Raw genomic sequence first — 115343 nt, 5'->3', positions numbered from 1 at the left:
CGTCGCCGAGCTGACGAAAAACTGATCGAGCGTCTCCCGCAGCGCCGATTGAAGCTTGTCCAGCTCCCCGCCGTGAGCGTCCAAAATCGCCCCCATCACCCGGGAGGTTTCATAATAAGCCGGGAGATAGCCCAACATGCGCGGACCGCCGGCCGATGTCCAAGCTGTCATGTGAACGTCACCGTCCCTGTGACGGCGATTTTTTCCGCGCCGATTGCGACGTTCGACGTTCCGCCGTTGATCTGCAAGCCGGCATAATCCTGCACGCCGTCGATGTCCAAAAGCAGAGAGCCGACGCGCACATAGCGCACCGTCGGATCGGCGGCAAAAGCCAGCTCAGCCAAATATTTGCGAACGGCCTCCGTAAAATCGCTCTTCACCTGCGCCAGCGTGCGAGTTCCCGTCAAGGTGAGCTGGGCGCTGATATTGGCGCTCACTTCCACAGCTTTCACAACCGAAACAATCGCCCCGATCGGGGCTTTGCCTGTCAGCGGAGGATTAGGATAAATGTATTGCTGCACGGCAGCAACAATTTCAGGCGAAGCGGTCCGGCTATCCGTGCCGATGACCACCACTTTGACGGTGCCCGGGCCGTTCCACAAAGGAAGCACCTGCGCACCCCCGACTCCCGGCACCTCCAGCGCCCAGTTCAAATAATCCGCCTTGTTGCCGCTTGTACCGGGGGAGCGGACTTTGGCGTAATACCGATTGAGCAGCGTCGCATCGCTCTCCACATCCATCCCCCCGGTTGTCGCATCGGTGTTAACTACACCGGTTACACCCGCAACATAGGTGATCAAAAGATTGATCCCTCCGCTCGGCACGCTGCCTTTAACGCCGCCCTCAACGGCTGCGACCGGCGCAACACCAGTTCCTGAACCGTCGAGAGTAACAGACTCCAACGTCTCAAAAATAACGGAAGCCGTCCCATGCACGGCATCCGCAGCCGTTCCCACGCGCGTCCCGGCGGGGACAACCGTTCCTGCGGTTCCGGCAAATTTCACTTTGCCGCCCGCTTTGACCGCAGGCCTGCGCGTCACGCCGTGCTCGGCGCAGCGCAAATCCAGGTATGCGCCGAAGGTAGTCCCGGCGAAACCGCGCCGCAGCACCTCCTGCGCCTGGATCGCCGCAAGCGCCAGCTCAATCGCAGCGGGCGAAACGGCATCCCAAATAAACGAACCTTCCGATTGATCCAAATCCGAAGGCAAGCTGTCCAGCATACGGCGCCGGATCGCCTCTTCGGTTTGCTCGGTTAAATAGTCAGGCAAAACTGCCATATTAACTTGTCACCACACTTTCTGTCATCGTTGCTTTTTTCCCGCGTACATTCGTAATTTCACATTGAAAATAACAAGCCCCGTCCGCCCATTGAAAAGAAAAATTGCGGACGTCAGCCGTCCGGGGATCGACTTTCAGCGTCTCCGTCGTGATTCGCGCAATTTCCAGCTCATTGGCTTCGCGGGTCAGTCCGCGGGCGATCAAATCTTCATACTCCTGACCATAATTCCGGGAGTAGACCAAAAACATATACCGCTGGGTGCGCAGCGCCTTTTGACACCATTCCAGCCATGCTTCCGAATCGGTGCATTCCGCGATTTTACCCGTAGAGGTCGTTGCAAAATCGCCCTTGGCATGATCGAATTTGGGACTGCGCCCGAATTTGACCGTCCCTAGTTGCGAGCCTGAATTCCCGGCGTTTGCGGCCCAGGTTAATGAAGCAGGAAATAAGTTCGGCACATTATTTCACCACCTTGCAAATAATTACCGCATCGTTCCCGCTCTCCACCGGAATAGCCAGCACGCGGTCGCCCGGCTTTAAGCCCTGCTGAAACTCCAGCCGAACCTCCTCCACTTCCGCCGCATCAAAAGCAAACGTGCCCTGGCCCGAAATGCTGCCGGTCACAGTGCCTGTCAGCGTGAACGCGGGCAAATGAAGCTTTGCCACCCAATCTGCGACGTAATAGTCCGCGATCTCGGTTTTCAAGCTGTCCAGCTTGAGCCCGTTCGCCGTGATCGTGCCCAGCTCTGCGGGCAAGCCCGTAACCGCTGCGGCTGCGTGGCCGGACATGCGCGCGTCCAGTATAGACGCCAGTTTTTTATACGGATTATTCAATGTAATACCTCCTTCTCACCAGCGCGGGGCTGCCCAGTTCGAGCACCATTTTGCCGGGATCGCCCAATTCGTGGCGCACCGACATGGCGATAAGCTCCATCCCGCTTCCGGCCAGGTCAACTTTATCGCCGGCGCGAATCGTATTGACATCGATCGATGTTACGCTAAGCGTCTCCTGAATGCCGGACAAAAGAGCGTGCGCCGCCTCCTTCGCCTCTTCCACCGATTGGTAGCTGCTGTCCTGCACGATTTTTTGCAAAGTGCCGAAAGCTTCCGTATCCCCGGTTTCGACCGCCAGCACCTGGGAAGCGGAATCGTCGCTGCCGTTTTTAGTGCCGAGCACTTTCACCTTGGTAATCGTCCCTTCCAGCGTTCGATTCTGCGTGATGCTCTGTACATTCACGGAAGGCTCCAGAGACCAAACCGTTTCGTTTCCGCCAATCAGCGCCAGCTCAAGCCCGTTCGCCGTCATCCGCGGCCTGTACATCGGTCCGCCTTTTTTGGCCGTCTCCTTCAAATCCTTCATCATCATGGAGTAGATCGACTCCGCGCGGTGCAGCGCTTTACTGAGGGCAACGCCCGTATCGGGCAGCGAAGCGATCTTAATGTTCCAATCCTCCGCATACTTGCGAATCCGTTCGCTCGCTGTGGTCCCGTTCGGAAACAAATACTCATCCTCCGATTTGGCCAAATAAATCGTTCGATCGTATATCGTAATGGCCAAGCGGTCGCTTTGGCCGTAGCTGTTCTCGCACTGCCAAATGACCGCAGGGGACAAAAGATTTTGCACCACACTGCCGCCAAAAGGAATCCCTGTCACACGAATGTCCTGTCCAGGAGATGCGCCTGGAAAATCGTCGGTAACCGCAACCGTTGCAAGCGCTCTGTACGAAATCTCATCCAATGACTCTTCAAGCGTCAGCTCGTGAATAACGTCAAGCAGCGAATATTTGTTGTCCAGGATTACATCGTACGCGTATCCGTTTTCGGGCGATTTCACGGCATGACCAACTCCTGCCCGGGAAAAATAAGATCAGGATTAGGCCCGATCGTCTCCTGATTCGCATCGTAAATTTCCCGCCAGCGGCCGCCGGAACCGAGCATTAATTTGGCAATGCCCCACAGCGTGTCCCCGGACTTGACGGTATACAGGACAGGAACGGGCTTGATGTCGGCGCGGGGTGCGCCGGACGAATCGCCGCCCTCGCGTTCGGCAAGCGTGCGGATTTTATAGTCCTGCCATGTGCGGAACGTAAGATCGAAGTAGACATCGCCCACCTCGCCGCCCTTGAAGCTGCTGTTATGGGCGGATAGCATGACGAGCACATTCACAGCCGTGCCTGTTATAATCAACCGCAGCGGCTGCTTGTTCTCCATCCATGTATTCAATTGATTCATAGTAATCTGCGGATCGGGCAGCGGCTTGTACCTGCAATAGCTGGAATCATATTGATCAGGATTGGGGAAAAAGGAAGAGAAGGTGATTTCCTTCACCTTCACGCCCTGCGGCACATCCAGCTCCCCGCCGTGAACAATTGTGAGCGTTTCAAAGCTTTTGTCCCTGCGAATATTGATTTCCGTCGGATTAACGGGAAAATGAAGCTTCGTTCCAGACGGATCTTCCAGCGTTATATCTATGTTTTCATATTTATTCATTGTTTGTTCACCACGACTTTATGCGAGATTGGGCATAACCGCGTTCATTTGCTGCACGATCTGCCGGCCAATCGTTAGGGCTAATTCGTCCTTGTTCACTTCTTCTTTCGGAAAATTAACCGCGACTCCATCCACCTTAATGTCATACTTGCTGCTTGCATCTATCGGCTGGTCTGAAACCTGATTTGCCGGAGGGATTGCGTTAACGGCAGACGCAGCGACGGACGGACGATCTTGCGGTACCAAATCGATCTGGTCCGCCTTATCGGCCGCCGGCTTTTTGTCTCCGAAAAATTTATTTCCGACCCACTCGCCCAAAGCATCCCCCGCCATTCCGCCGAGTGCACCGCCGATAGCAGTGCCGATTCCAGGGAGAAGAAAAGTTCCGATTGTTGCTCCAAGCGCAGCCCCGGCAGTACCCGCTACAGCCGAAACGGCCGCCTTCGGTTTGTTATCGGAAGTAGCGATATCCGCTATGGACATAGCGATTCCAAGGGGCGCAGCCATCTTCGATGCAGCCTTGCCGAGCATTTTGACGGCTTTTCCTCCGCCCTTCAGCAAGCTTTTCAAACCGCCTGCTTTCGAAGTTCTAGGGGCCGAAGACGAAGCCGCGTCCACTTTTGGAGAAGAATTAGCGACAGATTTAGGCTCAGTCGTTTCCGCAGCCTTAGTTGCTGTAGCATCTTTTGCTTTAGAGTCGGTTTTAGCTTTTGCATCGGATTCCGTTTTTTCTTTAAGCTTCGGATCCGTTTTCTCTGCAGTCACGGTGTCTGTTAAATCTCCAAGTTTCGAGTCCGTTCTGCCTTTCGTAGCGGGGTCTGTCTTTTGCGAAACCTTAGAATCGGTTTTTCCCGTTGTCTTGGGATCCGTTTTATCGTTGCATTTGCATGCTGTCTTACTGCCGGCAGTAGGCTTGGTTGTCTTGGACCCGGAGCCGCATATGTTTCCGCAGCCCTTAAATACGTCTTTCAAGCCTCTCAACGCTTGTATAATTTCCTTCAAAGCGGCTCCGAAGCCTTTAAGCGCTGTACCGATGCTGCCGATTCCGTCACCTAAGGTTTTAAAGCCTGTGCCAACGGTGCCGATTCCTTCGCCGATACTGCCAATTCCGGTACCAATACCTTTGAAACCGTCCCCTATACTACCGATTCCGGCTCCAATGTTTTTGAAGCCATCACCGATACTGCCGATTCCGGCCCCAATATTTTTGATTCCATCGCCGATACTCTTGAAGCCATCACCGATACTGCCGATCCCGGCTCCAATATTTGTGATACCGTCACCGACACTCTTGAAACCGTCACCTATGCTGCCGATTCCAGCTCCAATATTTCCGATTCCGTCGCCAATACTCTTGAAGCCATCGCCTATGCTGCCGATTCCGGCTCCAATATTTGCGATTCCGTCTCCGACACTCTTGAAGCCGTCTCCTATGCTGCCAATTCCGGCTCCAATATTTCCGATTCCGTCGCCGATGCTCTTGATGCCGTCGCCTATGCTGCCTATGCTCGCTCCTACAGCGCTAATTCCATCGGCGATGCTTTTGAAGCCGTCTCCGATGCTGCCGATTCCCGCTCCAATGTTTCCAATTCCGTCGCCGATGCCTTTGATGCCAGTTCCAATGCTGCCGATTCCGTCTCCGACGCCCTTGATCCCGGTTCCTATGCTGCCGATTCCGTCGCCGACGCCCTTGATCCCGGTTCCTATGCTGCCAATTCCGTCACCAACGCCCTTGATCCCGGTTCCTATGCTGCCGATTCCGTCGCCGACGCCCTTGAGGCCATCTCCGATGCCGCCAATTCCGTCACCGACACCCTTGAGGCCATCTCCAATGCCGCCGATTCCGTCACCGACGCCTTTGAGACCATCTCCGATGCTGCCGATTCCTGCACCGATGTTCTTGAACCCGTCGCCTATGCTGCCGATTCCAGCTCCGATGTTCTTGAGGCCATCTCCGATGCTGCCGATTCCAGCTCCGATGTTTTTAAACCCGTCGCCTATGCTGCCGATCCCTTCGCCTATGCTTTTGATTCCGGCGCCTATGCTCTTGAGGCCGTCGCCTATAACGCCGGCTGCACCGCCCCCACCGCCTTGGGCAGATCGGGCAGCACCGCCGGCCGCGCCTTGCACGGTCACTTTTATCGAGCCGCCCAGCCCTTGCAGCAGCTGCTTCAGCTGCTTGACGCTGGCGATCACCTGATTGTTGACGATCAGCTTCAGCTCCACTTTCATCCGGCTGAGATTCGCAAGCTGCAGAAGCAGCCGATCGATGGCAAAAGAAAAATAATCCCGGACCACAATGGCCGGTCTTGCCGTAATTTGGCTCAGCTTGGTACCCGCCGATGCGGCACGCCCAAAATACTGCTCCATCCGCTGCAGCGACTGGCTCGTCCGGTCTGCGGCGCTGCGCAGGCGTTCCTGCATTTGGGTCACTCTCGCCAAATTGCCTTGAACGGCTGTTTCACTCACCGCTTTCACCTCCTCGCGCGTTCACGTTCCCGCCGGAGAGCGGCCTCCTGCTCGATCTCCAGCTCCAGGCTGGCAAGCAGGAAAAGCTGCTCTCCACGGGGCAATGTCCAGAAAACTCCGGGGCGCAGATGATGCCGCGTCCATATGGAATGAAGCATGGCAGGCAGCCCCCCGGAGGAAATTAGTTTTTTACCTCATCGAGCGAAGTGTTGAACCCGCTCAGGTCCAATACCTCGTCCCCCAACGCGGACAGCTCTCCGGCGAGCAAAATCCGCTTGATGACCTCTTCGCCCGAGCTCGCCTGATATTTGGTCAGCAGCCGGGAGTCCCCCCAGTTGGGGGACACCGTTGCAGCCGAAATCAGCGCTACGTTGAATTGCTCTTCGTCCAGTCTGTCCGCTTTGGCGCCTCGGCGGTCCGAGCGCTCCGTGCAGCGTTCTCTTAATGAGAACACCTGCTTGCCTGTCAATCCCCGCAGCGTTACGGGAATGCCGATCCGCGGAAGGGTCAGCGTTTTTTCCGGCAATTGGTCCGCTTCCAGCAGCTTTTGCAAAATTTGCTCATCAGTCATCGAATGTCAGCCTCCTAGTTTACCGCTTTAATGGGATCGTTCAACGTGTAGCCTTCGAAAGTAAAGGAAATTTCTTCCTTAACTTCTTCCCCGGCCGTCCAGTTCACAAGCTGCAGCTTGTCCAGCATCACATTGTTGATCGTAATGCGCTCAAAGCCGTATGCGTCCGGATCGTCCAGCTTGGACATCAGCGTAAACTTCTCAAAGCCGCGGCTGATCATATCGCTGGTCACTTTGAAGCCGCTGATCGTTCCGGTTCCCTTGAGCGGGCCCCGCTTGTGGCGCACCCACGGATCGCCGGCCAGGTTCAGCTCTTTTTTCTGAATTTCCACATTTGCTTCCATATGATTAAAGTTGGTTTGCCAGACCCCATTGATGAAAACTTGACCATACGTTCCTAAAATTACTCTGCTCGCATCTAAACTCATCGCTTCTGCCTCCTTAATTTACGATAAACGTTCCGAAAATTTGTTCCATCACATCGCTCAAGCGCGCTTCCCACTTGACGTACACTTGGTCCGCCTCCGGCTTAAGCGTTGCGCCTTGACCGTAATAGGACGGATCGAGATACACGCTGAAATTGCCGGAATCGACTACGCCTGCCTGGGACAATGTAAGCATGTACTGCTTGCCCGCTTCAACGAGCGCAAGGCGGCCTTCCTCGGTGTTGTTCACCTTGCCGATATAGTTGTCTTCCGCAGTGCGCAGCAAATCGCCGTTGATGGCGTCCATGACGCGGATCGTGCGGATTTTTTTCCAGGCCGTGCTCTGGCCTTGGCGCAGGCTGATCAGTGAGTTCATGCCGCGCAGCACCTTTACCTTTTGGCCGTCGTGGTACAGCAGGAACACCCCGCTGCGCACGGCCGTCTCCTGCTCGCTGCGCGTCCAGCGGCGATTGACGTCGCTGAACGGAGCCGCCGCATACGTCGTCGACTCGCTCAGCCGCTTGCCGGCGATCAGGCCCGCGACGTAAGCCGCGATCTGCGCCGAGCTGTAGCTCGTGCCGTCAAGCACGGCGCCTACGCCGACATTCACGATGCCTTCGTGATTGAAGGACGCGCTTCGCGCCGCCGCTTTGCTAACGGCATCGGCAGCCGTATCGTCCGCTGCGGAGCCGCCGAGCACGGTGATGATGCCTTTGCCTTCGCTGCGCAAACGGGAAGTCCAGGCTGCAACGGAAGTTTGGATGGTCGAATCCGATACGCCGTCCAGCGACAAAACGTGGAAATCTTGCGTTTCCAACACGCTCAGCGCATTCACATAATCCGCAGCCGCAATGCCGCTCGTGCCGGAGTTCCCCCCGGTCAGCGCCGTTCCGGCAGCTGCAGCCAGCGTTCCGTTGCCCGGAGCGAGCACGGTGGCGTTGATCCAAACATTGCCGCTATTCTGATTCACGCTGTCAGCCGCAGCCTGAACGGAGTTGCCGGCAAATGTGAAAGTTTTCAGCACAGCGGTTCCTTCCAGCAGCTTCAAATCTTTTTTCGTCGAATCTACCGGATTCGTCTGCACGATCACCGTGAAGCCGTTGCCTCTCGTACCTTCGTACTTCGCTTCCAGCTTCAGCACGTCGGCCCCGGCCGAGTCCTTCAGCGTCGCGGCAGCTTTGGCCGCGGACGCATCCGCAAGGCGGTAAGCCAGCACCTTTTTCGGCCCGCCGAGCAAAGAGAGCTTTAATACAGCCGCAGCCGTCGCGCCTCCGCTCAGATCCGTGCCATACGTATCATTGATTCCCTGCTCGCTGACAATTTCCACAAACTGACGAACCGGTCCCCAGTTCGCTTTCACCGGCATAGCTGCAATGCCTTGACTGCCAGGCTCGATCGCGCTTAACGCCGCAGCCTCAAAGTTCATATAAAATCCCGGCAATACGGGACGATCCGTCTGATTCCAAGTTCCACCCGCCATTTATACCTGCACCTTCCTTTGTAAAAAGTTTTGAATGAGTTCTTTCGTGCCTTCAATGGTAAAACTGCTTTCCGCGCTGCCGTGCCATGCCCCCGCCAAAACCTCCGGCGTACAGGCGAACAGCTCCAGCGAATTTGCCATCAGCTCTTCTTTGGAATACAAGCTTTCTTCCGTCTTATTGACCGTTTCTTCCACATTCATCACCTCATTGTTGGATTGTTGTTTCGACATGCATCCCGGCTATAGGCGGGGTGTTGTCCCCGGGCCGTTCAAGCGGACCCGTTAACGTGACCGTGCATATGCCGGTTGCCAGATTGGCCGGCTGGAGCTCTGCTCCGGATGGGGAAATCGTCAGCCATCTGCCGCTTTCCGGCCCGAGGCGCAGCCTGTTTTGGACGGCCATTGCATCCAGCAAAGCCTGTGCGGCTTGCTCGTACTCCTGCGTCGTGCGGGCTGAAATCCGCCCGGCATAACGCTTGCTCAGCCTGTTCGCAACCCCCGCGGACGGGGCCAGCTGCAGGCTTGTGCACTGCCAGGACACGCTCGGCCGGCTGGTGCCCGCGAAACCGCGGTACACCCGCCATCCCGTGCCCAGAACGGCCGCGCTAAAATCGGCCAGCGCCGTGATCCACGCTTCCTGCGTCGCCGTGACCTGCCGCACGATCATGACGCTTTTCATCAAGTATCTGCCGGCTCCGTCGCGATCCTGGATTACAGGCAGCGCCGTAACTTCCGCGGTGTACGTCCTGCCGTTCACTGCGATGAGACCGCCGGAGGGCTCGATCAGCTTGCTCAAAACATTCCAGATGCGCTCCTGCGCCCCGGAAGGAGTTGCGCTTCTGGCCACGAGGGCCAGCTTGCACCACACATCGGGGGCATCAAGCTTGAACTCCGCGCTGCCGCCATGGTGGGTGAGTACGATAAGCTCGCCTGGCGCCTCAGGCACCGTATCGATGACCAGATCGCTGCCGATCGTTCCTTGTCCCGCAGATTGAAGATAAAGAGCCATTTGGCCTGCAATATCCGTAATCATGTTGTCGATCACCTCCTTTCGGCAGCCATTCTGTTTGTTTTGAAATTCAAAACTTTTTTTTCAAAACAAACCTTACCGCTTGGCGCACTCAGGCCGGCTGCAAAACTGCTTCACTCCTTCCCAGCGCCCCCAGACGCAGCCTTTGCACAGTTCAGGTCTGCTAACCGGAGTTATTCCCTCTCTTTGCTTGTCCACTTGATCGCCTCCCTCATTTGTCTACATTACGATCATACCATGATAAAACCCAAACGGACTGCCAACAAGCGGCCAACTTGCGGTCATCCCCCTGACGCCACCGCGCCGGTTAAGCCCGTCTGACTTCCAGCCGCAGCATATAAGCAAGCTTCTCGATAGCTCTCGCTTTTACACGGCGATACGTCCGTTCGCTGAGATTAACCTCGTGGCAGAGCAGAAAATCGTATTCGCATTCCCGCTGCAAATAGCGTTTGCGAATAATTTCCTGCTCCTTGCTTTCCAGGCACAGCAAGGCTTGTTCCAGCTCCTCGCTCAGCTGTCTGAGCTTTTCTTCGGTATCCGCGTTGTAAACCGCAGCCTGCTCGGTCACTTTGCCGATTTTATTCGTGCTTCCGTGGAACCTCGGTTCGTAGCCGGAGATCACTTTCGTCTCCCGCCGTACGAAGCCGATGTGCCGGTAAATTCTCGCGGTCTCCAGCACCCCCTCCACCCGCTTTCTTGTCGCATTCCGGTCTATTTCCATATGATCCAGTAGTTGAGTTGTTTTCAAGCTCATCCCACGCTTTCCTTTTGCTGTTTTGTTATCCTAAACAAATTTTACGCGATTTTGTTTATTTTTTCAACACAAATTGTTAAATTTTTCATCCACTCAAAACAAAATAGCCCTCCGGTCGTTATACAATCTCTCCCGATTATCCCCACCGCATGCAGCTCCCTCCTCCCGGCTACCGCGGCAACCAAAAGTGAAAAAAAGCTCTCCCTGTCACGAATTCATCGGCGGGAGAGCTTTATAATTATCAGCTGTTCAGCTGTGCTTCGATACTTCGCGAGAGCATGTCGATTTCGTCGGTAGGTTCGAACCTTGCGACAACTTGCCCTTGCTTATCAATAAGGAATTTGGTGAAATTCCATTTGATGGAGTCCCCTGGCAGCCACTCCGGATTTTTCTCGGTTATCATCATTTTTAGCAGCTTTACGTTAATATTCGTTTCATCGAATCCTTTGAATGGGGCGGTATTCTTTAAGTAATTGAATAGAGGGTGAGCGTGCAGACCGTTGACTTCAATCTTGGATAAAATTGGGAATTTGACCCCGTAATTGATCTGACAAAATGCTTCCGCTTCCTGATTGTTGCCAGGCTCCTGCTCGCCGAATTGATTGCATGGAAATCCTAGAAATTCCACGCCGGATGCACGGTATTGATCGTAAAGGTGCTGCAGATCGGCAAATTGAGGAGTATACGTACATTTGCTGGCCGTATTGATGATCACGACGGGTTTTCCTTCAAATTCATACAATGGAATTCGCTGGCCGTTGGACTTGCGTACTGTAAAATCATAAATAGTTGCCATGATGTCACCTCTTTTTTTGAGTTAAATATAGTATAAACGTTTTTGAAAATACTTTCGATTCACAAACCTCTTTCTATCATATATTATTATGTTAGATGAGATTTTCGAGTAAATACGACAAAAAGTTCAACAGACTTTATATCGCAGGATATTCCGAGTCCAACACATATGCATGAGGTGTAATCGTGGTTACTATTGTAAAGAGAATCTTCTTATTGCTCTTAATTGGCGTCACATTGCTATCCCCCACCACATCAGGTTCAAGCTACTTTTATCGGGATCAGGTCGCCATACTATTATACCATCATCTTAGTCCAACAGATCAAAGCAATGTAACGATTACCCCTGCGCTGTTTCGAAGTCAATTGGAATTTCTTAAGAATAAAGGCTATAACTTTATCAGCATGGACGATTTCAAAAATTTCATGACCGGCAAGCCCGTGCCCGATAATGCGGTGTTAGTGACTTTCGACGACAGCTACAAGAGCATTTACGAATATGCGCACCCTATATTGAAGGAACTTGGCATTCCTGCGGTTAATTTCGTTATCACTCAAGATTTGACTCAGCCGTTTAGCGGCAAACTGCCCTCTCTTACTGAACAAGACGTAAAGGAAATGTCAGAAAATCAAATGGACATACAATGCCATTCCGATCGGCTCCATCGTAAAATCAATAACACCGAGCCCATGTTGACCGCAAGGATTGACGAAAACGGAAATCAAGAAACCGAAGAAGCTTACACTAGCAGAATTACCAACGATACCCAAGCATGCATCGCTAAGTTGAATCGAATTACATCGACCAACATTGATTCTTACGCTTACCCCTTTGGCAGTTATAATAAGGCTTCAATCGATCTCATTCGGAAGGCCGGAATCAAATACGCATTCACTACTGCCAGCGAAATAGCTACCAGAAACGATGATCCTCTGCAAATTCCTAGAATAAGTGCCGGCAACCCTGCGATAACGCCTTGGAACTTACACAATGCTATCCTTAAACGGTCCATCGATTTATATCAAACATTCGACTATGTCCCGCTTAGAGAGACCGTCAATCAAATCGGCGGAATCGTAATTCGGGATAATCAAGGAAACATAAATGTGTATTTTAAAGACAATCACTGGATATTCACCCCTGATCAACTAACCGTGCTAAAAAATAATCAACCATTCCTGAACTTATCCAAGCCGCTTAAGTCGCAAAATCGAAAAACCTACATTCTTTTGAATGACCTGAAAAATATTTTAGAAATGCAAATCTTTTATAGTTCAAACAAACAAAGTTTTCTGTCAAGATCTACACCCTCAATCGAACAAACAGGGGCTAGTCCCTGATCTCTCAAACCACCGCACATGCGGGTGCGCGATTAAAGAAAATAGCCCTTCATTCCAAATAAGGAAGAAGGGCTTCTCTGCTGCTAAAATCTTTTCCGGGGGTCTCCCGGATTGCACAGCTCGGTCAGTTTGCCATGAGCTTCTTTGTAAATACGCTGCAGCATTTGAACTTTGTCAAAGTCGGGGTCTCCAGGGCCGTAATGCTGCAGAAACATTTTTTGCAAAATGCCCGAATACAGCTGGATTCGCTCCTGAACGAAATTCATTTCCAATTCCAGCACTTCTTCCATGGTATGGCTTGCGATAAAATCATCCAAATGATCCGGCGCATCGGACAATCTATCGGATTGTACCGACTCCCGCTCTTCTGTATGGGGATCGAGATTAATGCTCGTCCTGATCGAAGACATCCCGATGTTCTCTTTTGCGCACAAAACGTGAAAATTTTTATTTTTCACAAGCTCTCCTACGACCAGCCGGCACATCTCCTTGTTCTGCAGCAGTATGCCTTCAAATGGATGAAGCGTCCAATTCCCATGATTGCTATACAAATTAAAAGTAAACCATTCCGTGCCGTAGAGCGTCCGGATATTTATCGTATTTCCATCTATAATTTCAAATGTGAAGTCCAGCATACGGCTCCCCCTTAGCAAACACATGTAAAAGCGGGGAGATTGTTCCCCCTACTTTTTCGCATTCATGATAGATTCCGCTTTTTCCGAGCTTGCAACGACAATGAGAACAACGACGATCGAACCGATAACGATACCGCTTATCACTCCAACACCCTCTATTAAAAAATCGCCTTTTTAAGAGGATATGCCGGAGCGCTTCATTCTATACGTTAAAAGGTTTGCATCAGCATCGGTTTCTCGACATGACTGGCCAAAATATTATACTTCGGCTTCAAAACGGGTATCGCTTCATCAAGCAGCAATTGCACCGCAAGGTACGGGAAGTTAATTCCGGATAAACAGGAAACGTGAAGACCGCCGGACATCCGCGGATTAATTTCCAGCAATTTCGGAACCCCATCCTTATACTTCATTTGAATGTTGTAGTTGTAAGGAATTTTGTATGCAGCGGCTACCCGGTTCGCTATGGCTAACAGCTCCTCGTTCTCCTCAAGCAGCCGAAGTCTTCCCCCTGCTTTGCGTCGCGGCACTGCTGCAACGAGCTCTCCATGCTTCGTTGCAAGGCAATCGATGCTGTACTCATAGCCATCCAGGTGCTCCATCACCATAAGCTCGTCAAATGTGCCGGCTTTGGCAAGTATGCCGCAGACCTGATCGATCGACATATACCGGTGAACCGCTCCAAAAAGATCATTCAATTCGTCCCGTTCATTGTCAATAATGCGGAACCCCATTCCGCCTTCGGCGCTGGTCGGTTTGAAACATACTCTATGCCCTTTGGCCGCCAGTTTTTCATACGCTTTTCTGAAATCTTCCGCATTGTCCACAACTTCATATTCCGGTATTTCCATAACCTGCGTCAGGGCAACCGATTCGTAGAATTTCTGCTTCACCATCATCCGCTCAAGCAATTCGGTATCCCGGCAAACCATCACCTGCGTGCCCTGCGTTTCGAAACGATCGATATTTTTCGCGATGTCCAGCATATGCAGCCTCGGAATGAACACGTCAATTTCGTGCTCTCGGCAAAATTCCAGACAAAACTCCACATACTCGTCTCCCTTGAGAGCAGGCTCGGTTTCGGCGTAATCGCAGGCCTGAAGGGACATGTGGTTGCGGTCCGGGTGCGTTCCGTAAAGGCGGAACTTGTTGCCATCCTCGTTATCGCGAATCATGGTCATATAGTGATAAGCTACGGAAAACCAGCGGTTGAACCATACACGGACTTCCTTCATCTTCAGTTGCACTCCCTTTTTATTGTTGCTGGCCCTGATGTTCCAATAGCCGCAGCGAGACGTAATCGACAATTTCATCTGAGGCGCGAATTCCCGATCTTTCCGTAAAATGGTAGTTGGCGGGGGAACCCTTTTTCAAATGCTCCCTGTACAGTTCGCCATGCTTGGGGACTACTGCGAAATCGGCTTCATTCAACATGCCCTGATCCAGCAAAGAATCCCCGGAAGCAATGACGGTGTCCGACTGCACGATCTCCCGGAGGTGAGCGACTGCGTCCTGTTTATTGACCGCGCCGGGCACCACATATATTTTTCTGCCCTGGACGGAGACGTTCCAGCCCTTGCTTTGCAGCAATTCCGAGACTTGCTGCACTTCCGGCTGCGGCATTTTCTCCCTTTGAATAACATACGAAAAAAACAACTCGTCGCAAAAGCGTTCGCCAAGCACCCATTCAGGAGCCGCAATTTCTTGAAAAATGTGCCGGACTTCCTGCCAATTGGTGCTGGAATGAAGCATTTTCCGCTGCATCTGCCCGTTCCATGCCTGATCCGGCTGTCCGTCCACCAGTATATTGCCGCCATTGCTTGTAATCGCATATTGGGGCTTGATGTTCAATGCAAACAAATGAATCCGCCGGTACTGCGCCATCGTTCTGGTCGTTACGGGAATGAACCGCAGCCTGGCGTCCAGAGCGCTTAGCTGCTGCTGCACGTAATCGGAGACATAAGACTGCACGCGGTCTTCAACGATTTCGGCGGGAGACATCGGATACTCCGATGAAAGCTCCAATCCGTGCGACCGTTCGGAATAGATCAAAGTCTGGTCCAAATCACTGGCAAAGATCATTCGCTCCGCTCTCCTTTAAGCGGCTTAATGATTCCGCAGCAGGAATACGTCAATCCGGGGAAAACTTCTACAGACACGCTGCGCTCGGCAGCCAGAAGCATGATGTGCTGAAGATTGGGATTATCCAAACGATCAACCAAAATTTTCCAAGGTACTCTTCTAAGCAGCACTCTCGTCGTTTCGCCAACGCCCGGCTTTACAAGATTCACATCGGCAATGCCAAAATGCCGCTGAATCGCTTCAATGTCCCGCAGCCCTTGCCACGTGGGCGCATCATCTCTATTCAGTATGTTCCGTGCATCGTCCATGGCCTGTGCGCCAATCTCATCAAAATAAGCTGCAATTGTGTCGATGAACAGCCCGGAGACATCGTTATCCAGCCATTCCTTGTAATATTTCGCCCCATGAAAATCGGCCGGCCCGATGAGATCTTTCCGGTGTACCGTCCGGCTCATCAGCCCGGAAACGGTTGAATTCAGACACGCGCTCGGAATTAAAAAATCTTCCCTCGTCCCATACGTATCCGAACAGTGTCCCGGGTCCGCCAAAACCGCAAGATCGTCATCGAGCTTGACGCCGTATTCGGCCTCGAACCGGCTGCAGGCCTCGATGAGCACCCGGCGAATGGCTCCTTTGCCGGTCCAGCCGTCTACAAACTGGATATGCTCGCTTTGGTGCTCCTGCAGCATGTAGATCAGTGCGTTCTCGTCAATTCCTTTGCCACGAATAATGGAAATGCTGTAATGCTGCAAGTTTATGCCATACTTCATAAGGACGTATCTTTTTATTAAAATGCCGATCGGTGTCCCGGCCCGGGCCAGGGAGACGAGTACGGCTTGTTTTCCTTTTTTGTGCAGGATGAGCTCAGCGACAGTGCCGGCGGCAAGCGCGACTTTTTTCGCGCTCTGCTGCAGCGTCTCGTGAAATAACGCAACATACGGTTCGGACGGTTGATACTCCACAGGAAGCATTTCCGAATAATGAACCCCGGATTGAATCGCTTCCTCCCGGTCTTCCGTCCCCTTTTCCAGACTGGCATCGCTAATATCCTTCAACAAAAAAGTGACGTCATCAGGCGAATAACTGCCCATAGGCACAGGAGGATGGACCATTTTGGTCAAAAAAGGATTCGTCATAGAAAAAGCTCCTTTAAGTCGTAAGTAGGAGGCGAGAAAAAAACAAAAGTAATTTGCGGGATATCCAGTTGATCCAATGCCCTTTTTAACGGCAGCAGCTGCCCGGGCCCGGTCTCTCTTTCCAAAAAAACGAACAGATCTGTGTAAGAGTGTCCCTTCACATTGTACAAATAATTGATGATTTGCTCGTCGTCCGGGGACGGGTACGCGTATGCCGATTGTATGGCATAGCCTTGTTCGGGCGAAGGATGTATGGGGCTTCTGGTCGTCGATTGATAGTAGACCTGATCCCCCATCTCCCCCGCAATCCGCATCGGAATGAACATGAACTCGCCGGTGCCGAGGCAGAGCGTCTTGCCTCCAAGCCTCAATGCTCTCAGCCTTTCCGCCGTGCGGGCGACGGAGTCATTCAAGTCCCGGTTATGTTCCGGTTCCAGGCCGAACCGGCCCGTATGCCGCAAATAAACGGCTGCGTTCACGTCCCCCTTGCAGTCTGCAGAATAGAACGGCATGTGGGCAAAATCTTCCGCAACGTTGACAACGCCATATTGAGGCCGAACTACGGAGTCGCTCATTTGCAAAGGCTTCGCTTGCTCGATCGGCCCGCCTGTTACTTGAATCGTTCCTTTCAACAGAGATACGACCTGAATCGTAATCCCCGTCTCCTTCTCCAAGCGGGCGTACGCCTCTTCGTCTTCCGCCGTCCTCCAATCCAAAAGGGCGGCTACGATATATGTAGTGCGGGGGTATTTCCGCTGAATTTCGCGTATGATATTCAAGGAAGTTTTGCCCGTCGTGATTTCGTCGTCAATTAAAACGACCGGATCAGTCCCTTGCAAAAAATTCGCCGCCTGCGGATAACAATAATGCGAGGTCGCATGCGAATGTTCTTCCTCAAAATGAATCGCAGAATCGATCCTGCTGCCGCTAAAGAAAACCTGTTCGCGAGTCGTGTGGAAATAACCGACGCCCGCCCTGAACGCCTCATAGGCGCTGTGGCCGATGGCGGTGGCGGTTTCCGCGAACCCGATCATTTTCAGCTCCATAGGCGGCTCAAGATTTTCCCTGCCAAGCTTTTCATAAGCTTCCCTGGCTTTGGCCGGCTGCTGAAAAGCTTGCACGATATCCCGCATGAGGGACTCCTTGCGCTGTCCCCCTGCCCGCTCATAAATGAGTAGAGAGAGCGACGCTCCGCTTAACAGGGAGACATGCGGTTGAACCGGAATATGCTTGCCGAGAATTTTGCTTACGAACAGGAACGACCGCTTCTTATTGACCCTCGCAGCCATGGAAAACAGACAATCCGGAGGAATATCATAGGGATTATGGGTAACGTTCACTTGAACCTTCAAATCCCCCAATACGTCATAGGTAAGCTTGATGGGATTGTTGCAGGAGTGAGATAAAATGTTGTTTTTCATGTAGCACCCCATAAATTTTTGATCGTGCCATTATTCTTCTTGCCCATGTCAGATGGGGTTTGATTTCGTTCATCTTATTCGAATATTCGCTCTTCAGAACGCCCAGATAACCATGCGTATTGCCGATGATGCTCTCCGCGTCCAAATATTCCTCATGACTTACGGTATACAGGCACTGTACGGGCTTGATATGTGTCGGATGGATGATCGTCTTTCCGATAATGCCGTTTTCTTTATCCAATATAACCTCCCGAATGAGGCCGTCCACATATTTGGAAATGTACTGCTGCCGAAGCTTGCGCCCTTGCCTGCCAAATACTTCTTCAAAAGGAGTTTGTCTCAATTGAGGCTTGATGACCCGTTCCCGGCTCGAAAAATATTCCCATACCGGACCGGAAATGACGTAATGGCTGTCCCATCGCCCAAAAATGTTAATAATATCGGCTATGCAATCCCGAATCGTAGCGATGTCGTAAATGGTCATATCGGGACTTCTGCGCAAACCGAATAGACTGGAAAAATCCGTAGCGCCGATGCGGACATTCAGCACATACTCTTTGTTGCCGTCCAAAATAGTCTTAATCGCCAAAAGGGTATCGATGCGGGTTTCCTTATACAGAATGCCCGCGATTTCCAGGATCGGCATGCCGTACAATACGGGAACGCCGCTTCCTCTTGCCCGATTGTACCGCTGCAAAATTTCGAAAAATCTCCCGCCGTTGACCGGCGAAAATTTCGGAAAAACAAAACCAAGAATGAGTTCAATATGATGCTCAAGCCGGGCAATCATCCGTTCAAGCTGCTCTTCATCACGTACGCGTATGAAAATAAGCGGCAGTTTATCCCGGCATAGCGTTCCGATCGTAATAAAGGAAGATATCCGAAATAGCTGCTGGAGCAAAGAATCCTCCGCCTGCCGAACCTCGTGGTCACCGATCGCATCCTCAAGATCGATGACCATCGATACGAGTCCTTCATGCTTTCCAAACACAATATCATCAGCAATCGTTTGACGAGTTGCCGGCATATACAAGGCAGCGCCAACCGAATACGCAAGCAATTCTTTATCCGAACGGTTGTCGAATTGCTCCGGCGGCGAGAAGAAGAGATCTTTTTCCTCTTCCAAGCTTAAATACTGGAAATACTTCATGCCGACCCTCCTGAACTCGGGTAAAAAAATCTCCCCTTATATTGGAGAGACTATGTTTTGAGCGATGCTTTTTACAAATGTTCGGGCAGCAATCGGCTATGCTTTGGCCGAATCGCCCTTTTTCCGCATAGCGCTGAAGATGATCGTCCCTACGAAAACGGCAATGAGTACAGAGAAGAACACAACGTGCGAGACATGGAGACCGAATGCGGCTGCGATCATCTTAAGTCCGATAATAATGATCAGGATAAAAGCGGCTTTCTCCAGCTCGGGGAATTTTTCGATCAGTCTCAGGAAAACCTGAGCGACTCCGCGCATCATAAGGACGCCCAGAATACCGCCAAGGAACAGTACCCATACCTTCTCGCTGACTCCGAATGCGGCCAGAACGCTATCCACGCTAAAAGCAATATCCATCAATTCGACGGCAAGCACCGTTCTCCAAAATGAATAGCCTTTATTTGCGACTTCCTCGCCTTCCGGCTCCTCTTTTTTAAGAAACAGGTTGCTGATGGCAATCCACAGCAAATACAAGCCGCCGACCACTTTAACCCACGTGATTTGCACGAGAAACGTTCCGACGCCAATGGCCAGGAAGCGAAAAACATAAGCACCGATGAGGCCGTAAAAAAGCGCCTTCTTCTGCTGCTCTTTAGGGAGATGCCTGACCATTACGGCCAGAACCAGAGCGTTGTCTGCGGAAAGCAGTCCCTCAAGCAGAATCAAAGTTCCGATGATCCCCCAGTTTACAGGATCGCTGACTGTCGCCACAATGACATTCCAGCTAAAAAACGATGAAAAATTGTTGATAAAACTGGTAAAAAAGTCTGCCAAAGTCGAACCCTCCCGGCTCATTTAAAAATGCTATTTGCTTCCGGCTACCCAGCGCAATCCCCAATTGTAGGCGTTATCCAAATCCCGATGCCCCGAATAATACTGTACCAGCCTTTCGATGCTCAGCGTTTCGTTATCGCTGTTTTGGATCATGGCGATGGCGCACATCGGCAATCTGTTGTTGTGCTCGTCCATCTTAACCACGATATCCGGGCCATCCTGCTGCTTGATCGTTACGACCCCGTCGGCTTCAGCCCAGTTCGCAACGCCTTCGTAAATAAAAGCAAAAATCAAAATACGCTTAATCTCGGACAGCTTGTTGCCGTTAATCCGAATGTTCTCGCCGGTTGACACGGACCCTGTACGATCATCGCCATCGAGCGATATGAAGGGCTCCCGGTTTAACGAGCCGAACGATCCGCCGAGCGCTTGGATGACGCCCTTTTCACCCGATTTCAATTCATACAAACAAGCAAGATCAAGATCCACCCCGGTTTTTCGTTTGAAAAAGCCGCCTGATTTCGTTTGATTCCAGTTCAGGTTGACAAGAATTTCTCCCAATGCACCGGAAGCTTTCTTTTGAAGATTAATCTTGTCTCCCTTTTTCTTGAGCTCAATTTTCGAAAGATTGACCGGATTCGGACTGGGCGGAGCTGGGGGCGGTTGAGGCGGTGTCGCTTGCGTAACTCGATTAACGGGCTGGGGTACCGGATTGCTCAGCGGGGAATTCTGCTCTTCCGTCACTTCAATGCCAAAACTCGCGCAAAGTGCCTGAAGCCCCCCCGAAAAGCCCGCTCCTATTGCATTAAACTTCCAATCGCTGTTGTACCTGTAGAACTCTCCGACAACGATTGCCGTTTCTACGGAAAACTGATTGCCAAGGTCATATTTCAATATCTCCGCACCGCTGCTTTCGTCTGCGACGCTAAGATACAACTGGCTAACTTCATTAAAACGCTGTCCGCGCTTCTCGCCTTCATGAATGGTAAGCGTTACAGCCAATTTCTCTATGTGCGCAGGAACAGCGCTCAAGTCGATGCGGAACAATTTGTTGGCCGGCGATGAAGCGGGCGCTTCGGTATACTTTATGTATTGGCCTGCCTCAGGATTGTTATAGAAGATCAGATGGTCGTCGCTTGGAACCTTGCCGCCGGCGGCGAGCAAAAATGCGGATGTATCCAGTTCTATATGGGCCGGCGCCTTCCAGCCGAGACTGACCGCAATCCGCGAAAGTCCTGGATTGTTTTTGGTGATATCGGCCTTTTGCCCTTTAATAACCTGTATCGTCATCGTTTGCATACACCTTCCCTGAATAAATAAACAGGGTGAACAGACTCAGGTATCGCTCACCCTTTGCAATTGTGTATTACGTTATACAGGAAGTCCGTAATTGCGGCATAAAGCGGCCAATCCACCTGAGAATCCGCTGCCCACAGCCTGGAATTTCCATTCCGTTCCGGACGCATCGCGATATAACTCGCAAATAACGACCGCAGTTTCAACCGAGAAATCTTCGCCCAAGTCATAGCGGAGCACTTCGCGATTGGACACTTCATCCACTACGCGAACAAAAGCGTTGGATACTTGACCGAAGTTCTGGCTGCGGCTCTCCGCATCGTGAATCGTAACGGTGATGCCGATGCGGGAAATATGCGCAGGAACTTTGCTGAAATCGATTTTGATCTGCTCGTCGTCGCCGTCGCCTTCACCGGTACGATTATCGCCGGTATGCTGAACGGAACCGCTGCCGCCGATCAGACGATTGTAAAACACGAAATCGTCTTCCCCTTTGGCTTTTCCGTCCTGGTGAATCAAAAATGCTGAGGCGTCGAGGTCAAAATCATGTCCGCCGTTATATTTGTTCGTATCCCAGCCCAATCCGATAATGACTTTCGTCAGACCCGGGTTTGTTTTCGTAAGATCGATACGCTGGCCTTTTGATAAATTAATCGACATGTTTTGGTACCTCCTGTTTCTGTTTAGCCAACTTGAAGGCCGTAATCGGCGCACAAGCCTGCAAGCCCGTTTTTGTACCCGCTGCCGATCGCATTGAATTTCCATTCGCCGCTGTGACGGTACAGCTCGCCGACAACGACAGCCGTTTCGATAGAGAAATCTTCGCCCAAATCGTAGCGGATCAGCTCTTCGCCGTTCGCTTCGTTTACGATGCGCGCGTATGCATTGGAAACTTGTCCGAAATTTTGGCTGCGCACGTCCGCTTCGTGGATCGTAATGCAAAAAGCGACTTTCTCTACATCGGCAGGAATGGAGGCAAGATCGATATGTATGGTCTCGTCGTCGCCGTCGCCCGCTCCGGTCCGGTTATCTCCGCCGTGCACGACAGAACCGTTTTCGTTCTGCTTGTTGCCGTAAAAAACGAAATTTTTGTCGGAGCTGACTTTTCCGCTTCCGTTAGCCAAAAATACGGACGCGTCCAGGTCAAAATCGGAACCGCCGTCATATTTTTTCGTGTCCCAGCCCAGACCGACAATTACTTTTGCAAGTCCCGGATTCGTTTTGGTAAGATCAACTTTTTGCCCTTTGGAAAGACTAATTGCCATTGTTATGACCTCTTTCTATATTTAAGATTTGGCATGTTAAACATAATTTCTTGCAAGCAAATCGATATGCGCAGCATGGGTAGCTTCGCCGATAGCGGCAAACTTCCATTCTTCCTGATGACGGTACAATTCGCCGACGATAAGCGCCGTTTTGCCGGAGTAGTTATCCGTAAGATTAAACTTGACCAACTCCTGGTCGTTGCTGCTGTCGACGATGCGGATGTAGGCTGATTGTATCATGCCAAAGTCCTGCTTCCGGTTTTCGCAATCATAGATGTTAACGACCATCAAGATCTTGTGAACATCGGAAGGCACTTTTTGCAGATCGACAAAAATTTGCTCATCGTCGCCGTCGCCATCGCCGGTCAAGTTGTCCCCGGAATGAATGACGGAATTGCATCCGCTGTTCTTGTTGTAAAAACATACAAGATTTCCTTCCTTGGTCAGCTTGCCGTTCGCGTCGAGCATAATCGCAGAGGCGTCGCAATCGATGTTGACGGTCTTTTTCATGCCGAAAAATCCTTTTTGCACGGCCGGATCCCAGCCCAGACCGACGGTGATTTTCGAAAGCCCGGCTTTTCCTTTGGTCAGATCAATCTTTTGTCCTTTTACCAGACTGATAGACAATTCGTTCACCTCCCTTCGCACGTTCCCTGCACCGCTGCATGCACGCCGGTTCGGGAACCGCTGAATCACAAACATGCAATACGAAGTTTCCGGCGAATGGTTTCAGAACTCAACAAATTTTTACAAACCGAATTCGGAAGCGCTGATGGCGAGCGCGCTGCAAATTTCTTTGACGACTTCTTGCTCTTTCGCGTCAAAATCGCCGTCCGCCGAACCTACGGCGCAGCATACGCTTACGACTACCCTTGCAACTTCGGGCTTGTCTCTAAGCTTGCCGATTGCCTTCAGCGCTTCCTGTTTGCCGATAATCGCGTCGAACTCGAAATTGCTCACATAATGATTGAATCTCTCGATAACTTGGCTCATCTCGAATACCTTCAATTCTTCGCTGCGCCCGATGTAACCGGCCATTTTTTGCTTCTCGGCGGCGCTAATGGAACCGTCCGCAGCAGCGACAAGCGCGCAGCCGGCGACAACCGCTTCCAGGAAATCCTTATTTTTGTATTTTTTGACTTGGTCAGTCAGACCGTTTTTCGCATTGTTGACCCATGATTTAAAATTATTCAGCATGTTCATCTCTCTCCTTGGCCAATGAAATTATGATATAGGGATGGGGATTGGCGCAGCGCAGCTGTTCTCTAGACCTGCCACTCCTTCCAAATCTTCCTATCCATTAATTCTACCTTAGTTAGACACGATTTGACAATTCGTGCGCCAACCGCTTTACGGTAACAACATATATGTGAAGAAAACAGGCGAAACCGTTAAACACGCCCGCCAAAGCTGCGCATCGCCGGCCATAGGCGGAAGGCCTGCGACTGTCAGGCCGTTGCCCCCAATGCCAGAGGCGATAGCCAAATCTGCCTCGCTGCGCGAAAAATTCCTGCAAAAGTACATGAATTTGCGCCCTTGGTACGCTGGCCACGAAGAATTCCTGCAATTGTGCAGGCTTTTCACCGAACACATGGACAGAGATTCATTTTCGGCGAAAATTCCTGCACTTTCGCAGGTTTTCCGCCAAAAAAAACCAATTTCACAGAAAAAAACTGCACTTTCGCAGGCTTTCTCCCTGCCAAGCTGCCTCCTGCCAAGTTGTGCAGTTCCGCAACCTACGCCGGAGCACATTGGGAAAAAGCGGCTACCGCCCCCTCTCGTTCCCCTAACTCTAACAAATGCCGTAACTTCCTCAACGATCTGGATTGTGCAGCAATTTTCGATGAAAATGAGCCCGAACCTATGCATACCTTCTACTGAGTTCATCGGATAGACTCCTAGTGCGGGGGTTTTGCAGCAGCCTGGCTTTCGCAGGTTTTGCCGGCCGGCTGCCGGGCAGCGTCTAATGAACGGCTGCGCCGTCGTCCACACGCCGGCCCTTCCGGTTGCCCTGGCCGAACGGCGAGAAGTTCCAAACTTTTTGAAAAAGTAATGTTTTTTCACTTGTGTTTTGTATGACAAAACATTTACAATAGAAACAGGTGATGAAGCAATGAAAGACATGGTGCAATTCGGAGTTACGATCAAGCGCTTGAGAAAGCAGCGGGGCTTTACGCTGCGCGAGCTTGGCGAACGGTCCGGAGTCAGCTACTCGTTTATCAACTCCATAGAGAACAACCGCTTCCACCCGTCGAGAGAGACGGTTATTGCGCTTGCGGACGCGCTTGGCGGCGATAAGGACGAACTGCTCCTGCTGGCCGGCTTCGCGCCTACGGACGAAGAAGCGCTCGAATCCGCGCACCCGGCGGACCCGATGGATGCGGACGACGTTGAAGTCAGCCTATTTTTCAAAGATTTCAAAAGCGCGCCCAAAGAACGGCGCGATGAGATGCTGCGCTTCTGGAACTTCATCAAAGAGCAGCAGCAGAACCGCAGACCGGATACAGAACAAAGCTGACTGGCCCTAATGGGGCCATTCTTTCTCGCTTTTCACCGAACATATATTCTTATCGGAGAGGTGTTTTTATGTTTTCCCATTATCAGAAAACCCCTCTGGAACAGTCCATTGAAGCCTTGTACGAAAAGCTGGAGATCACTGCGCCCGATCAGCTGCGTATCGCCAATCTGGCGGCGAAGCTGGATATCTGGGTGTATTATATGGATATGAACAGCATGGCTGTGGAAAATAACGGGCTTTTCAGCATGAATATCGACTCCCGCCTGAGCGCGAAGGAGCAGTGGGAGGATTTCCTGCACGAGCTGTGCCATGTGCTGCGCCATTCGGGCAATCAGATGATGATGCCGATGGATTACGTCGACTGGCAGGAGCATGATGCGGCGAATTTTCAAATGTACGCGGCCATTCCTTTTCCGATGCTGGCGAAGCTTGCTCTGCCGGAACGCCAAAGCGAATGCATCGATCTGATCGCGGACGAGTTCGGCGTGACCTACAAGCTGGCCGCAGCCAGACTGCTGCAAATTCAGCGGCGTACCCTGCAGGGTATCTGGGACAGTGAATACCTGGCTTACACGCGAAGCCTGGCCCGCAAATACAACCCGGCCAACTGGTCGGATGCGACGATGCAAATCATGAACAAGCTGGAGAAGCAGCTGAAGCGGAAAGGAGCGGACAAGCATGGCGAAGCTGACGGTTTTGTATGAATTCCACGATACGCATTTAAAACCGTTTCTGATGACGATACGCTTTAGGCCCGGGGAGCTGGACTTACGCAAACAAACGTTCTATGTGCCGCTCGCCGCGCCATTTCGGCAGCTTCATATCGAGGACATAACCGATACGGAGCCGGGAGTATCCGTCCTGCTTGAGGATCTTACGGTGAATGAGCGTTATCCGCATTGCGTCGGCATTCATTTGCAATCGATACAGGCGCGTCACGGCTTGGCCGACACCGATGACGCGCTGCATATGTGGATTCGCATCGGCGACATCGAGGAAGTGCTGCAAATCGAAAATAGCGAGAGCCCGTATACCCGGGAGGACTGTCCATTCCTGCAAAGTTGTGTTACTATGATACATAATGATACATAGAAGATACATTTTGTATATACAGAGGTGAACGCGCCGTGGAACAATCTCCATCCGTAACCTGGCATCACTCCGTTGTGACCAGGCAAGAGCGCTTTTTGAAAAATGGGCACAAAAGCTGCGTCTTATGGTTTACAGGCTTGTCCGGCGCAGGCAAGTCGACGCTGGTGTTCATGCTGGAGAAGGAGCTTTATCTCAGAGACATTCGCTCTTATGTGCTCGATGGGGACAACATCCGGCACGGGTTGAACGCCGACCTGGGCTTCACGGGCCAAGACCGGAAAGAGAACGTCCGCCGCATCGGCGAAGTGTCGAAACTGTTCGCGGATGCCGGACTGATCGTGCTTTCCGCGTTTATTTCCCCGAATGAGAACGACCGGGCGATGGTGCGAAGCTTGTTCGATGAGGGGGATTTTTTGGAGGTATACGTCAAATGCTCGCTGGAGGAATGCGAACGGAGAGATCCCAAAGGTCTGTACCGGAAAGCGCGGAGAGGCGAAATCCCCCATTTCACGGGCGTTTCAGCCGGATACGACGTTCCCCGCAGCCCCGATATTACGATTGATACGGAAAATCTGACTGTCGAGCAATCGGTTCGTTTGCTTATCGAACAATTGGAAAAGAGAAACTTTCTCACCGTCGATGAGAAGCTTCTCTCTCCCTAGCAACGAGGCGCATAGCATTGCATTGCATCGTAAATCAAGCATGCGCCTCGGTTTGATAGCCCAGCAGTTTGCTGAACATCCCCTTCGTTTCCTGTGACAGCTGTTGGTAGCCCCCCTGCTGAACCAAATTCCCCTGATCCAATACGATGACCTGATCGGCTCCGCGAATCGTCGATAACCGGTGCGCGATGACGATAATCGTCAAGTTCCCTTTTAACCGTTCGATCGCCTGCTGAACTTTCAGTTCGTTTTCACTGTCCAGCGCGCTTGTCGCTTCGTCCAGTATAAGAATCGAAGGCTTGCGGAGAATCGCTCTGGCCAGCACGATGCGCTGCCGCTCTCCGCCCGACAGCCTCACTCCCCGGTCACCGATAACCGTATCGATGCCCTGCGGAAGCTTGCCGACGAACTCGGCCGAAGCGGAAAAATTCAGCGCCTCCCACAGCTCCTCTTCGCTCGCATGAGGGTTTACGAGCAAAAGGTTGTCGCGGATGCTCATATGGAACAAGAACGGGTCCTGCGATACGTAGCTGATCGAGCTTCGCAAAGGCAGCAGCGTATCGCTGTCAAGCGGAACGCCGTCTATGAGGATTTGTCCGCTTTCCGGCTGTATCAGTCCCATCAAAATATCGATCAGGGTGCTTTTGCCTGCGCCGGATTTGCCGACAATCGCGGTGAGCCCCTTGGCCGGTATGTACAAATTTATATGATGAAGCGCATAGGACTTGGAATCCTGCTCATACCGGAACCGGATACCGCGGCATTCGATTCCGCGCTCAATCGGGATAGCGGGCGACAAGCCGCCGTCCTTTTGAACTTTCCATTCCTGTGCCGCTTTGCATTCGCACTGAAGTTCCAAAACTGCCTTGAACGCAGGGAACATGGACACCATATTTTCCAGATTCGATTGAATAAGCGTAAACCGCGGCCACAAACGGGCGAAAATGATCACGATCAGCATCAGCTTCTCAGGCGGTATATGAAGCCATTCGAACGAAGTAAAAATAAACAGCGCGACAAGTACGGAAGCCGCAATTTTATGAAGAGACTGCGTCGTCGCATTCAGGCTGACGAATTGGGTTACATTTTGTTCGATGCGCTGGCACAGCGAAAGGAACCACGTTAAGTGAATGTGCTCGAGACGGTTGCTTTTAATATCTTTGATGCCGTTAAAATGCTCGGTAATGCCTGCGTAATAGCTCTGCGACAGCTCGGAGGTGCGATCGCCGAGCGATTTGGCTTTTCTGACAAACTTGCGGAACAGCATGAAAATCGCGGCGCCGCTCACCAGAATGACGACAGTCAGAAGAGGAGACAACCAGAAAGCCAGAGCAACCTGGATAACGGTAAAAATGACAGAAGCGATCAACTGCATGAACATGTTAGCTCCTTGGCTGACCCTTGCCAGTTCCGTCGACAAAATGTGGCTGAAATCAGACCTGCGTCTGGCCAGAAAAAAATCCCATTTAGCCTGCAAAATGGCCCGGTAAGTTTCAAAGCGCAGATGCTTGATAAAATGCTGCTGAATTTTCGAACTGCGGATCGTCTGATTGCGCTGCAGTAACGCCTGGAACGCGATAATCGCTACGTACACGGCAAGAATAACGGGCAAATTAAGCACGCTCTGCATGCGCTCTATCACAGTAGACATCCAGGGCAGCGGTACGCTTCTGGTCACATCGATATGAAAAAATCCGATCATTCCGAGCATGGGCAGCAGCAAATAAATGCCGATCCCGTCCAATAAGCTGACCGTAACCATGCCGGCCATATTGAGAAATATTCTTTTCCCCGTCACGGCAACCATTTTTTTCAGAAAAAACAGCATATCCCCCATGGGCATTCCCTCCTATAACGATGATTGCTGCTTGATTTGCCGCCAACACCACAGGAACGGGCGCAAGGGGAAGTATAAAAAATGCAGCGCTTTCGGCAACGGCAGCACGACGGCATCCTTTGCGCTCGGATAAAACCGGTTCAAGATGTACGTCCACTTTTGCCTGCCGCTCTTCAGAGAAAACAGGTAGGTGCGAAAAGGCTTTGCCAGCTCAGGCGGCGGGTCCGGGCACAGGTTCGCCAAGGCGTGAATGAACGCAAGCGCGCTCTGGGCAAGCTGGCGCTGCCGCCGCCCGTAAAACAAGCTCTTCATCTCATCGCTGACCGGCGTATGCAGCAGCCCGGAAGCGAGCATCAGCGCCTGCCCTCCGATATGCACGCAGCCGTATTTTCGAAGCAGCGCATGCAGTTCTCCCGGGCGCACCCCGAGTCTGACGAGTCTGTCGATATCCGCAAGCCAGCGGAGGCGGAACCAGCCGTGGCGGGAGCCGTGCGAGACGAGGTACAAAAATAAATCTTCGCTGCCCAAATAATAGACGGGGCTGCTGCCGATCGAACAGGTTCTTCTCCGTTCCCACAGCTCGCCGAACTGCGGCTCTTCTTTGCCCATATCGGGATTAAGCCGCCAATGCAGCTCGATTTCCACCTTTTTTTGCGGATGCACATAAGAACAGTGATAGAGCTTCCACTTCCAATCCAGCACACGGACGGGATTGTCGCGGATCACGTAGCCGAGCCGCTGCAAGAGCTGCTCCGCCAGCTCCACATCCTGAATCTGGACGAGAATATCCAGATCTTTGGAAGTTCTGAGCGACAGGTCGCCGTACAGCTCTCTGGCCAGCACCGGGCCTTTCAGCGTGAGCGTGCGGAGCTGATGCGTTTCCAGCCAGGCGCAAACCCGTTCCATCTCCGCGCCCAGATGAAGCATCTTTAGCGCATTGCGGCCGGATTCGACGCGAAGGGCCTGCATGACCTGGGCAGGAATCCGCCCGTTCCGGTCGACGCACTTCAGCTTCGCATATAGCGCCGGATAAATGCGGTGATGCTTGGCATATTGCAGAAACAACCGCCAATCGATGTCCGGAGCTTCCGCCGGGGCTTCCCACGGCTCATCATCGCTCAAACGCAGGATCGTGAAAATTTGTTCCAGCTCTTTTGGACAATTACGGTGATCAAGCTCGTATTCGTTCCCCATCCTTGTTCTCCCCCGACTTTCTCATCACTGAAACCTTTTGCCGAATTTCTCGACTACCGTGAATGATTCCATGCCCTCGGCTCCGGAAATATAGAACGGACCGCTGCGCAGCCAGGCGTGGGCGATCATTTTACCCGACTTGTCTTTGGCGGTTCCCAAATAGAGCGTGCTTTCGATTTTGCGCCGCTCCAGCATCTTCATCCCCGCTATGGCCATGACCAGGCATTTGCTTTCCCACAGCGTATGGCGGCTCATCATGCGGATTGCGCGGGAAATATTGCGGATGACAGCCTCATCCCGGTCCAGATGCGCATGCGGCGTCTCCTCGCTCCGGCTGCCGAGCGTAGGGGCGACTTTGGCGAAGGGAGCCGCTTTCAACATACGCGCCCACGCCAAATACACAAGCGCTTCAAGCAGAAGCAGCTTCATGAAAGGACGTAAAGAAAGGAACGCCTTTGCTTTTTTATACACGGTCCATTAGCCCTTTCTGATTTGGATTAATCCTTCCCTGGTCAAATGGTTTAAAAAAGCGATTACCTGCTCCTCGCACGCGGAGGGCTCGATGTCATATTCCGCTTCCAGCGAACCGACAACTTCCCCGATAGACGTTTCGGCGGCGATCAGCTCCCAGATCCGGCCGCCGGTGGCGCCAAGATTGTAGTATTTGCCGGTTTCCACGCAAAGCATGACCTTGTCTCCGTCCATGTCGCTGACGAGGCTGCCCGCTTTTTGCACAACGCGGTCGCTTAATGTAAGCTGCTGGCTGATCATCGCGTTAAATACACCCCTTTGCCGATTGTATGTAAAATTTGCTCGGTCAGCTCATGCGCCGAGAATCCGGCCAGCGGCCGATGAAGCCGGTACATCTCCGTGCGTCCGCTTACTTGCGCCGATACCGCAAAGTGCCACTGCTCCGCATTCATCCGCCGGATGAGCGCCTTGCGGTAAGTGTGCTGCACCAGCTTGTGCAGCTTCTCCAGCTTCCGGAAAGGGCGGATGTCGATCTCCCTGCCGTCCGTCGGCATAAGCTCGAACACGCCGGCAAGCGGAGCCGGATCGCGATGATAGCCGCTGTGAACGGGAACCGCATACTTGTTGACCTCCTGGTACACGGGCCGGTATTGATTGGCCGCGAAGCCCAGCCGGTCCATGCTTTCCTGCCACAGCTTCTGTTGAGGATATGCCGGTTGAACGATAGGCATGCCTGAATCCGCAGCGAGCGAGACGGCGATGACGTCATCGCTCAGCAGCAGGCAGCCTCTGCTCAAAAAAGCGGCCGCAAGCGTCGATTTGCCCGCGCCGGACTCGCCGACGAAAGCGTACGCTTTGCCGTCTACGACGACGGCGCTGCCGTGCAGCGGGAGAATCCGCCTTTGCATCAGCAAGGCGCCAATACACGTTCCGAGCAAATACACCCGAACCTTTTCGGGATCGGAACCCGGCAGCGGCGAAACCGCAATGCTGGAGCCTTCCTGCAGCCTGTAGATGGCCGTGCCCGGAATTTGAAACAGAAAACCGCCGTCTTTGACGACAAAGTTTTCGGATGCCGCCACCCGCTCCTGCCAAAACAAGGTCAAATCGGCGGTTTCGATCTCAACGTCCGCCGTTTCGGCCTGCTCTTCCGCAAGTGTCAGCTCCGGAAGCGGGATATCGCTGGCGATGCGCAGCCCGAACGCCTGGTAGACAGACCGTTTATATGCTTTAATGGAATATTCCCCCTGTCTTGTGAGATAAACCTCTATCAAGGTCTTTTCGAAGATGAGCGACCGCGTTCAGAGGTAGGTTTATTCGTCAATAAGAATGCTGTTCTACGCGCTTTAGCGCTGTAAAGAACTTAATCATTCTTATGTGGCAACAAAAGCAAAATGGCCGTCGCCGTCTTTCGACAGGACAGCGCCAACTTTTGCTTGCGTGTTTCCGGAGAGGATAACGCCCGCGCTTATCCTCTCCGGACACCGGCATCAGACAACAATTGCATAAGTACGAAAAGCATTAGCTCGGGTCGTAAAGGTCAGCATCGTGCACACTTACCCAGTCGATCTCTTTAGATCCTTTGCCTCCCATTGTCATGCCAACTTCAAGAACTTCCAAAGACGGTTGATTCCACTCTTTCTTTTGCATCGTATTCACCTCCCTTCAAGCGAACGGGCGAATGATCCGCCGCCGGCTGTTTATGAAAATGTTTAAGAAAACGGTAGACGATCAGCCCCTGCATCAAAATTTTGACATTTTCGTTGTTGGCGTATGCAGGAACAGGTTCTTTCACTTCGGACGCGGCCGCTCTCATCCTGTCGATGTTCAAATAGTCCGCGGCAATCCCGTCGCTGCACATGTCGTGCGCCTCACTCAGGAACGACGGCCAGGACGGCATCATCCGGTGAACCCAATCCGCCGGCTGAACGCCGCGGACTCTTTGATTCAAGCGGACGTTGTCGGGCAAATAACCGCGGGTCGCCCGGCGGACGAGCGAGCGGTCCTGCCCGTTTTGCACGTACTGTTCGTATGGAACCGACAGGCAAAAACGGGCGACTCTCGGATCATTGGTCGGATCCCGTTCCATCAGACCGAAACGCATCGACAGCTTCGTCGAAACGGTGCCGTTCTTGTTGGCAATGGCTAAGTTGTTGAACTTATCCAGTCTGACCTCCAGGGCGTCAGCCGAGGAGCCGTGCAATTCGAACGCGCTCTCCGGGATTTGTTCGAACACTCCGGTCTTCAGGGCGAAGTCCGGGTTAATTAAATCGGAAGCGTAAGCTTGCAAGCTTTCGGCGCTGCGGGAACCCGGCAGGGGAAACGCCCTCTTGCCGATGATCCGCATGAGGCGGGACTTGCTCAGCCCCGTCAGCCGGGAATACTGCAAGAGCTCGCGGGACAATTGCAGCAGCTTCAGCCTGCGCAGAAGCCTGGTGTAATACTCGAGCGCAGGCCCCCATGAGATCGTGAAGTTGCCTTTTGCCCCTGTAAGCAGCACCCCGGCGCCATCTTCCCGCGCGTGTTCGTAAAGCCCTTTGATCCAAAAAATATTGTGAAAATATTTAAAAGGCATTTCCAAGAGCTGCAGCCATTCGTCCATGTCCGACAGCGGGCTTTTGCCCGGGAAATCCAAATAATTTTCTTTCACGTTGCCGACATGCTGAACGACCGAGCGGATAAAAGGCCGTTCGTCAGGCATGAGCCGCGAAGACGTCCAATCCACGAAGTCCGCCACCGGCACGTAGCTGTAAGCGTGCAGGAGCTTCCCCTCCGGCAGCAGCTCTTTGGCGGCAAAGCTGGCCACCGCTCCGGAGTCCAGTCCTCCGCTGAGCGCGACGCCGACCTGCCGGTATGTGCGCAATCTCGCTTTCACAGCGGTTTGAAAGACGTCGCGGAATGCTTCCACATATTCCTCGCCGCTTCCAAGCCGGAGCGGTTCCACGGAAGTGATCGAGGAATAGCGGAAGGTAGCGACGCTGCCGTTCGCAGCAATCGTCATCGCATGCGCGGGAGGCAGCTGCTTGACGTTGCGGTAAGGTGTGGCATACACATTCACCGTCTCATACATGCCCGGTATGGCCAAAAATTCGGAGAGCCATTGTTCGTGAAGCTCCTTTTTCATCCCCGGCAGCGCCAGCAGCGGAGCGATCGCCGTGCAAAACGCAAACTTATCGCGGTGATCGCGATAATACAACGTCCTGTTGCCCGATTCATCCCTGGCCCCGAACAACCTGCGCTTCGCCTCGTCCCAAATCATGAAGGCGAAGTCGCCGATCAAATGCTTGGGCGCATCGATGTCCCATTTGCCGTAGGCCAGAACAATGAGCTCGCTGTCCGTCATCGCTTTGCGCTTTTCCGGCGCGACATCAAGCTTGGTGAACAAATCGTCGCGATTATCCAGAATCGCGTCCGCCGTTATCGCCACCCGGCGCATGCCATCGTAATAAGGCAGCTTTTCGCGCACGGATTCGGGCGTAATCCAAACGGCATGGCAGCCAAAAAACACAGGGCCGTCCGACCAGGCATGCGATCTATCGGAGGGATACCGCGCGAGCGTCGCCATCCATGCACCGCATTGCTCCGGCGAAGCCTGCTCTCCATTCAGGTTATAGAAGCCGACTATAACGCTCATGATTTCCTCCCTCGTTGGGCCAAATAATGGGAAGCCCAAAGGCTCAGGCGATTCCCGAACGGAATGAACGATTTGACCCGGTTCACCTTGCTCCTGATCGCCTGCAGCTGCTCGCGGAGACGCTTGTTGTCCGCTGCGTTTTTTTCCAGCCTCCGTTCAAGCGAGCGTATGGCTGCCTGCCATTGCAGCACTTGAGAGTCCGCCGGTGCAGGTGCAGGCGCGCTAACGGGGGTAATTTCGGCTGTGGCAGCCGCTGCCGAATGCGAGGTCAGGGCGTACCGGTCCTGCCATATCCAGCCCGTCGCCTCGGCGAACTGTCTGGCCCGCAGCCCAATAAGCTCCATATCCGGCTCAGGGTCGAACCGAACGCCGGTCCATTGCTGCGCTTCCTCCAATTGGCTGCTGTAGCCAAGCTCGTGAAAAATACGCGCTCCAAGCACCCGGCCGTAAATTTCGACTTCTTTTTTGTTCAAAATTTGTTTCCAATGGTCAAGAGAGTTTCGGTGGGCTTCCTTATGGTGCGACAAGAAAGGGTCCCCTACTCCCATGCTGTAAAACATTTCGGACTTGGAAGTGTTCATATGATCGCCATACTTCTCTTGTCCTTCTTCGTAGGTAATCCCTAAAAATGCGCACAGCCGTATCATTTCTTCCTGTGGATTGGATACCAGCCGCTCGTACGAGAGCCGGTAAGCTTGTGGATGCCGGGATGCGAAGTAATCGGTATATCGGAGCATTCCTGCCGTAAGATCCGTCATCTTGACGTCAAAACGAGGATTGTACATGTCTTGCACAAGGTCAAAGCTGACATTCGTATGGGCATTCACATTCTTATAAGAAGCAAGAATGCTCCACGGATTCCGAATGAGCCAAATTCTTTTGGATTGCGGAAACAGCCGGTCCAAAAACTCCAGGATGCCGTAATAGCGGGGAGATTTGTCGACCGCAAAAGTTGCTCCGCTGCTCCGTATCAGGCCGTTATAAATGTTTACCGCAAAGGAGCGGCAAGCCTGCTCATATACGTCCGGCGGGACGACGGCGTTATAAAACTGATTGATAATCCCCGCTCCCCCGTACGGGCGGGCTTTGCCTTCCCGCAGATCCAGCAAGCTCATCAAAAACCACATTTCCTGCGTTGCGAACACTTGGCTGTGGTTTTGCAGCATGGCTGTCACAAGGGAGCTTCCGCTTCGGGGTACACATAGTAAAAAAATGAGATTATTGCCTTGGGCATCAATCAAGCCGAATCCCCCTAAAACTTAGCCTTTGATACGTTATGTATCTATTATAGCATATAACTATCCGTTTTGTATCATAATTTCTAAAAAAATTTTTGTCGCTGTCTGTCGCAATCGTTGGGCCCACGCCGATGACACACAAAAGCCCTCCTTTTACGGAGGGCTCTGAATCAAGTAATCACCTGTTTGATATGGATGTTGCGTTCTTTGCTCAGATCGATAAAAGATTCGCCCACTTTGACAAGCGGGTGCGTATCGTCGCTTGGGTTGATATAAACGACCTCTCCCCACTGTCCGTCGGTCAGCAGCACTTTGCGCCCGATCAGACTGTTAATCATATTATTGAGGAAAATCGCAACGATGTAAGGGTCAAGCTCACCGAAAAAGCCTTGTCTCATTCGGCTCACGACCTCATAGAACGGCATCGCTTCGTGATACGGACGAGTCGAGGACATCGCGTGAAAAATATCGGCTACCGCTACGATTCGGCTCATCGGATCGATATGATCCCGCTTCAATCTCAACGGATATCCGCTTCCGTCCGAACGTTCGTGATGCTGCAAAGCAACCAGCGAAACGCGATAGCTCACCCCCACCGTGTCCCGCAGCATATTGTAGCCATAGATCGTATGGCGCTTCATTTCATCGAATTCGGCATCCGTCAGTTTGCCGGGCTTCATTAATATTTCCTTGGCAATCTGCACTTTTCCGACGTCATGCATGGTTGCCGCAAGCGAAAGCAGCGCGACATCCGCATCGCCGAGGTTCAACCACTTGCCGATCAGCGTCGATAATACGCCTACGCCGATATTGTGCCGATGCGTATACTCATCCTTCGCTTTCACCGCTTCGAACAATTGAAACAAATCAGGATGCTCCGCAGCTTCCTGGACAATCGGAATCAGCTCGTTTTTGACCTCGAGCAAAGGTACTTTCTTTTGCAGCTGTATGCGTTCGAATAAATCCTTGGCATACTGAGTAGCTTTTTGAACAAGCATTTGGGACGTGTTTGAGTCTTCGGAGACTTGCATCATCTCTTGCTCGGACGCCAGAATGATATCCGCCAAATCGATCCGGTGCTGACGAATCAGATTCAAATGCTCCTGATCCAGGATGGACTCGCTCGGCACCAGGACAAGCCCGTAGCCGGTCGTCACATCGTATTTTATTTTTTTGCCCAGTAGCTGTTCCACAAAAAGCGCCCCTCGCCCCAGCATTACAACATATTTCCATTTCATTATATATGACAAAATTTTCAGCTACTATGGGATGACTTTCCTATTTTATATGGGGAACCATTACCATTCGCATGGTCCTTATAGGAATAAGGGAATGCTGCTAAAGGGGGGGGGGAGTCGGCTGAGTTCGGGCTCAGCCCTGCGTTTTGCGGAAAGCAAGCGTGTCGGCAGGCAAGGCAAAAAGATGCGCTTTTCAGGCTGCCCAGAAACCCGCGCGTCAGAGCCGGTCGCACTAATCTGCCCAGTTGCGCGAAAAAAACTGCAAAAGTGCAGTTTTTGCTCGACGGATACGCTGCCCGTGACATATTCCTGCAATTGTGCAGGCTTTTCGCCGCGAATATGGGCTCAGGTTCAATTTCAGCGAAAATTCCTGCACAATCGCAGGCTTTTCGCCAAACGAGCCATTTTTAGAGAATAAACCTGCACTTTTGCAGGCTTTTTCCTTTCTAAGCCGCCTTGCCCGCTACTTCAGCCCGTAACCTGTGCAGGAAAAAACCTCCACTTTCGCAGACGCTCTCCCTGCCAAGTCCCATTGCCCCTACTTCAACTCTGAGCCCCGCGTAGGAGAGGCGTGACTTGAGGAATAGCGGCTGCGCCCCCTCCGTTTCCTCTAACCCGCCACTTTCTCAACAGTCTGTTTTGCACTGCTTCTGCTCACTGCCATTCCCACATAACCGGCTGCCCGCTCGAAAAAAACAAAAGAGGGGCCGAGGCCCCTCTCCGTCATTTCTTATTCTCGGCTTTTCTGGCGATCAGCATATCGACAACGATGTCGATTTGTGCGGTGATGGCGATAGGATCGTAACGATAGAACGTTTCGTAGTCGTTATAGAAAACGTTGTTGTTCTTCGAAGCTTTCAACCCTTTCCACACATTGGAATTCCTCAACTGTTTCTGCGCTTCGCCCTTTTTGTCCGGGTCATAGGTCGTCAGGAACATATAGTCGGTTGCGTACTCCGGCAGCACCTCCATGGAAAGCTGCATGGCCTCTTTTTGCGCCTTAGCCCGGATATTGTCCGGCATTTTCAGCTTCAGCGCGTTGTATACCGCTTGTCCGCCCCGGCCGCCGTTGTCGCCGAATACCCAAAGATCGCCTTTGTCCGTCAGCTCGTAAATGCCGAAAGTCGCGTTCTCTTCGACGACTCCTTTCAATCTTTCGCGGCCGGCCGCCGCCTTTTTATCAAAATCGGCAATAAACTTCTCCGCCTTCTCGGGCTCCCCGACAATATCGCCGAACAGCCGCAATGTTTCGTAAATGTTAGTTGCAGTGCCGTATGGAATGTACAGCGTCGGAGCGATTTTTGACAGCGCATCGTAGTTTTTGTCGTACATGATTACGATCAAATCCGGGGCCAGTTCCAGCGCTTTTTCGGTGTTGATCGGGGCGCCTACGTCCTTCGTATTTGTAAGCAGACCTTTCAAAAAAGGATTGTCAAAAATAGTCGGCTCGGCGCCAACGACATTGGCCCCCACGGACAGCAGTTCGCCGCCGTAATAATCGGTAACGATCCGCTTGGGCTTTGCCGGAATCTTGATGTCGCCCTTCACGGTTTTATAGGCGCGGACTCCCGATTCGGGCGCTTTGTCCGCCCCAGCCCCAGCCCCAGCCGCCGCTTCCTTGGTCGGCGCCGCTGTTGCCTCAGCACCTGTTGTCGACGCGTTTTGTGCTCCGCCGCAGGCGCTCAGAAGTACCGAGAAAGTCAACATCAGCGCAACCATTACGAAATGCGATTTTTTCTTTAGCATGATAAACCTCCCTAAAATATATGATAATGCGAATCATTATCAATTGAACTATAGCAAACATCGGTTTTGTTGTCTATATTCAAGCATTATTTTATGGGATGTCACGGCCTATCCTTGATGTAAAACTCCCTGTTTTCCAGCATAATTCCCACAGGTTTCGACATAGCGAAATTCGTCAAATTGTCCTCCGGATTTGAACTGGTTTTGAACTTGCCGTGCTACAATGTGTCAGAGTTCGGCACTTTGGAACCATAAGGAGAGGGACAAAAGTATGAAACGAATGTTGAAGACAACCGGTAAACTCGCTTTGAAGACTTCATTGGCAGCGGCACTGGCCATCCTGCCTGCTTCCTACGAAGCGGGAATAGCCGCGGCGGAAGATGCTGCAGATTACACCGTGCTGGTGTACATGAACGGATCCGACCTTGAGAGCGCGGATAACGCCGGCGCGGCATCGGCGGATCTGGAAGAGATGATGAAGGTCGGATCGTCCTCCAAGCTGAAGGTCGTCGTCGAAACGGGCGGCACGAAGCAGTGGGTGAACCCGAAGATCAGCAACGAGGTCAACCAGAGATGGCTCGTGAAGCAGGGCGACATCGAGAATGTCGGACCCGATCTGGGCTCACGGAACATGGGCGATTCTAACACGTTGAAAGATTTTATCGAGTGGGGCGTAAAGAAATATCCGGCGAAAAAATATGCGCTTGTTTTCTGGGATCATGGCGCCGGTTCGGTCAATGGCTTTGCCTCGGATGAGCTCCATGACGGCGATTCGCTTACGCTGGATGAAATTCAGACCGGAATCAGCGGCGCTCTGGCCCAGACCAAAACGAATTTCGAACTGATCGGCTTCGACGCCTGTCTGATGGCGACACTGGAAAACGCCAAAATGCTCTCGCCTTTCGGCCATTATCTGGTCGCTTCGGAGGAGCTTGAGCCGGGCCATGGTTGGAACTATACGCCCATCCTGCAGGCGATTGCGAACAATCCGGCGATTACCGGCGACAAGCTTGGAACCGCTATCGCGGATGGTTACAAAGAGCAAGCCGCTGAGCAGGATACGGCGAATACGATCACTCTTTCCGTCACCGATTTGTCTAAAATCGAACCCGTCGAAAAAGCGCTCAACGCATTTATCGCCAAAACGAGCGCAGACATCAGCGACCCGGAACGCATCAAATCCGTAGCCAAAGCGCGCAGCAAGTCGGAAGATTACGGCAGCAGCGGGGCGCACGGCGGCAATACGGACATGGTGGACCTCGCCGATCTGGCGAAAAACGCAGCCAATCAGTATCCGGCAGAATCCAAGCAGCTTATGGAAGCGGTCGGGCAGGCGGTTCTGTACAACATCAACAGCGATGCAAAGCCTGATGCGAAGGGACTCTCCATTTACTTCCCTTTCAAGGACAAAGACAACTTCGAAGCCAACCTGGAGAAATACGACAAAATCGATTTTTCGCCGGAATACAAAAAATTCGTTCACGACTACGTGAAACAAATCAAGTCGGACTCGAAGGGCGTTCATTTTGACACCGCCGCTCCTGCGCTTGAAGAAGAAAGCGCGGAGGGTCAATCCCGAAGCAAATCGTCCTATGCCGTCAAAGTAAACCCCAATGACGTCGGAGACATCGCCGAAGCATATTCCGTGCTCGCCAAGTATGAAGAAGGCTCGAATACGAAAGTGATGTTCCTCGGCATGGACGGCAACGTCGATATTGACGAGAAAACCGGGGAATTGAAGGATAACTGGACAGGACAGTGGGTCATGCTGAACGGACATTTCGTCTCCATGTTCGAGACAGACGTGAGCGAACACAGCATTCAGTATTCGATCCCTGCCAAGCTGAACGGCACAGAGCTCAACATTCTCACCGAGTTTAAAGCAGGGGCTGCGGAAGCGGAAATTTTGGGCGCATGGAAGGGAATCGATCCGAAAACAGGCATGGCCGACAAGAACATCATCAAAATCAAAAAAGGCGATAAAATTACTCCTTTGTTCTACACACACGATACCGCCACTGATAAGGAAGGCTTCACGGCAGGTAAAGAATTTACGGTAGATGACAAGCTGAAGCTTACGATGCAAGATCTGCCGGAAGGCGACTACTTGTACGGCTTCTATACAGTGGATTATGCCCAGAACGAAGCATTCTCCGATCTGGCCGCCGTCACGGTCGGAGGAACGGGCATTAAGGTGAAATTGAACGGCAAGCCGCTGTCCTTCGAGCAGCCTCCCGTCATTGTCGGAGAGAAAACGATGGTTCCGCTGCGCGCGATTTTCGAAGCATTGGGGGCAAAAATAAGCTGGGACGGGGATACGAGAACCGTCACGGCACAAAAAGGAGACACAACCGTCGTGCTGCAGGCGGATTCCAAGCTTGCCACTGTAAGCGGCAAACAGGTTGAATTGGAGCAGCCGGCGCAAATCGTCGGCGGAAGCACGATGGTTCCGGTCCGCTTCGTCAGCGAAGCGTTGGGCGCCAAAGTCGGCTGGGATGAAGCGACGAGAACTGTACTCATTGATTTGAATCCTTAAAATAGCTCTTTTTTCAGCAAAAAAACTGCTGGGAGGCCAGCCTCTCAGCAGTTTATTGCGTTAAACTTGTATCCGAAGCCCCGAACCGTCTGGATATATGCCGGTTTGGAAGGATTGAGTTCTATTTTTCTCCGAATGTTGAAAATATGTACCTTAACCGTATGGTCGCCCGCTGCATGATCCCATCCCCATATGCGGTCGTAGAGCTGCTCGACATGGAATGTCCGGTCGGGATGGCTGGCTAAATAAATCAGCAGCTTTCTTTCTTTTGCCGACAGAGTCACTTTCTCGGTGCCGATCCAAACGTCGCAGCTGTGAAAGTCGATGGTGATGCGGCCGTCATTATATGTCTGCTCCGAAAGCTTCTCCCGCCTATTCACATAACGGCGCAAATGGGCTCTCACTCTCGCTGCAAGCACGGCCGGATCGCAAGGCTTCGTAATATAGTCGTCCGCACCGGACTCCAGGCCGCTAATGATATCTTCCCGTTTGCATTTACCCGACAAAAACAGAATCGGAATGTCGGTATTCTTGCGCATTTCCATGCATAAGCTCATCCCGTCGGTATCGGGCAAAGCAGTATCCAAAATAATAAGATCCGCCCTGGTAGTTCTCATCGTTTGCAGCGCTTCACTGCCATTGCATGCGCACAACGGTAGAAACCCCGCCTTATTTTCAAAATGCGAAGCCAGCTTTCGAACTTTTGTTTCGCTGCCGACGATTAATACTTTTGCATTCTCCATGTCCGCCCCCCTTCCGTTCAATCGCCGTATCCTGCCTAACTCCACCAGTAGACGATCCCAAAAGAGAGCGGCAGCGCCAGCAGCAATCCGATAAACAACATCCAATTTTGTACACGTGTACTAAAAATCCTGAACAGATCGGTTTCGGGATAAAACCAACCGTGTATCCACCGCAAATAAACGAGAAAGCCCGACCAGAAAAGGTAGACGCCGAATACAGTCCATAATTCCCCCAAATTGCTCCCCCCTGATCCGCGCTATCGCATTCAGCACGCAATTACATGGATCAGAATAAACCAATGCACTTCATGCCGCCATACCTAAAAAGGAGTATTTTTTACTGCCCGAAGCGTTCGTGAATAGAGCTCCGTCATCCGTCAATATAACAAAGAAAAAACCCGAAGCCCCTTGTGTACAAGGAATTTCGGGTTTTATACTGCATTCTTTTCCCTTATTGTATAATACTGGTCGCTTAACTTAAAAGCTTATGCTATAATCGTTTTGCAATATAATAGGCTTTATGGGCGGTCGGCTACTCCCTCGAAAGGGGGTGATGCCTGTGGAGGTAAAAGATGCACTAACCCTAATGTTCATGTTCGGCATGTTCATGTTCGGCATGTTCATTTTGGCTTTGCTGACTTACCTAAACTCAAAGAAATAGACCGCCCCTCCAGAAAAGTGTGCGGTCTATTTCTATAGCCTAATCCTTTTCAAAGCCTACCGCCCTTAAAAGCGGATATTGCGCGGGAGAGTCGTGTTGGCAGCACGGCTCTCTTAGCATTGTACGCATTACTTAATTTCAGTATACCATACTGACTCATTATGAAGCAAAAAGATTATAAAAAACCCGAAACCCCTTGTGTGCAAGGAATTCCGGGTTTACTCGGGATGCGGTCGGAGGGATTTGAACCCTCACGCCTTGTGAGCGCCACCCCCTCAAGATGGTGTGTCTGCCGTTCCACCACGACCGCGCATATATGGGAAGAATGCTCTTCCATAGTAAGAAGTGAGCCATGAAGGACTCGAACCTTCGACACCCTGATTAAAAGTCAGGTGCTCTACCAACTGAGCTAATGGCTCTCAGCCCAAATTGGGAAAAATGGTGACCCGTAGGGGATTCGAACCCCTGTTACCTCCGTGAAAGGGAGGTGTCTTAACCCCTTGACCAACGGGCCATTTACGCCTTGGAACTATGCAGCCCGTTTTGACGACAAGTGTTATTATAACGGATTCTGCAGACGTTGACAAGCATAATTTCTGGAATTTGATCAAATACATATGGTATTCTGAAAAAAACACTTAGGACGCGAGGTGCACGTCATCCATGCTGGTATACAGAACTAATCAGGGAACCGCTCATGAAGAGCCGATTCGCGTTCCGCAGGCGGACGAAGTGGCCTGGATCCGCATGAAAAACCCGTCGCCGGACGAAGTCAGGTACGTACTGGGCACCTTATTCAAGTGCCATCCCCTGCTCGTCGAGGACGCCATCAAGCTCAATCAGCGGCCGAAGCTGGATACGTACGTCGATCACAATTTTGTTACTTTTTTTGCGATCTCCGATCGCCTGGAGCCGCAGGAATTCGGCATCGTCATTGGAGAAAACTATGTCATTACGGTCTACAAAGAAGATATTCCGTTTTTGGATCAGCTCTATCAAACCTTCCAGGAAGTTGAGAACAGGATGAGCCATCCCGGAGCCATACTTCACTCCATTATGGACCTCTGCGTGGACGATTACTCCGTTCTTGTCGATCAGATCGAGGACCGCCTGGATGCGATGGAGCAAGGTATTTACCACGATCCCGCTATCCGCATTGCGCAGGAAATTTTCCAGCTTAAGCGGACCATTCATCAGTTGAGACGCGTATTTACCGAAGAGCGGACGATACTGATGACGATCGGCCATCACTCTTTTCCCTACACCAGACAGGAAGATAACGTTTATTTTGTAGATATCGTCGACCATATTTCCCGGGTGGTGGATTCGCTTGACATTTTTCGGGAATCGCTGACCGGCTTGCTGGAACTTCAAATGAGCATGAAATCCGACCGGATGAATGAAATTATGAAGACGCTGACGCTGTTCAGCACGATTTTCCTCCCTCTTACCTTTATTGTCGGTGTGTATGGGATGAATTTCAAGCTGATTCCCGAGCTGAATTGGAAGTACGGCTACGTCTATGTGTGGATTTTGATGCTGTCCATCGGGGTCTTAATGTGGTACTACTTCAAACGCAAACGGTGGTTTTAGAAAAAAAGCGGCGCCACCCGGCGTTCGTGCCGGCTAGGTCCAGTAGGCGCCACTGTCGACTATTATGCAATTTTAAAATAGGATATCGATTCGCTCAATGCCGCAACGACGGCTTTAAGCTGCTCCGCGGCGGATGCAATGTTCTCCATCATCGCAAGCTGCTGCTCGGTGGCTGCTGCAGCTCCCTGGCATTCGACCAGAATTTGGCCGGAAGCCGAAGAGGAATGCTCCATCGTAGCGGAAATTTGCTGCGAGCTGGCAGACATCTGTTCGGTAATGGCCGACGTCTCATGAATTTGAGAAACGATGAGATGCACCGATTGCAAAATGGTATGGAAGCTCTGATTCACTTCAATCATCAGCTCCGAACCTGCATCGGCTTCCCGCTTCGCAGCGCTCATGGAACCGGATACGCTGGCGATCTCCAGCCGAGTTGCGTCGATCAGCCCGTTGATTCCTTCGGCGGATTGGAGCGATTGGCTGGCCAGCTTGCGAATTTCGTTGGCGACGACGTGGAAGCCTTTGCCGTGCTCGCCGGCTCTTGCCGCTTCAATGGAAGCGTTCAACGAAAGCAGGTTCGTCTGGTTGGCGAAATGCGTAATGCTCAGAGCGATTTTCCCGATCTCCTCGGATTTGTGCGTCAACGATTGTACCGTTTGGGCCAGCAAATTGACTGACGCCAAAATATGAGTCATCTGCTGCTGCAGCTTCACCAGCAATTCGTTACCGATCCCCGCATGGCGGGAAGTGAGCGAGGAATGCTCGGCCATAACGCCGGTATTTTCCGCTACGCGCTGAATTCCGATAGCCATCTCCTCGACGGCTCTGCTTGTCTCCGCGCTGCTGCGCGTTTGGAGCTCCGCATCGTGCGTAACTTCCTGGATGCTCCCGGCAATGTGCTCGGCGGCGGACGCAGACTCCCTGGAGCTGTCGTTCAGATCCAAAGATGCCGAATGGACGAATTCGGCGTGACGGGCGATCGTGCCGATCAGCTCTTTCATTTTCATCACCATCTTGTCCACCGATTGCAAAATGCTCCCCAGCTCATCCTGCGTATACCGCTGCGCCGGTTCGTGGCGAAGATCCCCTGCGGCTACCTTGCCAGTCACTTCTGCGATCCTTCGCACTGTTACCATAATGCGGCGAATGATAAATGCACCCGCAGCACTGATGATAATCATTAGCACGATCACGCCCGCAATCGTCATCCACATCGTTTGTCTCGATTGCACCCGCTTGGTTTCGATACTCGATTTGGCATATGCATCCAAAATTTCGCCGGCTTGATTCAGCCCTTCGCGCCCGCCCTCGAAAACCGCTTCCAGCTTCGGATCGTTCATGGCACCCTGTGCGGGAGCCGGCGATTGAACCGCTTGCTTTGCCGCTTGGGCCCATTGATCGAACAATTTATGGAAATTGGAAAAATTTTGCTCAAAAGTAAGTTTCGATTTCTCATGCGCAATCTGAAGCATTTGTTTGTCTTTCAAAACGGTTTCGACCTGCCCGACTCGCGTATTGGCCTGATCGATGTTGTCCTGTAAAATTTGAAGCTGGTTTTTTTTCTCATCCGCGCTTAAAGATCCGGAAACAAGAAGCTGATACGCGGCGAGCGCCTGGTACATATCCCGATCCGCATTCAGAATGAGCGATGTGCTCTTTTCCGTTGTTTCATAGAGCGAGGACGCCAGTTCCTCCACATTTCTGTCATTTTGCCGCGACAGGTACGTGCTCGTCCCCAAATAGAACAAGCAAGGCACGAGAAGCAATAAAATAAGTCTGATCCGGATCGTAAACAATTTTGCCAAGTGCTTGTCCTCCCTTTTTGTTGTAAAACTACGTCTATCGTATCCGGAAAAGATGTTGAAAGTTTTAGAATTTTGTTTGAAAAGTGCAAAAAAATAAACCCGACGGCATGACGTCCGTCAGGTTTATCGGCTTTCACATACGGAGAGAGAGGGATTCGAACCCTCGCACCGCTTACGCAGTCTAACCCCTTAGCAGAGGGTCCCCTTATAGCCACTTGGGTATCTCTCCAGAATGGCTCCCCGAACAGGACTCGAACCTGTGACAACTCGATTAACAGTCGAGTGCTCTACCAACTGAGCTATCAGGGAATAACAAGTTTTATTTTATTATGAAGGAGTTTGTAAGTCAAGTGTATACGATTTCAATTTGCCCCTGCATTTTCCGCAAGCGTATTTGCCGACATCCATTTTGCGCATCCGGTAATACTCCGTTTTGCAATTTACGCATTCAAGCCGGTACTTGTACGACCGTTTCTTCGAAGGGCGCGGCAAAGAGCGGCAGAATCGCGTTCCTCCCACCTGTTCGAGCAGCGTCTTGAAATCGTGGTCTCTGTGCTGGTACCCTCTTTTCATAATGTGCAAATGATAATGGCAAAGCTCGTGCTTAATGATTTTCTCAACTTCATCGCGGCCGAACGATTCCCACTGCACCCAGCTGATTTCAATATCGTGGGATTTCGTAAAATAGCGCCCTCCCGTCGACCTTAACCTTCGATTAAACCGCGCTTGATGTAGAAAAGGTCTGCCGAACGATGTCAAAGAGATGTGCTCTACCCACTGCTGCAGCTCCCGATCATCCATCAAAATACGCTCCTTTTATGAAGTTCTCACTTGAATTTGTACCGTATGAACGGCTATACTGTCAAGTAGAAAAGTAGAACGCAGCCTTTCCTGAGAGGGGAATTATCGATTATTATGCCACAAATGAGATACGCCATTCTAAAGCTGGACGAACAATTGGAATTTGTCGAACTGCCTTCCGCTTACATGTACCAGCTCACCGCCTTAAATCAACGGCTGCATAAAGAGCTTGAAAAGCTTACGGCCGACCGTGTACCGGAGCTGCCCGTTGTCATTGCCGAATGCGACGATTTGGAGCTGATCGGGGCCAAGTACAGCCTGATTCACGGCATGGACTACATCAACAGGCTTGAGCAATCCTTCGCGGCCGTACAAGAAAAAACTTACCCGCTGATTTCTCTGCTGACCGAAATTCGCGCCCTGCAGGCGCAGCTGGAGCAGTGGTACGAAGAGGAATGGCAAGCTTAAACTTTTGCCTTTAAGCTGCCTCACGTGCAGAAGCGGGAAGTCCGGCCCGGCAAAGGACCTGCACCTAATGCGCCCATTCCACATATCCTATTCATACATAGGCTAGGAAGGGGATGGGCACATGCCGCAATGGCTCTGTAATCAATTAATGCGGGCCTTCCACAACAAAAACCGCAGACAAATCCGGTTGCTGAACGACAGCTGGTTCTTTTATCGTTCCCGCCGCTCTAACGAGGAGTGGACCGATTCGCAAACACCGGACGGCCCGGGCAAACGCAAATACTAATAAAGAAGCTGGCGCCTGAACGAGCGGGTGTCAGCTTTTTGCAATTTAAATTTTTTAAAAATGTGAAAAACAACACTGTATTCCTGCATCATTTCTGATACGATATGTATCAATCGAAGAAATTCCCATCCCTTTTCAAGGAGGAATCGCCTATAAGATGAGATAAACCCCTGTCGAAGTCTTCCGACAGCAGACCCTTCACGGATTTCCCTCAGCCTTACCCCAATTTGTGATGAAACCTCGCTGATTTCGCATGATCTTCCATTGGATACCCATGTATCCGCTCTCCCTTTTCTTTTTTTGCGTTTTTCCTAATTCTAAAAACCCCCTTTATTTACCCGCATCGTCTTCCCCGGTTTTCCCTGGTTTTCCCCTCTTTTCTCTTGCTCCGCCCCAATGCTGCGAAGGGCAGTTAGGCGACGGAACGAACACAAACCAGAAAATTCCCGTTAAGGTCAAGGATTTGACCTCCGTGAGCGCTATCGCGGCCGGCAAAAATTTCTCCCTCGCACTCAAAAGCGACGGCACCGTTTGGGCATGGGGATACAACAACGACGGCGAGCTCGGCAACAGTTCTACCATCAACCAGCTTACTCCCGTGTTGATCAAAAACTTCGGAAGCGTGAAAAGCATCGTGGCCGGTTTCCATCACAGCATGGCGATCAAACAGGACGGCACCGCCTGGTCCTGGGGGTATAACGGCTACGGCCAACTCGGGAACGGCACAACTTCCAACCGGACTTACCCCGAGCAAATTGCTTCCCTTTCCTCCATTCAAGCTATTAGTGGCGGGGAGCATATGACGCTCGCGTATGGAAACAACGGCATTCTGTATGCTTTCGGCCGCAATGATACCGGCCAACTCGGTAACGGTACGACCATGGATACGAATGCGCCGCAAAAAGTCATTGGCCCGAATCTGAATCCGGCCGATGTCACGGCTCCAACAACGATCTCGGACTTCCGCTTAACGGCGCTGCGAGTGCGTTCCGCCGATTTGGCCTGGTCGAAAGCGGCGGACGATGTAGGCGTAAGCGGGTATGAAATTTCCAACGGTTCCGTTTGGGTCGGAACTACCGGGCCTACGAGCACCAGTATAACGATTAACAATCTGGCATTGAATACCTCTTATTCGTTCACGATAAAAGCCAAGGACGCCGCCGGCAACCGCGCTGCCGCCAGCAATCCGGTTACAGCCGCTACTTCCGATAAAACGCCTCCTTCCGTTCCGAAGGACCTTACCCTTCTGGGCTTAAGCAATTCAGCCGTTACCTTAACATGGACCGGCAGCACGGACAACGATGTGGTCAAACAATACAATATTTATTCGGGAACCGCCCGTGTAGGAAGCACCGCAAGCAACAGCTTTACCGTGACAGGACTGCTTTCCAAAACCGCCTACTCCTTCACCGTAAAAGCCGAGGACGACGCGGGCAACGAATCGGCGTCGAGCACGCCGCTGTCCGTTACAACGGAGTAAATGCAAATTTTTGGCTCCAAGTATTGCTTTCATCTCCCTTGCGCTCTATAATGTAAATAAATGCCATACACTACGGAGTGAAGCACACTCGATTATGCAGAGATTTCTGCATGTCGGGTGTGCTTTTTTGCACTCTTTAACAGGGGGGAATGCAGAGATTCATGCATCCGGAGGTTAAAAAATATGTAACTGCCATGGAACGGCAAGCCGCTGCCAATGGCCCCGTACGCAAAAGGCTTCATCCAGTCGCCATCCTTTTTCTCGAAGAGGTATGGGGCCCCGTCTTTCATTTTCATTACGAGGGATTGACGCTCGAACATCAGCCGTGCACCGTTTTCCTATGTTCCCGGGAAGACGCCAAAGTGCTGATTGAAATCGCGGATACTTCGGACAACCTGGGCCATACGGTACAGGGCGAGACGAACGAGCAGCTGTTTTGGCAAAATGACCTGATCTTGTCAGGATGGCTTTTTCTGCGGTTCTCCGCCGAACTGATCAAACGGTACCCCGGACTTTGCCAAAAACAGCTGAAGCAAGCGGCCGATTACCGCCATTTACCGCCCAGAACCGCTTCCTCCAGCAAAGAAACCGACATCTGGGAACTTAGAAAAGGGATCGTCATTCAAATGGCCATGCGCCACAACGGCACAATCAGACCGCGCGAAGTTGCAGCCGAGTTCAACATCAGCATCCGTTCCGCAGCCGAATGGCTAAGACGCCTCGCCGTCGAAGGCATGCTCTCCCTCACCGCCGGACCCAAACAGTCCAAGGTGTACAGCTTGAGCGATTCCGTCCGTTGAGTGGACGGAAAAAGCCCGGAAGGACGATACAGGCACCTTTGAAAAACCGCCAAAGTGGAGACAGATTGCCGAGAAAATCGTCCAGATGGACGACACATGCACCTTTGAAAGGGGTGATGCTATTTAGTTGAGAGCCTGCGGACGGCGGGCTAGTTTACAGATGAGAGGATGAGGGTTACCACTAAAATCTATGCTTTGTCTGCTACCGAATAATGGACACCGCGGTGGCGGTTGCTTTGCTAATTTGAGTTGTGTTGGGGGTGAGGCTGGGTTAGTTGGGCTTGCGGAATGCAGGCTAGTTTACATGGTGAGAGGATGAGGATTACCACCAAAATCTATGCTTTGTCTGCTACCGAATAATGGACACCTCTGAGGAAGTCGCTTTTGCTAATTTGAGTTGTGTTGGGGGTGAAGCAGGGTTAGTTGGGATTTCGGATTGCGGGCTAGTTTACAGATGAGAGGATGAGGACTACTACTGCATTGACTGCTGCTGGATGGTGAACCTTCCACGGTGGTCGCTTGTACCAAATCGAATAGTGCTGGTGGTGAGGCAGCTTAGTTGGGCTTGCGGAATGCGGGCTAGTTTATAGATGAGAGGATGAGGATAATTCCAGTTAATTGATGTATGCACGCATGTTGTCAAACGAAAGAAGGTGACCCATCCATTGTTGAAGTTCATGCTTCTGCTTAGAATGCTGCAGCTTTCAAGCTTGCAGCAGAAAAACGCTGACCAAGCAAACCAACAAAACAACAAAAGCCCTCATGCCGCTAGGCGGTACCCATAAAGATGAAAATAATGTATCGCTAGTTATTTTCAAAGTAGTTCCTAAACGAGTTTCACTGAAAAAGGAACCAATAATAGAACGGGCATTAATTTGTATAGAGGTCGATCCGTTGTCTTTTGGAGATTGTCGATCTGCGTTAACCAGCCATGGCGATTCTTTATTTCATTGTTATAGGAAAAGCCGACAATTTGCAGGACTGTCCCAGGACAAAGGTGTGGCCGTTATAGTCGGCGCAGCCGTTCGTTTAGCGCTTGGCAGCTTGTAAAGAAACCTGCGAAAGTGCAGGCTTTTTCGAAGGAAGCGGGCCATTTTAGGGAAAAGCCTGCAAATGTACAGGAATTATCCCTTAATAGAGGGCTAAATCCTAAATGTTAGCAAAAAAGCTGTAGATTTGCAGGAATATTCCGCTGCAAGCGTATCTACGAGCAAAAAGATGTATTTTTGCAGGTTTTCTGCGCCGCGTTAACAGCGAAGCTCTGCCCTAACGGACGAGTTATATCAACAGTCTCAATTTTGCAGGGTTTTCTAAGTGCGATAATGCCTCATCGTGAGAGCTCCGGCTCCTTCTCGACTGAAAAAGGCAAAAAGAAGCCGGATACCAACATGCATCCGGCTGCTCTTGCCGCCGCTATCATTTACTGCGGCTTCTTCATGGTCAAGCTGACGCGGCCTTTTTTCGCGTCCACGCCCAGCACCCACACGGTGACGATGTCTCCGACGGAGACGACGTCCATCGGGTGCTTGACGAAACCGTTCTTGAGCTGGGAAATATGAACGAGGCCGTCGTTCTTGATCCCGATATCGACGAACGCGCCGAAGTCGATGACGTTGCGCACCGTGCCGGTCAATTCCATGCCCGGCACAAGATCCTCAAGCTGCAGCACGTCGGTGCGGAAGATCGGCGCGGGGACTTCGTCCCGCGGATCCCGCCCCGGACGCTGCAGGCTGTCCAGGATGTCCCGCAGCGTCGGGACACCTACGCCCAGCTTCGGAGCGAGCTGCTCCGGCGCAAGACCTTGCAGCAGCTCGCGAAGCTGCTGCGACCCGAGCTGCTCCAGCTCCAGGCGCAGCTCCTTGAACAACCGATCCACCACCTCATAGGACTCCGGGTGGATCGGGGTATTGTCGAGCGGGTTGCGGCCGCCCGGAATCCGCATGAAGCCGACGCACTGCTCGAAGGTTTTCGCGCCAAGGCGCGGAACCTTCGACAGCTCCTGCCGGCTGCCGAACTTGCCGTTCTCCTCGCGATACTTCACGATGTTTTTCGCCAGTGTCGCGTTCACGCCTGACACATAGGACAAAAGCGACGGCGACGCCGTGTTCAGATCGACGCCGACATGGTTGACGGCCGACTCCACGACGGCCTTCAAGTTCTCGTCGAGCCGTTTCTGCGAGACGTCGTGCTGATACTGCCCGACGCCGATCGCCTTCGGCTCGATCTTCACCAGCTCCGCGAGCGGGTCCTGCAGACGCCGCGCAATCGAAATCGCGCTGCGCTCGGCCACGTCGAGCTCCGGGAACTCCGTCTGCGCCAGCTTCGACGCGGAGTAAACGCTCGCCCCCGCTTCGCTGACGATCAAATACTTGAGCTCGCGCTCTTTGATTTCGCCGATCAGCTCCGCAACAAACTGCTCCGTTTCACGGGAAGCCGTCCCGTTGCCAATGACGATCAGCTCTACGCCGTACTTGCTGATCAACTGCTTGAACTTCGCCTTCGCTTCCGCGACCTTATTGTTCGGAGGGGTCGGATAAGTAACGGCGATTTCCAGCATTTTGCCGGTGTCGTCGACGACGGCCAGCTTGCAGCCTGTCCGGTAAGCCGGGTCGACACCGAGCACGACGTGCCCTTTGACCGGCGACTGGAGCAGCAGATTGCGCAGATTTTCCGCGAAAATCTTGATCGCCTGCTCCTCCCCCATCTCGGTCATCACACCGCGCACTTCACGTTCGATGGAAGGCGCGATCAGACGCTTGTAGGCATCTTCGATCACAGCCTGCAGCACATCGCGGACAACCGACGGCCCCTTAATGATCTGCCGGGCCATATATTCGTGAATCCGTTCGATCGGCACATCCATGCCAACCTTCAGCACTTCCTCCCGCTCCCCGCGATTGATCGCGAGAATCCGGTGAGGCGGCAGCTTGCGCACAGGCTCTTGGTACGCATAGTACATTTCATATACGGATTCCTGCTGCGAATCCTTCGCTTCCGTACGCAAAATTCCTTGATCCTGCGTAAATTTCCGTACCCACGCGCGGATTTTGGCATCGTCCGCCACGTTCTCCGCGACGATGTCCATCGCGCCCTGGATCGCCTCCTCGGCGCTTCCTACGCCTTTCTCCGCGTTCACGAAGCGGGCGGCTTCCTGCTCCAGCGAGCCTTGGCGCGGCTGCTTCCAGATCCATTCGGAGAGCGGCTCCAATCCGCGCTCCTTAGCTACGCTCGCTCTCGTCTTCCGCTTCTGGCGGTAAGGCCGGTACAAATCCTCGACCTCCTGCAGCTTCGCCGCCTGTTCGATCGATTGACGCAGCTCGTCCGTAAGCTTGCCCTGCTCGTCGATGAGCCGCACCACTTCGATTTTGCGGTCCTCCAGGTTGCGCAAATATTGCAGCCGCTCTTCAATGTCCCGGAGCTGGTTCTCATCCAGCTCCCCGGTCATCTCTTTCCGGTACCGGGCGATGAACGGAATCGTGTTCCCCTCGTCGAGCAAATCGACGGTCGTTTTCACTTTGCCGGCCGGCAGCTGCAGCTCGGCCGAGATTTGCTTCAGGATGCGCTCGCGGATTTCCGCTTTCTTTTCTTCGGAAAGCTGCGCCTTCCCGCCGCTTTCTTCAGCAGCAACAGCTCCCGCGCTGCCGTCATCTTTTGCAAAAAACATTTTCCTTCTCAACATATCCAATAAAGTCATTCCCTTTTCCCCAATCCTCAGTTATGTAAGTCCAGGAATCTGTCCGACGGAGTTACTTTTGTGAGTTCATCGGACAGATTCCTGGTAGATCGTTCCGAAAAGACGTTCCTACAGGACGATCAGTTAGTCTGCGTTATGGTCCGTTGTTGGTCGTTATGCTGGGCGTAATTTTAAGAACGTTATACTAGGAGTCTGACGGGCGGAGTTACTTTTGTGTATATACTGCCGCTTTCGCTGCATGACGGCGGTCGGTCGACCATATATACCTTCTACGAGGTTCATCGGACAGACTCCTGCCCCGAACAACCAAAAAACGAGGGGATCTGCCACCCTCGTCGGTTCCGGAGCTTATTCAAAATTCTATCAGTCCAACGCTAATTTGCAAAGCATCGTCAACTTTTCGCATCGTTTCCTCGTCCAAATGCGTAATTTTGTCCGTAAGCCGCTGTTTATCGATGGTCCGGATCTGTTCCAGCAGAATGACGGAATCACGATCGAATCCGTGCGTCTCCGCGTCTATTTCTACATGCGTAGGCAGCTTCGCCTTCTGGATTTGCGCCGTAATCGCGGCAACAATCACCGTCGGGCTAAAGCGGTTGCCAATATCGTTCTGGATGACTAGAACAGGACGAACGCCCCCCTGCTCTGATCCTACAACCGGAGAGAGATCTGCAAAAAACACATCGCCACGTTTCACAATCACTGTCTACACCCCGCTTACTAAGCGATCCACCGTATTGTCCGCCTCTGCCTCCGCTTGAAAAGCCTCCGATGCCATGCTGAGATTGATTTTCGCCATCTCCATATAGCCGCGCTGCATGGACTCGCGAATAGTGCGTTTTTTGCGCTCAATCAAGTAGAGCTTCATCGCTTGGCGAATGAACTCACTTCGATTGGAGTTCTCCTTTTCCACGATCCCGTCTACCTCTTGCAGCAAATGGTCGGGCAGACTGATCATGATTCTTTTCGTATTGTGCGCATTGCTCACTCTTTAACCACCCCCGGAAACGATACAAAGACAGTATTACCAGTATGCCATAATGAAAACCAAATTATACAATAAATATATGCTTTGAGTATATCAATTATGTTACACGGGTTGGATATCACATTCTTCATCCCTATTATTCGATATCCGGTTCTGAAACTCCTTTCAAATAAATGCAAAATTTTCGTGGTAATTTTTTCAGCGCTAAAAACGGTGCCGCATCAACGGATTGATGGCGTCTTCACGCACGCCGCCGCGTACGTACACTCTGGCTACCCGGTGCGAAATCATGCACGTAACCTCATAATTGACCGTTCCCAGCAGATCCGCCACATCTTCAGCCGAAATGCACTCCCCCTGCTGCTCGCCGATCAGCACGACCTCATCGCTAATATCAGCATCCGGAACGCCGGTTACATTCGCCATACATTGATCCATGCAAATTCGGCCGACAACCGGCACCCGCTGCCCCCGAATCAATACTTCCGCTTTCTTGGAAAGCATCCGCGAATATCCGTCCGCATAACCGATCGGCAGCGTCGCGATTTTTTCATCGGTCTTCGTATGATAAATCGTCCCATAGCTGATACCGGAGCCCGGCGGCAGCGTTTTAAGGTTCACGATTCCCGTTTTCAGGCTAAGCACCGGTTTCAGGTCGATTTTTTGCCGGTTTACCTCTTCCGAAGGATACAAGCCGTACATACTGATGCCGAGCCGCACCATATTGTAAGTGAGTTCGGGCAGGTCGATCGCCCCCGCGCTGTTGCCCGCGTGAAGGTAAACGAACTCAATTTCTTTTTGCTTAAAATGTTCCACGATCCGTTCGAACTTGCGGTACTGCTCGCGGGTATAGCTCTTATCCGTTTCATCCGCGTTCGCATAATGAGTGAAAAGCCCTTCCACCGCCACATTCGGCAGCGACAACGCCTCCTCGATAAAAGGAATCGCCTCTTGCTCCGCCCGCAATCCAAGCCGGCCCATCCCCGTGTCCAGCTTGATATGAATTTTCAGCTTATGCGCAGTCCCTTGCGCCGTATGCTTCGCTTGCTTTTGCAGCTCCTCCAGCACTTCCCTGCTGTATACCGTAATCGTGATATCCATCTGGCGCGCGATCTCCAGCCCGTCAGGAGGCGTATAACCGAGCACCAGAATCGGCGCCGTAATTCCCGCGTGCCGAAGCTCCAGCGCTTCATCCAAAAACGCAACGCCCAAATAATCGACTCCGGCTTCGATAACCTCTTTAGACACTCCTACGGCCCCATGCCCGTATGCATCCGCCTTCACGACCGCCATCAGCTTCATTCCATCCGGCAGTACCCGCTGAAACCCTTCTATGTTGCTGCGCAGCGCATCCAATGATATTTCCACCCAAGTAGGCCGATAAAAAGCATCCACCGACGTTCACCTCTTCATCTTAAGCAAAACCTGCTTTGTCTGTATATGCAAAGGACAAGGGAAGACCTGCTCTACGTGCGAGCAGGGCTCCCCTTCCTTTTTACGAATCCGTTCGGACCGATAGATCTATGTTAATCCCTTACGTGCAAACCGTCAACTTACTTTCCGGATTGGCCCTGCATAGACATGGCGATGTTGATCATCTCCGATGTCGGCAAATCCGCTGTCGTCAGACGGAACTCCACGCCGTCGTCCGTCCACATCAGCGTCTTTTTCTCATCTCCTGTCAAAACCGCTATCGTAAAGCCCAGATCGACGATGTCGCCCGGCTGCAGGGAAACCGTCTTGGCCTGCGGCCTCACCTCGATAAGGCTGTAGTTGTACTTACCTTTATACCGGAGCAGTACAGCCGGATCTTCGCCGAGCTTCATATCGGTAATGTCCTGCTTCACGACTTCCTTCGGCATATAGGAAGGCTCGATCACGCCGAAGCTTTGCTGCTTGGCAGGCGCTTGCTTGCCGTCCTGAGTCGCTGCTCCTGCCGCCTGGACGCCCGTCTTGGAGGCATCGGCCTGCTTGCCGCTACTGCTGCCGCTGCTTGCCGTCCCGGACGTCTGGCCCGCTTTGCCCGCCGTCAGATCGGATTGGCCGCCGGTCGCCGTCAAGTTCGTGCCGATTGCCGCCTTGCCCGCCGCATCGGCCTGCTTGCCAGTGCTGTCGCCCTGAGCCACGGCATCCGCCATCGTCGGCAGCGTATTCAAATTCCAGCTCGTCATGTTGCGCTCCATTTGGAAGTAATCTTTATCGAACTTCGCATCGAACTCAAAGCGGGTGAAATTCACCTGCACCATCACATTTTGGTTCGCATCGGACACCTGCACTTGCTGCGGCGCCAGATTCTTTTTGTTCAGCCAAATTTTTTGGCGGGATAGCAGCTCATTTTGATAATTGGCCGCAACATCGAATACATAGGACTCGTTATCCGTCGTGAATTGGCGCTCTTTATCCGCAATAATGCTTTTCGCCAGCGATTGGAACAAATAGACCTGGCCTTGATTTTCCGGCCAATCGCTCTGGAAGCGGAAGCTCTTCTTCAAATGAGGCGTCAGCACAAATACGCCCTCTTCATTCCGCAGCACGATCTGCGTGACATCCTTTTGCGCATTCGTCAGCGAAATCCGGTAAAAATGCTCCGGCGAATACGCCACTTCCACCTGATACTCCTGCGGCTGCTGCCCCGTATGCAGAACCATGCTTCCCGATGCCTGGTAGCTGCTCTGCTTGCTGATCACATGATCCAAATCCTTTACAATTGATCCTGCATCCTTCTTCCCGCATCCCGCGAGAACAACTGCTAAGCACAACATGATGGCTACCATCCATGTGACCCGGCGCATTCAATCATCCCCTCAACACAAAATTAAACTCAATTGTACTGAAATTGAACTGCCCCATCATCGGAGCCCGATTTCAGTGTTAGTACATGCATATGAGAGGACTTGGACGATTATGCAGACGAGTTGTGCACTCCAACTGGAAGAGTCAGGCAATTTTCAGCTTGTATTCACGGTTTCTTCACAATCGTTTGGCATGATGTAGAGGATTAGCATTTTTTACATAGATCGGAGGCTGCCCTAAAGTGAATTCCAATCAAAACATTGCACTGCAAGCATCCAGAGGAGTTGCCGCTTGCTTTGTGCTGCTTTTCCACGTGTCATCGATGTCGTATAAATACTTCCAATACGATTTTTTAGGAATCAGCACACTGACGCGTTCGGGAGGCGTCGATTACTTTTTCGTGCTAACCGGATTTTTGCTCTTTAAAACGTACGGACATCAGATCGGCGCCAAAAAAAGCGTGCTTCCATATTTGAGGAACCGGCTGATTCGCATCTACCCATTTTACTGGCTCATTACATTGATCGTGCTTCCCGTTTACTTTCTCGTTCCCAGCTTCGGCTACGGATACGAGACGGAAAAAGGGACGATCATCCGTTCCCTGCTCTTGCTGCCGCAAGCACACGGGCCTATCCTTCCCGTCGCTTGGTCCTTAAGCTACTTTGTTCTGTTCTATGCCCTGTTCAGCGTCATCATGGCCATAGGCAAAACTCCGGCTTATCTCGTTGCTTCCATATGGATCGCTCTAACGATTTGTAATGTCGCGCCTGTCCCATACATAGGTTTCGATATTTCGCGCCATTTTTATCTGAATTTCCTGTTCAGCGAAGTGAACCTGGAATTTGCTCTGGGATGCCTCTTGGCCGGACTGACGCCGTATCTCCGGGGTAAGCGCTACAACCTGCTGCTCGCATCGGCAATGGCCGGTTTCATCGCGATATGGCTGAACAACAAATATATGGCCGTTCCTTTTCACAGCTATTTATTGTACTTGATTCCCGCTACACTGGCGCTGCTGGGGATCGCCTCCATTCCGGAGGACATCAAGCTGCCCCGCTGGGTGCTCAGATTCGGCAAGCTCGGCAATGCATCCTATACGATTTTGCTGACGCATCTGTTGTTCATCTCGGTTATGATGAAGCTTTCCCGAACTACCCATCTGGCCGACAAGCTCGGATACCTGTTAACCGACCTGCTTGTTGTTGTATTTACTTTAATGTTGTGCTATATCGCGTATCATTGGGCCGAAAAACCTTTAGTCGCCCGGATCAAAACGATGGTCACCCTGCAGCGAGTGAAATCCCCGAAACTCGTATCCTAACATAAAAAGGCTGCTTAGGCGCATCTTCCGCCCAGGCAGCCCTTCTATTTTCAACTCCTATTTCAATACCACAAGTACACGATTCCGCAAATGATAGCAGCCCAAAAAAGGGAGCCGAAAATAACACCGATTATCAGGCCTCTTCCAATGGAAGGGTGCTCATTTTCGTAAGCGTCTTCATGATCGATCATAAAAAAACCTCCCCGTACTTAGTATATGTACTAGTATGGGAAGGATACTGGCGAATTATGCTGTCGATTTAAATTTTAATATGCATTTTTATTGACGAAACCGTTGACGATCGTTTTCCAAATGATTTTAATATCAAAAAGAAAAGTCCAATTTTCAATGTAGAAAATGTCGTGCTCGATCCGCTCTTCGATGGATGTATCCCCACGGAGCCCGTTGCTTTGAGCCAAACCCGTGATGCCCGGCCGGATATGATGCTTCACCATGTACTTCGGTATTTCTTCCTTGAACTGTTCCACAAAAAAAGGACGTTCCGGCCGCGGGCCCACTACGCTCATATGTCCGAACAGCACGTTAAAAAACTGTGGCAGCTCGTCCAGACTCGTTTTCCGCAAAAAAGCTCCGAACTTCGTCCGCCGCGGGTCATTCTCGACCGTCCACTGCGTATCCGAAGCCCCCTCCGGCAAAATCTTCATGCTGCGGAACTTGTACATCATGAACCTTCTGCGGTTAAGCCCTACACGCTCTTGCTTGAAAATAACAGGCCCCGGAGACGTCGCCTTAATGACCGCAATGATCACCGCCATAACCGGCAGCGTAATTAGAATTGCAGTGAGCGAGAACGCTACGTCGAACACCCTTTTCAGCAACCGGTTCCTGAACTCGTCCAAAGGAATGTCCCTCACATTGATCAGCGGCATGTCGGCAAAGTTATCGAAGTAAGGACGCGACGGAAGAAAATCGTAAAAGTCCGGAATAATGAGCGTCTTCACGCCGATTTTTTCACACACATTAATGATGGCTCCAAACTTGGGATGCGCGTCAAGCGGCAGTGCTATGATCACCTCGTCGACAATCAGCCTGTTCAAAATCCCTTCCAGATCACTGGTCGTGCCGATGATCGGCTTGTAGTGCTGGTAGGACGGCTCATGCTTCACTTGATAGTCATCCAAAAAACCTACGACCTCGTACCCAAGCTCGGGGTGCTGCTGCAAATTGTTGTAGAACTTGCGCCCCAGTGTCCCGGCCCCCAAAATGAGCACGAATTGCTTGTTGTATCCTTTTTCCCTGAAGCGCTTGAGAGAAATTTTGATCACATACCGGTAAAAACTGACGACCAGAATATTGTTCACGAGAAACAGCAGCAAGTACGAACGCGATATGTCCACTTCTTTAAAAATAAACAAAATGCTGAGCAGCAGCAGCAAACTGAACAAATGCACCTGTACGATTTTCAAAATTTCAAATGAAAACTGCTTTCTTCTTTTCGGCGTATAAAAGTTGACAAAATAGCTGATGCCTATCGCCAACGCTCCGTAAATAAAACTCCACAGCACATAATGCTTGAAAGGGAGCGGGCCGTCAAAAGGAAGCCAGCCGCTGTCGAACTTGAGCCACCACGAAAAAAGAAAAACGAGCTGTATACAAACAAAATCCGTGACCGCGTACATCTGCGTTAAAAAACGCTGGCTCTGGCGAATCAAGCACAATCACCTCAAAACACGTAATTTGTTAACCATCAAGGAAAGCACAAACTTCAGTCCAACCCCCGCATACACCAGCGCATTCACCGGCCATGCGTATTTGCTGCGATAATGCTTCCTATGGAACAAAATCATGGCACGATGAAATTCATAAATGATTTTGTAAGGCTTCTTGCGGCTGCTGGCCCCTTTATAATGTATGATCTGCGTGCGCGGAAAATAATAATTTTGCCACCCGCCCTGCTTGATCCGGTAGCACCAGTCGATATCTTCTCCGTACATGAAAAACTCTTCATCCAGCATCCCCACCTGATCGATCGCCTCGCGGCGCACCAGCATAAACGCTCCGACAAGCGAATCTATCGGATACTCCTGATCCGGGTCCAGATAGCCTAACTGGTACTGATTGAATCGCGGCACATGCGGAAAAAGCTTCGAAAACCCGAACGCATAGTAAAAGGACGCCGACGGCGTCGGAAAGCCGCGTTTGCAAGCTTTGTCCAGCGAACCGTCCGGCAGGACAATCTTGCACCCGCTAGCCCCCACCCTGGGATGCTCGTCCATAAAACGAAGCATAACCTCCAGTGTATCAGGCTGAACAACGGTATCGGAGTTTAGCAATAATATGTATCGCCCGCGGGCTGCCTTCATCCCTTGATTGTTGGCTTTGGCGAAGCCGACATTGTCAGAGTTGGCTATGCAAACGACCTGCGGGAATTGCTCGGCAACGGCCTCAATCATGCCGTCATTTGACGCATTATCAACTAAAATGATTTCATAGTCGCAAGAGACTCTCGACTCCATCACTGACCGAATGCAATTCAAAGTGAGCTCACGTGTGTTATAGTTGACGATGATGATGCTTACATCCATGCTAAAACCTCATTTGTGGTCATGTCTATTACAATTATACCATAGTCATGATCCATTTTTCACATAACAAAAAAGCAAGACCTCCCTAGCAGCCTCGCTTCTAGTATCGCAAACAATAAATTGCGCTCTCAGACGCCTCGAACATATACTCAACTCATAACCCGACAGCGCCGATCAAGGAACTGCTAACTAAACCAGCAATAAAGTTCACTATCGTTTGCTTTTCGTTTACTTTGAACAAGCTTGCGCTTTTTCTTAAGCTCCGGAAGTTTCCGATAAAAGCTCATCCAAGCACCAAGCAGCTTCGGTTCACGAACGAGAGCATAAGCCAGACTTAATAGCTCATAGAAGATTATTGGAAAAATGTGCCGTAAAACAGGCAATAGCCGGTCGTTTTTCCATATCATTTTATAACGGTTGATGTAAGATAACCTTCTCACAAAGAGCGGCTTAGCGCTTCTCCCGCCTTCTTTCCAGCCCCGCTCATGATAAGCCACCGCCCCAGGCTCGAAATACGCCTTCCAGCCCATAAGCCGCGCCCTCCAGGCAACATCCACATCCTCTTTGTAGGCAAAAAAATCCTCATCGAAAAATTCACCGTTGATGCTGATATCATCAATCATTTTACGCGAATACAACGCGGCTGCGCCGGAAACGCCGAAAACTTCCGCTGCCTCCTGATAAGCTTCGTTCGGTTCATTCGCCCCGCGGTCAAAAGCCCTGCGGGCTTTGTTCATTACAAGCCCTGTGCTATCTACAAACTGGCGGTTGCTTTTAAACAAAAGCTTCCCGGTCGCGCTCCCGATTCAAAGGGGTCTCCGTCAAAGTCCCGACCAAAAACTGAATGAATTGTGGCTCCAGCACGACATCGGGATTCAAAATCAGACAATAATCGGCATCGGACAAACGGATGGCCTGATTGTGCCCGCCTGCGAAACCCTGGTTAGCGGCATTCGGAACAATGACACACCTGTCGGACCATTCAGCCAGCCTTTCAAGCGTGCCATCATTTGACGCATTATCCACTACAATGATTTGCTGCACAGGGTAGCTTTGGGCTAAAACAGCCTGCAAGCACTCATTAATATGTTCAGCGCTATTATAAGTGACAATATGAACGCTAACCGTATTCATGCTTCGCTTTCCGCCAGCTGCTTCAGAAAAGCCCTCAGCCCTTCACGCCAAGGCCTAAGATCCTCGAACCCATTCGCCCGTATGGCCAGGTGCTCCATCGCAGAATAGCGAGGTCTGGGGGCTGGTCTGGGAAAATCCTCGGTAGCACAAGGCTCAATCCTCATCTGCTTTCCGCTTTCCTCAAATATCGCACAGGCAAAATCAAACCACGAACAAATGCCCGAATTGGAGGCGTGATAAATGCCGTAGCGTTCCGTCTGCACAAGCTGCTCAAGAAATTGAGCCAAATCTACCGTATACGTCGGCGAACCGACTTGATCACTCACGACTTTAAGCATGTCGCGGTCCTGCGCCAGCTTCAACATCGTTTTAACAAAGTTGGTCCCGTACAGGCCATACACCCAAGAAGTTCTCACGATAAAATATTTGCTCGAAAGGGATTGCACAAGCTGCTCTCCGGCTCTTTTGGACTTGCCATACACACTTTGCGGATTCGTATTATCATACTCCCTATATGGAGCCGAAGCCGCACCGTCAAAAACATAATCCGTACTGATATAGCAAAACTTCGCCCCTGCCCGCTCAGCCGCCGCGGCGACATTTCTTGTGCCAAACGCATTGATTTTATAGGCCAGATCCTCTTCAGTCTCAGCCAAATCCACAGCCGTATACGCCGCACTATGAATAACGACATCCGGCTTCAGCGATGAAATCACTTGATGACAGTGCGCCTCATCCGCAATATCTAACTGATCGCGCCCAAAACCATGCACCTCATGCCGGCCATCCAGCAATTTGACGATATCCCGGCCTAGTTGACCATGCGCCCCAGTAACCAAAACTTTCATCTATTCAGCCCCTAGACGTGTTCCATACTGCTTGGCAAAATATTGCTGATACTCACCGGATTGGATTCGCTTCCACCATTCCTGGTTATCCAAATACCAACGAATCGTTTCCTTGATTCCAGTCTCAAAACGATGCACCGGGTTCCATCCTAATTCCCTCGTAATCTTCGTTGCGTCAATGCCATAGCGTCTGTCGTGACCCGGACGGTCTTTGACATACTGAATCAGAGACTCCGGCTTTCCAAGCTCCTTCAAAATCGTCTGCACGATATGAATATTCGTTCTTTCGTTATTGCCGCCAATGTTGTAGACTTCACCGCTCACACCTTTGTGCAGCACCAAATCGATCGCACTGCAATGATCCTCCACATACAGCCAATCGCGAATATTGAGCCCATCCCCATAAACAGGCAGAGACTTATCATTCAATGCATTGGCAATAATGAGCGGAATTAGCTTCTCCGGGAACTGATACGGACCGTAATTGTTCGAACAGCGAGTAATGTTCACCGGTAAACCAAACGTCTCATGATAAGCCCTGACCATCAAATCCGAGCCTGCTTTACTAGCAGAGTAAGGGCTGTTCGGCGCTAACGGCGTTTCTTCCGTGAATAGACCGGTTTCCCCTAAAGTTCCATACACTTCGTCGGTTGAAACATGAACAAATTTTTGCACATTATATTTCTTGGCAGCCTCTAGCAGCACCTGAGTCCCTAAAACATTCGTCTTCACAAATATTTCCGGCTCCAAAATACTCCGATCCACATGCGACTCCGCGGCAAAATGAACAACAGCATCAACACCTTGCGCAAAAATGCCGTCCACCAGCGCCGAATCCGCGATATCACCTTTAACAAATGTATACTGCGCATTATTTTGTGCGGATGTAAGATTTTCCAAATTCCCCGCGTATGTGAGCGCATCAAGATTAACAATTTCATATTTCGCATAACGATTCAACATATAATGGACAAAATTACTGCCAATAAAGCCGGCCCCGCCGGTTACAACAATTTTCATAACAAATAAGCCTCCAGCCTATTAAAATCTGATCTTCGCTTAAAAATTAATCTCCGCATCCTTAAGAAGCGGGTGCTTTTGATCTTTGTCCGATAAAATCGGCTTGGACGTCGGCCACTTAATGCCTAGCCCCGGATCGTTCCAGAGAATCCCTCTGTCATGTTCAGGAGAGTAATATTCATCGACTTTATAAAGTACCTGCGTATTCTGAACAATCGTGCAAAATCCGTGAGCAAAACCTTGTGGCACAAGAAGCTGACGCTTATTTGCTTCGCTTAAAACGGCCCCCACCCATTGTCCGAAAGTCGGTGAGCTTTTGCGAATATCCACAGCCACATCGTAAATAGCTCCGGAAACAACACGAACAAGTTTTGTCTGCGCCTTAGGGTTCAACTGGTAATGCAAACCACGCAGGACGCCGGTTTCGACGGAGAGAGAGTGGTTGTCTTGGATGAAAGAGCAATCAACGCCTAATTCAGTAAACTTCTGACTGTTGTATGTTTCCATAAAAAAGCCGCGATGATCGCCATGAACATCGGGCTCAATAATGTACAGTCCTTCAATTTTTGTCGGAATGACCTGCATGTCTCGCACCTCTTATGATTTTAGCTTACCAAACTCCTCGCTGAAAACCAAATCCTTAGTCAGCTCATTTGCCTTAGCTAATGAAGCATGGGTTCCTGCATCCGTCCACCAGCCTTGCAGTATGTCATAAGTGAGCTCGTTTCTTTGGATATAAGCATTATTTACATCGGTAATTTCAAGCTCACCTCTACCTGAAGGCTTCAGCGTTTCCACAATATCAAAAACAGTGTTATTAAACATATATATTCCCGTAACCGCATAACTGCTCTTCGGCTTCAAAGGTTTCTCTTCAATGGAAATAATTTTGTCCCCAACTAACTCCGGTACACCATATCTTTGGGGATCAGGTACCTCTTGAATAAGAATTTTCGCACCTTTTTCTTGCTGCCGGAAGTTACTAACGAACGATGAAATGTTATCCTCAAACACGTTATCACCCAGTATAACAACCATGCGATCGTCGCCAACAAAATGTTTGGCTAACCCAAGCGCTTGAGCAATACCGCCAGCTTCATCCTGTACTTTATAAGTAAAGGTAACGCCCATTTCTCTACCGCTTCCAAGAAGGTTTACTACATCACCCATATGCTCCTTGCCCGTTATAATTAGGATATCGGTAATTTTAGCTTCTTTCAACTTTCGAATCCCATAATATATCATTGGATATTTACCCACAGGTAGCAGATGCTTATTGGTAATTTTCGTTAGTGGATATAGACGTGTACCTGTCCCGCCAGCCAAGATTATTCCCTTCATTTTATATCCGTTCCTTTCAATTCGCTCAATTCAAGCCAAACGAAGAATTGAAATCGTTTTAGTCGAATAGAGTTTCTAATATTCTAAAAAGAGCAGGAGTTAATCGCTAACTGCTAATCACGCTAAGTTAATGAGCTGCTTAATAACTGATAGACCATTAGTTCACCCTAAAGTATCCTTTAGAAACTTCCCCACCTTGTCCTAAATGTTTTAGTTTCCTTATTCCCCCCTCCCGTATATAGAATTTTTCATCAAAGTTAATTTATTTTCGAAGGCATGACGAATGATCAATTAATATATACGAAAGATGATGATTTTACTGTTTTATTACAGAATAACACAATATGTTTACATCACTTCGATTTTTAGTGATTATTGTATGAAATAATTATTACAATGTTGCCATTTAAAATAAAAGATGCTTTTCTGAATTGAAATGAATAACATATTGGTTAAACGAACCTTAACTACGTCCTTAAGAAAAACCGTCTTGGAAAATCACCCTAACGGTCTTTTTTCATGCTAATACCTTCTCACCCAGCTTTTGTAATACAGCATCCACTCTGCTCTCCCAAGTATTTTCAAGCGCGCATTTTTCAAGAGAAGTAAGAAATTTCTCATCATGACCTAAAATCATGGCTTCCTCAAGTTTCTGTAGAAAATTTCTTTTGAATCCGCAATTAAAATAGGTTCATATTTTTCTACTTCCGGCAACCTTGTACTGACTATTGGTTTTCTGCCTGCCATGTATTCAAAAATTTTAACAGGAGAGGTTTTAATAGTTATTCTATTCACTTTAAATGGAAGTATTGCCACATTAAATTTAGATAAAATTAAAGGTAACTTCTCATAAGGTTGTCGATCATAATAATAAATATTTTGAATTTCAGGAAGTGAAATATTAGGATATTGTTGCCCTATAAATACGAAGCGCCATTCCGGCCTAGATTTAGCACAGTATTCTATCAATTCGAAATCCACCCATTCAGCCAATGCTCCGTAATATCCAACTATCTTGGTATTCCCCTCTGAAAAAATGAAATTTAAAGAGGTAGCATTAAAGTTACAGTTAGCAAAATCCCCATATTTTACCTCATTTGGAATCATAGCATAATCTTTCCTATATTCGGCCAGCTCCTCCGCAATACTATCAGCTTTAGTTAAAACCAAATTAGCTTTTTCTATGCTATCTTGATGATGCCTTTCAATATTTTCATACTGGTTAAATGTGATTAAATCATCAATACAGTCTTATATTAGTTTATATGTTGTTAATTCCTTCAAAAGCTATTTTGATGAGGCCAGTACTGCCAAATGACCAGCCTCATTTTTTCCTCCAAGTTTTTTAGTACCTTTCCGCCGCGACCATCATTATACAGAAACAGATTAGGACCTATTTGCTTTAATCCTCTAACAAAGTAATCAGGTGCGTGTGGAAAAGAAGTATCTACACAATACAGCACAAGATATCCTTTTGAAGCGAGTGCTTTTGCTATTTGTTGAGGGCGTTGAAACATGTTCCCCACGGGCATGTCGGAAGTGGAAAAACAAAAACAATTTCTTTATCCGTTTGTTTATAATAATTCAGTAGTAATTCCGATATTGTCTTTTCTTTTGGAAATCGAATTAGGAAAAGACAATATCGATGAATAATTTTACGAAATATAATTATACATTTTTCAATATACTTATTAATCATGTCTAAAGATAATTCCTTTTTTCATATTGATCAATATATTCTTCTAAAGAAATACCTTCTTGAACTTCATGATGTACTTGTTCATGAATAAGTACTATATTTGCCTTAGCATAGAGTTCCCCAAGTAAGACCCAAGATATTTTTGTTCGAAATCTTTATGAGCTAGTGCAAATACTACTTTTCTTTGATTCAATAACTCTTTTAGAATATGATGAAACGCCTTTAAACGAACCATTAAATAGACTCCCTCTAAAAAAAATAGTCTGAAACAAGCTAAACACCATTTGGAAACCCTCACCCAGTATGCTAAAATAAAACTCGAACTTTAGCGAAGAAGGAGACTATTTTCTCATGAGTGCAAGCAAGAATACGTACGCGGCTGCGAGAGCGAAGGCCAACGGGACGGCGACAGAGAAGAGCTCGATCATTTTTTGGCTTTTGACCGTCTTTGTAGGCCTGTTTTTGTTCTGGGCGCCATTTCAGCGAGGGCTTTTTAACGGCGGGACCTACGATTTTGAACGATCGATTTATTCGGCTTCGGTCTGGTCGTCTATCATTTTGCTCTTGGTTGCGATCTATGCTTTTTTTATGTACAAGCTCAATGATCAAAAAGATGTATTAACCATTCTCGTCTTGCTAATGCCGCTTACGTATGTGATCTCTTTGTCGAATGCTGCGTCGCATTACTTGGCAACGAACATGGTCTACATCCAGATGCTGTATGCCACCTTCTTCATCTTAGGCGTTTTTTTGACAAAAAACAAGCTTGGCACAACCATTACTTCGACGATCTTCATGGTTTCCAGTTATGTCATCGTTATTTTCGGACTTTTGTACTGGCTGGGCAACGGAAATTTTGCCGGTCATTTGGTCGGATGGTTTGCACTGATGCAGTCAAACGCTCCTTTGGTCTATAAAGATGCGGTGATGACCGATTCGAACGGTCTGCGTCTTACCTCTGTTTTCCAGTATGCAAATACGTATGCGGCTTTTCTGATTGCTTTTATACTTGGCGGGATTTTTTATATTTTAAAGTCTCGTAAATGGTATGGGATTTTGCCTCACGCTTTATTGATGGTTCCCATGATTGTATCTTTTTGGCTGACTTTGTCCCGCGGCGCTTTGGTGGTGCTGCCGGTTATTTTCTTGGTCATGATGTTCTTCTTGTCGTTCAGCAGGCAAATTTTGTCTTTGATCCACCTTGTACTGGGCTTCGCGGCTTCTCTGGTGATTTTGCAAAAGATCACGACGATCGGAACGGAGTTGCAAACGAAGCCGACTGCGTCTTTATCGTGGAGCGGCTGGTCGACTCTGCTGCTGGCCTCGGCCATTTATGCGGCTCTCGCTATCGCTATCCAGCTCTTTTTGGCGCCATGGTTGAATCGCGTTTCCGAGCGTTTGGCTCAAAAGAAGTTCGTTAATTTTATTTTGCCGGTTGCAGCGATTATTGTCGGCATTCTCGGGGCTGTGCTTTTGTTCGGGGATACCGGTTTGAAAAACGTGCTGCCGGATAACGTGAAGACGCGTCTGGAAAATATCAACTTTCAACAGCACTCGGTTTTGGAGCGCGGCACTTTCTACAAAGATGCCGTAAAGCTGTGGAAGGATTACCCGATTATCGGGGCCGGCGGCGGAGCGTGGGCTTCCCTTTATGAAAAGTATCAGAACAACCCTTATACGAGCCGACAGGCGCATAACTTTGCCTTGCAATATTTGGTAGAAGCCGGTGCTCTTGGGTTTTTGGCGTTTATCGCGTTTGTTGCTGCTGTGCTATTTTTCTATATTCGAAGTTATATAAAAAGCTCTGAAGAGAACAAGGATCTGCACTTCATCTTTTTCATTATTGCAATCTCGTTGTTGATTCACAGTATGATTGACTTTGATTTGAGTTATGTCTATTTGGGGGGAATTTTGTTTCTGGCTCTCGGGGCTATGCTTGCCGGCAGCGCTGGGGCGCCTATGCGGATCAAGTCGGAGTCTCTGGCATTGAAAAAAGCATTTCCCGCGCTTTTGACGGTGTTGTCCATCGTCATGTTCTACATCTCTGCGCAGCTGCTTTCGGCAAACAGTTCTTATTTAAAAGCAATGGATGTTATCAAGAACAACAACAATTTTAACGATATCGTAGCGCCGTTGGATAAAGCGATCAGCCTGCACCCCGGGCATCCTGACTATATTTTGAGCGGCTATATTAGCCGGATCGGGATTACGCTGCAGGTGTATAACCAAATGAAAGCCCAGGATCAAGCCAAAGCCGACGAATTTTTTAATCAGGCGCAGAGCTTGCTTGATGATTTGAAAAAGAAAGAGCCGCACAACCGCATGGTTCCTTTTCAGCAAATTTATATGTACCAAACTAAGGGCAAGCTGCAGGAAGCTCTGGACGTAGCCAGAACCGAGATTGCCAACTACCCTTGGTATATTGATCTCTATGAGAAAATTACTGCTTTAGATGTTGAGATAGCGAATCAGAAGCGGGAAAGCAAAGATTTCCAGGGAACAAACAAATTGTGGGACGAAGTGCTTGCAACTTATAAAACCGTGGTCGATCGCGTCGAATCGTTGAAGAATTTGCCTACAGGGCAGCTGCAGGGCCGCGAATTCGCCGTCACTCCGAGCATGGCTCTGAATGTCGGGCAAGTGTATTATATGCGCGGAGATTATGCAGCAGCGGCTAATACAATAAAGCCATACTTGAGTGACCAGCTCGATGATCAAATAAATAGACTTGCCGCCCGCTGGTATCTCGCCGCGCTGCAAAAACAAGGCTCGAACGATCAAGCTCTTTACGATAAGCTGATCGCCAAAGATGCGAATGAGAAGCAAGTAATCGAGTCCATTAAGGCGGCGAATTTTGAATTGAAATAAGTACAGCCTTTGAAAAGCAGCCGTCCCCACTCTGGGTGACGGCTGTTTGCCGTTTCAGGTTGATTCGATAGGTAGTGTTTGAACTGCTCCTGACCAAGATCTGTGGTATAATCGTAGGAGTATATTTTAGCGGAGGACTTTCGAATCGCCGATTCGTGGGCAGCCCGGGACGGTTATTTTCTCGTGGAAAGGGAGGTAGGGTATGAGTGAGAATATTTTGAATCAAATATTGGAGAAGCTGCAATCTGTAGAGGATGAGCTGCGTACCGTTCGGGACGAGCAGCGCTCGATGAGAAATGAAATGGGTTCAATGAGGAATGAATTGAGCCTCATGCAGAGTGAAATGAGCTCCATACAAAAAGAGCAGCGCTCGATGAGCGAAGAACTGCGTTCCATTAAAGCGGATACTTCGGACATTCCGCTTATTCGCCGGGCTGTGCTTGAAAGCGCCGAGATTTTAAGAAATATCGAGAAGGACAAGGAAGCTTTTGAGCGCAGAGTGGCGTCGGATTTGAACACGCATGAATACAACATCGACATACTGAATCGTGAGCAATTGAAACTTAAAACAGAGATTGAAAAGCTAAAAAATCGTTAATCCCGAAGCGAGCGCGGGAATCCAAAAAAACAAGCCATTCGATGGTTAAACACCGTCAAAGGGCTTGTTTTTGCATTTATATTTCTGCTCTTCGGCAAGACTACTGTGTTCTTACTTTACAGACCTATTCACAGCCTCGTAAAACCGCCTCCAGGCAGCCGACATGCCCTGCAGCTCTTCCGTCTGTACTGCCGCCTCTTTAGCGGCTTTTTTGCTTCTCCGCGGCTTTGCCGGCAAGCTATCCGCTTCGCCGGTCCCGCCGGTATCGGCAGTTTCGGCGGGCGGGCGGCCTCTTCTTTTCTCGCTCATCTTCATCGGCCTCACTTCTCGATCCATTCTTTTCGCAGGGCGAACAATTCTCGCAGTTCGCCTGTCGACATTTCGGTGATCCAGTTTTCGCCGCTTCCTACGATCTGCTGGCTCAAGCCCTGCTTACGCTCGATCATTTCGTCGATGCGCTCTTCCAACGTGCCTAAGGTGACAAATTTGTGCACCTGAACGTCGCGGGTCTGGCCGATGCGGAAGGCGCGATCGGTGGCCTGATTTTCGACGGCAGGGTTCCACCAGCGGTCGAAGTGAAACACATGGTTCGCCGCGGTCAGATTCAGACCGGTGCCCCCCGCTTTCAGCGAGAGGACAAAGATGCCGCATTGCTCGCTTGGCGGCAAGGAACGATCCTGAAAGCGAGCGATCATCTGATCGCGCTTGAGCTTGCTGAGTCCGCCGTGTAAAAATTGGACGGGCTCTTGGCGTTCCCTTTCGATGACGGCTTGCAAAATGTTGCCCATCTCTACGAATTGGGTGAATATCAGGCAGTTTTCGCCCTCCGCCCGAAGCTCGTCAATCATTTCGAGCAAGCGCTCCACCTTGTGCGAGCGGTCTAATGAGGGCACAGCGCCCGTTTCTTTGAGGAATAAGGACGGGTGATTGCAAACTTGCTTCAGTTTGACAAGCGAAGCCAGAATCAGGCCTTTTTTCTCCATCCCGGTTAACGTATCGATGTTGTCCAGCATGTTTCGGACGATGTTTTCGTACAGAGCCCCCTGTTCCGGAGTTAGAGATACGTAGGTTTTGGACTCGTATTTGTCCGGCAAATCAAGCTGAATAGCCGGATCCTTTTTTAACCTGCGCAGCAAAAAGGGGCGAATAAGCCGCTGTACTTGGGCGGTCAGCGCGGCGTCTCCGTTTTTTTCAATCGGATTAACGTATTTGTGATTGAACTGCCCCAAACTGCCCAAGTATCCAGGGTTTATAAAATCAAATATGGACCACAGCTCGGTCAACCGGTTCTCAATCGGCGTTCCCGTCAGGGCGATGCGCTGTCTTGCATTCAAGCGGCGGATCGCCGAGGCTTGCTTGGTATAGGCGTTCTTGATGTTTTGCGCCTCGTCCAGACAGAGAGCGTTCCACTCAAGGGACGACAGTTCCTCCTCGTCCAGATGTGAGAGATTGTACGATGTCAACACAAGATCGGCGTCCCGGACAGCCTCTGCAAATTGCTCGCCTCTGGCGCGTTGCGAGCCGTAATGCAGATGAATTCGCAGGGAAGGAGCGAACCTTTCCAATTCCTTTTGCCAGTTGCCCAGTACGGAGGTCGGACAGATGAGCAGTGAGGGCGCAAGCGTGAGTCCTATAGCTTTAGCCTCTTCTCCTCGCACATGCAGCAGGTAGGCGATGAATTGAATCGTTTTGCCCAGTCCCATATCGTCGGCCAGACAGCCTCCCAGACCGATCTTGCGCAGGAACGCGAGCCATGATACCCCTTCCTGCTGATAATGCCGCAGATGCGCTTCTAATCCTTCCACTTGCTCTATAAGAGGAATGCTTTGGGTTTGATTCAGCTGTTTCATCAGATTGCGCAGGTTATTGTTCAGCTCTACCTTAATGGGCATCGCCTCCGCGGCGTCAAGCGCGGCATCTCCTGACGGTGGCTCGTCCCCTTCGGCCAGATGCATTTGCAGCACATCGCGGAACGTAAGTCCTTTCTTTTTTTCCACTTGTTTCATGGCAGCCATGATCTTTGCCAAAAATGACGGGTCGAGCTGCACCCAATTGCCGCGAATGTACATGAGCCGCTTTTTCTGCTCAGCCATCAGCAGGAACTCTTCTTCCGTTAAATCTACTCTCCCGACCGCGACTCGCCAATTGAATTGCACGAGCTGATCCATGCCGAACATGGAGTTTCGCGACGAACCTACAGAAGATTGCAGCTTCGCTTTCAACTGCGGTCTTAACAGCTTCAGTTCTTCCCACCACGAAGGCAAAAGCACGGAAACCCCGGCCTGCAGCAAGCTCAGGCTCGTCTCGTTCATAAACGTCCATGCTTCGTCATCCGTAACATATTCCATCAATTGCCCGCTATTTGCCAAACCGGGAGCAATCCTCACAAATTTATCTGCAGCTTCGCTGACGCGCTGCTCAATCGCGCCCCCCCACGCTTCAGGTATATGTCCCGACAAATGCTTCCCGCTTACGTCAAATTCGGCAAATTGCCCCGGATCGCGGCGATCCTGAACAATAAGCTGCAATCGCCAGCCGTCATCCAATTCCAATTCACCGGGCTCCAACAGCTGCAAGCAGATGCGAAAAGGCGCTTCATCCTGCTTCCAGCCTATGGCCGCCAGCCAGTCCTCTTCCTGCATCCAAGTCAAAGCTTCCACGCTTTCGCTATCTACTGCCGGGCCCAGACGCAGCAGTTCGTTCTCGCTTACAACTTCGTTCCACGCGGCAGCGATTTCAGGCTCCTCGCGCAGCAGTTCCTGGACGATTTCATCGAACCAACGATCCGGCATAGCGATATTCGAGCGTTCGCCTTGCTGCAGCAGCTCCCGATAGGAGGCTTCCTGTTCTTCCGGCAGCGCAAGCTCCCAGCCGAATTCTCCGGCCCGCCAACGGCTGAACGAAGGCCGGAACCAGCCATGGCCAAGCGCCTCCTTATAGATTGCCGCCGCCCGCTTCAAGAACTGCAGTTCCCCGCTCCATTCAAGCTCACTATGCAGCAGCGCAGGCGAAGGGGCAGCCAGATAATCCATAGCTGTTAAAGGGGATAAGTCAAGCCCGGGGGTACCATCCTCCGCTTCAGTGGATTCAACCCGCGTCCCATAGAAGGATCGCTCATGCCAGGCGAAAAGCAGCCTTCTAAGCCAATCAGACTCAACAAGATAGTTCGAGTTAGTACCTTTAAGCACCAGATTACCTGAACTTAACCATTCAGACGACACAAATATCGGTTCCAAACCAATCATGAGATCAGCTTTCCTTTCCTCAGTTCTTCCTGGAAAGCGCGGTAGCGCACATACTCCTTGCTGAGCTGCCCGATGTACCGCTCCCATGTCAGCGGCTCCTTCAGCTTTTTATAAAACTGCGCCAGTTTTTTGAGCAGCTTGACAGCGAGCTTGTAAGAATCCCTGCTTTTTTCCTGTACAAACTGCTCCACGGCACGATGATAAAGCGGCAGCAGCAGACGCACATTTTCTTTTTCAATTTCCTTCAAGTAAGCGGTGCCCAACTGGAAAGGGGTCAATTCCATCAATAAGCACAGATCCACCCATTGCCGATACTCCCTGTCCCCCAGCAGCTGCGCCGAATACCATGGGTAGCTCCCCGGAAGCAACGCAATCATAGCCTGTCTGACCTGTGTTTTCAGCTCCCGATGCTTGGCGGCCTCTTTCCAAAGATTGAAATAGTAGACCAGCTGCTCTCGACTGGGTGATTTGAGCAGCGGCAGCAGTTCCTGGAGCCAGTTCGCAAGTCTGTCCCACTGCTCCACTTGCACAAATGTATGGAAATAACCGAAAACTTCTGCCGGCTCAAAACGTTCCACTTCCCCGGAGAATAGCCGCCAGGCTTCCTCATCCCGTCCCGCAATCGCCTCAAAATGGGCAAGCGCCATGATGGCCGCATCCTTCGTATCGGCCGGCAGCGACGAATCAGCCGCCACAAGCCGCAATCTTTGCTGCTCCTTGCTCATTAGGCTCTCTTCGTTCAGAAGATTCCACCACAGCAACCGATAAGCTTCTGTCATGTCCATCTTCTCCTGTCGATAACCTTTCAAGGCATGCTCCGCCAAAAAGTCGCACGTTTCCGCCAAGTGAAGCGGATATTTGGCTCTCGCATCCTCAGAATTCAAGTCGGCCAAAGCCTGGTACAGTTTTTCCATACAGTCTTTGGAGATCGCACTTGAATAATTGCTCATTTCCTGATAAGAGTAATATCCTCTCGCCAATTGCTGATACTTGCTTTCGCACAGCTTCATCAGAAAAAGCTGCACATGAATCCGGTATATGCCCCGAATGGTCGTATTCCAATGCTCGGCAATCGGATACAGCTTGTTGAACGCCTTTTTGTATAATTCATCCACATAATAAACGTTATAAGCGGTAGTGCCTTCGAATTGTTTCTCGAAATATTGGTGCCACTTAACCGTTGATTCGGACTCCCGGGGCGTTGTGGGGACTTGGCTCATCTCCTGAGCTTTTGGACGAGCTGTCCGCGTTTCGAAAGAACTAACGATCGGATCGCCAAACAAGTCCCTTTGCACAGGTTTCCGCAAATCCTTGGGATTATAGCCGAGTTCATCGAAGATTTCAAAAAGCACAGCTGCCATATGCTTGCAATACCCGCCGTAAGGACAGCTGCAACTGCTGTTGTGAAAAGATTCCAAATTGATGGTTACGGTGTATGAAAATGAGCCTCTTACTTTGGCTTTTGCCAATTTGAGGCCTTCCATTTGCATCTGCCTGACCGCCCGGTTCTCGTAGTAGTGCCAGCCCCTGTTCAATATGGTACTGCTGAAATAAGACCGGTACGTGTTGATTATTTTAACGATAACTGTATCTGCTTCTTCCATCCGTACTGCCCCTCTAATGATTGGTCTATCCCTTAAGTATACAGAAATTGATCTATGATTGAAATAAAGGGGCATCATTTTCAAAATAGCAGCAAGCAGCAAGCGTTGTCTCCTTGAGGAGCGCATCGCCCTGCTGCTTGCCGGCTTACAGTATTTTTTTCCGAAATTAAAATCCTTCTCTAAATGCGTGGTGGTGTGGATGAACTCCACAAAACTCGTCTCTTTCCGAACAAGTATATACGTGCTCGTAAACCGGAATACAATAATGTCTGTTTACGACCTCGATCGGATGAACGACTTGAACGCGCTGCGGATGATAAAAATCTCTAACGACTCTTTGCGGATCTGTCATTATAGGATCGGCAGGCGGACATTGAACATGTCTTTGAGGTTGGTAAGCCATGAATCAGGTCATCTCCTTTTATTGGGTATACGTTACTATACGATTATCCCCTAGACAAGGCGTGTGCACTTGCCTACATTGGGGAAAAAACCGCAAGGGATGTTTGCACGTTTGGCAATCCGCTGCTCAGGGTACTAAAGCAGTATTACATGGATGCAACGTCTCCTGCAACGTACACACGATACCACAAATTGCCGACTGTCCCCGCACTAGCCGTCCCGGGCAGGACCGCTAGCGACGGTATCTCCATCGCAATCACCGCGGCAATCGTCCGCCTGCTTAAAATGCATTTATGATCCGTTCCATCATGTCTTATTCCCGCTCCCATCCCAAATAATTCTATGACTTTTCAATACTCGCAGCTATTAAAAATTGGGCTATATAGTAGGTGATCATCACCCCGTATGCGGCCCATTGAACCGGCGTGACAAACATATTCCAGGCAAGCAGCGAATCCGACAGGAAAAACAACACTCCGCCTGTTGCGGCAAGCCGGCTTTTGCTCATGACAGCGCTCCATATCATGACGGAAATCACGATGACATATAGCAGAATGGGACCCCATAATCCGCTTTTCCCGCCTGTAAGCATGCCTGCATGAAGTCCCCGCAAAAGAAAAAAGGAATAAATCGCAATCGGAATCAGAGAAAGCGCACGCAGGAGAGAAAATCGCCAACGTGTCAAGAAAGCGCCGGTATAGACAAGATGAGCGATGAGAAAAGCAAGTACTCCCAACGTGAACCATTGATTGCCTGATAATAATAAAAAACTGTCGCCAATAGCGGAGAGGAATAATCCGGCAATGATGAAACGCTTATAGGACTTGGCAGCGTCGCGACAGGTTGCAGCAAGTAAAATTATGAGAATGATCGTTCCCGGCTTTAAAATCCAGCGTGCGGTCATATTGCCGTCTGCAATTGCAAAAAGGTAACCGATGCCCGAACAAATAACAGCCGCCAATAAAAGCTTTCGAAACATATCTTCACCTCCAAAATGGTTATTTTTGAATGCTTTTTCCGCCTACAGGCAGCTCTTCCCGAGCAGTATAGTTCAAAACGACCGATTTCACATATACCAAATGGTATAGATCCGGAAATTTACTCGTGATCAAGAGGAAATTCACACATATTGTCGAATTTTATTTTGTAATTTTTTATTAGGATCCATCATGTGCATCAAAGGAAGTGTAGCCTTGTCAAAGCATTCCAGAACTCTCCGGGTATCGGATGAATTATATGGCAGAGAGGACGATCTGGCCGTTTTGCAGGAAGCTTTTCGGTGGGCTTCTGTCGGATCTACGGAATTGGTCCTGATATCCGGTCAACCCGGTGTCGGTAAATCGGCTCTCGTCCAGAATGCCTTCAAACCCGAGGTAATTGGCAGATGCTATTTTGCCTCCGGAAAATTCGACCAATACAATGCAGGCGGCCCTTACGAGCCTTTTATAAAATGCTTTCAAATTATAATCAGACAGCTGCTGACCAAGCCTGAACCCCATTTGCAAAAATGGACTGAACGGGTAAAGGAGGCGGTTGGGCCGAACGGCTCCATAATAACGGACGTCATTCCGGAAGCCGAATTGCTTCTCGGACGGTTTCCTCCCAGCGAGGATGTTCCGAGTTTGGAATCCCGGAATCGGTTTGAATGGGTGTTCCGCCGGTTCGTGCAAGTTTTCACTGGCAGGGATCATCCGCTTGTTTTATTTTTTGACGATGTGCAGTGGGCGGATGAAGCTTCGCTTCGATTGCTGCATTCATTGATTGTCGACCCTGAAAGCCAGCATCTGCTCGTCATTGCCGCATACCGGAGTCAAGTACGGAACGCGAACATGAATTTACTCGAAGAATGGCTGCAGGGAGAACATCCTGGATATTCAGTTCGCCAGCTTTCGTTGAAGCCGCTTGAGCTCTCGCATATTCAAACCATGGTGTCGGATTCGCTGCAGTGCGACCCTGACGAATGCTTTCAAGCCGCTCATACGCTATATGTAAAATCCGTCGGCAATCCGCTTTATTTGAAACAGTTGCTGCAATCGGCTTACGACGAACAATGCATTCGTCCCAGCCCATTAAGCGGTAGTTGGGAATGGAACATGCAAGTTCTGAACCAATTCCCGGAAATCGACGGCCAACTCGACTATCTTGTCGAGCGCATCAACAAAATTCCTTTTCAAACCAGAGAATTACTGATGATTGGTGCTTGTCTAGGCGGCAAGTTCAACATCCGGGTATTGCATGCCGTTAGTGGGAACAACGAGGATGAGTTGGTCCATATTTTATCGTCCGCCGTGAATGAAGGACTTTTGAGCATTTTTGAAGAGCCTGAGGCTATCAGGCAGTATCAATTTACTCACGACCGGATTCAGCAGGCGGTTTATTCGCTGTTGAACAGTCGGCGGCGGATGGAAATTCATTTGTCGGCAGGCCGGGTTTTGCTTGAATTCGACAATTCCAACGAAAAAGAACAAGCTTTGTTCGATATCGTGAACCATTTTAATCAAGCGTTGGATTTGCTGTCCGCAGAGGAGCTGGAATTGACAGCCCGGCTGAATGAGCAAGCGGGAAGGAAAGCGATGCAATCCTCCGCCTACTCGACAGCGCTGCAATACTTCGAAACTGGGATCGAATGTCTTCCGAACGATTTTTGGGAGGGCCATTTTGAATTCACGTTTCAGCTTTATTTAAAGTGTTCCGAGTGCGATTATTTGTGTGCGCATTATGGGCGGGCTGAGGCCAGATTGAACGATGTGCTGAAGCGGGCAAGAACGTGGGCTGAGCGAGCCCAGGTGTATATTTTAAAAATCGGACAGTACAGCAATACGGGAAAATATTCGCAGGCTATCGAATTGGGGCTGCAAGCCCTTCGGGAAGTCGGGATCCGCATATCAGAGCGGCCGCATAAGCTCGTGATTATTAAAGAAATGCTTTTAACGAAGCGGCTGTTGGACAAAAGGATGAACGAACTCCTCTCGCTACCGGAGATTGACAACCTTCAAATCAAAGTCATGATGGAACTGCTAGTTTCGCTTGTAGCGCCGACCTTCTTTTCTAATCGGGAAGTGTTCGCCGTCATTGCTTCGAAATTCATCCGGCTGGCTTACAAGTACGGTTCTTGCCCCGTGGCGCCAAGCTTGTATGCTTCTTTCGGCATGTTGCTAGGCACCGTGCTCGACCAGTACCCTATGGCGTATCAATTGGGGAAAATCGCACTTGATCTGGCCGATCAATCCGCCATTGCTTCTGTGAGATGCAAGGTGCATGTGATGTTTTACGGTGTAATTTCCCCGTGGGTGCGATATGATCGGGATGATGAAGCCAAGCTGGAGCAAGCTGCAAAGCTTGGTTTGGAAGCGGGCGATTACGTGTACGCCAGTTATGCGGTCGGAAGTCTTATTAATTTGTCTTATGTCAGAGATTCTATGGATCATATGCTGAGAGTCAACCGCAAAAATTTGCAGGTGATCGAGCACACCAAGGAGGATCTCGTTTTTAAAAATGCATTAGTGTACATGGATATGGCGAAAAAACTGCAATCCCCCCATGGAGATGCGTTCCACCTCACTGACGGCCGTGCAAGCGAAGCAAATTTCCTGGATGACGTGATGAAAGACGAGAGCCGAGCCGTAACACTCTATCAGCTATACACCTACAAAGCACAAATTTATTATTTGTTCGGACGCTACCGGGAAGCGGTCGGCTTTGCGGAACAAGCCAATCCGTATGAGCTCCTTTCTGTCCATGCCCCTCATTTGCCGGAGCATCATTTGTATGAAGCGCTATCTATTATAGCTGCCTGGGACGAACTTCCCGTCGACGAAAGAGCCGAGTGTTCAAAAAGATTGAAACGGCGGTATCGCCAGTTCAAAGCTTGGGACCGGATGTCGCCGGAAAACTTCAGGCATAAGTTTTTGCTGCTCCAGGCGGAACTCGCCCGGTTCAAAGGTTTGGAAAAGGAGATTATCGAGCTTTACGATCGCTCCATCCTTTTTGCACGCGAGCGCAATTACCTCCAGTATCAGGCAGTGGCTTGTGAACAAGCGGCGAAATATCATCTGCAAAAGGGCAGAGAGAGAGTTGCGGTCGGATATTTGAAAGAGGCTTATGAGGCGTATGGATTGTGGGGCGCGGAGTCCAAGCGGAGCAAAATGCGGACTGAGTATCCGGGGTGGCTGGATGAACCGCCAAGCGGTAATGCGTTGGCCGCTGCCGCAAAAGCCGCGGATGAAAGCTTTGTCTCGCTGCAAACGGACAAATTGGAAGGAATTGCGTCTGGCGCAGGAGAGATTGACCTGGCCGCTATTGTAAAAGCTTCCGCATCCTTGTCGCAAGGCATGGACTTGAAAGATATTCTGAAACAGCTCATGTCGATCATTATGGAAGCTTCCGAAACGGAAAAGGGATGCCTGATCGTTCGCAGAAACGGGGATTTGCGGGTGGAAACGGTATTCGACGCAAACGGGGAATCGGCATGGGAAGCGGAGCTATTGGTTGACAGCAAAGATGTGCCGGTATCCTTAATTCAGTACACCTCCCGGCTTGAGAAACCGGTTCAGCTGATGGATGCCGCGCAGGACGATCTTTTTCGGTCCGATCCATATATAGCCCGGAATCGCTGCAAAACGGTTTGTTGTTTGCCGCTTTTTTCTCAGGAACAATTTTCCGGTGTGTTGTACTTGGAGGATAATCGTGTTCACCGTCTGTTTACGGATGAGCGCATCGAAACGCTCCGCATTTTGGCATCGCAAGCTCTTTTCGTTTGGAAGCTTTCCGACTCCTTCGGCGATGCGTCTATCTCGGCTATCCAGCAGGCCGAAAAGTCTGAAGAGCAGTCCATAGACTCCTTGACCGACCGCGAGCTCGAAGTGCTGAACCTGATGGCGTCGGGAATGACAAATAAAGAAATCGCCTTTCAACTCGGCGTAACGGCAGGTACGGTTAAAGTCCATATCCACAACATCTTCAGCAAATTAAATGTGAACCGCCGCACGAAAGCCATCGCCGAAGCGAAGAAGAAAAAGATATTGGGGTAGGCGAAAAGAGGCTTCTCACAAAGTTCGATTTGAACTCGTGAGAAGCCTCTTTTTTATTAAAGCTGATCAAACGGCGTTTCCGCTCGGCGGAAACTCTTGATGCATAAGGGCTCGAAGCCCTTCTTACATCATGCCGCCCATGCTTTTGGGCGGATTTTTGTATGTGTTCATGTCCGTAATGTCCATTAAATCAATGTTTTCCCTCCCATGAATCCATTGAAATCTAACTCGTATAAATGCCTCTGTGGGGAAACGCGTGGGGAGAATTGAACCAGCGACAGGATTATTGATGTGGTCAAATGTGTGGTCACTTGTAAGCAGTTCAAGTGAGTTTTTATTTCTAACTGATTCTGTGCAAAACATGCTATAATGAGCGAGCACAATAGAAAGGCTGATATGGGCGGTCGGCTAATCTCCCGGAAGGGAGGTGATGCCTGTGGAGGTATTCCAAGCGATTCAGTTGATGTTCCTTTTCGGAATGTTTATTCTTGCGCTACTTACCTACATGAACAAAAAATAGACCGCCCTGGTCAAAGGAAGCGGTCTATTTTTGACGTAACACCTTTTTAAGCCTACCGCCCTTAAAAGCGGCTATTGTGCTGGGGGAGCCGGTTGCAGCCGGCTCCTTTTATATTTTTATTATATGCTTGATGCTTTATACTTGCAACGCGTGTTTTCACGTATATTGTTTGCATCGTATTTTCTTGTGATCGGAGAAACCCGAAATTAGCGATTCTAAGCCCCAAAAAATCCGGACATAAGAATCGGCAGATAGGAATTCGATAGCTGCAATCCTCTGCGACGGCGTTTCGTTCATAAAATCCGTGCCGTTGTAGTCGATTCTTTGCCCGACAAATCGGGCAGCACTCCATAGTTGGAAAGTCATTGGCCCTGCCGAGAGCGGTGTAACGAGGTAATCCGACTAGGAAATCATGGTAGTAGACTATTCAAAAACCTCCGCTGTAATTTGCTAAAAGTTTAGCAAATTACAGCGGCATCAAAATACCGGGAAACTGTTCCAATGTGAAAATGAGCGCCTGTTTCCTGCGGAAACAATGCGCTCATTCACAGCTATGTGACCTTTCCGATTCCAAGCTGTATGCCTTCGGGAAAGACTAGCGATTATCCGAAATTGGAGATCTGCTGTGCGGCCAAATCAATACAAAGATCATTCAGAAGAATTACAATGATGTATTACGGCTCGCACACTTCATTCGGGAAGGAACGGTTTCGGCTTCGCTGGCTATGGGGAAACTCGGATCTTATGCTCGTCAAAACCGTTTAGCAACCTCACTCTGGGAAATGGGACGCTCCGAGACGTGGCAGAGCATCATCTACGACCATTATTAAATTACCTGCTTGTCATAAGCAGACTTAGAATTCGTTCATTAAAGGATTGCAGTCATCGGATTGAATCCTAACGATCGTCCTATCAATGACGGTGACGAAACCAAAATAACCACCGTCAATTTTGGTTCTGAAACGACCGTCAATGAAAGTAGTTAATGACATCTTCGTTTAATCGCTTGCTTTTCCATTAATATTCCAATAACCACCTGATAATTGTTCATCTGTAACTGGGAAAGATGTACCAGCTACAACTTTCCCTTCTGCAAGATGCACATAGACTTCTGTTTTTCCTTTGGCTTTCGTGTTACCACTTTTATAGTTATCTAAAGGATGGTTTGTAACTATAAACTTTTCTACATCCACATTCTTTCCATAAACCTGTTCAGGGTCGTTTCCAGGAAGTTTCCAGTACATTGAATATGGTAATGTTTTGACTAAATCTTTAGTTAGAACGTAATTCGAAACATTCCCTTCATACGATAAAACTTTATAACCTTGATTTTCAATATATGCTTTTGCGGTTTTAGCATTATCAGTAAGTTGCAGTTGCTGGTTTTCAGTGGCTTTACTACACCCTAATATAAACGTAGTTATCATTAAGAAAGTTAACCATAAAGCCATTTTCTTCATAGAAATTCTCCTTTATAGTGTTTTTCTTTTTTCCACCTTTTGTAATCTGAGAAGACCACAAATTCAGTTACATTAAGACAATTTTCTCCATCTTGTTTACTAGAGCGTATTTACCCTAATAACGAAATTAATCTAAAAAAAGTTGCAATTTGGCTACCCTTTAGAATATAAAGTACTGTTATATTACTCAATATCCATATCCTCATTTTTGTATTATCTGACAAAAAAAGGATCAATCTAGTTATGATTTATAAATAAAAACAAAAGCAAAGAACCCCACTAGTTCGAATGCTTTTGTTTCAAGATTGTCTAATATGTAAATCTCTCTTAAATAGATTGCTTACACTTGTACTCTTGCCTGTTATTGAATGTTAAGCTTGTTTTTCCTTATTGAATATATAACTGGGATAAGTGATATTAAGGAAAGAATAAACAAAATAATAGAAATGATGCCCCAATTATTTGAAGCTGATTCAATTGGTAATTTCCCAGAACCCATTTGCTGTACTCCATCTTTATTACTCATGGAATCTTTTCTTTCTTTTACTTTCTTAATAGTATCTTTAAATTCCGATATTGACACTGACTTATTTGTGTTTAACTTTAAATCGCTTTTACTATTTAGATCAATCAAATTTTCTCCACCTGAATTTTGAACTGCAAGAGCATTTACTCCGTAGCTGTCATCGTCAATAAGTTTAATGGTCTCACCATTTTTCTGATTTTTGTTTGCATCAGAAATATTTTGTTCAAACTTTATATTGTTTTGAATGTGATCAACTTTCCAAGTTCCGTTATCGTTAATCGCATAAACAATTCCATTAGATTTTCCATTTAATTTTATAGGGAATATATATCCAGAAAATGTGAATAATTCATTAGTATTTCCGTTTGATATTTTGTGGAATGGTACTCCATCACCTAATAAAGCATTTTTGAATGATTCATCACCTTGTACACCAAACTCTTTTTTGGCACTATCTATAGAACTGGCATAGTTTTTTAAAAAATCTTGTTCTACTGCAGCTTTTACATTTTTATCTGCAACATCTTTCAGTGATTCAGGATTTTTTGCAAAAATAACACTACTAAAGGTGAATAACCCCAAAATAATAATTAGTGCTGAGACAAAACGAGTTAAATTACTTTTCATTTTTATTTCCCCCCATTTATTTAACATAAAACCCGTAAGAAGTATTAACCCAATTAAAGCTGCTATTGCTTAAAAAACTATCGTACGTTCTAATGTTGTAATTTCCATCAGAGGGATTTATGTAATGAACATCTTTTGTTGAGTTAGATGTATCGTAATAATAACCCCTAATTAATAAAGCATGACCTCCGCCACTTGTCCAAGCGATGATAGCAATATTATTTTCATTCGAATCTAAGTCACTTTGAATTTGAGCAAATGTTCGAGAACTAAGGGATGTCGAAGATGTGACATTATAATGGGCTAATCCTTTTTGAATATCGTAAACAGTGCCTGTCTCATTTACCACAGAGCCCTTAACAAATTTAACAATATCACTTTGTGTAGAGTTGGCACCAAGGTATTTTGCTGCCATATTTGAAGTGGCCGCCCAGCACCAATTAGATTTTTCTTGTATTTCCGAAATGACATTATGATCGACATAATAAACAGTTGCCAATGCAGTGGAAGCAAATAAAGAGGCGGATATTAAAAGAGAAGGTAAAATCAAAAGATTTTTCTTTTTAAAAAATTTCAATGTATATTCCTACTTTCAATTTAATTTGGTATGAATGCTCGCCAGCAATCAAATTTACGATATTGTTAGACTAAATTCAACATAAGACGGTGTCTAACAAAAACTATTTAACTAGTATCCGGTAAAATATGGGGCACAACTTCCGAATCCCCCCCTTAAATGGGCATATTTATTTTTTATAAGATGCCCTTACAAGATTTACGGTTGGCCAACCCTGATATAAATATTAGGGGATTTTGTAAAAAAATGAAATAATACATGTGTATTATTCTTGGATAGGGATTTGGTGAACGAATCAAAATATACAAAAAAATCAAAATGAATCCAAAAGTCTCTGAATAGGGAAGTGTGCAGCGACACAAATGTAGTCTCTTTCAATTTGTTAAAAATAAAAGAATTTCCTCTAAAACGGACTATATTTGTGTCGCTGGACAGGAAGATCAGTAGCATAATGTGGTCCGTAAACTTTTTGGTTAAAGTTTAATCCCAATTTTCTAACAGTATCCGCGGATAACAAACTTCATAGAACGATTAAATGAAATGCATGTTGATCGGCATTAATGGAGTGGCACAAATTGTACTTATCTTGCTGAAAAAACATATAGTCTGATGCTTGGTAGTCTCGACTATCGCCAAAATTGATCTTGCACAATTAAATCACGATTCCTCGCGTTTATGAATGTAAGCTAGAAAGCAGAAAAACTAATAGGCTGTTCTTTGAGCTTACACCTAGTTTTGTATGAATGTTATGTATGTGCTTTCTTACAGTGTTTCTCGAAATATTAATTCCATCAGCGATATTCTTATAATCCTTACCCTCTACCCATAATATGAGAATTTCTTTCTCTCTGACTGTAAGCCCAAAAGGTATTACGATCGTATGAATCTTTTCTCGAAGTTTTTCTGAAACACCTCCCCCCATCTCTTTCCCCCCTTTCTCATACATCTTTACAAACAAAATCTATTGCAACAGATACAACCATCCAAGTGATCATTTCCGGGGCGAAAGCTTCAGGCATCTTCAAAAACTTTTCACCCGTTATCCATTTTCGTGAAATGTAAGCATGAAAGCTCCAAGTAATCAGATCACAGAATCATGATTCGGAAAAATTCGAAAGACCCACTCTCTTCCCACTTGCGATTACAATCCTCTTGAGTAAATTCGAACTTCTTCTCGCACATCGACATATAACGCATTACATGCTTGATCCGATAGTGGGCGCTCTCTAAATGTGGTGATTTTATAGAAAGTAGCGCCCATTCACACTAGAAGTCTAGGTTATTTTTATAATAATTTACATTTCCTGTTGCGCCATAAAGTTTTTCTTCATAGTCAATCACTTTATAATCCATCGAGATAAGAATAAAGGATTGAAGAAGAAAGGAAAATGCAAACACACCAACTAACTCTTCAGCTGTAACATGGAAAATATCCATAACAATCTCCTTATTTTTCATAATGTGGCCTCAGTATACATGATAAAATCCACTATTTGAAACCCTTAAAATAAAACAAGGGGAGGATTTAAAAGGGGAATAAATGAGTTTCAGGGATTTTTATTTAATGAGCACAATAACCCCTTAAACGTCAAACCCACCCGCTAGGCCGCTAGGGTGGGTTTGACGTTTACCATTCTAATGAATTGGGTCCTTTAAAATCGAAAAAAGATTGACATACTACATTCTTGAAGAAAACTCGATTCGGAGTAAACTCACTTAGGATAGAAAAATTTTGAAAAAAGGATATTCGCGAATTTATAGACGGGCACAAATCTACATCCGCGGAATATGTTCAGCTCACCTTGAAGGAGATATTCAAGGATGTGCTGGAGGAAACCCTGAAGGCAGAACTGTACATCCATCTGGACTACAAACACTTTGAGATGGATAAACAGACCACCAACCCGGTATGAGTTACCACCGATCTGAAGCCCATTTGGACGTGCATCCACTTTTTTCACCTATATACCGGAACTTCGCAAACTGATCTACACCATCAAAATTAATCAAGGGGTACCATCGGCAGTTGAGAAAGGTTAACAAGGACAAAAGTATCGCCGCGGCACTATTGTTTGCAAGAGTTCCATTTCAAAGGTTACACTTTTTTCTTGATAGTCTTTATAAATTCTTGGAGCATCAGATGAATTTTTTCATCTTGGCAAGTTGTGCCCCTTTTTCAATACCTTCTCCTTCAACTCCAAGTTTCTTCAATATTTTACTGATGTGTCCTTCTAATGTTTTTTCAACTATTTTATGCTCCCTTTGCTCATTATATCTTTCGAGTAATTCGCGTCGTGGATAAAGATAAGCCAGCATTAACAACTCTCTTTCTATTTTTGTGAAATTACTTCTTTGTTTTTCTAAAGTCATTATTTGTAACTGGAGATGGGCGCTTACCCTGGCAACTAGCTCGTTTTTTGAAAAGGGCTTTGTTAAATAATCATTCCCGCCTGAATCAAATCCAACTATAAAGTCATCAGGGTTACTTTTAGCTGTCAAAAATATAACTGGCAGTTCATCCTTGTTGTACGTTTCACGAATCTTTTTGCAAACCTCATATCCGGATATCCTCGGCATCATTATATCTAGCAGGACCAAATTAATTGAATCACTCTCGATAATCTCCAAAGCTTTTAATCCATCCCGAGCAAAAACAGTATTCCAATCCTGTAAAGCAAAGTGGTTAAATACTACTTGCAAATTAACAGGATCATCGTCAACTACTAAAACGTTGGTATTGTTGGTGCTGGATCTACTCTCGTAGGAGATAGCTATTTCATCTTTCGCAGCATATACCTCCAATTGACTATGTACTCTCCGATCGAAAATGATCTCACTGTGGTTGGGAGAAATCCCTTTGGGCAAAGTGAATGAAAATTTTGATCCTTGCCCTACCTCTGATTCCACATGAATTGAACCACCATGCAGTTCAACAAGATGTTTTGTAATCGCTAGGCCGAGTCCAGTACCCCCTTGTTCTCTTGATTCTGAGCTATCTACCTGTTCAAATGGTTCAAAAATAATTGTAATTTTATCTTGTGGTATCCCTATTCCTGTATCAGCAATTGAAACTTCAATAAACTCGCCAAGTGTTTGAGCAGAAATTTCTATTTTCCCCTCTTGAGTAAACTTTACTGCATTACCGATAAGATTGTACAAAATTTGTTGAACCCGATCCTCGTCAGCATATACATAGATATCGTTTGTAATTTTGTTTTCTAAAATAATATCTTTAGGAAATAGAAGCGGACGAAGAGCTATAAGAATTTCATCAAATAAAATGGAAATATCAAATGACTTTTGATTTATCTGTATATGTCTATGCTTTATTTTCGAAAAGTCAAGTATATTATTTACAAGGGTGTTTAACCTTCTAGCATTAGTTATCACATTGTTTAAATTTTTTTGCACCACATCGTTAATAGGACCACCAATTCCTTCAAGTATGGAATCTGTTATACCAATGATCCCATTTAAAGGAGTCTTCAGTTCATGAGTTGTGATTGCAAGTATATCATCCTTTAACCGATCCATCCTCACGAGTTCTTGGTTAATAATTTGTTGTGCCCTCAATTCCTTCTCATGTTCCTTTGTTCGAATTCGATTATACAACCCCAATAAGCATACTGTTATTATGGCATATAATACATATGCCCATCGTGTCTTCCAAAAAGGAGGGTCAACGACAATCTTCATGGTTAATTGCTTATCAGACCATATCCCATCAATATTGGTACCTTTAATTCGAAGAATGTAATTACCTGCATCTAAATTGGTATAACTTATAAACCTTCTGGTCCCAGCATATACCCAATCTTTATCTAAGCCGTCTAATTTATATGCGTACTGATTCTTTTTCGGATACGTATAGTCAAGTGAAGCAAACTCAACAGAAAATGCGTTTTCCTTATAAGACAAATGAAGTGAATCTGCACAACATTTGATATTTTTATCTTTCACCTCAATATTGGTGAAATTTATAGGAGGAAGGAAAGAACTTTCCATAACTTCCGAAGCATAGAAGCTAATAAAACCACTCACACCTCCAAAAAATATTTCTCCCCTGTTGCTTTTATAATAAGAATTTCCGTTGAATTCATTACTTTGCGATCCATCTCTTACATCAAAGTTTTTAAATGTTTTCCTGTCTGGATCAAACTTGGATATACCAAAATCCGTACTTAACCACAAACTTCCCCCTCCATCAGCAAGTATCCCATACGTAGTATCATTCGGAAGTCCGTCATCTTCGGTAAAAGATGTGAACGTTTTTAAATTTTTATCGAATCGATTTAAACCTCCCCCTGAAGTTCCAACCCATATAGTTCCTTTAGCATCTTCATAAATTGAACGAATACGGTCATGGCTAATACTATTTCGATTATTAGAGTCATGTGTGTAACCAACGGTAGAACCAGCTATTAAATCAAAACAATATAAACCCGAATTAGTCCCGATCCACAATGCTCCGGTTTTATCTTCTAATAAAGAAGTAATCCACGTAGAACCATGTAAAGATTCAGTAGAGAATTCGGTTAAGATTGTACGGTTTGAGTCCAAAGAAAATAAGCCCTCATTCTTAGTACCAATCCATAATATTCCCTGCTTATCTTCATAAAGAACCCGAACGTTATTGAGATGTATTTCATTATTAAGATCATTTTGAAGATGAATGAACTTGTTCGTTTTTCGATCAAAACGATCTAAACCTGTTTGTGTCCCCACATAAATTTCGCCTTTTGAATCCCCCATAATAGTCCAAACATTACCTGAACTAATGCTATCTTCTTCCCTTGGATTATGCTGATAATGTTTAACTTTCCGCCTGGTTGAATCGTATACATTCAACCCCTCTGAGGTACCTACCCACAACTGATTTTCTCCATCTATCCAAAAACTCCATACATTGTTATTGTCAAGTGTATTTGGATTGGAAGCTACATGATAATAATGAGCAAATTTTTCCCTCTCCCCATTAAATTTACCTATACCTGATGTATTTGTTCCAACCCAAACAATTCCTGAACTGTCTTGAAAGATTGATCGAATGTTATCCTCGGGTAGACTGTACAAGTTTACAGGATCGTGAAGGTATTTAATAAAACGTTGTTCGTCAGGAATGAACAGGTTTAAACCCTGATTCGTTCCGATCCATAGCCGACTTTTTGTATCTTCATAGATATACTGTACATGGTTATTACTCAGGCTATCAGGGTTATTCGGATCATTCACATACGACTGGAAAGTACCTGTTAATGGATCGAATTGGTCCAGTCCATTTTCTGTACCGAACCAATACTTCCCACGTATATCTTGGTAAACAACCTCTACATGATTGTCACTTAATTCATGACTTGTTTGTGAGTCGCTTCCATAATAAATAACCTCTTCTGTTTCTGGGTTAAATCTCGTTACCCCTTGATCCTCAGTCGCGACCCATAAAAATCCGTTTCGATCCATAATTAAGTCACTGATTCTATCGGAACTGATGGTATTTGAGTAATGAGGATCAGAGTGATATGTTTTAAATTTCCCCGTCTTCCGATCCAAACGGTTTAACCCATTATCGGTCCCAATCCACATAAATCCTTGTCTATCTTCAGCGATCTCAACAATCATATTCGAGCTAAGTGTATCTACGTTATCTTTATCATTAACATATCGTGTAAAACAATCGTTCCTTTCATCATATTGATTCAACCCTCCATTCAAGGTTCCAATCCATAGTACCCCTGATTTATCGATATACAATGTATTGATCCAATTATCGGAAAGTGAAGTTGGATCATTTTTATCGGACTTGTAGACTTTGAAGTTATAGCCATCAAATCTATTTAATCCATTTTGGGTTGCAAACCATAAAAAACCATTATGGTCTTGTACAATTTTGAAAATGCTATTCTGAGATAGATTAGAGTTTGTAGAATCAATACGCTCAAATTCTTGTTGTATATCCTTCGCCTTGACGGGTTGCTGAATGAAAATTAGGAAACTTATAAAGAAGACAAAAACCATCCACGATTTATTTTTAAACAACTCCCCCACCGTCTCCTTTAAGACTACATTTCATGAAGGTTTTTCTCTACACCCTGTACAATAACTGGTTTCTTGGCGGGGTCAAGCCAGCTCATGATTTTCAGCAAGTCAGATTCAGGCATGGCCGTACACCCAGCTGTACTCTTTCCTTCCCCTCCCCAAACATGAAGAAATATAGCACTTCCTTTACCTGGAATACGCTCAAGGTTATAATTAATTTCAACCGCATAATCATATAGCGTATCTTTTCTCAAAAGGGCTTCTGCCGATTTCCATCTTCCATTAGCTGGACCTTCTTGCCAAGTGTTATAAAAAGAGGAATCAGGGTCATCTACCCAAAAATCATTTTCGTTGGTTTTCCTATAACTTAGTTTTGTTCCAGGATTTTCGTACTTTCCGAATGCCTGACTTAATGTGAACACTCCCTCCGGGGATTTTTTCACATATTCGCTCATATCAGATGTAAATCCGTCTTTACCAATAACTCCTTTCATTAATGGGAACTTCTTATGCCAAATTCCATTTTCTTTCTCAAAAGTCTCAATTTTAACGGAAACTTGATTGTAATCATCTGCAGTCACCACAATTACTTGCTCTGCATTGCCTATCGTTTTCAATTTCTCAACAATCAACTGAGGGATTTTCAGTATACTTATATCACTTGGGGATTGGGGTCTGTTAGCCAATGTCTTATTTTGAAGCTTTTCATGCAAGTTTTTAAGTGTTTGAAGAGCTTCTGCACGAGTCAAATAGTCATCTCCCTTAAATCCTTCTATAGTTGCGGACGTTTTCCCGTTTATTAATCCATGATCTAAAAGATACTTAATAGCATACTTATCCGAATAATTTACCCCTTGAGTTGAAGAAATGATTTCCGCCATAGATTTTCGAGTTATTGCAGCGTTCCGTGAATTTGTTAACGGATAATTTTTCTCTTTTAAATACAAGTAATACTTATCTGACCATGAATTCGATTTGTCAGAGTTCGGAATATCCCCAAAAGACCTCACTAACAGCGCGACAAGCTGTTCTTCCGTAATCGTGTCATCTGGACGAACGGTTCCGTCATCGAATCCGACCGTTATGTTATTTGAAACAGCCCATTCAAATGTAGGGTAGGACCAATGGGTTATATCCAGATCGCGGAAAGCAAGCTTTGAATCAGACGCAAAAGATGTTCCAGGAAAAGAACCCATTAATGATAGTGATAAGAAACAACATAAAATGCGAACGAAAGTAAACGTAAATATCCCTCTCTTCAGATAAAGTTGGTTTCATGCTTTTGATCAAGGGCATCGGTCACCCTTTCACTTCCTCTTCCATGAAAGCGGCAAACGTAATTTCTTTAAATCTTTCTTTCCACGGAGAGATAGCCTGCAAATCAGAAAAAAACTTTTCAGCTTTTTGAAGGCATATCAATTGAACAGTCCGCGAAAATTCGATACATCCAGAGTCGTATATCATCTTTTTAAACTCTTCATTCTCATTCCTCAAAAAGTCGTCTGGAATACTACCGGCATAATAGTTCTGTAATTGACTAAAAGCTGGATCATCCACAGACAACAAATACAACACGGGTAATGTACGTTTCTTCCTCAGCAGGTCACTTTTATCCAATCGAGTCAGATCAGTCATATCATTTTGGATCTGGTGGATAAGTCCGATATAATCTGCCAGTTGGTTTAGATGATTTTTTGCTTCTTCTGTACAATTATCTAATAATAGATAACCCATTAAACAAGCAAGTCTAAAGATAGAACCTGATTTCTCTTGTGTCATCACAAAGTATTCATCCTCAGTAAAAATCGAACTGGTCACATCTTTATGTTGTCCATTGATCGACCTTGAGACAACCTTGCTTATCTCAAGAAGCATCTCCCCAGTGACTTGTAGTTTCCCTAACTCACCAAAAGCTCCCATAAGTAAAGATATAACTGCGTTTAATACCATAGCTTGCGGGCATTGCATCCATAGCTTGCCCTTCTGATCCTGATCCTGTAAATCATCTACAATATTCGAGCACAAAATAATAAGTTCCGTTACTGCCCCTATTCGATGTATATATGGCGAGGAACCTTTTAGCATATAATGCGTACAAATTGTAATCTCTGACCATGAGGGCTTTTCCTGAGCATAATCAGAAATAAATGATTTAATCAACTTGTTCAATTCATCAAAGTAAATATAATCATCAATAATCTGCCCCATGTACAATCTAACGTTTTGTTCCAACTGTTCACCCCTAAGTCCGTACGTTATACTTGCTTTTCAGGAATTTCTCTACCGCTTCCATTTTCGATTTTGCGCCCAGTTTTTCGTAAATTTTCCTCAAATAATTATCAACCGTTCGTTTACTCAAATGAATTTTATCCGCCATTTGCTCATGAGTAGCACCTTGTACCATCATATTCATTAAAAGTATCTCTTCCTCACAAAGTACATCTCTTTCAAGGAAAGTTCCCTCATCTGTTTTACTATACATCGAAAGTGGGATCATTGTGTGATTATCCAGAATACAATTCACCATATTAGTGATTGTCCGCCGGCCCGACTCCTTTGACAAAACACCGCTTACATTAATTTTATTTAATACTGGATAAATTTGTTTTAATTCGACTCCGGTAAAAATAATGACATGAATTTCGGGATATTTACTTTTAATCTGAGTTGCAACCTCCTTTCCAGATTGATCGGGCAATATATAATCTAAAAAAACTAGATCTGGCTTGTCCATTGATACTTGTTTCATACACTGTTCACCGCTACCCGCAACACCAATCACTTCAATTCCATCCATTTCATTCAATAATGATTTTGTTGCCTCTGCAAATAATGGATGATCATCAACAACAAGCGCTTTAACACTCATGCAGACATAACCTCCCTAGTTGGTATCTTAATGAAAAACTTGGAGCCCTGACCTCTCTCTGCAACTAGCTCAAAACAACCATCCATATGCAATACCCGACTTTTTATGTTTTCAAGCCCTAATCCCGTTAATCCACTCTCCTTATTCCGTATTGTCCCAATGCCGTCAAAACCAATCCCATCATCCTCATAAATCAAATTAAAACTTTCGCTATCTTCTGTAAGTTGGAGCCTAACTACTGTCGCCTGCGAATGTTTTTTGGCATTGTTTAGCAACTCTTGAACGATGCGAAAGATATGCCGTTTGGTCAATAAATCCTTATTTTCGATCGATGGAGCATCAAAGTTGAAAACGAGCTCAAAAGGAGTCATGAAAGCCTCTTTCTCCATATACAAATTCAATGTATAGATCAAACCAACATCCTTCAATAAATGAGGATGAAGCTCAAAACAACTTTGCCTCAAACCTGCATTAATCATCTCCAAATAATGAATCATATTATCCATTTGCTTACGATCCTCTTTGCTCATGATATATCTCTCAGTAACAGCGGTAAATCTCCTTTTGAGGAAAAATAAATCTTGCATCGTTGTATCATGAAGATCAGTAGCAATGCGAATCCGCTCTTGTTCCTGCAATTCAAACATAACCTTACGAAACCACTGGAACTCTTGAGCTGCATTTTCATGAGGGATCTGTGAGGCAAATTGCTGCATACCAAATGTTAATTTACGGATCAAATGAACATTTTCTAAACTAACTTCCAAATATGATGTAATCAAGTCTAACCACTGCAGTTCCTCCTTTCCGAGCAGCGTATTTGACTTTTTGCATGTCAACACCAGGTAGCTTGTATACTCTTCGTTTCGGTTCATTTCAATAGAGGTATAAAGAGGATGAGTAGATATTACTGAATTTTTGACAAGCTGTTTAATTTCAGTAATATCTATCTCCCCTTCATAAACGATTTCCATATTGTCCTTATAATAAAACACAATAGCTCCACCCATGACCTGAAGTGTCCCTACAATATCGGTAAGCACACTATCTTTTAGCTCGCGAAAACTTGAGACGGAGACAAGATTTTTAGATATTTTCTTTAGTGCTGATTTCAAAACAAACTTCCTTGGAAAGAAAAATGGTTCAAGCCGAACAGTCATATACTCAGCTCCGTATAAACAAATAGAAACAAGAATCAGTGTCCCGGCAAAGATAAATAATACCTGTTTTTCATCAATTATTTGGCGGAAGAAAATTGCGTACATACCTGTAAACAGACTTGCTGGTATAATTGCAATTAGACACCCAAATAAGAAACGCCGGATAACAAGACCTGTATCGTACAACTGGTTGGAAACAATTAAATAGATAAAAGAAATAGGAAATATTAAAACAAGCCAACTTGCATATAAAGCATTCATAAATTGAATTCCAAAAATTAATTTAGGGATAAAGGAAAATACAATAATTGGCGAAAAAGAAAGCCCTAATGAAACCCCGATGCTTCTAATTATGCTTGAAACATTGGGTTGCTGTTTTCGCGTTTTAACATATAATATTGTAAGAACACTCAAATTCATCAAAAAACCAAAAACAAAAAAGCCTAAAGTCCCAAGGGTATTATAATGATATATAACAAGCATAGGCGGAAAGAAGTATAAACATCTTAAAGAAAATGATAATAAAACAATAGCATATAGCCATTTTAGAGAGTAACCCTGTATTGCTAGCCCCCCTTTTTCCCTAAAAAACACAATCAAAAAATGAAAAAAAAGAACAGGGAGAGCCATAACAAAACTTGAGATTAGCACCTTGCCTAGAGTGTCTCCCCGAACAGAAGCGCCATAACTCATTAAAATGATGGCTCCGGCAAAAAATATAACTGCAAGTAACTTTGCTGACTCAGAACGACGCAATTTAAAAAGAAGAAACATAAACATTGATAGACATATCAATTCTTCCATGATTGGAATTATATCGTGGATGTAGGTACTGTTCTTGTCGAATATGATTTCATGTTCCTGTCCATTCCTTGAAATCAATAATTCTTCAGTTTGCTCGATAACTTTCCATTTCTGAACAAAGGAATTTTCACTAGGAAGGTTGTGGTTAACCCGTTTAACAACATCCCCCAGTTTGATATCCATTTTAGCGCTGGCACTATCTTGGTCAATTTCGGAGATAATCCACTGATGTTGTTGGTTAAGCGTTACTGAGATCCCAATATACGGATAAAAGAAAGTTATAGAGGAACACCACAACTGCAATAGGATAAAAAATAAAATACATAGCCCAACTATATACTTATTTCTCACAATCATCATTCACCACATTCTATTATTTTGTTATACTACATTTAAATAAACTTTCCATGTTAGGGGAAGAGCAACCATGACCAAAATTGAGTTAGCCCCGCAATTGAAATATTACATCCACACATTAAAACGTGCCGAATTAAACCACATCTCTACCATCAAAGAACTACCAGTATCGAAAACTGAGATCGCCGCGGCAGCAAGAACATTTAATCATCCCGTAAACATAAGAACTGAACAATTATTAATAATTAGAAATAACTGGGATTAAATCACAGTATTATTCTACCAAACTAAAGATAAATTGTATAATAATCTTTAGAGGATCAGTATTAGTGCAATGTACCTACATTTAGCAGGACAAAATGATTTACAAGTTGATTCGTTCGCAACCCTATATACACTGAAGTGAACATCATCCCATGGCCGCGTATACTTCCTCCTTCGGAAGAACGGCCTTTTCCCATTTTAACGACTCCTGAGAGAGTACTCGCAATTTTTGTAGCGGAATCTCAGCAAAATGACATAGCGTTTTAATGTTATTGTTTTTGCAAACAATCGAGCATAGCCGGCAAACATAAAGCAGTAGGTTTCACTTGCATTTTTCACCTTCTTATTTTTCCAAGTGTATTTTCAAGTGAATCTGGATAAATCATCGCCTTGTATATCAGCAAGTCCTCGAAAAGAAACATCTTTTCGATATTTTCCGGCAACTCAAGGTGTCTGCCTAAACATTGAAATACTGATTGCGTTATTGGTCTGCCCCAACATTCAAATGAATTCGCAATGTTCAAGTATTTTATAAATAAAAGCAAAGCATGTGGACTACTAAAGACCAACATTATCTCTCATCCCACTATTATGAGAAATCCGAATCTGATTTATATAAGTATTTATTTCAGGAGCGACTTTTCGTAAATACGTTTGACTTACTCCAATATATCGATAAATATCTTTGGAATAAACAAATTCGTTAGTCATCTCCTTGAAATAATTCTCTACTTTCCTTGTTATTGTAGCTCTAAGTTCGCTTAATTTTTGGGTACTCTGCATTTCTTTCATCTTGTTAATATATGTTTCAAAGCCCCATTTATGTAGCGTTTTAGGTGATACACCAATCTTTTGCGAAACAATTTCGGTAGTTATCCTTTTATTTGAATCAATTAATTCTTCACAGGCAGCCAGCAAGTCTTTTTGATACTTATCTTTATCTTTCCTAGGCGCTGGTACATGCCGTTTATGTAATATCAGTTCCTTCATTACAATCGGATGATAGCGGTAACGCAAAAAGTGTTTAGTAGAACCCCAACAGTCCCATTTTGAGATAGTTTCAAGATCGGTATCATTTTTACCACGACTTTGCTCGACAGTAAATTCCTTTAAACGACAATTTAAAAATTTTGGTAACAAGTGTATAATTGGGTGAAACGGACTAATTCCTTGGAGTGATAGCATTTGTTTCCCAGAATCATTTCGCAAAATAAACAAATTCGAAAGTTGTTCTATCAAAAAATCGCCTATAGAAACAACAATTTGTCTCAAGAAGAGCAGGAGCGTATTAAAAGAAATGTTCAAAAGGGGGCTTGGGGTGAGTTGAAAGTTAAACTTGCTCTCCTCTTGTTACCACGAAACTATATTGTTATGAACGATGTAATCTTAGAGGCCACACCGAACAAATTTGCACAGATCGATCATTTGGTACTATGTCCATACGGTATTTATGTACTGGAAAAGGTACTTTTGACATTGATGCGACTAACGAATGGAGACTTGGAGGGAAAAAGGCAGTAAGTAACCCTACAGAACAAAACGCCCTTCATGTCGAACGGTTGAAAATATGGCTGCGTGCTAATTTCCCAGGAGAACCACAGTTCGAAAATAGAATTTTTCCAATGGAGATTTTAAACAATGGGGGAATACGAAAAAATTTCGGAACATCCGAACTTGCTTCTGGAGGCTTCAAGGCTGCCTTCAAAATCATGCTAAATGAAGGCAAGAACTTCAAGGAGGAAGTGCTGCTAAAATTAGCAACAGCAATTAAGCATTCCCAACCTTTAAATCATTGGGACTGGATACATAAGAATTACGCAGGGCTGGAGGATCGGAGAACCGTCACAATTCGCGGCACTAAAAAAGAAGCGGTTGAAATACTAAAGATATATGAAAGCAAAGGGCTTAAAGCGGACTATCCAATGAAGCAATTGGACGCAGACGGGTTGTTATGGGAGCTTAATATAAAGAATCACGTTCAGTATGTAGAACAAATCATGCAGGATCGTATTGCCGGTATACGGATTGATAAGAGACCAATACTACAGTTCTTTTTCAACAAACGCTTGTTTAAACGTATTCGGCTCCCTGTATTTCTAGGAATCCTTGTGTTTTTAACATTTCATTATTCAAGCGCTATTAAAAGCTCGTTTACATCTGTTCATAAATCTCTGAATGAACAGGTAGATAACATTAAAAATAGTGTGGTAACGACTGTAGAAGAAGAATCCCCTGTTGTCATGACGTTTAGCGTAGATGGTGGAGCGACTTATATTAGCATTTTTGATGGTAACAAAGCTGTAGTGGAAAAAACTTTTAAGCAAGGAAGCAAAATTGAGTTCTATAAAAACAAGAAATTTATTGTTTCAGAAGCTGCCGATAGCTCTAAGGAGTTTTCCGTGGAAAACGATGTAATTTCATTTGAAGTTGGCAATGAATATACTACGATTGTTAAGAACGGAAGTAAGCTCGATAAGGCAACTATGAATGCTAAATTTGATTTTAAGCAAAATAATATTATCCGTTAGATTGAGAGGAACATTTTATGTACCGTGAACATTTAAAACGAGCATTGGAATACGTTAAGGGCAGTGGGGCATGGAAGGATCATATAGAGCTTGCAACCAATGCCGCAATAAGGGAAGGGCACCACGAAAAAGCTTTAGAACTCGCACTTGATTTAGCTGACAATTATCCAGAGGGGAGAGACCCTTGGCATAGCTGTATGGAAAGAGCTTTTAATTCTGCTGTAAAGGCAGATCAATTGGGGGAAGCTGGTAAAATCGCAAGAAAAATTGCAACCTTTTACCCGGAGGGCGGCTCTTATTGGAGAGATTGGAAGGAAAAAGCAGAAAAATACAAGCACTTTTAGAATAAACAATATTGGGCTACGCGCCGCTTAACACAGTAGGTAGCCCTCTCTAGCCTAATAAAATGTTAAATGTCTATTCTTGCTGGCACAGTATTCCATACCCTCGGCCAAATTCAAAATGAAGCACCGCCATGAGTTTGAAGACTTTCACGATAACCATTTTGTCTTCTGCAGGGACAATGGGTATCCCTATATCCCGAAAAATATCCTTATCCGCATGGAACGCATACTCAAGAAAACGACGATCAAAAAATCGGCTACACCACATATCTTTCGACACACGCATATCAGTATGCTTGCAGAGGCTGAAATAGATCTCAAAACGGTCATGCGGCGTGTCGGTCATGATGACCCTGACACCACCATGAAAATCTATACTCACGTTACTGAGAAAATGAAAAAGGATGCCAACCAAACGATTAAAATTCACTTTGGTGACATCCTCGGGGCAGTCCTTTTGCAAGAAATGTGATTTTTTCGTGAGTTTCAAACGGCGGACTTCACTTGGAAGCCCGCCGTTGCTTTATTTAAAAGGGTTTTGGCAAGCTGATTACATCATGCCGCCCATTCCACCCATGCCGCCCATGTCTGGCATAGCTGGTTTGTCTTTTTCAGGCTTGTCGGCGATGACAGCCTCGGTTGTCAGGAACATTGCCGCTACGGAAGCTGCGTTTTGCAGCGCGGAGCGCGTTACTTTGGCAGGGTCGACGATGCCTGCTTCGAACATGTTTACCCACTCGCCGGTAGCTGCGTTGTAGCCGATGCCGACTTTTTCGTTTTTCAGGCGCTCAACGATAACGGAGCCTTCTTGACCGGCGTTAGCCGCGATCGTGCGAACAGGCTCTTCCAGAGCGCGCAGGATGATGTTAACGCCTGTTTGCTCGTCACCGGAAGCGGCAACTTTGGCTACGGCGTTGAACACGTTCACGAGGGCTGTACCGCCACCGGAAACGATGCCCTCTTCAACGGCTGCGCGAGTTGCGTTCAGAGCGTCTTCGATGCGCAGTTTGCGCTCTTTCAGCTCGGTTTCAGTCGCTGCGCCAACTTTGATAACGGCTACGCCGCCGGCAAGTTTAGCCAGACGCTCTTGAAGTTTTTCTTTATCGAAATCGGAAGTCGTTTCTTCCAGTTGAGCACGGATTTGCGTGATGCGAGCGCCGATGTCTTTTTTGTCGCCAGCGCCGTCCACGATAATCGTGTTTTCTTTAGTTACGCGAACTTGACGCGCGCTGCCCAGTTGATCAGGAGTTGCGGATTTCAGATCCAATCCCAGCTCTTCCGTGATCACTTGGCCGCCGGTCAATGCAGCGATGTCGCCCAGCATAGCTTTGCGGCGGTCGCCGAAGCCAGGAGCCTTAACAGCTACGCAAGTGAACGTGCCGCGAAGTTTGTTCACAACCAGAGTCGCTTGCGCTTCGCCTTCAACGTCTTCAGCGATGATCAGCAATTGTTTGCCGGATTGCACCACTTTTTCAAGCACAGGCAGGATTTCCTGGATGTTGGAGATTTTTTTGTCGGTGATCAGGATGTATGGGTTGTCAAGGACAGCTTCCATTTTATCCGTATCGGTAATCATGTAAGGGGAAGTGTAGCCGCGGTCGAATTGCATACCTTCTACAACTTCAAGCTCGGTAGCGAAGCCTTTGGACTCTTCAACGGTGATGACGCCGTCGTTGCCCACTTTTTCCATAGCTTCCGCGATCAATTGGCCTACTTCATCGTCAGCTGCGGAAATGGAAGCAACTTGCGCGATGGATTGTTTGCCTTCGATCGATTTGGAGATAGCTTTCAGCTCTTCTACAGCCGCTTTAACCGCTTTGTCGATACCTTTGCGGATAACCATCGGGTTAGCGCCTGCAGTTACGTTTTTCAGACCTTCGCGAATGATCGCTTGAGCCAGAACCGTCGCTGTAGTCGTACCGTCACCGGCAACATCGTTTGTTTTGGTAGCTACTTCTTTAACGAGTTGAGCGCCCATGTTCTCGAAAGCATCTTCAAGCTCGATTTCTTTCGCGATTGTTACGCCGTCATTCGTGATCAGCGGGCTGCCGAATTTTTTCTCAAGAACAACATTGCGGCCTTTCGGACCCAGGGTTACTTTTACGGCATTCGCTAATGCATCAACCCCGCGAAGCATCGCGCGGCGTGCGTCTTCACTGAACTTAATTTCCTTTGCCATGATATAGGAAGCCTCCTTGTATTTATAAATATTTCGAAACCGTCCTCACCAAGCCGGTGACGGAACGGATCCATATACGAAGTAAGTAGCGATTTCGGTAAAAACTTAAGTATACTCTCGAACCGGCGCTGCCGTCAGCGCAGGGCGCTGCTGCAGCTCTATGACTGCTAAATTAGGCTAAAACAGCGAGAATATCGCTTTCGCGCAAGATCAACAGTTCGCGGCCTTCGTATTTCACTTCAGTTCCAGCGTATTTGGAGAAAATAATGCGGTCGCCTTCTTTAACTTCAAGCGGAACACGCACGCCGTCTTTCAATGCACCCGCGCCAACAGCTAATACTTTGCCTTCTTGCGGTTTTTCTTTAGCTGAATCCGGCAGCACGATGCCGCTGGCAGTTGTCTCCTCTTTCGCAATGGCTTCAATGACTACGCGATCACCTAACGGTCTGATCATGGAAAAATAGCCTCCTTTAGAAATAGGTATTGGATATGTTTCAAGCTTATTAGCACTCGAATGTGTTTAGTGCTAACAACAATTCTTATGATAATCATTCCAGAAGCATTTTGCAAGTCTTTTTACACATTTTTCACTTCTTGGGGCACCCCCCTCATTCTATCCAAAGCGGATGCAAATATTCTTCGCCGCGAGAAAATTCATAGGATTCTGGCGGGCGGAGTTACTGCAGAACCCGGTTCCCGGCAAAAAGTCCGCGGGTCCTTGCCGCCCAGCCCCCTTAAGCGCCAAAAAACAGCCTGCGGCAAACCGCAGACTGTCGTTATTTAGGGCCGTATTCCTTTTCCCACTCAGCATCTTTCGCGAGCTGCTTCCGATGAATAATTCCCGATAAAAACACGCTGAACTCATACAAAATGATAAGCGGCACCGCAACCAGGATCGCTGAAATCGCATCTGGAGGCGTAATGACGGTGGCCAAAATAACGAGCACCATGTAAGCGTAGCGCCGGAATTTGTGCAGCCGTTTCGGGTTCAGCAGGCGGATTTTGGTCAAAAACATCACCACAATCGGCAGCTCGAACAACAGCGCCAGCGGCAGGATGATGTTGAACATGAAAGAGAAATACTGTGCGGCCCCGTACAGCTCGGTAATTTCCAGGCTTTTGCTGATGGAAGACGTAAAGTAAAAAGCCATCGGAAACACGACGAAATAGCCGAAGGCAATCCCCACCAAAAACAGCAGAAACGCCGCAGGAATGTAAATAATCGAAGCTTTCTGCTCAATTTCGCTCAAGCCGGGCTTAACGAAAGCCCAGATATGATAAAGCGCGACAGGCAAAGTGACCAGAATGCCTACGGCCAGGCCAAAATTCATGTATAACCGCAGCGCATCCCACGGCGAAAAGATGTTCCAGCCGATGCCGCTGGCCGGGGGAATATTTTTGAGAAAGCGAATGATCGGTCTGGCGCAAATAAGTCCGACTACCATGCCGAGCACCAGTACGACCAAAACCCAGATGATTCGCTTGCGAAGCTCGCTCAAATGCTCGACGAGCGACATTTCTTCATTCGTTGTCATGTGTCCACCAACCTAACCTTTGTGAAGCGAACGGTCTGCCCGCTCACTTAATCCCCGACAGCCCCGGCTTAGTCCGGCAGCCGCCGCGACGGGCCCGGCACGTCCGCTTCTTTGCGCGCGGACTCGGCTTGCGGCCCTTGCGGCGCCTGCCCGCCGACGGCTTCAATAACGTCGGATTTAACCGCCGTTTCCTGCCCCGGCGCCGTTTTTACGTCATTCATCAGGTCGCGCGTCCCTTTTTTGAACTCGCTGATCGTCCGCCCTATCGCCCTGCCAAGTTCCGGCAGCTTTTGCGGACCGAACAGCAGCAGCCCGACGATCGCAATCAGCAGCAGCTCGGTAAATCCGATATTTTGAAACATATCGCTTCATCTCCATCTATTATGCTTAACTTGCTTTCAGAACCGAGAAGGTTGGACGATAATCGGAGAAGGAGGAACGGAGTGCAGTGATTTGCTGCATGAGTACCGGACTTCCCGATTTCGTTCAAGATTCGATGCCGAGTAATCCCTCGGATTTAGCTTCGTTATCAAAGCCGGCTCTTTAAACATCCGCTAACATTGGTAAAAGCCGCCGTAGCCCATCTCGGCGATGTCTTGGCGCACAATCTCTTCGCCGGCGCAGATGCGCGGCAGAAGCACGTCAAAGGACGTGTACGGGTCGTGCATCACGCAACCCGGCAGTCCCATAACCGGCAGATCGCCCAGATAGGCGATCATCAGCATCGAGCCCGGCAGCATCGGCGTGCCGTAGCTGACCACACGGGCCCCGGCCTGCTTGATCGCGCCCGGGGTACGATCGTCAGGGTCCACGGACATGCCGCCCGTGACCAGGATCAAATCCGCGCCCTCCGCCTGGAAAGCGCGGATTTCGCGAACAATCGCCTCGCTGTCGTCCGGAACGAAGCGTTGGTCCACGACCTCGGAGCCGAGCGCGGCGACCTTGGCTTTGACAACCGGGCCGAATTTATCTTCGATTCGGCCCTTGAACACCTCGCTGCCGGTCGTAATGACGCCGACACGCAGCCGGCGAAACGGCTTGACCTCGACCAAAGCCGCGCCTTCCGCCCGCCGCTCCGCAGCGAGCCGCTCGATTGCCTCGATCTTCGCTTCCTCGACGATCAGCGGAATGACGCGCGTCCCGAGCAGCGAAGCGCCGGCCTGCACGACCGTGTTCGTCCGAATCGTCGACATGACGATCTGATCTATCGCGTTCACGCGATCGATAAAAGCACGATCGATTCGCGCCAATCCGTGAATCGCCGACTTCACGTTCACTTTGCCTTCGTGCGGCTCCGTCAGCGTCACGTTCGCTCCCTGAACCGCCCGCGCCATGCGCAGGGCGGCTTCATCCTCATGGAGATAGCCGGGCTCAAGCTCCATCGCATAGATGTGCTCCTTGCCTATGCTCAGGAGCGCGGGAATGTCCCCTTCGCTGATTTGATGCCCTTTGCGAAAGAGGCGGCCTTTGAATTCGCCCGGCAAAATTTGCGTCAAATCGTGCGGCAGGATCATCCCGACCGCATCTTCCACTTTGACTTCACGAAGCATGCCATCCACTTTGCTCAACCGTGATCACCCTCTTTGCCGGTCAAAATGCCGAGTGCATGCGGCAGCTGATCGATAATCGCCATCAAATTTTCCTGCACGCCCTTCGGGCTTCCCGGCAGATTAATAATGAGCGTCCGCCCCCGAATGCCGGAGACGGCCCGCGAAAGCATCGCCCTGGGCGTCCGCTGCATCGAAACCATCCGCATCGCCTCGGCGAATCCCGGCGCGACGCGGTCAACTACGTTCAAGGTCGCCTCCGGAGTGACATCCCGGGGAGCGAGCCCCGTCCCTCCGGTGGTCAGAATGAGGTCAGCCTGATAATAATCGGTCATTTCAATCAAAGAAGCCATAATTTCATCCATTTCATCCGGCACTACCCGATACTCGATGATTTCCCCCTGAATCTCTTCTTCGACCAGTTCGCGAATTACCTGTGCGCTTGTGTCTTCTCTCTCTCCCCGGTAACCGCGATCACTGGCTGTCAAAATCGCAACCTTCCAGCTCATCCTCTGTCACCTCTCCCTTTATCGATCGCTGCGGTGAAAGTCCCCGTTCTTGCCTCCCGTTTTGCTGATCAACATCGTGGGGCCGATCACCATGTCCTTTTCCACCGCTTTGCACATGTCATAGACCGTCAGCGCCGCCGCCGATACGGCAGTGAGCGCCTCCATCTCGACTCCGGTCTGGCCGGTCGTACGCACGGTTGCTTCTATGTATAATTCATTCAAACCGTTGTCGCCAAAAACGATGTCAATGCCGGTGAGCGGAATCGGATGGCACATCGGAATCCAGTCCGCCGTTTTTTTCGCCGCCATAATGCCCGCTACCTGGGCTACGGCGAGCACATCGCCTTTTTTCAGCTTGCCCTGTTTGATCAAATCCAGCGTCTCAGGCTTCATGATGATGGCGGAACGCGCCGTTGCAGCTCGCTTTGTCTCCGCTTTATCGGAAACGTCGACCATCCGCGCCCGTCCCTGCTCGTTAAAATGGGTCAAATCCGGAGATTCGCTCAGCGCACTCACCTCAATCTTTTATGATTTAAACATTTGTCTGCTTTCGGTTACAAGACAGTCCACCCGAAAATCGTGCCAGGAAGAAGGCACCTGGGGAATCAGCTGAATATCGAAAGCGGCGGCAACCGCCAAAGGCCGTTTCAACCCGCGTGCGGCAAACAACTGCATGAAGCGGTCGTAGTAGCCGCCGCCGTAACCAAGCCTGCCATAATCCGTATCGAAAGCGAGTCCCGGCACCAAAATCATCGAGATGACGGACAAATCGTGCTCTACCGCCAAATGCGGGCGGGGTTCCCTGAGGCCGTATGCGCCTTTTTCCAAATCATCCGGGCTTTGTACGACATGCAGATTCATCGTTTTCGTATCGGCAGCCACTCTCGGCAGCAAAACGCGGATTCCGTTGTCCCAGCACCAGGCCATAAGCGGAGCAATATCGGGTTCAGTACGAAACGGCATATAAGAAAGCAGCGTCGGAACGCGGGAAGCCGGTTGATTGCCGTCCGCCCCTTTCAGCTTGTCCTCACACAGCGCGACGAGGCGCTCATGGATGCGTTGCTGCTTCTCTTTGCGCTCCTCGGGCGTCAGGGAGGCGCGCTTCGCTTCAACGGCCTTGCGCAGTTCAATTTTCCGCTCTCGGATGTTCATAGATGCTCAGTCCTTCACTAAAGAGGAGTGGTTTCCCTCATTTTAACATAAACAAGAAAAAAAACTACACTCGTACCCCGAAGCCCGCCGAAACCGCCTCCAGCAGGCAAAATAGCGCATGGCCGAAACCGTGTCCGGGCAAATCCGGCTTACGACGCGCCGCAGAAATGGTGTATACTAATAAATTGACGGCATTATTACTCAAGCAGGAGGCAAGAGGCAGGATGTTATTGCAAGTATCGAACTTATCCAAAAGTTACGGCGTACGCTCCGTGCTTTCCAATATAACGCTGCAGATTGAAAATAAAGAGCGCATCGGCCTGGTCGGAGTCAACGGCGCGGGCAAATCGACGCTGCTGCAAATCATCGCTGGCGAGATATCCTACGACAGCGGCGAACTGTTCAAGGCGAAGGAAACCAAAATCGGCTACTTGCGCCAAAACAGCGGCTTGAACACGGACAAATCGATATGGAACGAGCTGCTCGGCGTTTTCGCGGGACTGCTGGATGCGGAAAAAGAGCTGCGCGAGCTGGAAGCGTCCATGGCCGACCCCGATCTCGCAGCCGACGAGAAAAAATACGAAGCTACCATGAACCGCTACGCGCAAAAATCCGAGTGGTTCCGCGAGCAGGGCGGATACGAGATCGAGGCGAAAATCCGCGGTATTTTGCACGGTATGGGCTTCGGGCAGTTTCCGCCGGAGACGAAAGTGGCGACGCTCAGCGGAGGGCAAAAAACCCGGCTCGCCTTGGCCAAAATGCTGCTCGAAGAGCCCGATCTGCTGATGCTCGACGAGCCGACGAACCATCTGGACATCGCCACGCTGACGTGGCTGGAAGGCTATTTGCGCGGATATCCGGGCGCGATTCTCGTCGTATCGCATGACCGTTTCTTTTTGGACGCGCTTGTCACTTCCATTTATGAAATCGAGCGGCACGCTTCCAGGCGGTATACAGGCAACTACTCGCGCTTCATTGAAATCAAGGCGGCCGACTACGAAATCCAAATGAAGCAGTACGAAAAGCAGCAGGAAGAAATCGCCAAGCTGGAGGATTTTGTCCAGCGCAATATCGTCAGGGCTTCCACGACCAAAAGAGCGCAAAGCCGCCGCAAAACGCTCGAAAAAATGGAGCGTCTCGACAAGCCGCTGGGCGATTTGAAGCGGGCTTCGTTTTCTTTTGAAATCGAGCAGACCTCGGGCAAAGAGGTGCTGCAGGTTGACGGCCTGGCGCTTTCCTACGGCGGGAAAAAGCGGCTGGCGGACAATATCTCCTTCCACCTGCGCCGCGGGGAAACCGCCGCTTTGATCGGGCCGAACGGCATCGGCAAATCGACGCTGCTCAAGACGCTGATCGGACAGCATGCGCAGGATCAGGGCGGCCTGAAATGGGGCGCGAATGTGACGATCGGCTATTACGACCAGGAGCAAACCGGCCTGAATCCGGCCAACTCGGTGCTGGGCGAAGTCTGGAACGCCTACCCGAATCTGGAGGAAGCGCGCATTCGCACGGTGCTCGGCAGCTTTCTTTTTAGCGGTGAGGACGTGTTCAAAAAAGTGTCCGCCCTGAGCGGCGGCGAGAAGGCAAGAGTCGCGCTGGCCAAGCTGATGCTGCAAAAAGCGAACGTGCTCATTCTCGACGAGCCGACGAACCATCTCGATCTGTACAGCAAGGAAGTGCTGGAATCGGCCCTCATCGATTACGAAGGAACGCTGCTGTTCATTTCCCATGACCGCTATTTCCTGAACAAAATGGCGGAAAGCATGCTGGAGATGACCCCTGCCGGCATCCACACATATTTGGGCAACTACGACGACTACGTGGAAAAAAAGGCGGAGCTGGCCGAAATGGAAGCGAAGCGCCTGGCCAAAGAGGCCGAGAAGAAAAGCGCCGCCGCCGGAGGAAGCTCCGCGGGCTCAGGTGCAGGCGCAGGCGGCAGCTACGAAGCCGACAAGCAGGCTAAGCGCGAAGAACGCAACCGCCAGCGCAGGCTTGAACAGCTGGAGCAGGACATCGCCCGGCTGGAAGAAGAAATCTCGGCGGTCGAAGCCGAGCTGGCCGATCCGGACGTGTACAACAATTACGTGCTCGTGCAGAAGAAAACGGCAGCGGCCGAGCTGAAAAAAAGCGAGCTCGCCGCCTGCTATGAAGAATGGGAGACGCTGCTGGTCTAGTAAGTCTGTACGATGTACAAAAGTAACTCCCTCGGTCGGACTCCCAGGCATCCGGCGGGCAAAAAATCGCCGCCCCTGCGGGCCCCTGAACAGAAAGCCTGCAAAAGTGCAGCTTTTTACTCACTGATGCGCTGGTTTCCGGGAATTCCTGCAAATGTGCAGTTTTTTCGCTAAAATTCGGGGCTTAGGCCCGGTATGATCGGGAATTTCCTGCACAATTGCAGGCTTTTCCTCCAGACGGGCTGCATTCACGGATAAAGCCTGCACTTTCGCAGGCTTTTGTAAAACCCCCGCGTCAGAGGCGATAACCACAATTTGCTTGACTGCACGAAGAAAACCTGCAAAAATACATGAATTTGCGTCCTTGATCGCTGTCCACGAACAATTCCTGCAAAAGTGCAGGCTTTTCAGCGGGGACATGGGCTCAGGTTCACTTTTAGCGAAAATTCCTGTACTTTCGCAGGATTTTCGCCAAAATACGCCAATTTCGGATAAAAAACCTGCACTTTCGCAGGTTTTTTCCCTATCACGATGTCTCCCGCCCATTTTGTTCAGTTCCGCGATCTCACAAGGAGAGGTGCGCGCCCGGAAAAAGTGGCTGTCCCTCAAATTAGGGCCTCACTGTTTCCCGTAGCCCTAACTGAGTATTGCGGCTTTCTCAACATGCCTGACTTTCGCAGGTTTTCTCCCTGTCCAGCCTCTTCATGCTCTCTCGATGTGCAGCGCCGCAACCTGCGCGAGAGAGGTTCGCCCCTCCGGTTCCTCTAACACATCACTTTCTCAACAGCCTGAAATTTGCAGGCTTTTAGTCGAGGCAAGCCTATCCAGCAGCAAAAGGATGATAAACCGGCGACGGCGGCATGGGTGGCGCCCGGCGGCATGGCGGGCTGTTGCAGCAATTCTCCGCACTGCCAAGGAGATGAGCCGGCTCTAGCCGGCGAGTCTTGCTGCAGGCCCGCTGGCGGAGTCGGGCGGGCGGAGCTCCAGCTCCTGCAGGCGCAGCAGGAGCATCGGCACCGCGACGTAGACGATCATCGTCGCCGCCGCCACGATGCCGGAGTCGTTGAGCAGCAAAGCTGCTACGGCTCCGAGCGTATTGGCCGAGAACCCGTACATCCAGTACGGGTATTGGCGCTGCCACAGCATAAGCCGCCCACGGGGGCGCAGCACCAGCACCGCCATCACGAACAGGCTCGTGATGAGCACTTTGCTCCATGCGGATGCGCCGATCAGGTGCACGTTCATCCGCAGCTTGCGCACGATCAGCTCGCCGAGCCGATCGAATTGCCCTGCGCGCAGCGCGTCGAACGCGCGCCCGACATGGCTCTCCCGCGCGGCGGCCGCGGGAGAATCAGCGCTGTTGAGCAGCCACAGCGCGGCAAACCCCAGCGCGAGCAGCGCTGCCAGCAGGACCGCCGTCCTGCCGGGGCGCAGCTCGCGCCAGCGGCCGCCGGCGAAGCAGCGCGCGCCGGCTGCGCCGAAGGCGACCGCGGCGCTCAGAGCGCCGCCCGCGTTCGCGCCGAGTGACGGTGCCGCCAGGCACGCCGTCACGAGCAAGAACGCCGCGCCGGCTAGCCAGGCGGCGGCGGAACCCCCGCGCGCCGCCGCGGGCCGGGCCTGCTCGGCTGCGGCGGCGCTTTCCCGCTCCGCGAGCGTGCGCGGAGCTTCCGCAAGGAGCCCGGGCGCAGCGGGCTCCGGCCGCTCGTGACGGCGCTGCAAAGCCGCCGTCACGCCGAGGACGAGGGCGCCGATCAGGACGCCCATGTACTCGTTGCCGATGCCGTAGTAGCGGGCGCCGATCATCGGATCGTAGCCGAGCACGGAAGCTTTCATCGCGTGCGCGTCCGTCATGCCGTCCGCCGTAATCAGGGCGGCCGTGCCGCATCCGAGCGCGATCATGGCGCCGGATAAACTTCTTTTTTCCAGCGCGTACGACAGTGGCAGCAGAACCGCGGCAAATGCCGCTGCAAGCCAGACCATGGCCCCGCTCGCTCCAGCCGCTGCGGCCAGCGGCCCAACCGCATAGCCCATAAGCAGCAGAACGCCAGGTGCAGCCAGCACAGTCATTAACGCTGTCCGAATCAAGCGGCGCACCTTCAAGCCTCGTCGAACGATTTTTGCGTGCACGAGAGCAATATACAGCAGGCTGACCAGCAGCACGGCAATTTCATAGGAGGCAAACGGATACAGCAGCAGCGGCCGCAAGCGGTACACTGTTTGAATGCCGGAGAGCTGATCCAGCAGCTTCGGCAGCGACCGCCCCTCTTCACGCACGGTAACCGCTTGACCCGTCACTCCGGCCCCTTCCCGGACGCCGAACTCCTCCAACAAAGAGGCAGTGAAGTCCTGATACGTAACGATCCCCGTTCTCCGGGTCGATTCCGAAGCCAGCAATCCTCCCGTTCCCCCCGGGGAATAGCGAATAAGCGGAGACAGCAGCAGCTTGTCTTTGGCGGCATCGCGCCCCACCTCGGGCGAGAACATCCACAAATGCATTCCCGCATCCATACGCCCAACCAGTTCACCCAAAAAAGCATCGATCTCCGACAACACTTCCCGCTGAAGATCCCGAAACCGCTCCTCTCCGTAGCTCCCTTTATCCGTGTACAATCTGTACAAGTCTCCCAGTTCAAGCAGCGTCACGCCGAAGAGTGGGGGTTGTGGGGGTTGCGGGTTTCGCGGGTTTTGCGGATTTTGCAGGTTTTGCAGGTTTTCCCGGTTTTCCGGGCTTTCAAGCCTTTCCAAGCTTTCCGGGTTTTGCAGGTTTTGCAGATTTTTCCGATTCTCCGCCGGAACCGCCTTATTTGCGGCCATGCCGTTCTCTTGCTCCCAGTCTTTAAGCAGTTGTGGATAATTGCTTTTCACGCCGAACGGTCTGTCCACAGCTTCCGTCAGGGTTTCTTCCCCGACTTGTCCGCTGTCCACAGCGCCATTAGCGTCCATGAGCATAAGCGCCGCGTATCTCCGCAGCTTTTGCTCGTCCCGGCCTGCTGCGCCCAGATCGCTGCTGCCGAATACGGATCGGCGGACGCCTTGGCTTTTGAGCAGCCCGCCTAAAGTTCCTGCCGCGCTTTCCGCAAATTGGCCTTTGTTCGCCTTGTGGAGCATGCCGATTTTGGGCACGAGCAAGCCGCCGCTTGTTTCCGCTCCGGACCGCCCCGAGTATCGCAGCAGCAAATCCGCCGCATTCGTTCCCTGCCACGCCTGAGAGGCCTCTAGCGCCTGCGCTTCAACGGACCCGACAGCCGTTTGGCCGGCCCCGATCGATGCGTACACATCCTGCATCCTTCTGTTCGGCGTACGAATATTCATCGCTCCGACCGCAGCCTGATCCAGCAATCGGGCAAGATGGGGAAGTGCGGATAACCGTTCCGGCTGCAGCTCCAAAAAGGAAAATCCCGGTATCGAAACGACCGTGACCTGTTTTGCCATACACCCCCCTTGCCCGGCCCAGTCCGTACGATCAACCGGTTGGACCGTGACTGCGGCTGCCGCTGGGGATGCATTCAGCAATAACATGGCGATGCCGGCAAGCAAAGCTCGGTTTCGGCATTTCATGCGCATGTCCCCCCGTTTTTTCATATAGCATTTTCATCCAAAAGCCAACATATTCGCAGCGGCACGCCTCGGCCTGACCCGCCCTGTGGGATTATTCACTTTTCCACATCTTTATGCACAAAAAAAAGAGGCATCATATGCCTCTAAATCAAGCTTTTTTTGCTTTCTCCACATTTTTATCCACATTATTCACAAAAATCTGTGAGAAAGTTATTCTTTTTATTAAGATTTTGAAAACGTTGGTATCCGTAGATTTGTCGAATGTTATACACATTATGCACAGGGGTTGTGGATAACTTTACCCACATGCATTGTGAATAAATTGTTAAGCCGGGGAAGCCTCCGCTTTGACGGCCGAATTTTGCATCCGGACCGCTTGGTTGCAGGCGGATACGAACGCTTTTGCCACTGCGACGAGAACGTCCTGATCGATGCCTGTGTTTTTGAAAACTTCGCCACCTACCGTTACGGTAACTTCCGCTTCGCCGGTAGCTTTTTCCCCTGTGGACAACGAATGCAGCTCCAGGTCGGAGAACTCCACTGGCATCGGCATCGCCTGCTTCAAGCTGTTGACGATCGCCTCGATCGGCCCTTCGCCTGTGCCGGAGTATACTTGCTCCATGCCGGTATCGTTGTGGCGAACCGCAACGGACGCAACGCGGCTGCGGTCGCTGCTGCTGACTACCTGAACATGGGTCAGGGTGAACGCCTCCATCTGCCCTTCGACCGTAGCGCCGACAAGCTCCATCAATTGGTCGTCGGTCACGACTTTTTGCGCATCCGCTTTTTCCTTGAAGCGGGCGTACAGCGCATCCAGCTCTTCGGCAGTCAGTTCTACGCCGAACTGGCCTACGCGGTGCTTGAGCGCATGGCGGCCGGAGTGCTTGCCCAAAATGATCATCGAGCGCGGAATGCCCAGCTTCTCGGGGTCCATGATTTCGTAAGTGCTGCGGTTTTTGAGCAATCCGTCCTGGTGAATGCCCGCTTCATGCTGAAAGGCGTTGCGTCCGACGATCGGCTTGTTGAATGCGATCGGGAAGCCCATAATGCGGCTGACCATTTTGGACGTATTGAACACCTCGCCCGGCACGATGCCCGTCTCCACGCCCATCGTCTGCTTGCGGGTTTCAATCGCCATGACCAGCTCTTCCAGCGAGCAGTTGCCCGCCCGTTCCCCGACTCCGTTCACGGTTACTTCCACATGCGTAACGCCTGCGGCGATAGCTGCCAGGCTGTTCGCTACGGCCAGCCCAAGGTCGTTGTGGCAGTGGGCGCTGTACTCGACCGTATCTCCGCCTCTGACGCCGGCGCGGACTCTGCGGAACATGTTGCCGTACTCCTCAGGCAGCGCGTACCCGACCGTATCGGGGATGTTCAAAATGGTCGCTCCCTCTGCGATAACGGCCTCCAGCACCTCGAACAAAAATTCGTCGCCGGTGCGGGTCGCATCCATCGGCGAAAACTCGACGCGATCCACGAATTGCTTGGCGTAAGCGACCATGGAGCGGGCCATTTCCACGACCTGCTGGCGCGATTTGCGAAGCTGGAAATCCAGATGGATGTCCGAGGAGGAGAGGAACATATGAATGCGGCGCATAGCCGCATCTTCCGTTGCCTTCACTGCGGCGTCGATATCCGCCTTCACCGCGCGGGCAAAGCCGCAGATTTCCACCGTTTGCAGCTCGCGGGAAATTTGCTGCACGGCCTGGAAGTCGCCGGGGCTGGAAATCGGGAAGCCCGGCTCGATCGTATCTACGCCCATTCGGGCCAACTGTCTGGCGATGCGGATTTTTTCCTCCGGGTACAGGGAAGCTCCGGGAGCCTGTTCTCCGTCTCTCAGTGTCGTGTCAAAAATGCGAATGCGGCGATTTTTGTTTTCCATGGTCAACTACCTCCAAAGTTTTTTTAGGTTGTTTCATGTATATGCCATTGCTTTAATTTGAATTTTGCAAAAATTGTTTACAGGTACTTCGGGCCGATCTCCCGCGGAATTCGTCAGCCAGGCGGCATCGGACTGAAGATACGGACCGTTCGCGCACTGCAGTTGCGCCTTTCGGTTCCATTCCTCATTTGCCGATTCCCTCCCTGACTGCAACAAAAAGACCCGCCGTCTCCATCAAAGAGACGACAGGTCCAAAGCCCGGCGCGGTACCACTCTTGTTGGCTTCCTGAAAGAAGCCCACCTCGGACGCCGGCAGCATTCAAGCGCCCGGCGTCACCCGGTCACGGAGGTTAACCGTCCATCCCTAGCGGCCTGTACGGGCCGGTCAGGATGACCGCTTCCAAGCGAGTTCAGGGCGGCCCCGGTCTGCGTCGCATCGTCCCGCAGCTTTCTGTACCGTTAACCTTGCCCTTACTACTCTTGTTCATCGCGTTTGTCGTATATGTGAAAAACCAAAAAAGCCTGCCATCTCTTAACTAAGAGACGACAGGCTGTGCCTTCCGCGGTACCACTCTTGTTGTTCCGAGCATGCTCGAAACCACTCATGTACCCGATCACGGGGGTCAACCGTCAAGACCTACCTGGCTGCCGGATCCTTGGCATCCCTATCAGTCTTACCGCTCCAGGGCGAGTTCAGGCAACGTTTCGGCTGCGTCGCACCAATCCGCAGCTCTCTGAGCGAAACTGTTCATCCTTACTAATCCCGTTCGTTGCGTTTGAAAGTATTGATGTGATTATAATATGCGTATTTTGCAAAGTCAATACTCTATTTTTCCAATTTTTTTGCGGTGACATTTTCCCGGATGATTGATACAATTCATTTCCCATGGACATAAACGCCCCTCGAGCGCGTGCCAAGAAGGTTACCTTTTTGAAGGAACACCTTACTTTTTTTTATGTTCAATCCGGGAAAACGATTTACAATTAAAAATGTAAGCGTTGACACAAATAAGGAGGGTATCTATGTTTAAAAAAAGAACCGCAGCCATGGTCAGTCTTCTTCTTGTAACCGCCTTAACCGCCTGCTCTTCCGGTGGCAATCAAGCTGCGCCATCGACCGGACAAGCCGGTTCCGCCACCTCTCCAAACTCCGCGGCCAAACCGGCGGACAGCGGTAAAAAAGTCGAGCTGCGCATGACCTGGTGGGGCTCGCAAACCCGCCACGATTTGACAATGAAAGCGCTCAAGCTGTTTGAGCAAAAGCATCCCAATATTACGATCAAGCCCGAATATTCAGGATGGGACGGCTATTTTGACAAAATCGCCACTCAGGTTGCAGGCGCCAACGCCCCCGATCTGATTCAGATGGATTACGCCTTTTTGACCGATTACGCCAAGCGCGGTGCGCTGCTTGATTTAAATCCGTACATGGACAAGGAACTGAAGACGGCCGATCTGGACAAAAGCATGATTACAGCCGGTACCGTAGACAATAAGCTGTATGCCGTAACTTTGGGCGTGAACGCTCCGGCTGTCGTGTACAACGCCTCCGTATTTAAAGAACTGGGCATCGCCGAGCCTCAGCAAAACTGGACGTGGAAAGATTTTCAGGATATTTCCGCAAAAATCGCCGCGGCCAAAGGCAAAGGATACTTCGGCACGTTCGACATCGCCGGCACGACGAACATGTTCGAGCTCTTTGTCAGGCAGCACGGAGCGTCGATGTTCAAAGACAACCAAGTCGGCTTCACGAAAGATATGCTGAGCGAATGGTACAACATGTGGGCGGGTATGCGCAAAAACGGCAGCGCCACTACGCCCGAGATTACGGCGGCAACGACGAACGCGCTGGAGACGAGACCGATTTCCCTGGGCACCGCCGCCATGGACTTTGCTTTCTCCAACCAGGTGAGCACGTTCCAGAAGGTGATCAAAAATCAGAATGACAAAATCAAAGTGCAAGTTCTGCCCCACCTGGAAGGCGAAAAGAAAAACGGCGAATATTTGAAACCAAGCATGTTCATTTCCGGCTATGCCAAATCCGCCCACCCTGCGGAAGTTGCGATGGTGATCGATTTCCTCGTCAACGACCCTGACGCGGCGCAAATTCTCGGCTCTGAGCGCGGCGTGCCGATCAACGCGCAAATTCGCCAGAAATTGAAATCATCGCTCTCGGAAGGCGATCAGATGATTTTTGATTTTATCGATACGGTTTCCAAAAATTCGAGCAACATCGATCCGCCATACCCGCAGGGCTATGCGGAAATCGACAAAAACTTCACCGTATCGGCGCAAAAGGTCGGCTTCGGCCAATCTTCCATCGACGATGTTGCGAATCAATTCGTCAC

108 protein-coding genes, 5 tRNA genes, 1 pseudogene and 2 other annotated features (2 of these 116 cut by a window edge) are annotated in these 115343 nt (G+C 49.1%); of the genes and pseudogenes, 25 read left to right on the top strand and 89 right to left on the bottom strand.

All coding sequences use genetic code 11. The features are described 5' to 3' along the window. The 16 genes from AC3G2T_RS02025 to AC3G2T_RS01950 form a co-directional block, all read right to left on the bottom strand. On the bottom strand, positions 1-171 hold the start of the coding sequence (locus tag AC3G2T_RS02025) for a YmfQ family protein (protein ID WP_488434344.1). It extends 396 nt beyond the left edge of the window; the window shows 171 of its 567 coding nt (coding positions 1-171); the start codon lies at positions 169-171; its stop codon lies off the left edge, out of view. After that, positions 168-1277, bottom strand: coding sequence for a baseplate J/gp47 family protein (locus tag AC3G2T_RS02020; protein ID WP_488434343.1), 1110 nt, complete (start codon positions 1275-1277; stop codon positions 168-170). Before AC3G2T_RS02020 ends, AC3G2T_RS02025 begins: the two co-directional genes overlap by 4 nt. A gap of 1 nt (position 1278) precedes the next feature. Beyond that, complete coding sequence (locus AC3G2T_RS02015) at positions 1279-1737, bottom strand: DUF2634 domain-containing protein (protein WP_474683994.1); 459 nt, start codon at positions 1735-1737, stop codon at positions 1279-1281. Between the two features lies 1 nt (position 1738). Beyond that, entirely contained in the window at positions 1739-2113 is a 375-nt protein-coding gene (locus AC3G2T_RS02010) for a hypothetical protein (RefSeq protein ID WP_488434342.1), read from the bottom strand. Then, positions 2106-3113 (bottom strand): XkdQ/YqbQ family protein, encoded by a 1008-nt coding sequence (locus tag AC3G2T_RS02005; protein ID WP_488434341.1) that lies wholly within the window; start codon positions 3111-3113, stop codon positions 2106-2108. Before AC3G2T_RS02005 ends, AC3G2T_RS02010 begins: the two co-directional genes overlap by 8 nt. Next, on the bottom strand, positions 3110-3751 hold the full coding sequence (locus AC3G2T_RS02000; protein WP_474684114.1) for a LysM peptidoglycan-binding domain-containing protein: 642 nt from the start codon (positions 3749-3751) through the stop codon (positions 3110-3112). Before AC3G2T_RS02000 ends, AC3G2T_RS02005 begins: the two co-directional genes overlap by 4 nt. 36 nt (positions 3752-3787) lie before the next feature. Further along, on the bottom strand, positions 3788-6238 hold the full coding sequence (locus tag AC3G2T_RS01995) for a hypothetical protein (RefSeq protein WP_488434340.1): 2451 nt from the start codon (positions 6236-6238) through the stop codon (positions 3788-3790). A gap of 5 nt (positions 6239-6243) precedes the next feature. Beyond that, positions 6244-6396, bottom strand: a complete 153-nt coding sequence (locus AC3G2T_RS01990; RefSeq protein ID WP_474683990.1) for a hypothetical protein — start codon at positions 6394-6396, stop codon at positions 6244-6246. A gap of 23 nt (positions 6397-6419) precedes the next feature. Further along, positions 6420-6809 (bottom strand): phage tail assembly chaperone, encoded by a 390-nt coding sequence (locus AC3G2T_RS01985; protein ID WP_474683989.1) that lies wholly within the window; start codon positions 6807-6809, stop codon positions 6420-6422. 14 nt (positions 6810-6823) lie between these two features. Continuing rightward, positions 6824-7237, bottom strand: a complete 414-nt coding sequence (locus AC3G2T_RS01980) for a phage tail tube protein (RefSeq protein WP_474683988.1) — start codon at positions 7235-7237, stop codon at positions 6824-6826. Positions 7238-7250: 13 nt separating this feature from the next. After that, positions 7251-8714, bottom strand: a complete 1464-nt coding sequence (locus AC3G2T_RS01975; RefSeq protein ID WP_488434339.1) for a phage tail sheath family protein — start codon at positions 8712-8714, stop codon at positions 7251-7253. Beyond that, entirely contained in the window at positions 8715-8945 is a 231-nt protein-coding gene (locus tag AC3G2T_RS01970) for a YqzN/YkzM domain-containing protein (RefSeq protein WP_474683986.1), read from the bottom strand. Continuing rightward, positions 8920-9747 carry a minor capsid protein gene (locus AC3G2T_RS01965; RefSeq protein ID WP_474683985.1) on the bottom strand — a complete coding sequence of 276 codons (828 nt, stop codon included), beginning with the start codon at positions 9745-9747 and terminating at the stop codon, positions 8920-8922. Before AC3G2T_RS01965 ends, AC3G2T_RS01970 begins: the two co-directional genes overlap by 26 nt. A gap of 72 nt (positions 9748-9819) precedes the next feature. Beyond that, positions 9820-9942: a hypothetical protein gene (locus tag AC3G2T_RS01960; RefSeq protein ID WP_474683984.1), complete on the bottom strand. Its 123-nt coding sequence runs from the start codon at positions 9940-9942 to the stop codon at positions 9820-9822. Between the two features lie 109 nt (positions 9943-10051). Further along, complete coding sequence (locus tag AC3G2T_RS01955; protein WP_474683983.1) at positions 10052-10498, bottom strand: ArpU family phage packaging/lysis transcriptional regulator; 447 nt, start codon at positions 10496-10498, stop codon at positions 10052-10054. A 241-nt stretch (positions 10499-10739) separates the two neighbouring features. Continuing rightward, positions 10740-11294, bottom strand: coding sequence for a glutathione peroxidase (locus AC3G2T_RS01950; protein WP_474683982.1), 555 nt, complete (start codon positions 11292-11294; stop codon positions 10740-10742). 185 nt (positions 11295-11479) lie between these two features. On the opposite strand from AC3G2T_RS01950, the gene AC3G2T_RS01945 reads away from it, so the two are divergent. Beyond that, positions 11480-12634 carry a polysaccharide deacetylase family protein gene (locus AC3G2T_RS01945; RefSeq protein ID WP_488434338.1) on the top strand — a complete coding sequence of 385 codons (1155 nt, stop codon included), beginning with the start codon at positions 11480-11482 and terminating at the stop codon, positions 12632-12634. Positions 12635-12717: 83 nt separating this feature from the next. Here the strand turns inward: AC3G2T_RS01945 and AC3G2T_RS01940 are convergent, their stop codons facing one another. From AC3G2T_RS01940 to AC3G2T_RS01880, 13 genes are all read right to left on the bottom strand, one after another. Continuing rightward, positions 12718-13269: a hypothetical protein gene (locus tag AC3G2T_RS01940; RefSeq protein ID WP_488434337.1), complete on the bottom strand. Its 552-nt coding sequence runs from the start codon at positions 13267-13269 to the stop codon at positions 12718-12720. A gap of 209 nt (positions 13270-13478) precedes the next feature. Continuing rightward, positions 13479-14504, bottom strand: a complete 1026-nt coding sequence (locus AC3G2T_RS01935) for an ATP-grasp domain-containing protein (RefSeq protein ID WP_488434336.1) — start codon at positions 14502-14504, stop codon at positions 13479-13481. Positions 14505-14523: 19 nt separating this feature from the next. Beyond that, a complete protein-coding gene (locus AC3G2T_RS01930) occupies positions 14524-15351 on the bottom strand; it encodes an HAD family hydrolase (protein ID WP_488434335.1) in 828 nt (275 codons plus the stop codon). Further along, positions 15348-16487, bottom strand: a complete 1140-nt coding sequence (locus AC3G2T_RS01925) for a cysteine protease StiP family protein (RefSeq protein ID WP_488434334.1) — start codon at positions 16485-16487, stop codon at positions 15348-15350. Before AC3G2T_RS01925 ends, AC3G2T_RS01930 begins: the two co-directional genes overlap by 4 nt. Continuing rightward, on the bottom strand, positions 16484-17908 hold the full coding sequence (locus tag AC3G2T_RS01920; protein ID WP_488434333.1) for a phosphoribosyltransferase family protein: 1425 nt from the start codon (positions 17906-17908) through the stop codon (positions 16484-16486). Before AC3G2T_RS01920 ends, AC3G2T_RS01925 begins: the two co-directional genes overlap by 4 nt. Then, a complete protein-coding gene (locus AC3G2T_RS01915; protein ID WP_474683975.1) occupies positions 17853-19058 on the bottom strand; it encodes an HpcH/HpaI aldolase/citrate lyase family protein in 1206 nt (401 codons plus the stop codon). The genes AC3G2T_RS01920 and AC3G2T_RS01915 overlap by 56 nt, the downstream gene beginning before the upstream one ends. Positions 19059-19154: 96 nt before the next feature. Then, entirely contained in the window at positions 19155-19892 is a 738-nt protein-coding gene (locus AC3G2T_RS01910; protein ID WP_488434332.1) for a TerC family protein, read from the bottom strand. A gap of 30 nt (positions 19893-19922) precedes the next feature. Next, positions 19923-21182 carry a TerD family protein gene (locus AC3G2T_RS01905; protein ID WP_488434331.1) on the bottom strand — a complete coding sequence of 420 codons (1260 nt, stop codon included), beginning with the start codon at positions 21180-21182 and terminating at the stop codon, positions 19923-19925. 81 nt (positions 21183-21263) lie between these two features. After that, positions 21264-21848 (bottom strand): TerD family protein, encoded by a 585-nt coding sequence (locus tag AC3G2T_RS01900; RefSeq protein WP_474683972.1) that lies wholly within the window; start codon positions 21846-21848, stop codon positions 21264-21266. A 23-nt stretch (positions 21849-21871) separates the two neighbouring features. Next, entirely contained in the window at positions 21872-22453 is a 582-nt protein-coding gene (locus AC3G2T_RS01895; protein ID WP_474683971.1) for a TerD family protein, read from the bottom strand. A 36-nt stretch (positions 22454-22489) separates the two neighbouring features. Beyond that, complete coding sequence (locus tag AC3G2T_RS01890) at positions 22490-23080, bottom strand: TerD family protein (RefSeq protein ID WP_474683970.1); 591 nt, start codon at positions 23078-23080, stop codon at positions 22490-22492. 120 nt (positions 23081-23200) lie between these two features. Continuing rightward, positions 23201-23647 carry a tellurite resistance TerB family protein gene (locus AC3G2T_RS01885; protein WP_474684113.1) on the bottom strand — a complete coding sequence of 149 codons (447 nt, stop codon included), beginning with the start codon at positions 23645-23647 and terminating at the stop codon, positions 23201-23203. Positions 23648-23803: 156 nt separating this feature from the next. After that, positions 23804-24340, bottom strand: a complete 537-nt coding sequence (locus AC3G2T_RS01880) for a hypothetical protein (protein ID WP_488434330.1) — start codon at positions 24338-24340, stop codon at positions 23804-23806. Between the two features lie 226 nt (positions 24341-24566). On the opposite strand from AC3G2T_RS01880, the gene AC3G2T_RS01875 reads away from it, so the two are divergent. From AC3G2T_RS01875 to cysC, 4 genes are all read left to right on the top strand, one after another. After that, entirely contained in the window at positions 24567-24971 is a 405-nt protein-coding gene (locus AC3G2T_RS01875; RefSeq protein WP_474683969.1) for a helix-turn-helix domain-containing protein, read from the top strand. A gap of 68 nt (positions 24972-25039) precedes the next feature. Then, positions 25040-25675: an ImmA/IrrE family metallo-endopeptidase gene (locus AC3G2T_RS01870; RefSeq protein WP_488434329.1), complete on the top strand. Its 636-nt coding sequence runs from the start codon at positions 25040-25042 to the stop codon at positions 25673-25675. Further along, positions 25650-26063, top strand: coding sequence for a hypothetical protein (locus AC3G2T_RS01865; protein WP_488434328.1), 414 nt, complete (start codon positions 25650-25652; stop codon positions 26061-26063). The genes AC3G2T_RS01870 and AC3G2T_RS01865 overlap by 26 nt, the downstream gene beginning before the upstream one ends. Before the next feature lie 35 nt (positions 26064-26098). Continuing rightward, positions 26099-26725: an adenylyl-sulfate kinase gene (gene cysC, locus AC3G2T_RS01860; RefSeq protein WP_474683966.1), complete on the top strand. Its 627-nt coding sequence runs from the start codon at positions 26099-26101 to the stop codon at positions 26723-26725. A 34-nt stretch (positions 26726-26759) separates the two neighbouring features. Here cysC and AC3G2T_RS01855 read toward each other — a convergent pair whose 3' ends face one another. The 10 genes from AC3G2T_RS01855 to AC3G2T_RS01810 form a co-directional block, all read right to left on the bottom strand. Then, the gene (locus AC3G2T_RS01855) at positions 26760-28562 is read right to left on the bottom strand and encodes an ABC transporter ATP-binding protein (RefSeq protein ID WP_488434327.1); all 1803 of its coding nucleotides are present in this window, start codon (positions 28560-28562) and stop codon (positions 26760-26762) included. 12 nt (positions 28563-28574) lie between these two features. Next, a complete protein-coding gene (locus AC3G2T_RS01850; RefSeq protein ID WP_488434326.1) occupies positions 28575-29756 on the bottom strand; it encodes a nucleotidyltransferase domain-containing protein in 1182 nt (393 codons plus the stop codon). 24 nt (positions 29757-29780) lie between these two features. Continuing rightward, on the bottom strand, positions 29781-30185 hold the full coding sequence (locus AC3G2T_RS01845; protein ID WP_474684112.1) for a lasso peptide biosynthesis B2 protein: 405 nt from the start codon (positions 30183-30185) through the stop codon (positions 29781-29783). Positions 30186-30233: 48 nt separating this feature from the next. Next, the gene (locus AC3G2T_RS01840; protein WP_474683963.1) at positions 30234-30527 is read right to left on the bottom strand and encodes a lasso peptide biosynthesis PqqD family chaperone; all 294 of its coding nucleotides are present in this window, start codon (positions 30525-30527) and stop codon (positions 30234-30236) included. Beyond that, positions 30524-31501: an HPr kinase/phosphorylase gene (locus AC3G2T_RS01835; RefSeq protein WP_488434325.1), complete on the bottom strand. Its 978-nt coding sequence runs from the start codon at positions 31499-31501 to the stop codon at positions 30524-30526. Before AC3G2T_RS01835 ends, AC3G2T_RS01840 begins: the two co-directional genes overlap by 4 nt. A 247-nt stretch (positions 31502-31748) precedes the next feature. Then, on the bottom strand, positions 31749-31877 hold the full coding sequence (locus AC3G2T_RS01830) for a paeninodin family lasso peptide (protein ID WP_474683962.1): 129 nt from the start codon (positions 31875-31877) through the stop codon (positions 31749-31751). Continuing rightward, positions 31834-33861, bottom strand: a complete 2028-nt coding sequence (locus AC3G2T_RS01825; protein WP_488434324.1) for an asparagine synthase-related protein — start codon at positions 33859-33861, stop codon at positions 31834-31836. Before AC3G2T_RS01825 ends, AC3G2T_RS01830 begins: the two co-directional genes overlap by 44 nt. Beyond that, positions 33858-35102, bottom strand: coding sequence for a sulfotransferase family protein (locus AC3G2T_RS01820; RefSeq protein ID WP_488434323.1), 1245 nt, complete (start codon positions 35100-35102; stop codon positions 33858-33860). The genes AC3G2T_RS01825 and AC3G2T_RS01820 overlap by 4 nt, the downstream gene beginning before the upstream one ends. Before the next feature lie 167 nt (positions 35103-35269). Then, positions 35270-36292 (bottom strand): HD-GYP domain-containing protein, encoded by a 1023-nt coding sequence (locus AC3G2T_RS01815; RefSeq protein ID WP_474683959.1) that lies wholly within the window; start codon positions 36290-36292, stop codon positions 35270-35272. A gap of 768 nt (positions 36293-37060) precedes the next feature. After that, the gene (locus tag AC3G2T_RS01810; RefSeq protein ID WP_488434322.1) at positions 37061-38083 is read right to left on the bottom strand and encodes an iron-hydroxamate ABC transporter substrate-binding protein; all 1023 of its coding nucleotides are present in this window, start codon (positions 38081-38083) and stop codon (positions 37061-37063) included. A gap of 271 nt (positions 38084-38354) precedes the next feature. On the opposite strand from AC3G2T_RS01810, the gene AC3G2T_RS01805 reads away from it, so the two are divergent. Further along, positions 38355-40619: a clostripain-related cysteine peptidase gene (locus AC3G2T_RS01805; protein ID WP_488434321.1), complete on the top strand. Its 2265-nt coding sequence runs from the start codon at positions 38355-38357 to the stop codon at positions 40617-40619. 44 nt (positions 40620-40663) lie between these two features. Here AC3G2T_RS01805 and AC3G2T_RS01800 read toward each other — a convergent pair whose 3' ends face one another. Next, complete coding sequence (locus AC3G2T_RS01800; RefSeq protein WP_488434320.1) at positions 40664-41362, bottom strand: response regulator transcription factor; 699 nt, start codon at positions 41360-41362, stop codon at positions 40664-40666. A 35-nt stretch (positions 41363-41397) separates the two neighbouring features. Continuing rightward, positions 41398-41598: a hypothetical protein gene (locus AC3G2T_RS01795; protein WP_488434319.1), complete on the bottom strand. Its 201-nt coding sequence runs from the start codon at positions 41596-41598 to the stop codon at positions 41398-41400. Positions 41599-41882: 284 nt separating this feature from the next. On the opposite strand from AC3G2T_RS01795, the gene AC3G2T_RS01790 reads away from it, so the two are divergent. Beyond that, positions 41883-42023: a putative holin-like toxin gene (locus AC3G2T_RS01790; protein ID WP_488434318.1), complete on the top strand. Its 141-nt coding sequence runs from the start codon at positions 41883-41885 to the stop codon at positions 42021-42023. A gap of 228 nt (positions 42024-42251) precedes the next feature. On the opposite strand, the gene AC3G2T_RS01785 is transcribed toward AC3G2T_RS01790, so the two are convergent. The 3 genes from AC3G2T_RS01785 to AC3G2T_RS01775 form a co-directional block, all read right to left on the bottom strand. Beyond that, positions 42252-42333 (bottom strand) — tRNA-Leu (locus AC3G2T_RS01785). 36 nt (positions 42334-42369) lie between these two features. Next, positions 42370-42442: transfer RNA gene (locus tag AC3G2T_RS01780), tRNA-Lys, on the bottom strand. 20 nt (positions 42443-42462) lie between these two features. Next, positions 42463-42537, bottom strand: a tRNA-Glu gene (locus AC3G2T_RS01775). Between the two features lie 149 nt (positions 42538-42686). On the opposite strand from AC3G2T_RS01775, the gene corA reads away from it, so the two are divergent. Beyond that, positions 42687-43616, top strand: coding sequence for a magnesium/cobalt transporter CorA (gene corA / locus AC3G2T_RS01770; RefSeq protein ID WP_488434317.1), 930 nt, complete (start codon positions 42687-42689; stop codon positions 43614-43616). 62 nt (positions 43617-43678) lie between these two features. Here corA and AC3G2T_RS01765 read toward each other — a convergent pair whose 3' ends face one another. The 4 genes from AC3G2T_RS01765 to AC3G2T_RS01750 form a co-directional block, all read right to left on the bottom strand. Beyond that, positions 43679-45421 (bottom strand): methyl-accepting chemotaxis protein, encoded by a 1743-nt coding sequence (locus AC3G2T_RS01765; protein ID WP_488434316.1) that lies wholly within the window; start codon positions 45419-45421, stop codon positions 43679-43681. 140 nt (positions 45422-45561) lie between these two features. After that, positions 45562-45650, bottom strand: a tRNA-Ser gene (locus AC3G2T_RS01760). A 4-nt stretch (positions 45651-45654) separates the two neighbouring features. Further along, positions 45655-45730: transfer RNA gene (locus AC3G2T_RS01755), tRNA-Asn, on the bottom strand. 18 nt (positions 45731-45748) lie between these two features. Next, entirely contained in the window at positions 45749-46222 is a 474-nt protein-coding gene (locus tag AC3G2T_RS01750) for a SprT family protein (RefSeq protein ID WP_474683952.1), read from the bottom strand. Between the two features lie 114 nt (positions 46223-46336). Between AC3G2T_RS01750 and AC3G2T_RS01745 the strand changes: the two genes are divergently transcribed. The 4 genes from AC3G2T_RS01745 to AC3G2T_RS01730 all read left to right on the top strand — a co-directional run bounded on the left by AC3G2T_RS01745 (position 46337) and on the right by AC3G2T_RS01730 (position 49256). Further along, positions 46337-46690 (top strand): hydrolase/acyltransferase, encoded by a 354-nt coding sequence (locus AC3G2T_RS01745; protein WP_474683951.1) that lies wholly within the window; start codon positions 46337-46339, stop codon positions 46688-46690. 121 nt (positions 46691-46811) lie between these two features. Beyond that, positions 46812-46976, top strand: coding sequence for a cortex morphogenetic protein CmpA (cmpA, locus tag AC3G2T_RS01740; protein ID WP_474683950.1), 165 nt, complete (start codon positions 46812-46814; stop codon positions 46974-46976). Positions 46977-47229: 253 nt separating this feature from the next. Next, positions 47230-48456, top strand: coding sequence for an RCC1 domain-containing protein (locus tag AC3G2T_RS01735; protein WP_488434315.1), 1227 nt, complete (start codon positions 47230-47232; stop codon positions 48454-48456). A gap of 149 nt (positions 48457-48605) precedes the next feature. Beyond that, positions 48606-49256, top strand: a complete 651-nt coding sequence (locus AC3G2T_RS01730) for a hypothetical protein (RefSeq protein ID WP_488434314.1) — start codon at positions 48606-48608, stop codon at positions 49254-49256. Between the two features lie 1420 nt (positions 49257-50676). Here the strand turns inward: AC3G2T_RS01730 and AC3G2T_RS01725 are convergent. The 5 genes from AC3G2T_RS01725 to AC3G2T_RS01705 form a co-directional block, all read right to left on the bottom strand. Next, positions 50677-52950 (bottom strand): Tex family protein, encoded by a 2274-nt coding sequence (locus tag AC3G2T_RS01725; RefSeq protein ID WP_488434313.1) that lies wholly within the window; start codon positions 52948-52950, stop codon positions 50677-50679. A 352-nt stretch (positions 52951-53302) separates the two neighbouring features. Continuing rightward, a complete protein-coding gene (locus AC3G2T_RS01720) occupies positions 53303-53653 on the bottom strand; it encodes a type II toxin-antitoxin system PemK/MazF family toxin (protein WP_028553893.1) in 351 nt (116 codons plus the stop codon). Positions 53654-53656: 3 nt separating this feature from the next. After that, on the bottom strand, positions 53657-53938 hold the full coding sequence (locus tag AC3G2T_RS01715) for a CopG family ribbon-helix-helix protein (RefSeq protein WP_488434312.1): 282 nt from the start codon (positions 53936-53938) through the stop codon (positions 53657-53659). A 204-nt stretch (positions 53939-54142) separates the two neighbouring features. After that, positions 54143-55333: an alanine racemase gene (gene alr / locus AC3G2T_RS01710; RefSeq protein ID WP_488434311.1), complete on the bottom strand. Its 1191-nt coding sequence runs from the start codon at positions 55331-55333 to the stop codon at positions 54143-54145. A gap of 158 nt (positions 55334-55491) precedes the next feature. Further along, complete coding sequence (locus AC3G2T_RS01705; protein WP_488434310.1) at positions 55492-56730, bottom strand: outer membrane lipoprotein-sorting protein; 1239 nt, start codon at positions 56728-56730, stop codon at positions 55492-55494. 242 nt (positions 56731-56972) lie between these two features. Between AC3G2T_RS01705 and AC3G2T_RS01700 the strand changes: the two genes are divergently transcribed. Continuing rightward, entirely contained in the window at positions 56973-58052 is a 1080-nt protein-coding gene (locus AC3G2T_RS01700; RefSeq protein ID WP_488434309.1) for an acyltransferase family protein, read from the top strand. A 62-nt stretch (positions 58053-58114) separates the two neighbouring features. Here the strand turns inward: AC3G2T_RS01700 and AC3G2T_RS01695 are convergent, their stop codons facing one another. The 10 genes from AC3G2T_RS01695 to AC3G2T_RS01650 form a co-directional block, all read right to left on the bottom strand. Next, positions 58115-58243 (bottom strand): hypothetical protein, encoded by a 129-nt coding sequence (locus AC3G2T_RS01695; RefSeq protein ID WP_474683942.1) that lies wholly within the window; start codon positions 58241-58243, stop codon positions 58115-58117. Between the two features lie 75 nt (positions 58244-58318). Then, positions 58319-59725, bottom strand: a complete 1407-nt coding sequence (locus AC3G2T_RS01690; RefSeq protein WP_488434308.1) for an undecaprenyl-phosphate glucose phosphotransferase — start codon at positions 59723-59725, stop codon at positions 58319-58321. A 6-nt stretch (positions 59726-59731) separates the two neighbouring features. Then, positions 59732-60598: a glycosyltransferase family 2 protein gene (locus AC3G2T_RS01685; protein WP_488434307.1), complete on the bottom strand. Its 867-nt coding sequence runs from the start codon at positions 60596-60598 to the stop codon at positions 59732-59734. Between the two features lie 185 nt (positions 60599-60783). Continuing rightward, a complete protein-coding gene (locus AC3G2T_RS01680) occupies positions 60784-61380 on the bottom strand; it encodes a glycosyltransferase family 2 protein (protein ID WP_488434306.1) in 597 nt (198 codons plus the stop codon). Beyond that, positions 61373-61732 (bottom strand): glycosyltransferase family 2 protein, encoded by a 360-nt coding sequence (locus tag AC3G2T_RS01675; protein WP_488434305.1) that lies wholly within the window; start codon positions 61730-61732, stop codon positions 61373-61375. The genes AC3G2T_RS01680 and AC3G2T_RS01675 overlap by 8 nt, the downstream gene beginning before the upstream one ends. After that, positions 61729-62580, bottom strand: coding sequence for a dTDP-4-dehydrorhamnose reductase (rfbD, locus tag AC3G2T_RS01670; RefSeq protein ID WP_488434304.1), 852 nt, complete (start codon positions 62578-62580; stop codon positions 61729-61731). Before rfbD ends, AC3G2T_RS01675 begins: the two co-directional genes overlap by 4 nt. Then, on the bottom strand, positions 62581-63600 hold the full coding sequence (gene rfbB, locus AC3G2T_RS01665; protein ID WP_488434303.1) for a dTDP-glucose 4,6-dehydratase: 1020 nt from the start codon (positions 63598-63600) through the stop codon (positions 62581-62583). It lies immediately after the preceding gene. Positions 63601-63639: 39 nt separating this feature from the next. After that, positions 63640-64185, bottom strand: a complete 546-nt coding sequence (rfbC, locus tag AC3G2T_RS01660; RefSeq protein ID WP_488434302.1) for a dTDP-4-dehydrorhamnose 3,5-epimerase — start codon at positions 64183-64185, stop codon at positions 63640-63642. Between the two features lie 12 nt (positions 64186-64197). Further along, positions 64198-64941 carry a sugar phosphate nucleotidyltransferase gene (locus AC3G2T_RS01655; protein ID WP_488434301.1) on the bottom strand — a complete coding sequence of 248 codons (744 nt, stop codon included), beginning with the start codon at positions 64939-64941 and terminating at the stop codon, positions 64198-64200. A 633-nt stretch (positions 64942-65574) separates the two neighbouring features. Beyond that, the gene (locus AC3G2T_RS01650) at positions 65575-66111 is read right to left on the bottom strand and encodes a glycosyltransferase (RefSeq protein WP_474683933.1); all 537 of its coding nucleotides are present in this window, start codon (positions 66109-66111) and stop codon (positions 65575-65577) included. Between the two features lie 880 nt (positions 66112-66991). On the opposite strand from AC3G2T_RS01650, the gene AC3G2T_RS01645 reads away from it, so the two are divergent. Beyond that, positions 66992-69508, top strand: coding sequence for an O-antigen ligase family protein (locus AC3G2T_RS01645; protein ID WP_474683932.1), 2517 nt, complete (start codon positions 66992-66994; stop codon positions 69506-69508). Positions 69509-69710: 202 nt separating this feature from the next. Continuing rightward, entirely contained in the window at positions 69711-70106 is a 396-nt protein-coding gene (locus AC3G2T_RS01640) for a hypothetical protein (RefSeq protein ID WP_474683931.1), read from the top strand. Positions 70107-70217: 111 nt separating this feature from the next. Here the strand turns inward: AC3G2T_RS01640 and AC3G2T_RS01635 are convergent, their stop codons facing one another. The 4 genes from AC3G2T_RS01635 to AC3G2T_RS01620 all read right to left on the bottom strand — a co-directional run bounded on the left by AC3G2T_RS01635 (position 70218) and on the right by AC3G2T_RS01620 (position 76336). Beyond that, positions 70218-70415 (bottom strand): hypothetical protein, encoded by a 198-nt coding sequence (locus AC3G2T_RS01635; protein WP_474683930.1) that lies wholly within the window; start codon positions 70413-70415, stop codon positions 70218-70220. Positions 70416-70426: 11 nt separating this feature from the next. Next, a complete protein-coding gene (locus AC3G2T_RS01630; RefSeq protein WP_488434300.1) occupies positions 70427-73351 on the bottom strand; it encodes a DEAD/DEAH box helicase in 2925 nt (974 codons plus the stop codon). Next, entirely contained in the window at positions 73348-74955 is a 1608-nt protein-coding gene (locus AC3G2T_RS01625) for an SWIM zinc finger family protein (RefSeq protein ID WP_488434299.1), read from the bottom strand. The genes AC3G2T_RS01630 and AC3G2T_RS01625 overlap by 4 nt, the downstream gene beginning before the upstream one ends. Before the next feature lie 742 nt (positions 74956-75697). Then, a complete protein-coding gene (locus AC3G2T_RS01620; RefSeq protein ID WP_474683927.1) occupies positions 75698-76336 on the bottom strand; it encodes a lysoplasmalogenase in 639 nt (212 codons plus the stop codon). A gap of 214 nt (positions 76337-76550) precedes the next feature. Here AC3G2T_RS01620 and AC3G2T_RS01615 point away from each other — a divergent pair, with 214 nt between their 5' ends. The 3 genes and pseudogenes from AC3G2T_RS01615 to AC3G2T_RS01605 all read left to right on the top strand — a co-directional run. Beyond that, complete coding sequence (locus tag AC3G2T_RS01615) at positions 76551-80387, top strand: helix-turn-helix transcriptional regulator (protein WP_488434298.1); 3837 nt, start codon at positions 76551-76553, stop codon at positions 80385-80387. Positions 80388-80817: 430 nt separating this feature from the next. Next, positions 80818-80907 (top strand): putative holin-like toxin, encoded by a 90-nt coding sequence (locus AC3G2T_RS01610; protein WP_474680704.1) that lies wholly within the window; start codon positions 80818-80820, stop codon positions 80905-80907. A 557-nt stretch (positions 80908-81464) separates the two neighbouring features. After that, positions 81465-81704, top strand: a pseudogene (locus AC3G2T_RS01605) (Tn3 family transposase); the annotation flags it as partial. A 201-nt stretch (positions 81705-81905) separates the two neighbouring features. Here AC3G2T_RS01605 and AC3G2T_RS01600 read toward each other — a convergent pair. The 10 genes from AC3G2T_RS01600 to AC3G2T_RS01555 all read right to left on the bottom strand — a co-directional run bounded on the left by AC3G2T_RS01600 (position 81906) and on the right by AC3G2T_RS01555 (position 95326). Further along, positions 81906-82367 carry a hypothetical protein gene (locus AC3G2T_RS01600; protein ID WP_488434297.1) on the bottom strand — a complete coding sequence of 154 codons (462 nt, stop codon included), beginning with the start codon at positions 82365-82367 and terminating at the stop codon, positions 81906-81908. 361 nt (positions 82368-82728) lie between these two features. After that, positions 82729-83520: a hypothetical protein gene (locus tag AC3G2T_RS01595; RefSeq protein ID WP_488434296.1), complete on the bottom strand. Its 792-nt coding sequence runs from the start codon at positions 83518-83520 to the stop codon at positions 82729-82731. A 16-nt stretch (positions 83521-83536) separates the two neighbouring features. After that, entirely contained in the window at positions 83537-84097 is a 561-nt protein-coding gene (locus AC3G2T_RS01590; RefSeq protein WP_488434295.1) for a C39 family peptidase, read from the bottom strand. Between the two features lie 673 nt (positions 84098-84770). Continuing rightward, complete coding sequence (locus tag AC3G2T_RS01585; protein WP_488434294.1) at positions 84771-85019, bottom strand: helix-turn-helix transcriptional regulator; 249 nt, start codon at positions 85017-85019, stop codon at positions 84771-84773. A 344-nt stretch (positions 85020-85363) separates the two neighbouring features. After that, positions 85364-85555: a hypothetical protein gene (locus AC3G2T_RS01580; RefSeq protein WP_488434293.1), complete on the bottom strand. Its 192-nt coding sequence runs from the start codon at positions 85553-85555 to the stop codon at positions 85364-85366. A gap of 678 nt (positions 85556-86233) precedes the next feature. Continuing rightward, positions 86234-90133, bottom strand: coding sequence for a two-component regulator propeller domain-containing protein (locus AC3G2T_RS01575; RefSeq protein WP_488434292.1), 3900 nt, complete (start codon positions 90131-90133; stop codon positions 86234-86236). Between the two features lie 23 nt (positions 90134-90156). Then, positions 90157-91329 (bottom strand): S-layer homology domain-containing protein, encoded by a 1173-nt coding sequence (locus AC3G2T_RS01570; protein WP_488434291.1) that lies wholly within the window; start codon positions 91327-91329, stop codon positions 90157-90159. Between the two features lie 103 nt (positions 91330-91432). Continuing rightward, the gene (locus AC3G2T_RS01565; protein ID WP_488434290.1) at positions 91433-92365 is read right to left on the bottom strand and encodes a polyprenyl synthetase family protein; all 933 of its coding nucleotides are present in this window, start codon (positions 92363-92365) and stop codon (positions 91433-91435) included. 10 nt (positions 92366-92375) lie between these two features. After that, positions 92376-93002, bottom strand: a complete 627-nt coding sequence (locus AC3G2T_RS01560) for a response regulator transcription factor (RefSeq protein ID WP_488434289.1) — start codon at positions 93000-93002, stop codon at positions 92376-92378. Then, positions 92999-95326 carry a sensor histidine kinase gene (locus AC3G2T_RS01555; RefSeq protein WP_488434288.1) on the bottom strand — a complete coding sequence of 776 codons (2328 nt, stop codon included), beginning with the start codon at positions 95324-95326 and terminating at the stop codon, positions 92999-93001. The genes AC3G2T_RS01560 and AC3G2T_RS01555 overlap by 4 nt, the downstream gene beginning before the upstream one ends. Positions 95327-95393: 67 nt before the next feature. Here AC3G2T_RS01555 and AC3G2T_RS01550 point away from each other — a divergent pair, with 67 nt between their 5' ends. After that, positions 95394-95588, top strand: coding sequence for a hypothetical protein (locus AC3G2T_RS01550; RefSeq protein ID WP_488434287.1), 195 nt, complete (start codon positions 95394-95396; stop codon positions 95586-95588). 557 nt (positions 95589-96145) lie between these two features. Here the strand turns inward: AC3G2T_RS01550 and AC3G2T_RS01545 are convergent. Then, the gene (locus AC3G2T_RS01545) at positions 96146-96826 is read right to left on the bottom strand and encodes a hypothetical protein (protein ID WP_488434428.1); all 681 of its coding nucleotides are present in this window, start codon (positions 96824-96826) and stop codon (positions 96146-96148) included. On the opposite strand from AC3G2T_RS01545, the gene AC3G2T_RS01540 reads away from it, so the two are divergent. The 4 genes from AC3G2T_RS01540 (at position 96773) to AC3G2T_RS01525 (ending at position 98931) form a co-directional block, all read left to right on the top strand. Continuing rightward, positions 96773-97108 (top strand): nuclease-related domain-containing protein, encoded by a 336-nt coding sequence (locus AC3G2T_RS01540; protein ID WP_488434286.1) that lies wholly within the window; start codon positions 96773-96775, stop codon positions 97106-97108. The two genes, AC3G2T_RS01545 and AC3G2T_RS01540, sit on opposite strands and share 54 nt — an antisense overlap. Further along, positions 97021-98115, top strand: coding sequence for a hypothetical protein (locus AC3G2T_RS01535; RefSeq protein WP_488434427.1), 1095 nt, complete (start codon positions 97021-97023; stop codon positions 98113-98115). The genes AC3G2T_RS01540 and AC3G2T_RS01535 overlap by 88 nt, the downstream gene beginning before the upstream one ends. Before the next feature lie 17 nt (positions 98116-98132). Beyond that, positions 98133-98459 (top strand): hypothetical protein, encoded by a 327-nt coding sequence (locus AC3G2T_RS01530; protein WP_488434285.1) that lies wholly within the window; start codon positions 98133-98135, stop codon positions 98457-98459. Between the two features lie 118 nt (positions 98460-98577). Beyond that, on the top strand, positions 98578-98931 hold the full coding sequence (locus AC3G2T_RS01525; RefSeq protein WP_488434423.1) for a tyrosine-type recombinase/integrase: 354 nt from the start codon (positions 98578-98580) through the stop codon (positions 98929-98931). A gap of 78 nt (positions 98932-99009) precedes the next feature. On the opposite strand, the gene groL is transcribed toward AC3G2T_RS01525, so the two are convergent. The 8 genes from groL to AC3G2T_RS01485 all read right to left on the bottom strand — a co-directional run bounded on the left by groL (position 99010) and on the right by AC3G2T_RS01485 (position 105381). Then, positions 99010-100638, bottom strand: a complete 1629-nt coding sequence (gene groL, locus AC3G2T_RS01520) for a chaperonin GroEL (RefSeq protein WP_488434284.1) — start codon at positions 100636-100638, stop codon at positions 99010-99012. Between the two features lie 172 nt (positions 100639-100810). Next, on the bottom strand, positions 100811-101092 hold the full coding sequence (groES, locus tag AC3G2T_RS01515) for a co-chaperone GroES (RefSeq protein ID WP_474683924.1): 282 nt from the start codon (positions 101090-101092) through the stop codon (positions 100811-100813). 322 nt (positions 101093-101414) lie between these two features. After that, complete coding sequence (gene tatC, locus AC3G2T_RS01510; protein WP_474683923.1) at positions 101415-102173, bottom strand: twin-arginine translocase subunit TatC; 759 nt, start codon at positions 102171-102173, stop codon at positions 101415-101417. Between the two features lie 68 nt (positions 102174-102241). After that, positions 102242-102535 carry a twin-arginine translocase TatA/TatE family subunit gene (locus AC3G2T_RS01505; protein WP_488434283.1) on the bottom strand — a complete coding sequence of 98 codons (294 nt, stop codon included), beginning with the start codon at positions 102533-102535 and terminating at the stop codon, positions 102242-102244. A 192-nt stretch (positions 102536-102727) separates the two neighbouring features. Next, a complete protein-coding gene (locus AC3G2T_RS01500) occupies positions 102728-103723 on the bottom strand; it encodes a molybdopterin-binding protein (RefSeq protein ID WP_474684109.1) in 996 nt (331 codons plus the stop codon). 14 nt (positions 103724-103737) lie between these two features. Continuing rightward, on the bottom strand, positions 103738-104229 hold the full coding sequence (mog, locus tag AC3G2T_RS01495; protein ID WP_474683921.1) for a molybdopterin adenylyltransferase: 492 nt from the start codon (positions 104227-104229) through the stop codon (positions 103738-103740). Between the two features lie 18 nt (positions 104230-104247). Continuing rightward, a complete protein-coding gene (moaC, locus tag AC3G2T_RS01490; protein WP_488434282.1) occupies positions 104248-104745 on the bottom strand; it encodes a cyclic pyranopterin monophosphate synthase MoaC in 498 nt (165 codons plus the stop codon). A gap of 9 nt (positions 104746-104754) precedes the next feature. Beyond that, positions 104755-105381: a 5-formyltetrahydrofolate cyclo-ligase gene (locus AC3G2T_RS01485; protein WP_474683919.1), complete on the bottom strand. Its 627-nt coding sequence runs from the start codon at positions 105379-105381 to the stop codon at positions 104755-104757. Positions 105382-105605: 224 nt separating this feature from the next. Between AC3G2T_RS01485 and AC3G2T_RS01480 the strand changes: the two genes are divergently transcribed. After that, entirely contained in the window at positions 105606-107555 is a 1950-nt protein-coding gene (locus AC3G2T_RS01480) for an ABC-F family ATP-binding cassette domain-containing protein (protein ID WP_474683918.1), read from the top strand. A gap of 120 nt (positions 107556-107675) precedes the next feature. Here AC3G2T_RS01480 and AC3G2T_RS01475 read toward each other — a convergent pair whose 3' ends face one another. From AC3G2T_RS01475 to AC3G2T_RS01465, 3 genes are all read right to left on the bottom strand, one after another. Next, positions 107676-108164 carry a hypothetical protein gene (locus tag AC3G2T_RS01475; protein ID WP_488434281.1) on the bottom strand — a complete coding sequence of 163 codons (489 nt, stop codon included), beginning with the start codon at positions 108162-108164 and terminating at the stop codon, positions 107676-107678. Between the two features lie 321 nt (positions 108165-108485). Beyond that, positions 108486-111113: a hypothetical protein gene (locus AC3G2T_RS01470; RefSeq protein WP_488434280.1), complete on the bottom strand. Its 2628-nt coding sequence runs from the start codon at positions 111111-111113 to the stop codon at positions 108486-108488. Positions 111114-111438: 325 nt separating this feature from the next. Next, the gene (locus tag AC3G2T_RS01465; protein ID WP_474682266.1) at positions 111439-112995 is read right to left on the bottom strand and encodes a 2-isopropylmalate synthase; all 1557 of its coding nucleotides are present in this window, start codon (positions 112993-112995) and stop codon (positions 111439-111441) included. A 235-nt stretch (positions 112996-113230) separates the two neighbouring features. After that, positions 113231-113492: a binding site (T-box leader), on the bottom strand. Between the two features lie 39 nt (positions 113493-113531). Further along, positions 113532-113775: a binding site (T-box leader), on the bottom strand. Positions 113776-114018: 243 nt separating this feature from the next. On the opposite strand from AC3G2T_RS01465, the gene AC3G2T_RS01460 reads away from it, so the two are divergent. Then, on the top strand, positions 114019-115343 hold the 5' portion of the coding sequence (locus AC3G2T_RS01460) for an ABC transporter substrate-binding protein (RefSeq protein WP_488434279.1). The gene runs 34 nt beyond the window's last position; the window shows 1325 of its 1359 coding nt (coding positions 1-1325); its start codon is at positions 114019-114021; its stop codon lies beyond the right edge, outside the window.

The organism is Paenibacillus sp. sgz302191 (assembly GCF_057749925.1).
This window is presented reverse-complemented; position numbering and strand designations above follow the sequence as displayed.

What these genes read in the sequence shown, in the direction of transcription:
- AC3G2T_RS01875 (WP_474683969.1), top strand. Translation starts at nt 24,567, where the DNA reads ATGAAAGACATGGTGCAATTCGGAGTTACGATCAAGCGCTTGAGAAAG.
- mog (WP_474683921.1), bottom strand. Translation starts at nt 104,229, where the DNA reads ATGAGCTGGAAGGTTGCGATTTTGACAGCCAGTGATCGCGGTTACCGG.
- AC3G2T_RS01985 (WP_474683989.1), bottom strand. Translation starts at nt 6,809, where the DNA reads ATGACTGATGAGCAAATTTTGCAAAAGCTGCTGGAAGCGGACCAATTG.
- AC3G2T_RS01525 (WP_488434423.1), top strand. Translation starts at nt 98,578, where the DNA reads ATGAAGCACCGCCATGAGTTTGAAGACTTTCACGATAACCATTTTGTC.
- AC3G2T_RS01750 (WP_474683952.1), bottom strand. Translation starts at nt 46,222, where the DNA reads ATGGATGATCGGGAGCTGCAGCAGTGGGTAGAGCACATCTCTTTGACA.
- AC3G2T_RS01735 (WP_488434315.1), top strand. Translation starts at nt 47,230, where the DNA reads ATGATCTTCCATTGGATACCCATGTATCCGCTCTCCCTTTTCTTTTTT.
- AC3G2T_RS01925 (WP_488434334.1), bottom strand. Translation starts at nt 16,487, where the DNA reads ATGACGAATCCTTTTTTGACCAAAATGGTCCATCCTCCTGTGCCTATG.
- AC3G2T_RS01855 (WP_488434327.1), bottom strand. Translation starts at nt 28,562, where the DNA reads ATGGGGGATATGCTGTTTTTTCTGAAAAAAATGGTTGCCGTGACGGGG.
- AC3G2T_RS01845 (WP_474684112.1), bottom strand. Translation starts at nt 30,185, where the DNA reads ATGAAGCTGCTTCTGCTTGAAGCGCTTGTGTATTTGGCGTGGGCGCGT.
- AC3G2T_RS01865 (WP_488434328.1), top strand. Translation starts at nt 25,650, where the DNA reads ATGGCGAAGCTGACGGTTTTGTATGAATTCCACGATACGCATTTAAAA.
- AC3G2T_RS01870 (WP_488434329.1), top strand. Translation starts at nt 25,040, where the DNA reads ATGTTTTCCCATTATCAGAAAACCCCTCTGGAACAGTCCATTGAAGCC.
- AC3G2T_RS01940 (WP_488434337.1), bottom strand. Translation starts at nt 13,269, where the DNA reads ATGCTGGACTTCACATTTGAAATTATAGATGGAAATACGATAAATATC.
- AC3G2T_RS01805 (WP_488434321.1), top strand. Translation starts at nt 38,355, where the DNA reads ATGAAACGAATGTTGAAGACAACCGGTAAACTCGCTTTGAAGACTTCA.
- AC3G2T_RS01625 (WP_488434299.1), bottom strand. Translation starts at nt 74,955, where the DNA reads ATGGAAGAAGCAGATACAGTTATCGTTAAAATAATCAACACGTACCGG.
- AC3G2T_RS01850 (WP_488434326.1), bottom strand. Translation starts at nt 29,756, where the DNA reads ATGGGGAACGAATACGAGCTTGATCACCGTAATTGTCCAAAAGAGCTG.
- AC3G2T_RS01840 (WP_474683963.1), bottom strand. Translation starts at nt 30,527, where the DNA reads ATGATCAGCCAGCAGCTTACATTAAGCGACCGCGTTGTGCAAAAAGCG.
- AC3G2T_RS01485 (WP_474683919.1), bottom strand. Translation starts at nt 105,381, where the DNA reads ATGAACATCCGAGAGCGGAAAATTGAACTGCGCAAGGCCGTTGAAGCG.
- AC3G2T_RS01745 (WP_474683951.1), top strand. Translation starts at nt 46,337, where the DNA reads ATGCCACAAATGAGATACGCCATTCTAAAGCTGGACGAACAATTGGAA.
- rfbC (WP_488434302.1), bottom strand. Translation starts at nt 64,185, where the DNA reads ATGCAGGTCATTCCGACAAAAATTGAAGGACTGTACATTATTGAGCCC.
- cmpA (WP_474683950.1), top strand. Translation starts at nt 46,812, where the DNA reads ATGCCGCAATGGCTCTGTAATCAATTAATGCGGGCCTTCCACAACAAA.
- AC3G2T_RS01930 (WP_488434335.1), bottom strand. Translation starts at nt 15,351, where the DNA reads ATGATCTTTGCCAGTGATTTGGACCAGACTTTGATCTATTCCGAACGG.
- AC3G2T_RS01655 (WP_488434301.1), bottom strand. Translation starts at nt 64,941, where the DNA reads ATGAAGGGAATAATCTTGGCTGGCGGGACAGGTACACGTCTATATCCA.
- AC3G2T_RS01600 (WP_488434297.1), bottom strand. Translation starts at nt 82,367, where the DNA reads ATGAAGAAAATGGCTTTATGGTTAACTTTCTTAATGATAACTACGTTT.
- AC3G2T_RS01595 (WP_488434296.1), bottom strand. Translation starts at nt 83,520, where the DNA reads ATGAAAAGTAATTTAACTCGTTTTGTCTCAGCACTAATTATTATTTTG.
- AC3G2T_RS01630 (WP_488434300.1), bottom strand. Translation starts at nt 73,351, where the DNA reads ATGATTGGTTTGGAACCGATATTTGTGTCGTCTGAATGGTTAAGTTCA.
- AC3G2T_RS01905 (WP_488434331.1), bottom strand. Translation starts at nt 21,182, where the DNA reads ATGACGATACAGGTTATTAAAGGGCAAAAGGCCGATATCACCAAAAAC.
- AC3G2T_RS01610 (WP_474680704.1), top strand. Translation starts at nt 80,818, where the DNA reads ATGCCTGTGGAGGTATTCCAAGCGATTCAGTTGATGTTCCTTTTCGGA.
- AC3G2T_RS01695 (WP_474683942.1), bottom strand. Translation starts at nt 58,243, where the DNA reads ATGATCGATCATGAAGACGCTTACGAAAATGAGCACCCTTCCATTGGA.
- AC3G2T_RS01705 (WP_488434310.1), bottom strand. Translation starts at nt 56,730, where the DNA reads ATGCGCCGGGTCACATGGATGGTAGCCATCATGTTGTGCTTAGCAGTT.
- AC3G2T_RS01810 (WP_488434322.1), bottom strand. Translation starts at nt 38,083, where the DNA reads ATGCTAAAGAAAAAATCGCATTTCGTAATGGTTGCGCTGATGTTGACT.
- AC3G2T_RS01465 (WP_474682266.1), bottom strand. Translation starts at nt 112,995, where the DNA reads ATGGAAAACAAAAATCGCCGCATTCGCATTTTTGACACGACACTGAGA.
- rfbB (WP_488434303.1), bottom strand. Translation starts at nt 63,600, where the DNA reads ATGAAAATTGTTGTAACCGGCGGGGCCGGCTTTATTGGCAGTAATTTT.
- AC3G2T_RS01530 (WP_488434285.1), top strand. Translation starts at nt 98,133, where the DNA reads ATGTACCGTGAACATTTAAAACGAGCATTGGAATACGTTAAGGGCAGT.
- AC3G2T_RS01920 (WP_488434333.1), bottom strand. Translation starts at nt 17,908, where the DNA reads ATGAAAAACAACATTTTATCTCACTCCTGCAACAATCCCATCAAGCTT.
- AC3G2T_RS01880 (WP_488434330.1), bottom strand. Translation starts at nt 24,340, where the DNA reads ATGAACTCAGTAGAAGGTATGCATAGGTTCGGGCTCATTTTCATCGAA.
- AC3G2T_RS01965 (WP_474683985.1), bottom strand. Translation starts at nt 9,747, where the DNA reads ATGATTACGGATATTGCAGGCCAAATGGCTCTTTATCTTCAATCTGCG.
- groES (WP_474683924.1), bottom strand. Translation starts at nt 101,092, where the DNA reads ATGATCAGACCGTTAGGTGATCGCGTAGTCATTGAAGCCATTGCGAAA.
- AC3G2T_RS01585 (WP_488434294.1), bottom strand. Translation starts at nt 85,019, where the DNA reads ATGGGGGGAGGTGTTTCAGAAAAACTTCGAGAAAAGATTCATACGATC.
- AC3G2T_RS01725 (WP_488434313.1), bottom strand. Translation starts at nt 52,950, where the DNA reads ATGACTTTATTGGATATGTTGAGAAGGAAAATGTTTTTTGCAAAAGAT.
- AC3G2T_RS01990 (WP_474683990.1), bottom strand. Translation starts at nt 6,396, where the DNA reads ATGCTTCATTCCATATGGACGCGGCATCATCTGCGCCCCGGAGTTTTC.
- AC3G2T_RS01555 (WP_488434288.1), bottom strand. Translation starts at nt 95,326, where the DNA reads ATGATGATTGTGAGAAATAAGTATATAGTTGGGCTATGTATTTTATTT.
- AC3G2T_RS01980 (WP_474683988.1), bottom strand. Translation starts at nt 7,237, where the DNA reads ATGAGTTTAGATGCGAGCAGAGTAATTTTAGGAACGTATGGTCAAGTT.
- AC3G2T_RS01645 (WP_474683932.1), top strand. Translation starts at nt 66,992, where the DNA reads ATGAGTGCAAGCAAGAATACGTACGCGGCTGCGAGAGCGAAGGCCAAC.
- AC3G2T_RS01620 (WP_474683927.1), bottom strand. Translation starts at nt 76,336, where the DNA reads ATGTTTCGAAAGCTTTTATTGGCGGCTGTTATTTGTTCGGGCATCGGT.
- AC3G2T_RS01975 (WP_488434339.1), bottom strand. Translation starts at nt 8,714, where the DNA reads ATGGCGGGTGGAACTTGGAATCAGACGGATCGTCCCGTATTGCCGGGA.
- rfbD (WP_488434304.1), bottom strand. Translation starts at nt 62,580, where the DNA reads ATGAAAGTTTTGGTTACTGGGGCGCATGGTCAACTAGGCCGGGATATC.
- AC3G2T_RS01825 (WP_488434324.1), bottom strand. Translation starts at nt 33,861, where the DNA reads ATGAGCGTTATAGTCGGCTTCTATAACCTGAATGGAGAGCAGGCTTCG.
- AC3G2T_RS01900 (WP_474683972.1), bottom strand. Translation starts at nt 21,848, where the DNA reads ATGTCGATTAATTTATCAAAAGGCCAGCGTATCGATCTTACGAAAACA.
- AC3G2T_RS02020 (WP_488434343.1), bottom strand. Translation starts at nt 1,277, where the DNA reads ATGGCAGTTTTGCCTGACTATTTAACCGAGCAAACCGAAGAGGCGATC.
- AC3G2T_RS01635 (WP_474683930.1), bottom strand. Translation starts at nt 70,415, where the DNA reads ATGAGCGAGAAAAGAAGAGGCCGCCCGCCCGCCGAAACTGCCGATACC.
- AC3G2T_RS01470 (WP_488434280.1), bottom strand. Translation starts at nt 111,113, where the DNA reads ATGAAATGCCGAAACCGAGCTTTGCTTGCCGGCATCGCCATGTTATTG.
- AC3G2T_RS01505 (WP_488434283.1), bottom strand. Translation starts at nt 102,535, where the DNA reads ATGTTTCAAAATATCGGATTTACCGAGCTGCTGCTGATTGCGATCGTC.
- AC3G2T_RS01790 (WP_488434318.1), top strand. Translation starts at nt 41,883, where the DNA reads ATGGGCGGTCGGCTACTCCCTCGAAAGGGGGTGATGCCTGTGGAGGTA.
- corA (WP_488434317.1), top strand. Translation starts at nt 42,687, where the DNA reads ATGCTGGTATACAGAACTAATCAGGGAACCGCTCATGAAGAGCCGATT.
- AC3G2T_RS01580 (WP_488434293.1), bottom strand. Translation starts at nt 85,555, where the DNA reads ATGAAAAATAAGGAGATTGTTATGGATATTTTCCATGTTACAGCTGAA.
- groL (WP_488434284.1), bottom strand. Translation starts at nt 100,638, where the DNA reads ATGGCAAAGGAAATTAAGTTCAGTGAAGACGCACGCCGCGCGATGCTT.
- AC3G2T_RS01560 (WP_488434289.1), bottom strand. Translation starts at nt 93,002, where the DNA reads ATGAGTGTTAAAGCGCTTGTTGTTGATGATCATCCATTATTTGCAGAG.
- AC3G2T_RS01830 (WP_474683962.1), bottom strand. Translation starts at nt 31,877, where the DNA reads ATGCAAAAGAAAGAGTGGAATCAACCGTCTTTGGAAGTTCTTGAAGTT.
- AC3G2T_RS01570 (WP_488434291.1), bottom strand. Translation starts at nt 91,329, where the DNA reads ATGGGTTCTTTTCCTGGAACATCTTTTGCGTCTGATTCAAAGCTTGCT.
- AC3G2T_RS01550 (WP_488434287.1), top strand. Translation starts at nt 95,394, where the DNA reads ATGACCAAAATTGAGTTAGCCCCGCAATTGAAATATTACATCCACACA.
- AC3G2T_RS01895 (WP_474683971.1), bottom strand. Translation starts at nt 22,453, where the DNA reads ATGGCAATTAGTCTTTCCAAAGGGCAAAAAGTTGATCTTACCAAAACG.
- AC3G2T_RS01685 (WP_488434307.1), bottom strand. Translation starts at nt 60,598, where the DNA reads ATGGATGTAAGCATCATCATCGTCAACTATAACACACGTGAGCTCACT.
- AC3G2T_RS01800 (WP_488434320.1), bottom strand. Translation starts at nt 41,362, where the DNA reads ATGGAGAATGCAAAAGTATTAATCGTCGGCAGCGAAACAAAAGTTCGA.
- AC3G2T_RS01535 (WP_488434427.1), top strand. Translation starts at nt 97,021, where the DNA reads ATGTCCATACGGTATTTATGTACTGGAAAAGGTACTTTTGACATTGAT.
- AC3G2T_RS01480 (WP_474683918.1), top strand. Translation starts at nt 105,606, where the DNA reads ATGTTATTGCAAGTATCGAACTTATCCAAAAGTTACGGCGTACGCTCC.
- AC3G2T_RS01730 (WP_488434314.1), top strand. Translation starts at nt 48,606, where the DNA reads ATGCAGAGATTCATGCATCCGGAGGTTAAAAAATATGTAACTGCCATG.
- AC3G2T_RS01935 (WP_488434336.1), bottom strand. Translation starts at nt 14,504, where the DNA reads ATGAAGGAAGTCCGTGTATGGTTCAACCGCTGGTTTTCCGTAGCTTAT.
- tatC (WP_474683923.1), bottom strand. Translation starts at nt 102,173, where the DNA reads ATGACAACGAATGAAGAAATGTCGCTCGTCGAGCATTTGAGCGAGCTT.
- AC3G2T_RS01915 (WP_474683975.1), bottom strand. Translation starts at nt 19,058, where the DNA reads ATGAAGTATTTCCAGTATTTAAGCTTGGAAGAGGAAAAAGATCTCTTC.
- AC3G2T_RS01970 (WP_474683986.1), bottom strand. Translation starts at nt 8,945, where the DNA reads ATGTCGAAACAACAATCCAACAATGAGGTGATGAATGTGGAAGAAACG.
- AC3G2T_RS01955 (WP_474683983.1), bottom strand. Translation starts at nt 10,498, where the DNA reads ATGAGCTTGAAAACAACTCAACTACTGGATCATATGGAAATAGACCGG.
- AC3G2T_RS01675 (WP_488434305.1), bottom strand. Translation starts at nt 61,732, where the DNA reads ATGAATACGGTTAGCGTTCATATTGTCACTTATAATAGCGCTGAACAT.
- AC3G2T_RS01950 (WP_474683982.1), bottom strand. Translation starts at nt 11,294, where the DNA reads ATGGCAACTATTTATGATTTTACAGTACGCAAGTCCAACGGCCAGCGA.
- AC3G2T_RS01500 (WP_474684109.1), bottom strand. Translation starts at nt 103,723, where the DNA reads ATGCTTCGTGAAGTCAAAGTGGAAGATGCGGTCGGGATGATCCTGCCG.
- AC3G2T_RS01640 (WP_474683931.1), top strand. Translation starts at nt 69,711, where the DNA reads ATGAGTGAGAATATTTTGAATCAAATATTGGAGAAGCTGCAATCTGTA.